Here is a 113,750-nt window from a genome sequence, read left to right on the forward strand (position 1 = left end):
TGCGGTCGGGGCCGATGATCTCGCGGGCGATGCGGCAGCGGCGGATGTCGTCCTTGAGGTCGGCGCCGACCTTGAGCTTGACCGCGTCCCAGCCCTGCGCGACGGCCTCCTTGCACAGCCGGGCGAGCTTGGCGTCGTCGTAACCGAGCCAGCCCGCGCTCGTCGTGTACGCGGGGTAGCCGTGCCGGCGCACATACGCCTCCCGCTCGGCGCGGCCCGGCACCCGGGACTCGAGCATGTCGAGCGCGGCCTGCGGAGTCAGCGCGTCCTTGAGGTAGCGCCAGTCCACCAGGTCCACCAGCTGCTGCGGCGAGAAGTCGGAGAGCAGCTTCCATACCGGCTTGCCGGCCTGCTTGGCGGCCAGATCCCAGGCGGCGTTGACGACGGCGGCCGTGCCGAGATGGATGGCTCCCTTGTCGGGGCCCAGCCAGCGGAGCTGACTGTCACCGAGCAGATGACGGGAGAATCCGCCCAGGTCGCTGACGATTTCGGCGACGGAGAGACCTATGGCCCGCTCGCCGATCGCCCGTGCGGCCTGAACGGCGAGGTCGTTGCCGCGGCCGATGGTGAAGGTGAAGCCGTGCCCCTCGGCCACGTCCGTGAGCTTGTCGCCGCCGACCACGCGCAGCACCACGTACGCGGCCGAGTAGTCCGGCGAGTCGTTCATCGCGTCGGAGCCGTCGAGCTCCTGTGAAGTGGGGAAGCGGACGTCGATCGTTTCGACATCGACGATACGAGCAGTCATCGGCGGTCACTCCTGTGTGTTCCGGCGGATTGATGGCCAAGATGTCAGATGTCTGCTGCGCTCGCCAGATGTTTCGCTTAGATCATCTAGTTAGTTCCCAGGTATTGCCCGTCAGTTGGGCCATCGCTACGGTCCAGTGGTCAGATGTCTACGGCGCCCCCAGGCCAGACATCTGACAGCCAGCCGCAGCCCCTACGCGAGTCAGCGTGGACCGCAGGGAGGTCCGATGAACACGGTGCCCACCGTGGAAAGCGTGCGCCGGAAGGTGTCCCGGCGCTTGCTCCCCCCACTCTTCTTGATGTTCGTACTGAGCTTTCTGGACCGCACGAACGTCGCGCTCGTGAAACCCCACCTCGAGGCGGAGGTGGGGATCGACGCCGCCGCTTACGGTCTCGGTGCCGGCGTCTTCTTCGTCGGCTACGCCGTGCTGGGAGTCCCGTCCAACCTCGCTCTGCACCGGATCGGCGCCCGCCGCTGGCTGGCCGGTCTCATGTTCGTATGGGGCCTGTTGTCCTGCGCGATGGCGCTCGTCAACAGTCCCACCAGCTTCTACGTGCTGCGCTTCCTGCTCGGCGCCGCCGAAGCGGGCTTCTTCCCCGGCGTGATCCTCTACATCACGTACTGGTTCCCGGCCGGGGACCGCGGAAAGGCGACCGGGATGTTCCAGTCCGCCGTCGCCATTTCCAGCATCATCGGCAATCCCCTCGGCGGCTATCTCATCGGGCTCCACGGGCTGGCCGGGCTCGACGGCTGGAAGTGGATGTTCCTCCTGGAGGGAGCGCCCACCGTCCTGCTGGCACTCGCCGTCCCCTGGCTCCTCACCGACCGCCCCGAGCAGGCGAGTTGGCTCACGAGCGAGGAGAGGGTCCTCCTCGCCGACCGCATCGCCGCGGACCGCCCGGACCCGAGCATGCGCTCACCACAGCGCGCCCGCGCCATCATCAGCGACAGCCGGGTGCTCCGCCTGATGTTCGTCTACTTCGCGATCCAGATCAGCGTGTACGGAGTCACCTTCTGGCTGCCCGCGCTGGTCGGCCGCATCGACGGTCTCGGCGACGTCGGCATCGGCTTCGTCTCCGCGCTGCCCTGGGTGTTCGCCCTGCTCGGCGTGGTGACCCTGCCCTGGTACTCGGACCGCACCGGCGACCGGCGCGGACCCCTGCTGCTCGCCCTCGTCCTGACCGTCGCCGGACTGCTCGGCGGCGTAATCCTGCCTCCGGTGCCCGCGGTCGCCGCCCTGTGTGTCGCCGCCTTCGGTTTCCTGGGCGCGCAGCCGGTGTTCTGGACGGTGCCGCCGACGATCCTCGCCGGCATCCAGATCGCCGGCACCATCCCGCTGATATCCGGCTTCGGAAACCTCGGCGGCTTCGTCGGCCCGTATGTGATGGGAGCCGTCGAGTCGGGTACCGGCTCGGGAGCCGGCGGCCTCTATGTAGTCGCGGCGATCGCCGCCGCCGGGGCCGCCCTGGTCACCGGCTTCCACTGGGTAGGTCACAAGACCCGAACTCCCCTAGAGAGGAACGAAGATGACGCGCATCGTGCGCTTCGCTGACGACACCGGGACCGTGCACACCGGAGTCAGCGACGAGACCGGAACCATCCGCGCCTTCGAAGGCGCACCGCGCATCGCCGACCTGCTGCGACTGCCGGCAGCGGAACTGCGCACGCTGGTGGAGGCCACCGCAGCCTCCACCCGGCCCGGCCTCCCGGTACGCGACGTGCTGCTGCTCCCGCCGCTCGACGGCCTGATGGAACTGTGGGCCGCCGGTGTCACGTACGAGCGCTCCCGGGACGCCCGGGTCGCGGAGAGCACCGAGCAGTCGGTGTACGAGCGGATCTACGACGCCGAACGCCCGGAGCTGTTCTTCAAGTCCCAGCCCTGGCGCGTGGTGACCGACGACGAGCCGATCGCCGTGCGGGACGACTCGGACCTCGACGTCCCCGAGCCCGAGCTCGGCCTCGTGCTCAACCGGCACGGAGAGACGGTCGGTTACGTGATCGTCGACGACGTCAGCTCCCGCTCGATCGAGGGCGAGAACCCCCTCTACCTGCCGCAGGCCAAGATCTACGCAGGAAGCGCTGCGGTGTCCTCAGGCATAGCGCCCTTCTGGGAGATCGAGGACGTGACCGCCCTGAAGATCGCCCTCGTGGTGAGGCGGGAGGGGGCCATCGCCTACGAAGCGACGACCACCACCGCCTCCTTCCACCGCCCGCCGCAAGGGCTCGTGGACCATCTCTGGCACTCCCAGCCGTTCCCCGACGGCGCGGTGCTGTCCACCGGCACGGGCATCGTGCCGGGACTCGACTTCACCGTGCGGGGCGGGGACGTCGTCGAGATCACCATCGACGGTGTCGGGAAGCTCTCGAATCCCGTACTCGGAGATCAGGCAGAGCTGGACTGGTTGGTCGACGCGATCGACCACCCGCTGACGCGGCGCGCGCACCGAACGGGACGAAGTGGGGGACGGTGACCGACGTGGGTGAGGCGGCGGCTTCACGGACTGGCATCAAATGTCGCGCTGTGCAGGGCAGTTGACCCACCCGTGGGGTAGCTGTGGGGAGGGCGGACCGTCCGACGGCCCGCCGGGACATCAACCTGTTCGCCCCACGCGAAGGAGAGGCCATGCTGCTCCCGGTCAATGCCACCCTGGGCATCGTCATGGCGGCATTGCTCGCCGTCGCGACAGGGGGTGCGGCTCTGGCCCGGTTCACCGACGCCCGTGACCGGCGCCGCTACTGGAAGGACATCGTCACGGCCGGGCTGCGCGCCACCGCGCAGCTCGCCGTCGTCTCCCTGGTGGTCGGTGCCGTGATGCACCAAGTGCCGTTGCTGCTCGCGTTCGTGATGGTCATGTTCACCGTTGCCACGTTCACGGCAGGCCGCCGCATCACCCGGAACGGCACCGGATGGTGGTGCGCCGTCCCCATCGCGGCGGGCGTTCTGCCCACGCTGGTGCCTCTGTTGCTGACCGGTCTGCTGCCTCTCAAAGGCATCGCGCTGATACCGGTGGCCGGAATCCTCATCGGCGGCGCGCTCACCGCAACCGTGATCGCCGGCAGACGGGCCCTGGAGGAACTCGAGGCCCGACGGGGCGAGGTCGAGGCGGCTATGGCCCTCGGGTTCCTCGACCGTGACGCACGCCTGGAGATCGCGCGTCCCGCCGCGTCGGACGCTCTCATCCCCGGACTCGACCAGACCCGCACGGTGGGCCTGGTCACCTTGCCCGGCGCCTACGTCGGCATGCTCCTCGGCGGCTCCTCGCCCGTCCAGGCAGGGGCGGTGCAACTCTTCGTCCTCATCGCGTTGATGACTGTGCAGACGGTGGCCGTCGCCGTCACGGTGGAACTGGTCGCACGCGGAGTGCTGCACAGTGGCGAGCGGGTCGGCGGTCGGGCGGAGGATCGTGAGCCGTAGCTGGGCGGTGGTCGGTGACGGGAAGATCAGGCCCCGGCCGCGCTGATGTTCACCATCCAGCCGATGCCGAACTTGTCGGTACACATGCCGAACACGTCGCCCCACATCTGCTTCTCCAGCGGGACCGCCACGTTGCCGCCGGCGGACAGCTTCTCCCAGTAGCCGCGGAGCTCGTCGGCGTCGTCGCCGCTCAGGCTCACGGAGAAGTTGTTGCCCTGCTTGAGCTCCATGCCCGGCGGGTTGTCGGCGCCCATGAGCGTGAAGCCGTTCGGGGCCTCCAGCATGCCGTGCATGACCTTGTCCGCGTACCCCGGGGGCGTCTTGGAGCCGAAGGAGCTGTACGTGTTCACCGACAGATCGCCGCCGAAGACGTTCTTGTAGAACTCCATGGCTTGCTTGGCGTCACCGGCGAAGCTGAGGTACGGGTTGAGTCGAGAGGCCATGAGGATTCCTTTCGTGACGTTTTGTCAGGGGTGCACGCTAGTCGTGTTCCGCTCACTCGGCGGGGATAGGCGCAGACGGATTTCCCGCAGGCGGGCCTTGGCCGCCTGGATTCGTCCGCGGCAGCGGAATGCCCGACACTAGAGTGAAACGGTGACTCTCCCGCAGGAAAACCCGGCGCGCCGGATCAGCGAGGACGACCGCAACACAGCGGTGCGACGCGTGCAGGAGGCGTACGCCGAAGGGCACCTCTCGCATGACGAGATGGACGACCGCCTCCAGCGGGTGCTCACCGCCAAGACGCACGGCGACCTCGAGCCGGCCCTCGCCTCGCTCCCGGAAGAGGATGCCGGCACCACGTCCACGATCGGCGCCCTGGGCGGACGGATCAAGCGGCGCGGCGCATGGCGGGTTCCTCGGGCCCTCAAGGTCGAGTCCGCCTTCGGGAGTGTGCGCCTGGACCTGTCCCGGGCGGTTTTCGAGCACCCGGCGGTCGACATCGAGCTCCAAGTCGGCACCGGCAGGGCCAAGATCACGGTTCCTCGCGACGCCGTCGTCGACGTCGACGGTGTGCACACCGGGTGGAAGGACCTGCGCTACAAGGCTCCGAGGAGCTCCGGCTTGGGCGGGCCGAGGATCCGGATCTCGGGGACCATGGGGTACGGACGGCTGAAGATCCGCCACGCGCGGCGTTGAGAATCGTCCGTCACCAGGGCCGTTCGGCGACCGTCACCAGGACCGTCCGGCGACCGTGGGCTCAGTGATCTCGGCCGCGGACAGCTGACGGTGGTGTCGTGCTCATGCGCCAGCCGTTGCAGCGGGGTCCGATCAGGTCGGCCGGCCAGCCCGCCGTTTCCACAGCCGCCTCGTAGACGGCGTTGCCGAACGCCACGATGGCCTGTTGCGGGTCGGATGTCTCCCTGAGCGTGGCCCACGGCAGCAGGGCCAGACCGACGTCGGGATTCCAGGCCGCGCCGTCGACACCCCAGGAGCGGCCTTCGAGACCGTCCGGCTGAGGCCAGATGTACGCGTACATACCGGCGTTCGGCGACTTGGCGTCCCCGAAGGAGAATCCGACCGACACGTACTCATCGCGTGCGCCGTTCTGCATGAACGCGGGGCGGTCGGTGTCCGGAGTGGTGCGATGCGCCCGGTACCGCGTGGCGGACAGATCGAAACCGCCCCACATCACACCGACCCGGGGGCGATGCCCCTGGAAGGGCGCCTGCCACGTTTCGAGCCCGCCGGCCGCAAGGTTGAAAGCCGTCCACATCAGCCGAGCCGCGTCGCTGTCCCAGGTACGTACGACTTGATCGTCCTCGAACTTTCGCGGGGCACCCGGGATCTCGCAGATCAACGAGGAACGCGGTGGGCGCACACCGAGCTCGTCCGCAGCCTCGCAGAACGTCGCGTAGAAGGCAGCGAGGGATCCGTCGGACACCGGAACGGTCACCGAGCCCCTGTCGGATTCGATGACCACGTCACCGTCGAGCAGCCGGTAGTGCACTTCGAAGGTCGGGCCCTGCCGCCGAAAGGCAGGCGTCCGGAGTCCGCGGGGAGTGACATCGAGAACGATGTTTCCCCAACCGGCCTCGAAGGGCTCGTCCAGGGTGTACTTGCCTCCGACCTGCACCAACCGGTTCATGTAGTCGACCATCGGCGCCAGATCGTCGTAGACCAGCGCCGGCCACGCAGTGCGTCGTTCGCTCATGGAGAGCCTCCCGGCCCGACGACGTCGTGTGACCCGGCCCCCATTTTCGCACGCGGGTCGGAGCGCTGCCTGCTCGGCGGCGAGGGTTGCCCATCCGGCCAATCTGTCCGCAATGGGAACGTCTCCTTCCACAGTCCGGTGCGTCTCGTCGTCCCCCTTCTCACGGTCACCCGCAGGGCCGCGACCAGGGCATGAGGCGAACCCGGCGACTCCGCGATGCCTCACACGCTTCACGCGGAGCGCGGCGTGCGCGCGGAAATGAAGGGTCTGAAAGGGGATATGCGAAACCCTCTTCGGCGAATTGACGGATTGGCCATTGATCACGGCTGGGAAGGTTCACCGCGCCACCGGCACGCGATCTTCACCGGCTGATCCCGGGACCCCGTCGCGTGCCAACCGTCCGCCCTGAGAGGGGGTGCAGTGATGAAGCTTCTCTTCGCTATCCGCAACAAGGCCGCGGCCCGAAAGTCCCTGAAGGCGAACGCCTGGTACCTCTGGTACTGATCCGGCACGCCGTTGCCCGCCCCCGCTGTGCGGTGACAGGGAGCATTGCGCCTGCCGCCACCTGCCGCACAGCGGGGGTCCCGCCCCCCACCTCCACCGGAGAATTCGTGTCGCTCACTTCCGCGCCGCGCCGTACCTTGTTCGCCCCGCGACTGGCAGCCCTCCTCGACGAGCACATGGGCCAGGACGTCTTCCGGCTCGAGAGCGACACCGTCGGAGTGGCCGGCCACGACGTCACCGACCGGATCCTCGCCGCGCGCCGGGCGACGGAGACGGAGCGGCCGACGTTCAAGCCGCTGCACGGCCGCTCGATCTCACGCAGCGAAGCCTCCTCGGTCACTCGGACGGTAGGCAACGACGTCCGCGAGGCGCTGAAGCGGCCCTTGCCACCGGACGTCGACCTGTCGGGTCCCTGGCCTCTCACCGGACACCTCTTCCTGCGGGACCTCATCCTCGGCCAAGACCCCCTCCGCCTGCGGATATTGATGAGCCGTAACCTCGAACTGACACCCAAACTGACCTGGTCCGTGATCGCCGCCGGCGCCGCGCTGCCCGGGTGGCCGCGCCCAGCCGCGCACCTCACCGGTCTTGCGGGGCGCGCGGCCGAGGCGGCCGGCTATCAGGACCGGAGGTACGCGATGGGTGTCTACCGGCGAGCGGCCGCACCGGTGTGTTTCACGGTCTCGACGCTCGTCGCGAATGCGCTGTGGCTCGGCTCTCCCTTCGATGACGGCACGTCGAACCGCAACATCATTCACGAAGCTCTGCGACTGTTGCCGCCCTCGTGGAACATCCTGCGCAACGCCTCCCCGGAGTACCCCGCGATCGACAGCCGGATCCGGGATGACGACGACGTTCTGCTGCTTCCGCTGCTGTCCCACCGCGATCCGGCCTTGTGGGAAGACGCGCATGCGTTCCGGCCTGAGCGCTGGGACGAACTCGACCCTGATGCCGCGCGTGGCTATCTGCCCTTCGGGCATGCTTCCGAGCGCTGCTGGGGACGGCACATGGTGATGCCGCTCGCCGAGCTGCTGCTGGACCGGATCCGCAGCTCGGGGCTCGTGGTTGATCCGGAGCAGCTGACGGGCAGGGTTCCGCTGCTCGGCTTGCTGGGGGTCGAGGAAGTGCGTCTGACGCATGCGTGAACAGCCTGACGAATGGCGGGAGTTGTGATGGAGCGCCCATAGGAACGCGTGCAGCCCGTCGACGTCGTCTCGTACGGTTCGCCGCCTTAGGGGAGGATGGCGTCGATGTATCCGCCGTCCACCCGCAGCGCGCCGCCCGTGGTCGCGGACGCAAGGTCGGAGCTCAGGTACACCACCATGTTGGCGATCTCCTCGGGTTCGATCAGGCGCTGCAACAGCGACTGCGGGCGGTATTCGCGCATGAAGACTCGCTGCGCCTCGTCCCAGGGCAGGTCGCGGTCGACCAGTTGGTACACGAAGTCTTCGACACCGCCCGTGTGAGTAGGGCCGGCGATGACGCAGTTCACGGTGACGCCGGTCCCGGCCGCATGCTTGGCGAAGCCGCGACTGACCGCGAGCAGTGCGGTCTTCGACATGCCGTAATGGATCATCTCGGCGGGGACCACCACCGCGGAGTCGCTCGCGATGTACTGGACGCGCCCGCGGCCGCGTTCGGTCATCCGTGGCAGGTACAGCCGCGTGAGGCGGACGGCGGACAGCACGTTCACGTCGAAGTAGCGGCGCCATTCGTCGTCCGTGACGTCCAAGGGGTTCTTCGCCTCGAAGATGCCGAGATTGTTGATGAGGATGTCCACGTCGGGCAGCGTTTCCCAGGCGCGTTGAGCGCCCTCCTCGGTAGCGACATCGGCGGCGACCGGAACGAAATCGCCGTCCGGTACGCCGACTCCGAGCTGTTCGACGGACGCCTCCACCCTGGCCTGGTCGCGTCCGTTGACTCCGACCCGCGCGCCGGCACGCGCGAGTCCGGCCGCGATCGCGGCTCCGATGCCTTGGGTGGAGCCCGTCACGAGAGCGGTCCGTCCCGAAAGATCCAGGTGCACGTCTTGTCCCCTTGCTGGAATGGGTGGCGATCGGCAGGTCGTCACGGGACTCTTCCCGCTCGTCGACCCCCGGTGATGTCCGGGAATCCCGAATTGGGGCCGAACGGGTCGGGAGCGACAGCGCTGTTACGCGCTTCCGGGTGACGAGACGCTGTGCGGTGCGAGCGGAGTCGGGCCTGAGTCGTGCGGGAGCGCGGCTGAGACGTCAACTTGCTGCCTTCAGTACATAAATGGACATTACATGCGAGAGCAACAGAAATATGTACGACTTGTAACTGCCTTCACGCCTTGCGCACATTCGGGGCGATCTGGCGGCAAATTGTGTGTTCTCGGCCACCGGGCCGGGACCCGCACATAGCAGACCCGCGGCGCACCGCGGCCGGTAGACGGGTCTGCAGTACGAAATGAAGGGGCATTCATGTCCGCTTTCATGTCAGTCACTGCCCGCCGTACGGCTGCCGCCGTGCTTGCGGCCGGCGCTCTCGTCGGTACGTTCGCCGCGTCGGCATCGGCCGACCCCGGCGGCCGCACGCACCGCGACCGCGTGGAGATCACCGGCGCGCAGTACGACTCCCCGGGCTGGGACAACGGCAGTAACCGCTCCCTCAACAAGGAGTGGGTCGATGTCACCAACACGTCCCGCCACACGGTGAACCTCGACGGGTGGACGGTCTCGGCCAGGGACGGCCGCACCTACACCTTCCATCACTACCGCCTGGAGGGCCGCGCAACGGTCCGCGTCCACACCGGTGTCGGGCGCGACAACCACCGTGACGTCTATCAGGACCGCCGTAGGTACGTGTGGGACAACCGCTCCGACACCGTCACCCTGCGCGACGACCGCAACCGGAGGGTAGACGCCCTCTCCTGGGGTGGCGACCGCAACCACCGCGGCGACGGACACGCAAGCGGGCACGGACACGACGGCCGCCGCTGATTTGAACCTGCCCGCGGGACTCCCAGCCCGCGGGTAGCGATGACCCGCCTCAGTAGGGGGCGTTCCGCAGCGCAGTCTGCGGGACGCCCCCTTTTGGCTGCCGCCGACAGCACGGCCACCGTCCCGACGTCACCCGCGCCAGTTGCAGTGGCGTTCCGGTCGGCCGGCGACTCCGTAGCGCAGTGATTCGCCGGCGCAGCCGGTGCCGTGGAAGTAGTCGAGGTAACGGCGGGCACCGACCCGGGAGATGCCGGTCAGGTCGACCGCTCCGGCAAACGTAAGACCCTAGGAGTTGGACCAGTCCCGGGTGGACAGCACCAGCAGGTAGCCGTCCGGATCCCGGATCGTCACGCCCCGTGTGTCCCAGTACGGATTGTGCGCGGGCACCCGCTTGCCGCCGTGCTGTTCGAGCCGTGCCACGAGGGAGTCCGGAACCGGTTCGCCGAGGTAGATGACCAGGAGGTCCTCGGGTGTCGGACGCGGGTCCACGGGTGCGACGGGATCGTGTACGAGCTCCAGGTGCCAGGCCGCATCCGGCCAGCCGGCCATGAGAAGTGAGTGGTCGTCAGGTGAGCCGTCCGACGCATGCCGGTAGAGGACATCGAGGCCGAGTCCCGAGATCCAGAAGAGCTCCGCGGCTCGGAGGTCCCGCGACGGACGGGCGATGCGTACGTGAGCCGTGGCGTTGGCCGGCATCGCGTGACCTCCTGATGGCGTGGGCTTCCTGTCAACTGACAGGTCGCAGGCGGAGCCTAGCGTGCGGACGATCATGCGCCCATCCGGCGCAGGTCTCCCGGCGGAGTGGCCCGGCGTATGACGAGCCGCCTGCCGCCCGCCCCTCCGCCGAGGCGACGTGGTCGTCGATGATCCGGCAGTGCCGCCGCCGGTCGAAGCTGAAGCCGCGGCCTGGGCGGACGATCCGGGCCGGCAGCTCCCGCAGCCTCCCCTCGCCTTGCCGGCGGTCGCGGCGTGGCTGAAGGCCGCCGCGACGAGTTCGTCGGCAGACTTGAAGTGGTGGTCCACAGTCCCGGCACGACGCCGACGGCTTGGGCGACCCAGCATCTCCGCGCGCCGCTCGCCGGCGGGCAAGCGGCGTCGTCCGGTCCGAAGGGTGGGCGTCATGACCAGGGATGCTCTCGACGCCCACCCCAAACAAGTAACTGGTGCACATCCCAATCACGGGATTCCGGAGGTCAGGGTGACGTTGAGGGCAGGGGCCGGCGCCGGAGGCGGCGACCCGGGGGAGCCGGTCTCGGACCGGGTCGGTCACGTGGAGACCCACGGCGTCGACCACGTCCCGGACTCCGAGCGTCACGGTCTACCCCGTTCGCTGTTCCCTGTGTGGGCGGCCGCCAACATGAGCTACCTGTACATCGTTCTGGGCGGCTCGATGGTGCTGCTCGGCCTCGACATCTGGCAGTCCTTCGCGGTGATCGTGGCCGGCAACCTCCTCTGGGCGGGCGTGGGTTACCTCTCGATCAGCGGCCCGAGCTCCGGAACGCCGAGCTGGGTGGTGACGCGGGCGATGTACGGCATTCGCGGCAACCGAGTCCTGAACGTGACGCTCGGGTGGAGTGTCGCGGTCGCCTACGAAGCGATCGGCCTGGCCCTCGGATCCCTCGCCGGGTTCGCACTCGTCGAGCAGTTGGGCATCCATGCGAACACCTCGGTGAAGGTGGCGATCGTGCTGGCCACCGCCGTCGTGACGTTCTCGATCAGCGTGTACGGGCACGCCACCATCATGCGGTGCAGCACCTGGTTCACCTGGGCCCTGACCGCCTGCGTCCTGGTCCTGGGCTACTACGTGCTGCGCCACGCGGACTGGGGCTACCGGACACCGGCCGACACCGCGGTCCACGGCCGCGAGCTGTGGGTGATCGTTGCCTCAGGATTCACGATCATGGTGGGTGGCCCTCTGTCCTGGAGCAGCGGAGCGGACTACTCCCGCTATCTGCCCGCCGACACCTCGCGCAAGGCGGTGTGCTGGTGGACGGCCGTCGGCGGATTCGTGCCCGCCGTCCTGCTGAGCGGGCTAGGGGTCCTGGCCGGCACGGCGGTGAACATGACCGACGCGCAGACCTCGCTGAAGGGGATCCTGCCCGGCTGGTTCTATCCGGTCTTCCTGCTGGTCATCGTGATCGGCTCGATCGCGAACAACGTACTCACCGCGTACAGCGGCGGCCTGGCCCTGCAATCCGGCGGGATCCCCTGGAGCCGGCCGTTCACCGTCATCTTCGATGCCACCATCGCGCTCGGACTCACCTTCTACTCCCTGTTCATCTCCGACTTCCTCAGCACGATGAACAGTGGCCTGGAACTCTCGGTCGCATTCCTCGGCCCGGGGTTCACGATCTACGCCGTGGACATCTTGCTGCGCCGCAACCGCTACGACGGAGTCGCGTTGCAGGACGAGACCCCCAACAGCCGCTTCTGGTACTGGCGCGGTGTGCATCCCGCCGGAGCCGCCGCGGTGGTCATCGGCGTCGGCGCGGCACTGCTGTGCGTCAACACGAGCATCTACACCGGCCCGGTGGCGAGCGCGCTCGGCGGCGCCGACCTGTCCGGAGTCGTCGGGATGTCCCTGGGTGCCCTCGTCTACGCGGGACTCACGCTCCACCGGCGGCGTGCTACGGGCGACCGCACCGTCATCTGAAGAACCGTACGGTTCCCAGCGCGCCCGGTACCTCAGCCCTCTGAATGCCTGGAGCCTTCGGTGGACCGACGAAGCGGGCGCCGATGGAGCAGAAGGGGCCCCTGCCCGGCAGTGATGCCGGGCAGGGGCCCCTCGATGCGCTCTGCGACTTCGGATCTGCGATCGGCGACCTCAGAACGGCGATCTGCCTACGTCAGCCGTCGGACTCCGGCGTCGGGATGCAGGCGCCCGGGACGTCGTTCGGGGCGTAGATCTTGTTCTCGCCCGGGTACGACTTCGACCACTCGTGCGTCTGGTACCACGTGAAGTGGTTCATCTGCGCGGGGTTCGCGAAGTCGGGCTTGGCGTCGCGTCCCGTCAGCCGCTGCTGCGACTTCCAGGCGTGTCGTCTTGCCGGCGCCGTTCGGACCGGCCAGGCCGTGGATCTGCCCCTGCGCCACATCCAGGTCGATGCCGTCGAGCGCGATGACGTCGCCGAAGCACTTGGTGATCCCGCGAGCCCGAATTGCGAGGCGTTCGTCCATGAGTGCCTTCCTTGGAAACCTCCGAGGACCCCAGATACGGCACACAACGCAAGCGGGGACAGCTGCTTGACGTTCAGGGAACGTGCTGGCGGTCGCGCGCGCCCACAGGGAGCACGAGCGGTACCACTCCCTGCTCAAGCTCGAACACGCCGTCAGCCTGCGGAGGGACGCCAACACCCTGAAGGTGCTCGCCGACCGCTGGCTGGAGGCCGGGACCGGCCCCGGCTCGGGCGGAGCCGGACGAGCCGGGCCTTGCGGCGGCCGGCTGCCCGGACCTCAGTGACCGTACGACCGTCGCGACCACCGGCGTCCTGTTCATGGCCGACGGCGTCGAACCGGCCGAACTGGCCGCGATGAAAAGGAGGTTCGAAGAGACCGCCGAGGAGTACGAGCGCTTGTCCGGCTGGCTGGGCGGACACATGGCGGCCGAGTGGAAGCGCCTGGACGCCCTGCTCACGCCTGAGCTCGCCGACGCGGCGCGGGCCCGATACGCCGCACTGGCCCGCACCGCCACGGCCGGCAACGCCTCCGGTGTCGCCTCGCACCTGCTGACCGCAGCGCTCGACGCGATGCGCCATCTGGACCTGACCCCTTCGGGGATCCGTGCCGATCCGGCCGGAGCGGCGGCGCTGCTGCGGACCGCCTCCTGGCTGGTCGACACCGCGGCCGCCACGACGGCCGAGCAGGCCGCCTCGCTCAGCCGCTCCGACCCCGACTGGACCACCTTCATCACAGCCCTCGATGCCGTCGTCGCACCGACCTGACCGCTCGGTGATGGCCACCGGCGCTACCCGGCGCGGGCACACAAGTGCTGACGAGCATGACAAGCTGTCCTTCTCATTGCCCGAACCCAGGAGGTCACCATGGCGGCAGAGTCTGCATCGCAGGAAGGTTCGGAGCCGGCCGAGGCCGAGAAGGAGGGCCTGGCGCCCGACGACGAGGGCCAGTACGACCTGAAGCGCAAGTTCCGCGAGGCGCTGGACCGTAAGCGCGGCATGCAGGCGGACACCGCCGGCGGCGCCGCGAAGACCGGTTCGAAGATCCGCGGTGCGCACGGTCCGGCCTCGAGCCAGAAGTCGTTCCGACGCAAGAGTGGCGGCTGAGCACGGCATCGCTTCTTCGAAGGTGACGCGCCGCATGGCACGCTGAGCCCCTGGGTCTGTGATCGTCTGGGAGGCTGGCCACGTGGCGCAGAATCAGCCGGCGGGGACCATGGGCGACGCGGACGCCCGAGCCGAGGAGAACCGGCTCCGCAAGGACCTCGGTTTCTGGGGCCTGACCGCGATCGGCTTCTCCAACATCCTCGGCTCGGGCTGGTTGTTCGCCGCCCTGTACGCCGCCCAGGCCGCAGGCCCCGCCGCACTGCTGTCCTGGATCGCGGCCGGCGCGCTCTGCGGACTGGTGGCGCTGGTCATGGTCGAACTCGGCGCCACCAGGCCGGAGGGCGGCGGCACGGTCCGGTGGCCGCTGTACGCGAGCGGGCGCCTGGTCGGCACGGTCGTCGGCTGGTCCGTCCTGCTCTCCGTGGGCGGCACCGCCGCCGAGATCAGCGCGATCATGCAGTACGCCGCCCACTACGTGCCAGGACTCTACGAAGGTGGCAGCCTCACCGCGCCGGGCCTGGGCGTCGCCTCCGCGCTCAGCGTGCTGCTCACCGCGCTGAACTGGTTCGCGGTACGGATGTTCGCCCGCCTGAACAACTTCGTGTCGGTGTTCAAGGTCGTCGTCCCCGTGGTCACGATCGTCGCGCTCTTCCTGTCCGGCACCCACTCGGGTCGCCTCACCGACCACGGCGGCTTCGCGCCGTACGGCTACGCCGCCTGCCTGACCGCACTCGCCGGCGGCGGCATCGTGTACTCCGTGAACGGCTTCCAGGCACCCCTGGACTTCTCCGGCGAGGCCCGCAATCCCCGGCGTAACGTCCCCGCGGCGGTGCTCACCGGGATCGGTCTCGCGGTGCTGGTCTACCTCGGGCTCCAACTCGCGTTCCTCTACACGGTGCCCGACTCGCTCCTCGCGCACGGCTGGCAGGGCGTCAACTTCGACTCGCCGTTCGGCCAGCTCGCCCTGGTGCTCAATCTGCACTGGCTGGCCACGCTGCTCTACGCCGACGCCGTGATCTCCCCGGGTGGTTCGGCCTACGTGGGCGTCGCCATCGACGCCCGCCACACGTACGCCCTGGCGAAGAACGGCCTGGTGCCGCGGTTCTTCATGCGTATCGACCCCCGGTCCGGCATCGCGCGCCGCGCACTGGTCCTCAACCTCGTCGTCATCATCGTGTTCATGCTGCCGTTCGGCGGCTGGCAGGACATCGTGAGCGTGATGGGGGACATGTACCTCCTGATCTACGCCGCCTCGGCGGTGGCCGTCGCGTCCTTCCGGGCTCACGACCGGGAGCGCGGGGTGCCTCTCGCGGACGGTCAGGTGCCGGGCGTGCGCTGGATCGCGCCGGTCAGCTTCGCCGTGTCCACGGAGTTCGTCTACTGGTCCGGCTGGGAGCATCTGCGGCTGGCCCTGCCCCTGGTGCTGGCCGGTGTCCCTCTGTACCTGCTGCAACGGCGCCGGACCGCGCGGCGCCTTGTGCGCGAGGAACTGCGTCAAGGGGCCTGGATCGTCTTCCATCTGGCGGCGCTGACCCTGCTGTCATGGCTCGGCACCTTCGGAGGCTCCGGACGTCTGCCGGCCCCGTACGACACCGTCGTGGTGGGCGTCGTATCTTTCGCGGTCTTCGGATGGGCGGTGCGCTCGGGCGCCGCGCACCTGCGCACGGATTCATCGGGGCAGGCGGCGTTCTAGCCTGCCCCGGTCGCCGGTCGCCGGTCGCCGGTCGCCGGTCCCTGGCCCTGGCCCTGGCCCTGGCCCTGGCGCCCAGTGACCGTCCGGTATCAGGAGTCGGCGAGTCGTTCCATGATTTCCGCGGCCTGGGCCAGGATCCGGCGGTCGGCGGGGGCGATGTGCTCCTCGATGGCGGCTTCCAGCCACGCTTCGCGGTCCGCGGGGATGCGTGAGAGGGTCTCGCGCCCCTCGTCCGAGATCGAGATGAGCGTCTTACGTCCGTCCTTGGGGTCCGGCTCACTGGTGATGAACCCTTCCCGGCGCAGGGCGGCGACGGTCTCGGCCATCGACTGGGGTCGGACGTGTTCGGAAGCCGCCAGCGTGCTGACCGTGGTGGGGCCCTGCTCGGCGATGCGGCTGAGCGTGGTCATCTGCGACCACGTCCAGCGCATGTCACTCGGCGCGGACTCGGCGCGCAGGCGCGCCCGGAGCCGAACCATCGCGTACGGAAGCTGGTGTGCCACATCCCGGGAAAGCGGTGCCGTCATGACTGGAAATCCTACCGCGATGGACAGAGATAGCCAGGAAGCCTGTATAGTTAGTCAGGTAACCTGAACAGGCAGCCTGGATAGTTCGGCCGGCCAGGCCTGACCGAGCCTGATTGAGGCCGACGCGGTCAGCCGTCGATGCGCAGGCTGCCCCAGTCCGCGACGCGAAGGAAAGCAACAGTGAGTACACCGATCAGCGAAACGACCCTTGTCCCGCGGAAGACCGCGCTGCTGCTGATGGACCTCCAGCCCGCGGTCCTCAGCCACATCCCCGACCCTGAGCCCTTGATCGAGAAGGCCCAGGAGGCGCTGGCCTGGGCACGCGAGCACGGCGTCCAAGTGGTGTTCGTACGCGTGGGGTTCGCGCCGGAGGACTACGACTCGATCCCGGACCACCACAAGGCGTTCGGGGCCGTGAAGCAGGGCCGGTGTTCGACGAAGCGAATCCGTCCCTGGCGGTCGATCCCGCCCTGGAGGTGCGCGACGGCGACCTCGTCGTCCGTAAGACCCGTTACGGCGCCTTCAGCACCACCGACCTGCATGCCCTCCTCCGCGACCGGTCGATCGACACGCTGGTGATGGGTGGCATCTCGACGTCCGGCGTGGTCCTTTCGTCGGTCCGCGACGCCGCCGACCAGGACTACCGGATCTTCGTGCTCGCCGACGTCACGGACGATCACGACGAGGAGGTCCACCGGGTCCTCATCGAGAAGGTCCTGCCGCGTCAGGCGGACGTGATCACGACGGCCGACCTGAAGGGCCTGTTCCGCGACGCCTGATCGCCCCTCGCACGTCACACACGGCTGGCCCGCGGTCAGCCGTGGACGCGAACGGAGAACCGTGGACGGAGAACCCATGCCATCGCCATCGTCACCAGCAGCCGACCCCGGCGTGCGGGGTGGCCCCGTCCATGCCGACGGGTCCGGCGGGTCCGGCAGGTCCGGGCCCGACCGCAGGCGCGGAGCGTTCACGTGGCGATTCGTCACGCCGCTGTACATGAGCTCGGCGCTCAACCCGATCAACAGTTCGCTGATCGCGACCGGGCTCGTGTCCATCGCCCACGCGATGGGCGTGCCGATCGGGCAGACCGCCGTCCTGGTGTCGGCCCTCTACCTCGCCAGCTCGATCGCTCAGCCCACCGCCGGCAAGCTCGCCGAAGAGCTCGGGCCACGCCGGGTGTTCCTCGTCGGCATCATGCTGGTGCTCGTGGGCGGCGTCGTCGGCGGCATCGGCCAGGACATGACGACGCTGACCGTGGCGCGTGTGCTGATAGGGATAGGCACCTCGGCCGGGTACCCGGCCGCCATGGTGCTCATCCGTCGCCGTGCTGCCTGGGCCGGGATGAGTGAGCCGCCCGGCAACGTACTCGGCGGACTGTCCGTCGCCGGTACGGTCACGGTCGCGATCGGCCCGCCCATAGGTGGACTGCTCATCGCCGTGTTCGGCTGGCGCTCGGCATTCCTGGCCAACCTTCCCGTCACCGTGATCGCACTCCTTGCGACGATGGCGTGGGTGCCCAGGGGTGAGCCGCTCGAACGCCGTCCACTGCGCGAGCTCGCCGGCCGTATCGATGTCACGGGCATCGTGCTGTTCGGCGGGACCATGAGCGCCTTGCTGGTGTTCCTGCTCTCACTGCCCCATGCGCAGTGGACGCCCCTCGCCCTCGCCGTCGTGCTGGGCATCGCACTCGTGTCGTGGGAACTGCGGGCGGGCACGCCGTTCATCGACATGCGGCTGCTCGGGTCGAACCTGGCGCTGACCCGCACCTATCTGCGCGGTGCGCTCACGCTGCTGGCGTTCTACACCGTGCTCTACGGGGTCACCCAGTGGCTGGAGGCGGCCCATGGCCTGTCCAGTCAGGCGGCCGGACTCGTGCTGCTGCCCATGGGTGTCGTCGCCGCGCTCGTGTCGCGGCCGATCTCGGCCCGCAACCTCGTGCGCGGACCGCTGATCGTCGGCGCCGCCAGCCTCGTACTGGCATCGGGCGCCGTCCTGCTGTTCACCTCGGCGACCCCCGTCGTCGTCATCGTCGGCGTCACGCTGCTGTTCGCGATCACGCTCGGCACGACCACCGTGGCCAATCAGACCGCTCTCTACACCCAGGCCCCGGCTGAACAACTCGGCACCGCCGCAGGGCTGTTCAGGACCTTCAGCTACTTCGGCTCCATCGCATCGGCGACCGTCACCGGCATCGTGTTCCGCGACGACGTCACCGACTCCGGGCTGCACGTGGTCGCCGCGATTCTGGCCGGCGTAAGCATCATCGTCCTGGCACTGACCCTGCTCGACCGCACGCTGAAGACCCGCAATCCCTGAATCAACAGGTGAATCGACAGGGAACTCGAACGAGCCTCAGGGGGTGCAGGCCTCGGCGATCGACAGGCTGTTCTCGTAGAGGTGGTGCCGGGTGATCCGGCCGTCCTCGACGGTGAGGTGCAGCGCGAACGGGCCCCCGAAGGACTTTCCCGTCGCGCGTACGGTCCCCGAGAGGTGTCCCATCAGGACGGCTCCGGTGCCGTCCACGAGGAAGGTGTCGACCGAGGCGCGCGCGTCCTCGGGCACGGTGTGCACCATCAACTCCGTGAACTGGGCGGCGCATTCGACCGCGGTGGACCGCGGACGGATCCAGGCGGCGGCGGGGTTCTCGGCGAGCTGCCAGTCGACCTCGTCGGCGAAGAGCGTGACGAGCCGCGCGGTGTCCCCGGCGATCCGCGCGGCAAGGAACTCCTGGACGACGGCCCGGGTGTCCTCGGAGACAGAACGCGCGGTGCTCCCCGAACTCGCGGTCGTGACAGCGGATGTGACAACGGACGTGGCAGACATGACGCGCTCCTTGCGGCTGTGGCCGGATCCCGGCGGGGACTGCCGCCGATGTGCTCGACCCTTCCAGGGGAGCGCGGAGCAGTCGATTACCCCAGGGGTAATGAGCGGCCACCGCGCGCCACCGCACCGGCCCGGACCCATCGGGTGTTGCGTTTGCCCAGTTCAGGCACCGTGGCCGCATCCCGGTGCCCGGAGTAGATTGGTTGATGTCAAGCAACTGACTCCGGTGGGAGTGATGCCCTGTGGCAAGGACCACCGCTGAGTCCGAGTCGGCCGCCGCGAGTCGGGGCCGTTTCCGTGAGCCAGGAGCGCGTTACAAGTGGATCGCGCTCTCCAACACGACACTCGGCGTGCTGATCGCGACGATCAACATGTCGATCATGCTCATCGCGCTGCCGGACATCTTCCGGGGGATCGGTGTCGACCCGCTGCAGCCCGGCAACACGAGCCTGCTGCTGTGGCTGATCATGAGCTACATGGTGGTCACCGCCGTGCTCGTGGTCAGCTTCGGTCGCCTCGGTGACATGTACGGCAGGGTTCGCATGTACAACATGGGGTTCGCGGTGTTCACCGTGTTCTCGGTGCTGCTGTCGGTGACCTGGATGCACGGCACGGCGGGCGCCCTGTGGCTGATCGGCATGCGGGTCCTGCAAGGTGTCGGCGGGGCGATGCTGATGGCGAACTCCAACGCCATCCTCACCGACGCCTTCCCCGCCCGTCAGCGCGGCCTCGCACTGGGACTGAACCAGGTGGCCGGCATCACCGGATCGTTCATCGGCCTGGTCCTCGGCGGCCTGCTCGGCCCGGTCAACTGGCATCTGGTGTTCCTGGTCTCCGTACCGTTCGGCCTGTTCGGCACGGTGTGGGCCTACCTGAAGCTGCACGACACGGGCGTACGGGCGGGGGCCCGGCTGGACTGGTGGGGCAACCTCACCTTCGCCGTGGGCCTGATCGCCGTTCTGGCCGGAATCACCTATGGCATCCAGCCCTACGGCGGCGACATCATGGGCTGGGCCAACCCATGGGTGATCGCCGCGATAGCCGGCGGCATGGCGATGCTGGCCGTCTTCTGCGTGGTGGAGACCAAGGTCCCGGAGCCGATGTTCCACCTCTCGCTGTTCAGGATCCGCGCGTTCACCGCCGGGAACGTGGCCAGCCTGCTGGCGGCGCTCGGACGCGGCGGCCTGATGTTCATCCTGATCATCTGGCTGCAGGGCATCTGGCTGCCCCGTCACGGCTACGGCTTCGAGCAGACCCCGCTGTGGGCCGGCATCTACATGCTCCCGCTGACGGTCGGGTTCCTGGTCGCGGGGCCCTTTTCCGGCTGGGCATCGGACCGGTTCGGTGCCCGGGCCTTCGCCACCGGAGGCATGCTGCTGGCCGCCGCCACCTTCCTGGCCCTCCAGGCGCTGCCGGTCGACTTCGCCTACCCGACGTTCGCCCTTGTCCTGCTGCTGAACGGGCTCGGTATGGGCCTGTTCGCGGCACCCAACCGGGCGGCCATCATGAACAGCCTGCCGCCCGACCAGCGTGGGGTGGGCGCCGGGATCAGCACCACGTTCCAGAACTCGGCCACGGTGCTCTCCATCGGCATCTTCTTCTCCCTGATGATCGCGGGTCTGTCCAGCGCGCTGCCCGCCGCCCTCACACACGGCCTGACCGCCCAGGGGGTACCCGCCGCCGACGCGGCCAAGGTCGCCGCACTCCCGCCGGTCGGCGTGCTGTTCGCCTCGCTCCTCGGCTACAACCCGGTCCAGACCCTGCTCGGCCCTCACGTACTCGCGCAACTGCCCCCGGGCCACGCCCACTACCTCACCGGGCGCGGCTTCTTCCCGGAGCTGATCTCCCAGCCGTTCGCCGACGGCCTGTCCGTGGCCTTCGACTTCGCCATCGCCGCATGCGTGGTCGCCGCCGTCGCTTCTCTGCTGCGCGGCGGCCGATACATCCACGACGACCGGTTGCTGCCCCAGCCCGCTGCCCCGCTTCTGGCGCCGGCCCCACGCGCACCTGCACCTGCACCCGCACCTGCACCGACGCCCCCACCCCCGGCAGCCCCGCCGGTACCCCGATCCGAGGGGCCGTGATGACCTCACCCTTCGGCCCCGCGCAGGCGGCGGAGACCGCCGAACGGCTCCGTGCCGCGATCCAGCAGCTCCTCCCCGAACTGCGCGCCCAAAGTACGCGGAGCCAGCTCACACCCAGCCGGCTGGCCGCACTCGCGGCGCTCTCCGCACACGGGCCCCTGCGCATCAGCGACCTCGCCACGCGCATGGGCATCGCCCTGTCCACCATCTCCCGCATGACGGACCTGCTCGACGGCTTCGGATGGATCGAACGCAAGGCGGACCCGAAGGACCAGAGGGCCACCCTGATCGCCCTCAACGAGACAGGCCAGGCGCTCCTCGACACCACGCGCCGTCAGGCATCTGCACGCCTCGCCGAGCGGATCGACCAGCTCACCCCTGAGCAGCAGCAGTCCCTGTACGAGGCCCTGCCGGCGCTGGAAGCCCTCTCCGTGCCCGCCGTGCAGCACTTCGAGCGCCTCGGCCAAGCGCCCAGGACCAGCAGTAGGTAGCCCAGGACCAGCAGAAGGTAGGCAGGCGGACCCGTCAGCGGCGGCCCGGCTGAGGATCTGGCGTGCGCTGGATGGCGATGATGGCGGCGTCGTCGGAGAGGTGCCCCTGGCAGTGGGCGAGGAGGTCCTGGCGGATGTGATCCAGGAGTGCTTTGGGACTGGTGCTCGTGGTCCATTGCGCGACCCGCTGCGCCAACGGGTAGAAGGCCCCGCTTCCATCGCGGGCTTCGGTGACCCCGTCGGTATACAGCAGGAGGGTGTCACCGGTGTCGAAGGCGAATTCGTCGACGGGATACTGCGCGGCCGGCAGTCCGGCGACGCCGAGGGGCGGGGCCGGGTGGGTGCTGGTGAGGGTGCGGACGTGGTCCCGGCGCAGTAGTAGGGGCGGTGGATGTCCGCAGCAGGTCATGCGGGTCATGTGCCCTTGACTGGGGATTTCCAACAGAAGGGCGGTGATGAAGTGCTCGCCGATCTCGTCCTCCACATCGACGAAATCGATGAGGTAGTGGGACACGCTCCGGTCCAGGGCGACGGCGAGGTCGGGCAGCGTGGCGTGCTGGTCGGCGACCACACGGAACGCACCGAGCAGCAGCGCCGACTCGCCGACGGCGGACAGGCCGTGTCCCCGGACGTCGCCGATGATCATGCGTACGCCGTCGTCGGTGCGTGTTGCCGTATAGAGATCGCCGCCGATCTCAGCCTCGTCCTCCGCAGCCAGGTACAGCGAGGCGATCCGCAAGGGGCCGATGTGGTGGGGGAGTGGCCGCAGCAGGGCTTTCTGCGCGGCCTCGGCCACGGACCGGACCTTGGCGAGTTCCTGTCTGCGGTGCTCGCGCACGCGGCAGAAGAACACGATCAGCGCGGAGAGTACGGCGAGGGAGAAGACCTGCACCATCACATTGCGCGTATTGAGGACGCCGAAATGGACGCCGATGAACACCTGGGCCGCGATCGCCAGGGCCCCGATGAATGCCGTCAGGCGCGGCCCGGCGAAGGAGGCTGTGAAGGCGGGCGCCACGACCAGCAGGGGCCCCAGATGCACGTCGGCCGGCACCAGGATGTCGATGACCGTGATCACGACGATGAGCGCGATCGGAATTGCCAGCAGTGCGTGACTTGGCTGCCACAGACCTCCCAAGCGCCGCCGTAGACCCACCCATCCACTGTGCACCCTCGGAGGGTGCCGTGACGTTGAGATGGCCCTCACCTGTGGTGATTGCGCAGGGTGACGCCTTCCGGTGGCAGGGGCCCGACACTGCGACACTGTCCGCGTCGAGCGGTCTCGCCGGTCCTCGCCGTAGAGTCCGGGGCATGGCCCGCAACATCGCCGTCGTCCAGGCCGCAGCGAAGGGCACGGCCGCCGGGGCTCCGGGCCCGGTCCGTCCTGGAGCGGCTTCGTGAGCGTCTCGATCGTGCTGTTCACCTCCGACCTCCGCGTGCACGACCATCCGCCGCTGCGGGCTGCGCTCCGCGCGTCGAGTGAGGTGGTGCCGCTGTTCGTACGGGACTCGGGGATCGCGTCCGCCGGGTATGCGGCGCCCAATCGGGAAGCGTTCCTCGCGGACTGCCTGGGCGATCTCGACACGGCCTTGCGCGCGTGCGGCGGGCGCCTCGTGGTGCGGTCGGGGGACGTCGCCGGTGCCGTGGCCGGGGTCGCGGCTGAGACCGGGGCGGACGCGGTGCACATGGCGGGTGGCGTCAGCGCGTACGCACAGCGGCGCGAGGAGCGCCTGCGGAACGTCCTGGAGTCGCAGGGGCGGAGGCTGATCGTTCACGACACGGTGGTGACCGCGGTGGCACCGGGCGCCGTCACTCCGGCGTCGTCGGACCACTTCGCCGTGTTCACGCCCTACTTCCGGCACTGGTCGGAGCAGCGCCTGCGCGATGTCCTCGCGGCACCGCGCGCGATCCGCGTTCCGGACCGAGTGGCCTCGGAGGGGACGCCGTCACGCGCGCGGGTCCGCGGGACCTCGCCGGGCCTCGCGGCGGGCGGGGAGACAGCGGGCCGCAAACAGCTGACCGCGTGGCTGCGGCGCGGTGTCAGAGGCTACGAGGGCGGGCACGACGACCTGCCGGGCGACGCGACATCACGCCTGTCGCCCCACCTGCACTTCGGCACGCTTTCCGCCGTCGAGCTCGTCCATCGGGCGCGCGGAGCAGGTGGTCCGGGCGCCGACGCGTACGTCCGCCAGCTCGCCTGGCGCGACTTCCACCACCAGGTCCTCGCCGCACGCCCGGCCGCCGCGGCGCACGACTACCGCACACGCCACGACCACTGGCGCTCCGAGCGGGCTGCCGCCCAGGACATCGCCGCATGGCGTGAGGGGCGTACGGGCTATCCGGTGATCGACGCGGCTATGCGGCAGCTGCGTCACGAGGGCTGGATGCACAACCGCGGCCGCCTCCTGACAGCGAGCTTCCTCACCAAGACTCTGTACGTCGACTGGCGGGTCGGCGCCCGGTACTTCCTGGACCTCTTGGTGGACGGCGACATCGCGAACAACCAGCTCAACTGGCAGTGGATGGCGGGGACGGGCACGGACTCGCGCCCGAACCGGGTCCTCAACCCCGTGACGCAGGCGAAGCGTTACGACCCGGACGGCGTGTACGTGCGCCGCTGGGTGCCGGAACTCGCGGGTCTCGCCGGGCCCGCCGTGCACGAACCGTGGAAGCTGCGCGGACCCGATCGCGCGAAGTACGCGTACCCCGACCCGATCGTCGAACTCGCCGAAGGACTTGAGCGATTCAAGCGGGCGCGAGGGCGGGACTGAGCCTGTTCGCCGCGCGGCCCGGGGGTCACGATCCACTCCTCCTGCTCTGCACTCGTGTACTCCTCCCCGTTCGTTGTAAACGGATAGATCTATCCGTTTACTGCTATGGTGGCGTCCGTCGGTGTCCGTCGGCGTCGTTCACGGCGGACAAGGTGAGAGGGGTGCCGATGGCGCGCAGAGTGTGGCTTCCGCTGGGGGCGGCCGTCCTGGTGGTGAACGCGGTGCAGTGGGTGGCCGTCGAAGCGATCACGGCGGCGGCCTGGACCGATCCGGCCTACAGCTATGCGACGAACTACATCAGCGACCTGGGTGTGCCTGACTGCGGTACGCGGTTCCAGGGGCGCGACATCTGCTCTCCGGCGCATGCCTTGATGAACGCGTCCTTCATGGTTCAGGGGATTCTGTTCGCGACGGGCGTCGTACTGCTGGCCCGTCTCGTCAAGGGGCGCGCCCGGCGTGTCATCACCGCCCTCGCGCTCGCCCATGGCGTGGCGTTCGTGCTGGTGGGGCTCTTCCACGGTTCCGGGGACAGCCCGAACCTCAGCCTGGCCATCCACGGCGGGGCGGCGGCGATCGGCATCCTGTGCGCGAACACGGTGGCCATCATGGCGGGGTCGCTGCCGAGCCTCGGGCTGCCGCCTGCGTACCGCATCTTCAGCGTCGCGGTCGGTGTCCTCGGCCTGCTGAGCGAGGTGTTGGTGGGTGTGTCCGTGAGTACGGCAGGGGTGTTCGAGCGCGGGGGCGTCTACTCGTGGCTGTTGTGGGGCGCCGTCACGGGCGTCCTGGTCCTGGTCGAGCGCCGGCGCAGCCCCGCGATGGTGGAGAATGTCGCGGTATGACCCGGGAAACGCAACGCCCGCTGCGCGCGGACGCGGAACGAAACCGTCGGCTGATCATGCAGACGGCCGACCGCATGTTCGCGCAGCGCGGGTCTGCCGTCACCCTCAATGAGATCGCGCGCGAGGCGGGCATCGGAGTCGGCACGGTGTACCGGCGCTTCCCGGACCTCCAGGCGCTGATCGACGCCCTGTTCACGGAGCGCTTCACCACGTTTCTGGAACTCGCGACAGCGGCCGAGCAGCAATCGGACGCGGGGCAGGCGCTGCGCCACTACCTGCTCGAGGCGGCCCGATGGCGAGCCCAGGACCGGGCACTCGAGGTCGTTCTCGCGGGCGCGAGCATCGACACGAAGCCGATCGCCGAGATGCGCGACGACCTTGGCCACCATGTCGACGGCCTGGTGGAACGGGCGGTTGCCGCGGGTGCCGTCCGCGAGGACTTCGCGAGCGCCGACGTCTACGCCTTCCTGTACATGATCGGCGCTGTCGCCGACCGCACCTACGATGTCGCCCCCGACGCCTGGCGCCGGTACGCGGAGGTCGTGCTCCTGGGCTTCGGCCTGGCGCGCGCCCCGGCCGTCCACACCACGGCGATGACCGACGGCCAGATTCGCCGGACATGGCCCAGTCCGCCCAAACAGTAACTGGGCGGGGCCAGTTGAGTGTTGTGTGGTCGATGATCGTGATGACGGAGCCGGTTCTTGATCCTTGATCCTGCCGAAAGGTGAACTCCCATGCGTGCACTGCTCGTTGACCGAACCCGTCCAACGGGATTACGTCTCGGCGAGGCGCCCGATCCCGAACCGGCACCGCACCAGGCTCTGATTCGCGTGACGGCGACCTCCCTCAACTACGGAGAAGTGCGGTTCAGCCTGGAAGAAGCACCCGACGGAGCCGTCCTGGGCTGGGACGCGGCCGGCGTCGTGGAGCAACCCGCCGCCGACGGGTCCGGCCCCGCAGCCGGCACAGCCGTCGTCACGTTCGGCATCGACGGTGCGTGGGCCGAACTCCGAGCCGTCGACACCGACTGGATCGGCACCGCCCCGGCCGGGGCCGATCCGGGGGCGGTCAGCACGGTGCCCGTCGCCGGCGCCAGCGCCTTGCGCGCTCTGCACCGCGCGGGCCCGATCCTGGGCAGGCGCGTCCTGGTCACCGGCGCCACGGGCGGCACCGGCCGGTATGCCGTGCGGCTCGCCCGCCTCGGTGGAGCGCACGTCATCGCGTCCACCGGAGACCCGGACCTGCATGGCGACAGCCTGCGGGCAAGCGGGGCGCACGAGGTGGTGTCCGGGCCACTCGAGGCCAAGCAGCCGGCGGATGGTGTCGTGGACATGGTCGGAGGGCGGCAGCTCGTCGACGCCTACAGCATGCTCAGCCAGGGAGGCACTCTCGTCGCGGTCGGGCACGCCGCCCACCAGGACGAGGTGTTCCCCTTGGGCGCCTTCTTCGGCGACCAGGGTCGGCACGACCGCTCGATCGTCGCCTTCTCCCTGCCCGCCTGCACCGGCCTCGCGCCCGACCTGACCTGGCTCGCCCACCGCGTCGCCGCCGGCGAACTCGACCCGCAGATCTCATGGCGCGGCAACTGGGACCGGGCCGCCGACGCCATCGACGCCCTTCTCCATCGCCGACTTCACGGCAAGGCGGTCCTCGACATCACCTGAAACGGGATCGGATACGCATTCCTACGGTTCGTCGAGCCCCATGCCGGTGCTTGATGCCTGTGCCGGTTTCTTGAACATGTGGACATCCTCAGCGCCACCTGGGATTCCCAGGGTCCGGCCGGTCTCGACATATCCGTGACGCTGGTAGAACTCCGGGGCCTGAAAGGTGAAGGACGATACACAGGCGCGGTCACAGCCTCGCAGGCGCGCCTCCGCCTCCGCAGCCAGGAGGATCTTTGATCCCCACCCTTCCTTACGGCGCTGCTCGCGGATCCAGAGCATCTCGATGCCGAGCAACCCACCCCACGTCCAACCGGAAAGGCGCCTCCGACCAGCTCGCCGGAGTCATGGCGCGGAGTGTGACACACGCGCCGCTGCCCCGAGGCCGGGGGCCTGGGGGGGCAGGCTGGTCACGCACGGGGCGATGAGTTCTCGCCGGTCCGGGAGTCCACCTGGGTGCAGGTACACCCTCCTACGGAAGGCGCGATCATGAGCAAGAGCAAGCTGATCGTCACCGCGTTCATCACCATGGACGGCGTCATGCAGGCTCCGGGCGGCCCGGGCGAGGACGTCGACGCCGGATTCGAGCACGGCGGCTGGCAAGTCCCTTACGTCGACGAGGACTTCAGGGTCCTTATGACGGAGGTCTTCGAGCAGACCGCCGACCACCTCCTCCTCGGCCGGCACACGTACGACATCTTCGCCGCCCACTGGCCCCGCGTGACCGATGAGAACGACCCGATCGCAGTGAAGCTGAACACGATGCCCAAGTACGTCGCCTCACGCACCCTGGACAGCCTGGAGTGGAACAACTCCCATCTCCTCAAGGGCGAGGCCGCCGAGTCCGTCGCACAGCTCAAGGACCAGCTCGAAGGCGCGATCATGACGCAGGGTAGCGGCGACCTCATCCGCACTCTGCAGGAGCACGACCTCGTCGACGAGTACCGGCTGCTCATCAACCCCGTGATCCTCGGAACCGGCAAGCGGCTCTTCGCCGAAGGCGCCGCCCCTGTCGCCTGGACGCTCACCGAATCCGGTGCCACCGGCGCGGGCGTTCAGTATTGCGTCTACGAGCGCGCGGGGAAGCCCGAGTACGGATCCCTTCAGCTGGACGATCAGGAGTGAGGCCCGAGGGGGGCAGGTTTCGCAGATCTTTGACGGCCGGGGTGGAGGGCGGCACGCAGTGCCCGAGGTCGGACGACTCGGTTCGTTGAGGAACGACCGGTTGGGGCGGAGGATGGAAACGGCAGTGGACATCTCGACCTGGGAGCGATGTGGTGACAGGGCGAACCGGGCCGTTCTGGGATGCTGTGGAGGGGCGCGCGCCGCTGCCTCGGGCGGCGGCCACGCTGGGGTTGGAGGTCCTCGACGCGGACGGTGACAACGGCACCGTCGAGCTGGCCTTCACCGCGACCGAGGAATTCACCAACCCGGCGGGGAACGTGCTGGGTGCTTTCCTCGCCGCGATGCTCTACGACACGGTCGGTCCCGCTCTTCTGGCCACGCTCGAGGCGGATCAGTTCCAGTCCACGCTGGAACTCACCACCCGCTTCCTCAGGCCCGTCCGCCCCGGCCGGATCATCGGGAAGGGGCGCGTGGTGCACAGGGCAGGGGACATCGCCTTCCTGGAAGCCACCCTCACCGACTCCGAGGGGGCGACCATCGCCACCGCTGGTGCCACGGCCCGCGTCATCCCCCTCGGCCAGGCGCCGACGTCGGCCTGACCCGTACACGAGCTGTGACGAGACATGAGAGATCAGAAATGAGAGACGAGACCCCGGACCATAGGCCGCGTCCCGTGAACTCGCCACCCATGTCCCGCTGTTGGCCGAGGTCCGGCAGGATGAAACGATCTCTCGCATGGCACTACTGAACGAAGCCCAGACCGTCGAGGAACGCGGCGAAGCTCTCGTCGCCGCCGCGCTCGCGGGTGACGAGGACACCGCCCGCCGCCACACCGACTTCTTTGTACTCGGCCGTCGGGTCGACGAGGGAAATCCCTACTGGGAGCGGGCAGTTGAGGCGGGAGACGCCTTCTCCGCGTACACCCTCGCCCGCTACCGGAAGATCCGCGGTGACCGCAGGGAGGCCGAGCGGCTCTACCGTCTCGCCGCGGACCGGCACTCCGGTTGCGCGTACGGTCTGGCCGTACTGCTCAAGGAGAACGGCGACCCGGAGGCTGCCACGTGGTTCCGGGAAGGCTGGGACATGGGGCGCCTCGACTGCAAGATCGAGCTGGGCAAGCTCATTGCGGCCGAGGGAAAGCCGGACGAGGCAGCCGAGTTCCTGATGAAGGGCGTGGACATCGGGGACATCGCCGTCTTCCGGTGGGTGCAGGACTTCGAGCACATCCGCGAAACCTTCGACCGGGTCGCCGATGCCCTCGAGGCGGCGGAGGACGCCGAGGACGGCGAGGCCGCCGACGAGGCGCTGGAGCCGCTGGAGGACATGGACAGTGACTTCAAGAACTATCCCGGGCTGATCAACGAGGCCGGGAACTACTTCCGCAGGGCCGGATACCTCAGTCCGGTGGCTCTCGTCGAGCACGCGATCCTCCTTGAACGGCACGACGCCGAGGACCGCTGGTCCGAGGTCCGTGACCTCCTCCTGCGCTCGCACGCAGAGGGGTACGACGGCGCGGCCTTCATTCTGGGCCTGTTCAACGAGGAACGCGGCGAACTCGCCGAGGCCGAGCACTGGTATGCCATCGCAGCCGACACCGGGCACCGTGCCGCGCTGGTGAGGCTCTCCGACCTGTTCCGTCGGCAGCGACGGCTCGACGAGGCCGAGGCCCGGCTGAGGGAAGTCGACCCGGACGACGAGGTCGTCCCCGACCGGCTCGCCAAGATCGCCGGGCTCCGTGAGGAGGACGAGGTGCCGCCCGAGCAGGATCTGCGGCGGCTGCCGGAGCTGCTCGAGCGGGCCGAGGCGGGGGATCCCCAGGCTTCGTACGCGTACGGGAAGATGCTCTACGAGTGGGGCGGGGCGGCGGCGCGCTGGATGCTTCCCTGGCACGAACCCGCGGCGCTGGCGGGCGACATGGCGGCTGCGGCCGATCTCAGGTGGCTGTACGGCGACCTGGGTGACTCCGTGCGGCGCGACCACTGGAAGCGGATCGCCGCGGAGGCCGGGGACCACGACGCCTGCGGTGCCATGGCCTGGCTCTCCGACTACCACAGGGACTACCAGGAGGCCGAGCGGTGGTACGTCCGCGCGGCAGCCGACAACAGTGCACTGAACGCGATGCTGGCGGGCAAGGCCATCGCCCAGCGCGGCGGGTACGAGGAAGCCGAGCCGTACCTGCGCAAGGCCTGGGAAGAGGGCCGGGACGAGTCGTTCGGCACCGAGACGGCGGGCTACTACGGTCTCGTCCTGAACCGGACGGGACGCCATGCGGAGGCCGTGGAGCTGCTGCGGCCGGCCGCCGAGCGCTGGCGCGAGGACGTCAGGTCCCGCTATGACGCGGATGATCTGGATGTGCTTGCCCGGATGCTGGACCCGCAGGACGAACTGGAGGCCGCCGAACAGGCACTGGCGGCGGGCTGAGCGGGCGCGGAGCCGGATCCCCATCGGGCGGTTGCACACCGCCGGCCGGTGGGGCATCCCGGTTCCCAGCCCCCGACTCCTACTGTTTCCCCGCCTCCAGCAGCCGCCCGACTGCCTGTTCCAGTGTGGCGATCCGGTCGGCAAGGCCTGCCGCCTTGAGGTCGCCCGCAGACTCCTTGGTGCGCAACAGGAGTTCCACCTGGGCGAGTTGACGTTCGACGTCGGCCAGTCGGTGCTGTTCCTCGGCGGGCTTCGTGGGCGCGTCGACCGAAAGGAGGCGCGTCAATTGATCGGCCTGATCGGCGAGTTGGCGGTTCTTGCGATGCAACTCCAGGAAGACGCTGACCTTGGTCCGCAACAGCCAGGGGTCGAACGGTTTGATCAGGAAGTCGGCCGCGCCGACCGTGTATCCGCGGTACGCGTAGTTCGGGTCGACCGCCGCCCCAGTCAGCAGGATGATCGGGATGTCCTTGGTCTGGTCGAGGCCCTTGATGTTGGCGGCGGTCTCGAAGCCGTTCATGCCCGGCATCAGTACGTCGATGAGCGCGACGGCGAACTCCTGCCGCAGCATCGCCTTGAGCGCCGCCTCGCCCGAGTGCGCGCGAACCACTCGGGCCAGCGAGCCGAGGACGGCCTCGAGGGCGACGAGGTTCTCCTCCATGTCGTCGACGATGAGGATGCTGGAGGCGTCCGCCCCTGCCGCTCCCTGCGACGCTGTCACGGCGTCCGCCCGGTGACGTCACCGGACGTGTCCGGAGGCGGTTCCAAGGGGGTGTGCGGGTCGAGCAGCCGGCAGATCACCGTCAGCAGCCGGTCGACGTCCACCGGCTTGGGGATGTAGTCGTTCGCACCGCTCTCGATCGCCTTTTCGCGGTCGCCGGGCATGGCCTTGGCGGTGAGCGCGATGACCGGCAGGTTCGCGAAGCGAGGTGTGCGCCGCATCGCTGCGATCATCTCGTAACCATCCATTTCGGGCATCATGATGTCCATCAGGACCAGGGACACATCGGGTGTCCGGTCGAGGACTTCGAGGCCCTCGCGGCCGTTCTCGGCGTACTTGACGGTGATTCCGACGCGGCCCAGCACATGGGTCAGTGCGAACACGTTCCGGATGTCGTCGTCGACGATCAGGATGCGGCGGTTGGCGAGCACCCCGGCGGCGCCGGTCAGCCACTCCTTGAGCCGGGTCGTCTCCGGCCAACTGGCGTGTTCGTCCACGATGTCGGCGTCGGCGAGGTCGGCGAGGTCGGGGAGATCGTCGGCGGGACGGGTTCCCGTGCGGGGCACGGACACCGCGTCGGTGAACACGTCGACCTCAGTGGGGGGTTGTGCGCGGGCCGTGGGCCGGCGGGCCGGTGAGTCCGGTCCGGTGATGGCCTGCACTTCGCCGGCCGTGGGGAGCGGTTCCACCGCGGGGGAGGTGTAGATCGTAGGGACGTAGAGGGTGAAGGTGGAGCCGACGTTCGGCTCGCTCTCGGCCGTGATCCTGCCGCCGAGCAGGGCCGCCATGTCCCGGCTGATGGAGAGGCCGAGACCGGTGCCGCCGTACTTTCGGTTGGTGGCGCCGTCGGACTGCTGGAACGCCTCGAAGATCCCGTTGAGCATCTCCGGCTGGATGCCGATTCCGGTGTCCTTGACGGAGAGGGCGATGACCTCGTCCGCGTCGTGCAGCGTCTCCTCCTCGAAGTCCGCGGGCGTCGCGCGCTCGACGAGCAGTTCCACCCCGCCGGACGAGGTGAACTTCACCGCGTTCGACAGGAGGTTGCGCAGGATCTGCTGGAGGCGCTGTTCGTCGGAGAAGAGTTCGCGGGGCACGTTCTCGCCGACCTTGATGTCGAACGCCAGGCCCCGGTCCCCGGAGAGCGGCTGGAACGTCGCCCGTACGTAGTCGAGCAGTTTGTTCAGCGGCAGCGTCTTGGGGTGCACATCCATGCGGCCCGCTTCGATCTTCGACAGGTCGAGGATGTCGTTGATCAGTTGCAGCAGGTCGGAGCCCGCCTGGTGGATGGTGACGGCGAACTCCACCTCCTCGGGGGCGAGCCGCCCGGAGGGATTGTCGGCGAGGAGACGGGACAGCACGAGGAGCGAGTTGAGGGGCGTGCGCAGCTCGTGCGACATGTTCGCCAGGAACTCGGACTTGTACTGGGACGACGTGGCAAGGAGGGCCGCCTTCTCCTCCAGCTTGGCGTTGGTGATCTGCAACTCGTCGGAGCGCTGGCGCAGTTCGACGGTGAGGCGCTGCGACTCCGACAGGAGCGACTCGGTACGGGAGTTGGCGATGATGGTGTTGATGGAGACACCGATGGTGTTGACGAACTGGTCGACGAAGGCGAGGTGCACCTCGCTGAAGCGGCTGAACGAGGCGAGTTCGATGACGCCGAGCACCCGGTCCTCGAAGAGGATCGGCAGGATGACGACGCTGGCCGGAGGCGCGGCGCCGAGGCCGGAGCTGATGGTGATGTAGTCGGTGGGGACCGCGTCGACGAGGATCCGCCGCTTCTCCGCGGCGGCCTGGGTGATGAGGCCCCAGCCGGGCGCGCCGAGGCTGAGCCGGGGGCGCGGCCTGCGGCCTTCTTCCTGGCCGGTTCCGTAACCGGCCAGTAGTTCGAGGTCCTCGCCCGGTTCCGCACCCGCCTCGGCCAGGAAGAACGCACCGTACTGGGCGTTCACCAGAGGGGTCAGCTCGCGCAGGATCAGGTCGGCGACCTCGACCAGGTCGCGGTGGCCCTGCATGAGTCCGGCGATACGGGCCAGGTTGGACTCCAGCCAGTCCTTGGCGCGGGTCGTCTCACGGAGGTTCGCCACCATGAGGTTGATGTTGTCCTTCAGGGTGGCGACCTCACCCTGGGCTTCCACCGAGATGGAGCCGGACATGTCGCCCTGTGTGACGGCGCTGGCGACCTCGGCGATCGCGCGCACCTGGGTGGTCAGGTTCAGGGCCAGCTCGTTGACGCTGGTGGTCAGTCGCTTCCACGTCCCGTAGACGCCCTCCACGCGGGCCTGGCCGCCCAGCTGCCCCTCGGAGCCCACCTCGCGGGCCACGCGCGTGACCTCGGAGGCGAACGCGGAGAGTGTGTCGACCATCGTGTTGATCGTGGTCTTGAGCTCCAGGATCTCGCCGCGTGCGTCGACGTCGATCTTCTTGGACAGGTCACCGCGCGCGACGGCGGTGGCGACCTGGGCGATGTTGCGGACCTGGGAGGTGAGGTTGTCGGCCATGAAGTTCACGTTGTCCGTGAGGTTCTCCCAGACCCCGGACGCGCCATGGACCTGGGCTCGGCCACCGAGCCGCCCTTCGGTGCCGACCTCGCGGGCCACACGGGTCACCTCGTCCGCGAACGCCCTCAGCTGCTGGACCATCGTGTTGACGGTGTCCTTCAGCTCCAGGATCTCGCCGCGTGCGTCGACGTCGATCTTCTTCGACAGGTCTCCGTTGGCGACGGCGGTGGTGACCTGGGCGATGTTGCGGACCTGGGAGGTCAGGTTGAGCGCCATGAAGTTCACGTTGTCGGTGAGGTCTTTCCACACCCCGGATGCGCCCCTGACCTGGGCCTGACCGCCCAGGTTGCCCTCGGTGCCGACCTCGCGGGCCACACGCGTGACTTCGTCCGCGAAGGCGGACAGCTGGTCCACCATCGTGTTGATCGTCGACTTCAGCTCAAGGATCTCTCCCTTGGCCTCCACGGTGATCGTCTTCCCGAGGTCACCCTCGGCGACGGCGGTGGCGACCTGGGCGATGTTGCGGACCTGGGAGGTCAGGTTGTCGGCCATGAAGTTGACGCTCTCCGTCAGGTCCTTCCAGACCCCGGACACACCCCTGACCTGGGCGCGGCCGCCGAGCTGGCCCTCGGTGCCGACCTCGCGGGCGACCCTGGTGACCTCGTCGGCGAAGGCGGAGAGCTGGTCGACCATCGTGTTGATCGTCGACTTCAGCTGAAGGATCTCACCGCGCGCGTCCACGGTGATCTTCTGGCTCAGGTCTCCGTTGGCGACGGCGGTGGTGACCTGGGCGATGTTGCGGACCTGGGAGGTCAGGTTCGACGCCATGAAGTTCACGTTGTCGGTGAGGTCCTTCCAGACCCCCGATGCGCCCCTGACCTGGGCGCGGCCGCCGAGCTGGCCCTCGGTGCCGACCTCGCGGGCGACCCTGGTGACCTCGTCGGCGAAGGCCCGCAGCTGGTCCACCATCGTGTTGACGGTGAGCTTCAGCTCCAGCAGCTCGCCGGTGGCCTCGACGGTCACCTGCTGCGTCAGGTCTCCGCGTGCCACGGCTGTTGTCACCACCGCGATGTCCCGCACCTGTGCCGTCAGGCGCGACGCCATCGTGTTGACCGCCTCGGTCACGTGGAGCCAGTCGCCGGACAGGCCCTGTGCCTTCGCACGGCCGCCCAGCCGCCCCTCGGTGCCGACCTCGCGGGCGACCCGGGTCACTTCTCCGGTGAACAGCGAGAGCTGGTCCACCATGCGGTTCACGCCGATGCCCAGACGTCGCAGGTCGCCGCGGAGCTGGCGGCTTCCGTCGTGCAGATCGACGTGCTGCGTCAGATCGCCGTCCGCGACGGCGTCGAGCACCCGCGTGGCCTTGGCGACGGGCCCCACCAGCGCTTCGATCGCCGTGTTGGCGGCCTCGACGTTCGTCGTCCAGGTGCCCGAGCCCGGACTCGCCGAGATGCGCTCGTCCAGCCGGCCCCGCCGGATGATCTCGTGCCGGACGCGCCGGAGCTCCGTGGCGAGATGGCCGTTCCGCGCGATGATCTGGTTGAGGACCGCGCCCATCTCGGCGACCACGGGGTCCAGCGGGCCGGCATCTTCCCGCGAACCTTCCGCACGCTCCGTGAATTCTCCGTCGCGCAGCGCCTTCATCGCGGCGAGAAGCGGGCGGAGCTCACTCGTGCGGACCCATTGTCCGGAGTCCGTCGTGGCCGCCTGGGCCGCGTCGGGCCGAGTCGTGTCCATGGTCATGAACCACCCTCCGCCCGGAGTTCGTCGCGCACACCAGCGGCGTATTTGTGCATGTTTGTCATATTATAAGGGGCGCGAAAATACTTCTCCCAGGCGCTGTTGGCGCACCCCAGGGGGCGTCGTGATCCCGTTGCCCGCACACTCGGCTGAATTCGTGTGCAGCAAGGAGTTGCCGGCGAACCAGCTCGCGTCCGCACAGGCGCGGAGATTCCTGCGTGAGGTCCTCACAGGCAGGATGCCGACCACCGGCACGCCTCCTGGCCAGGACGCGACTCCCGCTCCCGGGAGCGTCCCCCAGGGGCTCGTCGACAACGCGATCCTGCTGGTCAGCGAGCTGGTCACCAATGCCGTCGTGTACGCCGGCACCGACATCGACGTGGTCTGCCGCCTGGAGCGGGACCCGGACACCGGCGTGGCCGTCGTCGTGGAGGTCGTGGACCGCCACCCCTCCAGAGGCGTACGTGCCGCGGCGGACGCCCGGCACGGCGAGCCCGGCTACGGCCTCCAGCTGGTGAGCGCGATCTCCCAGGCCTGGGGGGTGACCTACCGCCGGTCGGAGAAGCGGGTGTGGTTCCGGCTGGAGTCCTCGTCGGCGGAGCCGGGATCCGCGGCGACCGACGCCACCTCGGCCCGTACCGGCGAGAGCGGTGGACCCGAGGCCGGGCCGGCCGAAACCGGTGGCGCGAGGCCGCCGGACCACCTGGCGCTCAGCCATGGGTACGCAGCCGAATGGGTCGACCGCAGCGGCCCGTCGTTCCTCGCCGAGACCAGCGAGCTTCTCGCCGGGCAGCTGGACCAGGGCATGGTCGCCGCACTGGCGGCCCAGCTGCTCGTACCCCGGCTCGCGGACTGGTGCGGCATCTGGCTGAAATCCCAGGGGAGGGGTCTGAAGCTGTCCCGGGTCTGGCACGTCGACGAGCGGCGCATCGTGCCGCTGCGCGAGGAGCTGGAGCGGATCGCGCCGTCCGCCGGAATCCGGGCCGGCGGTACGCCCTGGCCCTGGCCGGAGAGCGCCGGGTCCGACCGTGCGGGCGGGTCGGCGTTCGCCTTCCCGCTCACCGTCCGTGACATGGACGTGGGGGTGCTGCTGCTCGGCCGGACCGGCCAGCTGCAGATGACCGACGCAGTGGTGCGCATGGTGGACGACGTCGCCCGCCGCGTCGCGCAGGCCGTGTACACCGCACGCCAGTACACACGGCAGACAACTATCAGCGTCGCCCTCCAGCGCAGACAGCTGCCGACGACCCTGGCCAGCATCGCGGGAATCGACACCGCGATCGTCTACGAGCCGCACGGCGAGGGCCAGACCGTCGGCGGCGACTTCTACGACATCTTCCCGAAGGGCGAGGGCCGCTGGTGCTTCCTGCTCGGGGACGTGCAGGGCAAGGACCCCGAGGCGATGTCCGTCACCGGCCTCGCCCGGCACCTGGTGCGGCTCCTGGCGCGCGAAGGCCACGGCGTCGAATCGGTGCTCGACCGGCTGAACATCGCCATGGCGGAGGAGAGCGCCGAGGCCCTCACGGCCGACGGCGAGCAGGCCGCCACGCGCTTCCTGAGCCTGTTGTACGGGGAGCTGGCCGTCGACCCCGTCCTGGCAGGAGCCCGCTGCCGGGTCGCCAGCGCCGGCCACCCCCCGCCCCTCCACATGTTCGCCGACGGCAGAGTGGAACCGGCCTGCGAACCCCGGATGCTGCTCGGCATCGACGAGGGCGCCGAATTCCGTGCCAGCTCCTTCTATCTCGCGCCCGGTGAGACGCTGCTGTGCGTGACCGACGGCGTCACCGAACGACGCCGCGGCAACTGGCAGTTGGACGACGAGGACGGTCTCGCGGATGTCCTGCGCCAGGGCATGGGCCTCGGCGCGAAGGCCCTCGCGGAGCATGTGCGCCGAGCGGCACACGACTTCGGGACGGGCCCCGTCGAGGACGACCTGTCGGTGCTGGTGCTCCAGGCGCCCGCGGTCGACGCGCACATGCGCCGCGCCCCGGAGCCACCCCCTCGCGCCTGACGTCGGGGTTCAGGCCGTCCGCCGCGGTCCGTGAAGTCGGGGGTTCCCCTTCCATCGGCGGGTGCAGGGACCATACTGGTCAGGCCCCCAGTCACCCACAGAACGAATCCATGGCCAAGAACAGCAGCTCCTCGACCACCGCCCCCGACACCGCGTGGCTGGGGCGCGGGCGCCATCTCGGGCCCGAGCCCGAGCAGGACGTCCGGCGCAACCTGATCGCCCTCAAGGCGGCCGGGGTACTCGACGACTTCCTGGACCTCGACCCCGTCGAGGCGGCCCGCTCCACCGTCCTGCACCCGCGGGACGGGTCCGCCGACCCCGGCCCCTCGGCCCGCCGCCTCTTCGAGGCCCGCTGGCGCGTCGCCGACGACGTCACGGTGCGCGCACAGCTGACGACGTACGACCCCGAGGTCCGCCGCAAGGAAGGCGAGGGCGTCATCTGGGTCCTCGCCGCCGAGGCGGAGCGCGCGTGGGACGCGCACTGGCCCTCGCCCGCCACCATGTTCTGGCCCGACAGCGACCGGGTCGACTGGGACCACGACACGGTGCGCGGCGTGCGCCTGAGGGCGACGAACTACCTGCCCAAGGACGACGACGAGCTGCGCCACCGGCTCCGGGACTGCACCCGCGACAGCTGGTTCATCCATGTCGTGGTGCACGAGGCGATGACGCCGGACGCGATGGGGCAGAAGCCCGTCTCGGCGTTCCTGCCGCCGAGCCTGAGGCACCGGGTGATCGAGCACCGGGGCACCCCGGCCCAGGCCCAGATCGCCGATGTCGCGATGAAGCGGGAGCTGAGCGTGCGGATGCCGCGCGGCGGCGCGGTGGTCCTGCCGACAGTGCCGCCCGTACCGGATTACGCAGCGGACCGTTTCACGGTGCGCAGTGTCTTCCTGGACGGCTCGGAGCCGACCGAACTCCTCGACAAGATCAAGGAGTTCGCCGCGCTGCCCCGTCCGCTGCCGGTCGACGCCGAGCGGGCCCTGACGCGCCTGCGCCAGGGCTGGCACCTGCTCACCCCGGACGAGGAGCTGGTCCACGCGCAGGGCATGGTCGCCCGGTACGCCGAGGCGCTGGAGGCCATGACGAAGTCCTGTGACCTGTACCGAGAGGCGGCCGAAGCGGCGCAGGCCGCCCTGGCGGAAGCGACCGGCGGAGCCGGCGTGCCCCGGCCGGCCGACCCGGGGTCGGTCAAACCGGACGGCTCACCGCTGACCGCCTTCACGAAGGCGTTCGGCCGCTTCCGGGGGCCGAACAAGTAGGGGGGCGGCGGAGCCCTCCCTGGGGCTCGGGTGCGGCGGCGACCTTCGGGTACGACAACGTGTTCGGGTACGGCAGGCCCGTGGTCCGGCCAGTTGGCTGACCACGTGGGCTTGAAGATGCCGGTCGCCGTCGCCGATGCGATCTTGCTGAGGGACGACCGATGACTTCCGGCCGCCCGGGGAGTCTGTACTCCCAGACAGGCACGAGATCCGTCCGGAGGCACCATGTCCACCACCAAGAACGCCCTGCCGCCCATCGTCGACGCGGCCACCTGGCAGAAGGAGCTGGCGGCGCTGCGCGTCCGCGAGAAGGCCGCCACCCGGGAGCTCGACGCGATCGCCGCCCAGCGCCGCCGGCTGCCGATGGTCGAGATGCCCGACTACGTACTGGAGGGCGAGGATGGTCCGGTCCGCCTCGCCGAGATCTTCGGCGACCACCCGCAGCTGATCGTCTACAACCACATGTGGTTCGAGGACGAGGAGTGGCAGTGCAGTGGCTGCACCGGCTTCACGACGCAGTTCACCCGGCTCCTGGGCGTGGAGAAGTTCGACGCCCGGTTCGTGATCGTCACCCAGGGGCCGATCGAGGAGGCGCTCGCGTACAAGCGCAAGGTCGGGAACGAGATGACGTGGTACTCGACGGCGAACAGCTCGTTCGGCGGCGACGTCGGCGCCGCGTCGAACACCGGATTCGCGGTCAACGTGTTCCTGCGCGACGGCGACAAGGTGTACCGGACCTGGCACACGGACGGACGCGGCACCGAGCAGTTGAGCCATCTGTTCGGCCTGGTCGACCTGCTGCCGTACGGCCGGCAGGAGGTGTGGCAGGACTCGCCGGAGGGCTGGCCGCAGCAGCCGACGTACAGCCGGTGGGCACAGTCGGAGGAGATCGCGGCGGCATACGGCGAGAACAGCTGAACCCACCGTCCAGTGAGGTTCGTTCCGCGCACGGTCAGCCGATGCCCGATGCCCGATGCCCGATGCCCGATGCCCGATGCCCGATGCCGACGACCTCGACCGATACCGCCAACGACGTGGGGCCGGGTGTGCAGCGGCCTTTGCACCTGGGATAACGTCCTCTCACTCCGGACCAGTGAGAGGACAGTTGTGCAGGTTCAGGTACGCGGGCGGCGGAGTGCCGGCTGGTGGGTCACGTTCGGGGTCATCGGGTTCGGGACGCTGTTCTTCGTCATCGGTGCGATCGTGGCGGGGGCGTCGATCTCGTTCGTGACGGACGCGGAGAGTGCCGAAGGAACCGTGGTGTCGCTGGAGTGGCGGGACGATCACGTCAGTTCATCCAGCAAGTCACGGCAGAGCAGCGGGCCCATGGCTTACCCGGTGGTCGAGTTCACGCCGGCGGGCGGCACACCGACAACGTTCCAGAGCTCAGCGGGTTCCAACCCGCCGTCGTACGACACGGGCGAGCGGGTTGATGTCCTGTACCGCGCCGATGACCCGGGGGACGCGAAGATCGACGGGTTTGTCTCGCTGTGGCTCATTCCGCTGGTCTTCTGTGGGGTCGGGCTGCTGATCGCGGGCATCGGGACGGGAGTTGCGATCGCGACACGGCGGCGCGCCCGCGCCGCGCGGAGCGGATCCCGAACCGTGGTCCCTGCGGTCGGCTGACCACCCGGTGCGGTCGTCGGTGCGCACCCTACGATGAGGCGGTCGTACTGGCGCCGCGTCGTAGGGTGAGGTCATGGGCAAGAACGATAAGGCCTCCGGTCCGTCGATGGACAGCGAACTCACCGCCCAGACACTCGAACGAGCCGCACGCGAACTGCTCGAACGTGACGGTGTCCTCGGAGGGTTGAACCTCCGGGAGGTGGCCGATCGCGCCGGAGTCAACCGTGGGTTGGTGTACCACTACTTCGGCTCCCGCCGGGACCTGTTGCGCTCGGCGCTGCGGCGCAACGTCAGGGAGCGCATCGTCGCCCTCCGCATCCAGGACGGTCCCATGCCCTTCGCCGGCCGTGTCCGGCACGTGCTGAAGGGCAGCATCCGATACGCCTCGGCGTTGCGGCTCGCGATGCTCCTGCTCCTCGACGGTGACACGCAGTTGAGGCTGATGCCCGACCTGGAACGCACCCAGGGACTGCTGCGGCGCGATCGCGAAGAGGGGCTGATCGACGACGACGTCGACCTGATCGCCCTGCACGCCACCCTTCAGTCCCTCACGGTCGGCTACGTCCTGACCCGGTCGCGCCTGGCCAAGGAGTTCGGCGTGGGGGTCCGGGAGCTCGACGACCGGGTCGTCGCACTTGCCGAACGGCTCAGCGGCGGTGTGGACGGTCCTTCGGTGAACTCCGCCAAGGACTGATCCACCGACCTCGCGGCGCAGGTACGCGCAGGTCAATGCCATAATTCCCGTCCCCTGCAAGCCTGTCGGAGTTTAGCGTTTCGCTAAAGAGGTGCTGTGCCGACCGTTGACGGAACGCTAAAGGGGCGGTTTCATCGGTGGCGCCGGACATACCACGCGGTATGCGCGGATCCCCCGAGTGGCCAGGAGGCGAGTGACGATGACGGCACCGCAGTTGGTCGGAAGATCTGAAGTGCGTGACACAGGACCGCCCGCATCGCGGAGCATGCGCGGCTGGGCGGTCACCGCGATGCTGGTCGCCCTGATGGTGATCAATTTCGCGGACAAGGCGGTGCTCGGACTGGCCGCGACTCCGATCAGGGAGGAGTTCGGTCTCACCGCGGGCGAGTACGGCGCGATCGCCAGCGCCTTCTACCTGCTGTTCAGCCTTGCGGCCGTGGTCGTCGGCTTCGTCTCCAACCGGGTCGGTGCGACGTGGATTCTGGCGGCGCTCGCGGTGGTGTGGTCGCTGACCGCGCTGCCGGTACTGCTGGCTGCCAGCGTTCCCGCGCTCTACCTCAGCCGCATCGGACTGGGCGCGGCGGAGGGGCCGACCGCGCCGATGGCGGTGCACGCGGTGCACAAGTGGTTTCCGGAGCGCTCCCGGTCGGTTCCGACAGCGCTGATCAATATGGGCGGAGCGCTCGGTCTGGCGATCGCGGCCCCGACGCTGGTGTACTTCATCAGCAACCACGGCTGGCGCTCGGCGTTCGCCGTCCTGGCGGTGGCAGGGCTCGTATGGGTCGCCGTGTGGGCGTTCGTCGGCCGCGAGGGCCCGCTGGACACGTACGACGCGGGGCTGCGCGGCACCGCCGGCGCGGACGCACGCGACGAGCCGCACGTCTCCTACCGTCGGCTCTTCCTCAACGGCACCTGGCTCGGGACGCTGACCGCCGGGATCGGCGCCTACTGGGCCCTGACCCTGTCCGTGGCCTGGCTGCCGACCTACCTGGAGACCTCTCTCGGATACACCGCGGCGCAGGCCGGCAGGCTTGTGGTCGTCCCGAACATCGTCGGCGCGGCCGTGATACTGACCGTCCCCTGGATCACGGGCCGTTGGATGCGCCGCGGAGCGACCGGGCGCGTCGCCCGTGGCGTCACGGGCGGGCTGCTGGTGACTGCCGCCGGTGTGTGCATACTCGCCCTGCCCTTCGCGGGAGGAGGGCTCGCCCTGCTTCTGATGACCCTCTCCTTCGGGCTGCCCAGTGCGGTGTTTCCACTGAACTACCTCGTCGGGGCGCAGGTCACCCCCGTCCGACGCCGAGGCTCGGTACTGGCCACGAGCACCGCCCTGGTCACCCTCACGGGCGTCGTCGCCCCGGCCGTCACCGGCCGGATCATCGATGCCGCCCCGTCGGCGGCTTCCGGCTTCGAGGTCGCCTTCACGGTGTCCGCCGCTCTGATGATCGTCGGCGGGCTCACCGGCGTCCTCACCGTCAACCCGGAACGCGAGGCCCGCCGCTTCGGGCTGACCAGCTGAATTCGCAGGCGAATCGAAGGAGCTACTTGATGTCCGACCCGCTCGACGCACTCTTCTTCCCCAGCAGAATCGGTGTGATCGGCTTGTCCAAGCGCCCCGGCACCTGGGGCCGCCGCCTCGTCGAAGTGCTGCAGGCCGGCGGCTACGAGGGCGAGATCTACGCCGTCGAGCCGCGGGAGCCCGATCCGGAACTGCCCACCATCGGCGACCTGGCGGGCGAGGGGCACCTGCTGGACCTGCTCGTCGTCGCCGTACCCGCCGATTCCGCCGTGAGCGTGGTGGAACGGGCGAGGCGCGGCGGTGTGAGGGCGGTGGTCCTGTTCACCGCCGGTTTCGCCGAGACAGGGGACCAAGGGCGCGAACTACAGGAGCAACTGCGCACCGCGGCAGGGGACATGCCGCTGCTCGGGCCGAACTGCCTCGGCGTGGTCAGCAAGCCCGTGGCGGCCGACGTGACCCCGAGCGCGTACGTGGAACGCCCTGCCCCGCCGCCCGGACCGCTCGCCATCGTCACGCAGAGCGGCGCGATGGGCTTCGTGCTGGCAGCCCTCCTCAACCAGCGTGGCGCCGCGTTCTCCTACTACGCGAGTGTCGGCAACGAGGCCTGCCTGAGGCTCACCGACATCGGCGCCTACCTCCTGGAGCGGCCCGACGTGCGGGTGCTCGGCCTGTACGTCGAGCAGGTGCGGGACCCCGCCGCACTGGCCGGGCTCGGCCGGCGCGCGGCCGAACTCGGCAAGCGCGTCGTCGTCCTGAAATCCGGCGTCAGTAAAGCCGGCGGCCGCGCCACGCTCTCGCACACCGCGGCCGTCGCGGGCGACCCGCTGCACTTCAGGGCGCTGTGCCGGGACTCCGGGATCGTCATGGCCGAGGACGACGAGACGTTCGCCGACCTGATGACCACGATGCAGCGCCCCGTCGCGCTGCCCCCGCGGCCCCGGTTCGCGGTGCTGTCCATGTCGGGCGGCGCCGGGGCGGTGATCGCCGACCGGCTGACCGCACTGGGCGCCGAGGTGCCCCAGCTGGGGCCGTACACGCGGGCCGCCGTGGAGGCACTCGACCTGTCGGGGATCGCCGCGAGCGACAATCCGATCGACCTGGGCGGGCAGTTCTACCGGAACACGGAGTCGTTCGGGCAACTCCTCGATCGTCTCGACGAGGATCCCGTCCTCGACGGCATCATCTGCTACTTCACCTTCGGCGATCAGTTCCCGGAGGTCTACCGTCAACTCGCAGTGAAGGTAGCCGACTTGGAGACGCCGGCCTGGCTGGTCTGGGCGTGTCCCCCGGACGGTGCGCCGTCCGGCACGCCGTCCGGCGTGGTCCACGCAAGCATCGCGGGCCTGATGCGAGCGCTCCCCGCAGTCATGCGGGTGCCCGCACCGGATCCCGTCGACGAGGGCGCCGCGACGGCCGCGAAGGCGGCTGCGGCCCGTGTGGTCTCCCAACTGCCGTGCCGGCCAGGCGTGGTGACCGAAGTCCTCGCGAGCAGGCTTCTCGCGGAGCTGGGCGTGCCGTACGTGGAGACGGCCGACCTGGAGACGGCCGCAGTCGCGCATCCCCGGCCGTGCGAGGGTCGGCCTTACGTCGTCAAGATCGACTCCCCGGACGCCCCGCACCGAGCCCAGCTGGGTCTCGTACGCCTCGAAGTCCCGGGGGAGGACCTGACCGAGGTGGCGGCCGAACTGCTCAAGCGGGCCGCCGAACTGGGTTTGCGCGACGCGCAGACAGTGGTGCAACCCCAGCTCGCGCACCGCGGGGAACTCGCGGTGGGGGTCGTCCGCGATCCGCAGTACGGGCCGGCCGTCGTCGTCGGGCCCGGCGGCGATCGCGCGGAGGACGCGGGCGCGGCGAGGCACGTCATCCGGATTCCCGCGCGGCCGGGCGCCGTGCAACAGGTGGCCGCGATGCTGGCCGCGGAGTACCCCGGTCTCGAACCCGCCGCAATGTGTGAGGTGTTGTCGCTGGTGTGCGAGTTCATCGCCCAGGCGCCCACTGTGGCCGAACTCGACATCAACCCGCTCCTCATCGGCCTGGATGGATCCCCGGTCGCCGTCGACTCGCTCCTCGTGCTGGCCACCGAACGTCCGGCAGACCCCGCGTGACTCTTTCGAGGCACAGCGCAGAAGTTCCGTAACGCCGCGACCAGAAGGGGAAGAGACCATGAGCGCAACCACGACCCGGAAGGCGAACATGCCGAGTGACACGGCCACATTCGCCGAGCGGGCGACCGACACCTTCACGATTGCGGTCGAGGCATTCGTGTGGGGCTATCCGCTCGTCCTGATGGAGCGCACCAAGAAGCTCTTCACTCAGCAGGGCAGCCGCCTCGGCTCACCCGTCAACCAGTTCCGCCACCGGGCCAAACTGGCGACCCCGCGTGAGCGCGAAATCGTCAAGCCCAACAATGACACCCTCTACTCCACGGCTTGGCTGGACCTGTCGCGGGGGCCGGTGATCCTGGAGGTGCCCGAGGTCGACGGACGCTATTACAGCTTTCAGTTCCTGGACGCGTACACCAACACCTGGGCGTATGTGGGCAGTCGTACCACGGGCACGGCGGCCGGCCGCCATCTCGTCGTCGGGCCGCACTGGAGCGGGAAGAGTTCCGACCATCCAGGCGTACCCGTCCTGACGGCCCCGACCGACAGCGTCTGGCTGCTCGGCCGCACGATCGTCGACGGGGAGCACGATCTCAAGGCCGCGTCGGACGTGATGGCGCGCTACCGGCTGACCCCGGCCGTCGAGAGCGACCGGGCCGAGTATTGGTCGACGGGGCCCGTGGCCTCGCCCCACGACATCGGTGCCTCGGGCATCGCGTTCTTCGACGAGCTGGGCGCCGCACTCGAACTCAATCCGGCCCCCGCTTCGGAGAAGGGTCTCCTGGAGAGGTTCGCCTCGATCGGGATCGGCCCCGAGTGCCGCCCCGCCGGGAATTCCACCGGCGTGACCAGGCTCGCTTTCGAACAGGCCGTCCAGTTCGGCGACCGCCTCCTGGGCTGCCGGGAGTCGACGGGAGGCAAGAAGAACGCGGACAAGGCGACGGGCTGGTCCTACGACCTCGACATCGGTACCTATGGTCAGAACTACCTCCTCCGCGCAATCATCGCCCGCCACGGCCTCGGCGCGCTCACGGCGGAAGAAGCCGTCTATGCCAGCACCCGCCTGGACGCGGACGGAATCCGGCTCAGCGGAGACCACGCCTACCGGCTCCACTTCGATGCCGACCGGCTTCCGCCGGTGGATGCCTTCTGGTCGCTCACGGTCTACGACGAGGAGAACTTCCTCGTCGCGAACGTCATCGACAGGTACGCGATCGGGGACAGGACGCCCGGTCTCACGTACGCAAGCGACGGGTCGCTCGACCTTCTCGTCCAGCACACGGAACCCGCTGACGGCCCCTCGAACTGGCTGCCCGCGCCGGCTGGGAAGTTCGAGCTCACGCTCCGCTTCTACGAGCCGCGTCAGGAGATGTTGGAGGGCACATACGCCCTGCCGCCCATCGAGCGGCACTGATCTCGATGCGTGAATTCCCCTTCCAGGCCGCACACTTGAGGAGCTTCGTTCATGCTGACCACGAATGCCGAGACCAACCCCCTGCTGGGGCAGCGGGAGGTGCAGACCGTCGCACCAGGGGTGTTCACCATCGGTCTGCAGGGCAACAGCCTGGCCGTGGAGACCGGGCAGGGTCTGCTGGTCGTCGACGCCGGTCCCGCCCCGCAGCTCGTCCGCCCCGCACTGGACCGGCTGCGCAAGCACACCGACGAGCCGGTCCGGTGGATCGTCTACAGCCACGGACACCTGGGCTACAACTACGGGGTGCCCGGCTTCCTGGAGGCCGCCGAGGAGCGCGGCGAGGCCCGCCCCACGGTGATCGCCCACGAGAACGTCGTGCGCCGATACCGCCGATACCTGGAGACCGCGGGCCTGCAGAACCACCTGAACGCACGCCAGTTCCGCAGGCCCGTCGAGGACTTCCCGACCGCGCCCCCGCTGACCTTCCCCGACCAGACCTACACCGAGTCGCTCACCCTGGGCGGCACGGGCCGCACGGTCAGGCTCCTGTGGTCACCGTCGGAGACGGACGACGTCACCGCGGTGTGGCTGCCGGGGGAGCGGATCCTGTACGCGAGCGCGGCCGTGATCAACGGCATCCCCAACATCGGGACCCCGATGCGCACCCTGCGCGACACCGTGCGCTGGGCGGACACGCTCGACAGGCTCGCCGCGCTCGACCCGGCCATCGTCATCCCCGAGTTCGGCCCGGCCATCCGCGAAGGCGCCGTCGAGCAACTGACCGCCACCGCAGCCGCGTTGCGCTGGCTGCGTGGCGCGGTCGTCGAGCGGCTCAACCAAGGCATGGCCGTCGACGAGGTGGTGCACGACATTGACTACCCGACGGAACTGTTCGACGTGCCCTGGATGGCGGAGAACTACGGCCATCGTGACTTCGTCGTGCGCGACATCGCACGGTCGGAATCCGGCTGGTGGGACGGCAACCCCACCCACCTGCACCCCAGCCGGCCCACGGTGGCAGCAGGCGTGCGCGCCGACGCCATCACCGACAAGCAGGCGGTCCTGGACCAGGCGGGCCGCCTCCGTGACGAGGGCCGGGTGCAGGAGGCACTCCACGTCATCGATCTGCTGGCGATGGCTCCCGGAGACGACGCTCACGTCGCGCTGGCCCGCAAGCTCAAGTCCGACCTGTGCGCGCTGCGCAAGGAGCAGGCCACCAGCTACGTTTCGCGCAGCTGTTACGGGTCTGCGGACTGAGCGGCGCGGAATCCGAGCCGCTCCCGGACGGCGTCCCCCGCAGCGCAGGGGGTCGCTGCGGGCCGCCTCGGGCACGTCGGCCGCAGACAGTTTGGCGCATCGGAAGGACTGAGCACCCGGCCTCGGGTTCCGCCAGGCACTCATGCTGCGGCGTCAGCCGGTGAAGGCCTCGATGAGCATCCAGACGGCGAGTCCGGCCATGCACGCGGCACCGATGCGCTGGACCGTCTTGAGGGGGACGCGCTGGGCGATGAACCGGCCGACCAGCAGCGCGAGGGCGGAGACCGACATCAGCGCCAGGGCCGAGCCGATGGCGGTGGGCAGCCAGCCGTTGGTGGCCGCCAGGTTGGCGGTGGTGATCTGGGTCAGGTCGCCCCATTCGCTGATGAAGACGGCCATGAAAGCGGTGGTGTAGACGGGCCAGAAACCGGTGACGGTCTTGCCCGCGCCTTCTTCGTCGTCATCGTCTCCGCCACGCAGCAGGACGAAGGCGCCGAAGGCGAACAGGGCGGCGGAGACCAGCTTGACGGCCATGTCCGGGAGGAGGCTGAGGAGGCTGCCCGCGCCCACGGCGATCGCGACGTGCACGATGAAGGCGGTTGAGGTGCCGAACCACACGTACAGCGGTCGCATCCGGGTACCCATGGCCAGCGAGGCGAACATGGTCTTGTCGGGGAGTTCTGCGAGGAAGATCAGCCCGAAGGCGGTGAGGAACGCCATGGGGTCGAAGGTCATTGTCTTGCTCTCTGCCGGGGCTGGACCGTCAGCTCGTCGGCACCCCATGGGCGACGGGAGAACCACTCGGCCCGGCACGATGGAACGGCCCACACGCCAGTGGGGTCGGATCATGCCTTGGCCGAAGGTCTCGTCCGCCCCCGCACAGTGTGCGGGAGCCCGGTGGCCGGGGTGCCCTGGAACACCCAGTGTGTCGACCAGTGGTTCTCGGGACTACTCCCCTTCGCTGCCGTCCAGGCTGACGCAGTTGGGGGTCGTGGTCGTCGGCACTCCTGTGGGGAGCGCGGACTGTTGTCGATCTCAGCGCACGGAGAGCCGTGTGATCCGAGCGTCGGCGGGCAGTCGTCCGTCGACCTGCACGGCGACGTACCGCGCCGACGTGTCGAGGGTGAGCTTCCGGTTGTGGCCGCGCCCGTCGACCCGGCCCGCACTGCGGTAATCGACACCGTCGTCGCTGACCTCCGCTCCGAGAGCGGGCGCACCGTTGACGGTCCAGGCCACCTCGACCGAGCGCACCGGCAGCCGCGCGCCCAGATCGACGACCACGCGCCCGTCGGGGCCGGGCCGCCACGCCGTCGCCGGATCGCCGTCCACCGCGGCTGCCGGGTCCGACATGCCCGCGGGCAGCGGACTGCTGGGGAACACGGTGCGGCCGAGCGCGAGGTCGTCGAGGGGGAAGGCGGTCGCGCCATGCAGACGGACGGTCGTCTCACGGCCATGCGACACGGCGGCGACCTCGCTGCGATGCTGTCCCTCCACCCGGACGCGGCAGGTGGCGCCGGACAGCCGCACGGTGGCACCGTCCATGACCCGCGCGCGCAGTCCAGTGGGCAGTCGGCCGGCGCCCGCCGGGGGCGACAGCGTGAACCGCGGTGCGAGCAACAGGGCGTCGGCCGCCCTGAGTTCGACCTGATGAGCGGTTCCGTCGTCGGTCAGGGTCTGCTCTCCCTGGAACACCACACGGCGGGCACTGGACTGCGGCACGTCCACCGTCGTGGTGACCGTGTCACCCGACAGGTTGAACACGCTCAGATGCTCGTCCGTGAACGCCACCTGGATCGCCTCGTTCCCCGCCGTGGGCGAGGCCTTCCGCGCGAGCGCGCGCAGCGTGTTGGCCGACGCGCCTGGATACCCCTCGACCACGACGGGCGCCGCGGGGCCGTCGGCCGCCAGGACCGTGTCCCCGTACACCGCGACCGGGTGGTCCGAACCGCGCACGACAAGCCCGGCCCGCCCGTCGATGTCGAGCCAACCGCCCCGACTGCTCACCTCGGGAACCGGCCAGACCGCCAGGTCCTCCCAGTGCTCGCCATCGGGCGAGCCCTGGATGCGGTAGGCACGCCCGGCCGCCGCCTCCCAGCGCAGCGTGACGCGGTCGACTTCGTGCGCGGCACCCAGGTCCAGCGCCAACCAGCTGTCGGTGCGCGGGCGTTCGGCCTTCGCGACCGCCCACCGCGTCGCCGGGTCGCCGTCGAAGGCCAGCTCCGGACCCTTGCCGGGATCGTACGAGGACGCGGTGGCCGCCCCGCCGCGCGCGAGGTCGGAGCCGTCCGTCCCGTCGCGCACCTCGAACGCGTAAAGCGAGTACCCGTACGTCGGGTCGGGACGCACCCCGAGCATCCGAATGTGCCGTGCGGTCGTGCGGGAGAAGCCCACTTCGTCGACGCGCGCCGCTGCCGTGGTCGACGTACCGGCGTCCTGCGCGCGAACGGAGACCTCACCCTCCTCGAAGCGGTAGGAGCGCGTGCCGTCGAGGCCGGCCATCCCCGGCATGGTGAGGTTGTGCACCTCAAGGTGCCCTTCCCCGGCGGCTGTTCCGGACGTCGCGTAGGCGACGGCACCCGTCGGCAGTGTCGTGAAGCCCGCGTAGCCGGTGTCCAGACGCAGCACGGTGGCGCTGCCGTCGAAGCCGTCGCGCAGGGACGTGTACAGCCGGACCGTGCGCTGCTCGACCTTGCCCGTCGTCGCAGGCAGGAACATCGGCGTACCGCCGCTGAGCTTGAACAGCCAGTCGTCGTGGCCCGGTTGCCAGGCGAACTTCACAAATCCGGCCTTGCTGACGGCTCCCGCCCACGCGGTCCGCGTCTGGTGCGAGACCAGCCCCGGTGCCGTGCCGAAGTCCGTGACTCCCGACGCCTGGGTGAAGAGTTCGTCCTCGGACAGCGGACGGACCCGCTGGCCGTTCGCAGCCGCCCACACATGCAGCAGATAGCTGATGGCCACCTCGGCCCGTGCCTCCGGCTCGTATTTCGGCTCACCGGAGAACTTCGCCAGGCGGTACTCAGGCGGGTACTTCTGGTACGCCTCCAGCCGCTCGGCCAGTGCCTGTTCGGCCCGCGCCGCCGCCCGGTCTCCCGCCACCTGCGCCAGGAACGCGAGCGGGATCACGTCCCTCCCGTACAGATGCTCGCGGTCGTTCACCATCGGCATCAGTGGCTCACCGGCGTCACTCATCACCCCCAGCAACGTGCGCCACAGCGGCTGTGCGTTGGGCTGCGCGGTCAGGACCTGCGGCAACGGCTGCCCGGCGGCCAGGAAGTGCGCCGCGTTGCGGCCCGAGGTGCGCCACAGCTCCTCCTGGTAGTGCGGGCCGAAGGAGCCATGGTTCTCGACGATGAACGTGTCGTACAGGTTCCGGGCGGTGCTGCGCGAGACGGCGACGCCGTCGACGAGTGCCGGATTGGCCAGGTCGGCCGGGGGAAGCCCCGCCTCGTTGCGCGACCAGGTGCCGTAGGCGGACACCCAGTCGGGGCGGCGCGCATCGTCAGGCGCCCATGCGAGAGCGGGTGCGAGGGTCTGCGCGTACAGGCCCATCTCCTCCAGTTTCGTGTCGCCCACGTAGCCGCCCTGCAGCCCGTTCGGCGTCCAGTCGCCCGAGTCCGGGTCGTCGCCGGTGCCCAACTTCGTTGTGTATGCGGCCTGTTCGCGAATGATGGTGTCGACGTTCGTGCGCGTCGCGCTGTCGAGGTCCTCCCAGAGCAGGCGCGCGGCAAGGATGAAGTACGACTGGAAGGTGGTGTCGAAGAACAGCTTGCGGCCCCACTGGGTCCCGCCCGTGAGCCGGTTCGACGCCGCGAAGTGCCTGATCGTGGCGAGCGTGCGCGCCTTGAGGGTGTCCCGGTCGACACCGGCCGAGTCGCTGTCGTACGTGCCATGCGTGAGCAGCACCGCGTGGCCGAGGACGACGGCGAAACCGAAGTCCTTGTCCGTGTAGTAGCCGCGCGCCTCGTCCCACTGCGTCTCGGACCAGTGGGTGTGCTGGAGCAGAACGCGGTGGTACGTGGCTGCTGTCTCGTCCGGGGAAGAAGCGGAACCGGCGGAACCAGCAGAACCGGCAGAACCTGTGGAACTGCCCAGCGCCTGGGCGGAGTTCGCGCCGACGACGGTGGGCAGTGCGGCCAGGGCGCCCGACACGCCGAGGAGTTGCAGGAATCTCCGGCGGTCGACCTGCAAGGGGTGGTGCGACATGTGCGGGACCTCTTTCACAAGACAACGTTGTCAGGCGTGCGGTGGCGCCCATTCTTCGATTTGTCGGGCGGAGCGTCAAATGGGCGCGAAGCCGCTGGTGATCGAGGGGCCTGTGGTAGCGGCCCGCCGCAGCGGTCCGGAGCGGAGCATCTGGGCACGACGCCGACCGAAGAGATGGAACATTGCCATGCCGAGCTTCGAGATCACACCGATAGGCACAGCCCGCAACAACCGGACGGACATCCAGCACACGGACAACGGGGACGCCGTCCGCAGCACGATCACCGTCGACGAGCGCTTCGGTGAGGCGACGATGTCTCAGAGTGCCGGCGGCCCCGCCTCGATGCGGCGTAGGACCGGGGGCAGGCGATCGAGGTCGGGGCCGGTCTGGATCTGTCGTTCGTCCCACCAGGTGGCGCCGGCGTCGTGCAGGGGGCCGATCACGTCCCTGGCTTTTGTCGCGTCCGGAGATGTGGCTCCGCCGAGCACGAACTCGAACGGGCGCTCGTTCCCGCCCGCACGCTGGTTGCGCACGTAGCCGATCAGTTCCCGTACCTCCGCAGCGTCCGGCACGTGCCCATGCCGGGCCGTCTCGAAGAGCGGCACGGCGCCGTCCCACCGCGCTGCCCGCCGCATGGGTGCGCGGCGTGGCCAGAATCCGCCGATCCACACCGGGGGACCGGGCTGCTGTGCGGTGGCGGGAAGCATGGTCACGTCCCGGACCTCGTAGTGCCGGCCACGGTGGTCCGTCGGCTCGCCGGACCACAAGCGACCCAACAGCTCCAGCCCCTCGTCCAACCGCTCGGCGAGGACGCGCGGCTCGGCAGTGTCGCCGAAACTGCGGTACTCGTCCTCGACCGGACCGCCCAGACCCGCACCGAAGATCACCCTGCCGCCGCTGAGCTGGTCCAAGGTCGCTACCTGGCGGGCGAGTTGCTGCGGGCGATAACGGGGGACCGGCGTCAGCAGGGTGCCCAGTCGGATCCGTGAGGTCGCCAGCGCGGCGGCGGTGAGCAGCATCCAGGGGTCCCCGAAGGGGCGTCCCTGGTGCTGTCGGTGCAGTACGTGATCCCAGACGAAGAGCCCGTCCCAGCCCGCCTGTTCGGCTGTCGCCGCCACGGTCGCGACGTTACGAGGATCGGCGAAGTCGCCGAAATTGGGGATATTGACGGAGAAGCGCATGCCAGCAGGATGCGGCGCAATCGGGTCCGGATCCAGCCGGTTTCACGGCATTCGCCCGTCAGGTGTACGGAAACGCCCCTCCCGAGCGTGGACAGGACCAGGTGAGGGCTGCTGCCGAGGCTGATCCGCCCGGCGAACTGTCCTCAGGCCGTGAGGCCGCCGGGCCGCGGGGTGGTCGGGCGGTGCCGTATGCCGTCAGGACTTTGTGGCGGTGTCCGAGGGTCGTAGGACTCGGGCGAGGAACTCCCGGGTGCGCGGGTGTTCGGGGTTGCCGAGGACGTCGTCGGGGCTTCCTTGTTCGACGATCACGCCATCGTCCATGAAGACGACACGGTCGGCGACTTCGCGGGCGAATGCCATTTCGTGGGTCACGACCATCATCGTCATCCCGTCGTCCGCGAGGCCGCGCATGACGGCGAGGACGTCCCCGACCAGTTCGGGGTCGAGGGCGCTGGTGGGCTCGTCGAACAGCATCAGTTCGGGGCCCATCGACAGGGCGCGCGCGATGGCCACCCGCTGCTGCTGGCCGCCCGACAGTTGCGCGGGGTAGCTGTCCTCCTTGTCCGCGAGTCCGACGCGGGCCAGGTTCTGCCGGGCCACCTGGACCGCTTCGGCCTTGCCTCGGCCCAGCACTCGGCGCTGGGCGATCGTCAGGTTGTCCAGCACGCTCAAGTGCGCGAAGAGGTTGAACTGCTGGAAGACCATGCCGATACGGCGACGCAGCCGGTCGATGTCCACATCGGGGTCGGTGATGTCGGTTCCGGCGATGAGGACGTGCCCCTGGGTGGGCTGTTCGAGGAGGTTGGTGCAGCGCAGCAACGTCGACTTGCCCGACCCGGAAGGGCCGATGACGCACACCACTTCGCCGGTGTCGACAGCGAAGTCGATGCCGCGCAGGACGTGCAGGTCACCGAAGGACTTGTGGAGCGCGCGGATCTCTATCGCCCGCGTGGGTGCGGGCGTGGGCGTGTCCGCGGTGGTGGTGGCGTTCGTCATGCCCGTCCCCTTGTGTTCTCTCATGGTGCCGGAGGGCTCGCTGGCGCTCATCGTTCACCGTGCCTTCGCATGGCCCGCCTCCAGGCGGCGCACCACGTAACCGAGGGGGACGGTGATCAGGAGGTAGCAGAGACCGGCCACGAAGATGGGAGTGGTGTTGGCGGTCTCGCTGGCCAAGTCCCGTCCGAACTTGGTGAGTTCACGGGTCTGCAGGGAGACGCCCAGGAACAGCACCAGTGACGAGTCCTTGAAGAGGAGGACGAGTTCGTTGGTGAGTGGCGGCACGATGATGCGGAAGGCCTGGGGGATGACGATCGACCACATGGCCCTCGCGTGGGACATGCCGAGCGTTCGCGCGGCCTCCATCTGACCGCGGGGCACGGCCTGGATGCCGGCCCTGATGGTCTCCGCCATGTACGCGGCGGCGACTAGGCCCAGAGCCACGGCGACCTGCCCGTACGCGCCGCCGGGGATCGCGAGGCCGGGGAACGCCAGGGGGACGCCGACCCCGATGAAGATGAAGATCAGCAGAGCGGGCAGCCCGCGGAACACCTCGATGTACAGCGAGGCGAGCCACCGGTAGGGGGCCACCGCGGAGAGCCGCATGAGGGCGATGACCAGCCCGAGCACTAGGCCCACGCCGAATCCCGACAGGGTGTACGCCACGGTGTTGGCCAGCGCGACGGTCAGCAGGTCCGGGAACATCCGCTTGGCCACGGACAGTTGGAGGAACTGTTGCTGCAACTGGTGCCAGTCGGCCAGCACCGCGACAGCGATCACCGCGCCGGCCAGGACGACGTACTGCGCACCGCGGAGCATGCTGCGTCGCCGCCGCGGGGAGAGGCGGGTGCGCGCGGCGGCCTGGCCCGCCGGGGCCTTCCCGACAACGGGTGTGGGCGAGGAGGTCACTTGGACGCGGCCTCCGCGGGCATCGGGCCGATCCACTTCTCGTACAGCTTCTTGTACGTGCCGTCCTGCTTGGCCTTCTTGATGGCCTTGTCGATGGCGGCGAGGAGTTTGGGGTTGCCCCCCTTGCGCACGGCGTAGCCGTACTTCTCGCCCGTCTGAACGGTGCCTGTGACGGTGAACTTCGCTGCGTTGGCGGGGTCCTTGAGCCAGGTCTGGGCCACCGGGTAGTCCTGGATGACGACGTCGACCTGGCCGGTGCGCAGTCCGTTCAGCTCGGCGTCCGAGCTCTCGAACGACTTGGAGTCGATGCCCTGTGCGTGCGCCGTGTCCTCACCGGTGGTGGCCGACTGCGATCCCAGCTTGATCTTGCCGCTCTTGATGGCGTCGAGCGACTTCGCCTTGACGCCCTTGCGGGCCAACAGGGCCTGGTTGGCGTCGAAGTAGGGGGTCGAGAAGTCGAGGTGCTGCTTGCGCTCCGGGGTGATCGTCATGCCCGCGGCGGCCAGGTCGCAGACCCCCGCGTTGAGGTCCGCACCCGTCTTGATCGTCTCGAACGACTTGTCCACGATCTGCTGCTTCAGACCGAGGTCGTCGGCGACCAGGTCGATCAGGTCGACGTCGAAGCCGACGATCTTCTTGCCCTTCTCCGACTGGAACGGCGGGTACGGGAGGTGCGTACACGTCGTCAACTGGCCGGATTCCACCAGCTTCACGCCGTCGGCTGTAGTGGTGGCCTGTTCGCTGCTGCAAGCGGTGGCGGACAGGGCGAGCGCGGCGGCGAGTGCGAGCGGGGAAGAACGGCGGACGAGTCTTCCGCTGAGGCTCACTGGACTCCTCTTAGGCATGGGGAACACAACTTCCGTTGGACGGGGAGAAGTTGACCTGGTGTGGGACGGGCACCGAGGGGTGCCCGCGCAGCCGTGACCACGGGCCACGGGGGACAGGCCCGAACGGAGCTCCGACTGCGGTGGGCACACCCTGCATCAGCGCGAACACGAAAGTCCAGGGCTGTCACCAGCCACTCTGGAAGCCTTCACATTTTCGATCTTGGGTGGTGCGGACGGGGTGCGACTTCCTCGCCGACCGGGCACTTACGGGATGACGTGCACATGCCTTGACGGGTGGTCTCGACCACAAGCACCGTTACGGGAGAGCCGTTCTTCGTCCTCGAACCGAATGCCGGTGCGCCTGAGGATCCGGCCGGCGACGGCGGTGACGACGGCCGCCTGCTGAGCGAACCCGTGAGTGCGCGGCACCACCGACAGGAGCCGCCATGACCGCCGCCATTACTTCCGCCACGATCCGCCGCTCCAGATGCCTCCTGCTCATCCTCGCCGTGCTGATACTGCTGACCCTGACACCGGACGCACTGTCCGTGGCCTCCGCTCCCGTCAGGGGAGCCGAGGTCGTCGCGGTCACACAGGTCGCCGACCGCCAGGTGGATCTGTCCGTACGCTCCCCGGCTCTCGGCGGCCGGACCGTCAACGTCCGGCTGCTCACGCCCGACGGCTGGAACCCGGACGACCGCCGTCGGCACTGGCCGACCCTCTGGCTGCTGCACGGATGCTGCGGCGACTACACGTCGTGGACGAGCCAGACAGACGTCGCACGCGTCGACAGCCTTCGCGATGTACTCGTGGTCATGCCGGAGGCCGGCTGGAACGGCTGGTACAGCGACTGGTGGAACGACGGGCGGGGCGGCGATCCCGCCTGGGAGACGTTCCACACCCAGGAGTTGCGCCGGCTCCTCGAACACGACTGGGGAGCGGGGCCGCGTCGCGTGATCGCCGGACTGTCCATGGGAGGGCAGGGCGCGCTGATGTACGCGGCCCGTCACCCGGGCATGTTCATGGCGGCAGCGGCGTACTCCGGATCAGTGCACCCGTTGCTGAACGACGAGTCGGTCGACCGCATCATGGGATTCTTCGCGGGCCAGGGCGGCGACCCGCGCCGGGTCTGGGGCGACCCCGTGGCGCAGCGGGACATCTGGGCGGCCCATGACCCGTACTACCTGGCCAAGCGCCTCAAGCCGGTCCCCGTGTACCTGTCGTGCGGCGACGGCACCGCCGGTCCCCTCGACCCGCCGGGCGTCACGAACGCCCTCGAAGCCGACTTCAACCGGCAGAACCACGCCCTGGCAGGCGCGCTCGAAAAGGCGGGTGCCCGGCACCTGACCACCAACTTCTACGGGCCGGGGACCCACAGCTGGCCGTACTGGGAGCGAGAGCTGCACGCCTCGCTGCCGATGCTGTTGGGGGCGTTGCGGGTCCCGCGCTGAGGTGAGGCGCGGCCGGCCCCTGGACGGGGGCGGCCGCGAGCGGGTCCCGAACCGTGTCATCATTTAATGACATCGCCTGATGACAAGAATGGTGACTCTCTCTTGCAGCCCTCCATACCGGCGTCCGCGCGTACCTCCGTCGCATCGGCACCGACACCGGCACTTCGGCACCCACGGGCCCTCGTGCCCGTCCTCGTCTCGCTCGGGATGCTCGTCGCCGTGGTCAGCAGCCTCGGCGCTCCGCTCATCCCGACGATCGCGGCCGAGGACCACGTGGCCGTCTCCACCGCCCAGTGGGCGCTGACGCTGACGATGCTGGTCGGAGCCATCGCCACACCGGTCATGGGACGCCTCGGCGACGGCCCGCACCGCAAGAACGTGATCCTCACCGGCCTCGCCGTGGTCCTGGTGGGCAGTCTCCTGGCAGCCCTGCCCCTCGGGCTCACCTGCCTCCTCACGGGGCGGGCGCTGCAGGGCGTCGGCATGGGCCTCGTCCCGCTCGCCATCGCCACCGCCCGTGACGCACTCCCTCCGGAGCGGGCACGGTCGGCGGTGGCGACGCTCTCCCTGACCACTGCCGCGGGCATCGGCCTCGGCTATCCGATCACCGGCCTGTTCGCCCAGTACCTCGGCATGTATGCCGGTTTCTGGTTCGCGGTCGCCACGGCCGCCGCCGCGCTCGCCGCCACCGTGATCGTCGTGCCCGCGGCGCCGAACCGCCCCACCATCCCGATGGACTTTCCCGGCGCGCTGCTGCTCGCCGGCGGCATGGCGGCCCTGCTGGTGACGCTGGCCGAGGGGGAGCGCTGGGGCTGGGGATCCGCGCGGCTGCTCGCGCTCGCCGTCGCGGCCGTCGTCCTCCTCGCCGGGTGGGTGCTGCACTCGATGCACTCCACGCATCCCCTGGTGCGCGTACGGCTCATCAAGGACCGTGGCGTCCTTGTCGCGAACCTGACCACGATGGTCGGCGGCGTCGGCACGTACCTGTTGATCGCCCTGGTCACCCGCTACGTCCAGACGCCCGAGTCCGCCGGATACGGCTTCGGCTCGTCCATCGTCGTCACCGGTCTGCTGCTCGTGCCGTTCTCCGCGGCGAGCCTGATCACCGGCCGCCTGGTGCGGATGCTGGGCGCGGCGGCGACGCCCGCCCGCATGCTGCCGCTGGGGTGTCTGCTCTCCCTCGCGGGCCTGGTCTGCTTCCTGCTCGCCCGCTCCAGCCTGTGGGGCATCGGCACGATGATGGCGCTCGCCGGACTCGGCGTGGGGGTCACCTTCGCGGTCACGCCCGGCCTGATCGTCGGCGGCGTGCCCGCACAGGAGACGGGCAGCGCGATGAGTTTCAATCAGGTCATGAAGTACATCGGGTACTCGACCGGCAGCGCGCTGAGCGCGGTCATCCTGCAGGCCGCCACCGACCCCGGCGCCGCACTGCCGACGAACGACGGATACCGCAACGCGGGCCTCGCCGGCTGCGCCGCCTTCGTGATCACCGGCATCCTCGCCGTGGTACTCACCCGGACGGGCACCCGGCTGCGGCCGTCCGTGGTCGCCGCGGGGCACACCGCGCCGGCCGCCACGGCTGACCGGGCGCGCCCCGAGCCGAGCCGCCCGTGAGCGGGGCGACCGCCGGCCCGCGCCGGAACTCCGCCCGCACCCGCGAGGCGCTGCTGCAGGCGGCGACCGAACTCTTCTCCGAGCGCGGCTACGACCGCACCACCATCCGGGAGATCGGCGAGCGGGCGGGGGTCGACCCGGCCCTGATCGCACGCTACTTCGGCAGCAAGCCCCTGCTGTACGTGGAGGTGCTGCGCGCCGAACACGGCGACAGTGCCCCGGACGACCTGCTCACCGAGCCCCGCCTGCGCGAAGTCGCCGAGCGTGCGGAGCGGCGCGGGCCTGTGCCGCTGCTGAGGGTCGCCGTCCAGCCGTTGAGCGACGGGGCCGCCCAGGACGCCACCCGCGCGGCCCTGCGGGCCCGGCTCGTGGATCCGCTGCGCGCACGCTTCGCCCGGGAGGGCCGGGACCGCGCCGGGCTGCGGGCCGATGTCATGGTGGCGGCGGTCGCCGGGGTACTGCTCGCCCGCCATTCCGGGGCGTTCGAGGACCTCGCCGACGCGGAGGTGGACGAGGTCGTCGACGTGCTCCTGGAGACGCTCGGTGGCGAGGCACCCGCCGGCGATCGGTGAACGCCGGCAGGACCGCTGGGTTCACGCGTCCGCGAGCCATTCCAGGGCGGCTACGACGAGTGCTTCCACGCCCGTGCTCAAGGTGGGCTCGACGAGGGGAGCGAAGTGAGGGGAGTGGTTGGCCGGCAGCTCGTCCAGCCGGTCTTCCTTGAGTGCGGTGAGGACGGTTTCGGTGTCCAGGCCGCCCCAGAACCAGAACACGGTCGGCACGTCGAGCACCTCACCGAAGACGCCCACGTCCTCGCTCGCGTTCACCTGCGGCATCGTCATGATCCGCTGCTGCCCGAAGTGCTCCGCGAACGCGGCGACCGTGGCCTGCGTCGCCGCCGGGTCGCTCACCAGCGCCGGTGCGGCGCCGGTCCAGGCGAGTTCCGGCGGCTGCTCCGCGCCGCTCGCCTGCGACTCCGCCGTGACGATGCGCTCGATGGCGCTGCGGACCTTGTCACGGATCGCCGGGGTGAACGTCCGGACGTTCACCCCCAACTCGGCCCGGTCGGGGATGATGTTGTCCTTTGTGCCCGCCTGCAGGCGGCCCACCGTCACCACGGCGGTCTCCGCCGGAGGCACCTCCCGCGCGACGATGCCCTGGAGCCGCGTGACCACGTTCGCCGCCATGAGGACCGGGTCGATCGACGCCTCGGGCCGGGATCCGTGGCCGCCGCGGCCGTGCAGGGTGATGTCGAGGGAGTCCGCGGCGGCCATCACCGGGCCGGTGCCGTAGCCGATGACCCCCGCGGGCAAGGGCCCGACGTGCTGGCCCAGCACGATCTCGGGCTTGGGGAACCGCTCGAACAGTCCGTCGTCGATCATCCCGCGGGCGCCGACCGCGAGTTCCTCGGCCGGCTGGAACACCACGAGCAGTGTGCCGCGCCATCGGTCACGCGACTGCGCGAGCAGCATGGCGGCACCGGTCAGGCAGGCGGCGTGCATGTCGTGACCGCAGGCGTGCATCACCGGCACGTCACGACCATCGTGGTCCACGCCACGCGCCTGACTGGCGTAGGACAGCCCGGTCTTCTCCTCCACCGGCAGCGCGTCGAAGTCCGCGCGGAGCATCACCACCGGCCCGTCACCGTTGCGCAGTACCCCGACCACGCCGGTGACACCGATGCCTTCGGCCACCTCGTCGAAGCCGGCCTCGCGCAAGCGGTTCGCCAGCAGACCGGCGGTGCGCGTCTCCTGGAGCGAAAGCTCCGGATTCCGGTGCAGATCCTTGTAGAAGGCGGCGAGTTCATCGCGGATCTCCGACAGTTGCGCGGTCACCGTCTGCGACATGGCTACCTGACCTTTCCGAGTACCGATGTGCGTACCGTACTTCCGCACGCACAGGCCAGTCGCGTGGGCCCCGGAGGAACGCGTCCGTGCTGTCGGCCTTCCAGTCGCCGATGCGGTCCGGGCGCCAGCCGCGCCGCGGCCTCACCTGGCCCGGGATTCTGGCGCCATGTCAGACAACTTCGAAATATGCACTGAATGCAAGGATTCCACTTGATCGGCAGCGTGCCGTCACACCTTGAGTCCTCCCGGAATGACAGCTAATGAGCCGATTATTACGTTCGTTGCATGTCGGCTGTCCAGCTGGCGTCTCCGAGACAGGGAGGATTGACATGCCCACGCGAATGTTCGCCGTATCCGCCGCCATGGTGAGCGCAGCGGTCCTTGCCACCGCCGGCATCACCTATGCCGCGCAATCCGAATCGACCCAGGCCGCCCCGTCGGCCAAACAAGCCGCTCCGCCGGCCAAACAAGCCGCACCGTCGGCAAAGCGAGCCGCCCCGCCCGTCAAGCAGGCCGCCCCCGCGACGGCTCCCCTCGGTTCCGACAGCACCGACGGCAGCGGGGACGAGGGCCGTGGCCACGAGGACCGTGACCGTGGCTACGGCGGCAAGAAGGAAGGAAGGATCCACTTCAACGAACGGACCTTCTCCGCCCAGATGGAGGGCTGCATCCCCGCTGCCAGCGGGCTGGGCTCAACCAGTTTCAGCATCGACAACGACAGCGACAAGACCGTTGAGGTCTACCGCGGGTTCAACTGCGACAACGGTGCGCCGGTGGCCACGGTCGGCCCCTACGGCGCCACTTATGGTGTCGCACCCCGGACCGGCCAAGGGAGCGGCCAGGGAGGCATCTTCGTCGAGGACGCGGTCGTGGGCAGTTTCCGGGTGATCGGCCACCACGACGAGTGGTGACACCACCATCCCGAGCACGGGGGATCGCCGGCCCGTCGGAATCGGGCCGGCGATGGCGGCCTCGTCCCACTGGAGTCGGCCCGCTGCTACGGACTGACTCCGGACGCGGGGAGCGGAGGTGCTGATCCCCTGGGTGATACACCGGCCGGCGAGATCCGTGCCGCTTGCAGGGCCGGGCGCTGGTCCTGATGGTGCGGCGGAGTATCTCCGAGGGTCAGCTGTCATGGCAGTTCCCCGCCGGCGAGATCGAAGTCGGGGAGACCCCCGAGCAGGCGGCCGTACGCGAGACGCATGAAGAGGTCGGCCTGGCGCGGACCCTAGGTGAGGGCGAGGAGGCTGACGGCGACGGCTGCGGTGCCCAGGCCGACGAGCTGGCCGCGGTAGATGCGTTCGGCGAGCACGCTCCGGGCGAGGAGGACGGTGCCGACCGGGTAGGGGGCCGTGATCACGGCGACCACGGTGAGGTCTCCGCCGCGGACGGCGAGGAGGAACAGCAGGTTCGCCGGTGAGTCCGGCACGCCCGCGGCGGCCGACATGGCGTAGGCGGGCTTCTCGGCACCGAGCCTGCGGGCACTGCCTGACGCCCAGCGGCCTCAAACGGACCGGGTCTCCGGCTTGTGGGAGGGGTACGCGCCACCCGCCACCGGTGGAACGGACCGCTGGGGCAGGCCGGACACCCCGTCGCCGCCGGTCTCTTCGAGCGAGCGGTCGCGGGTTTCCTCGGCCCAGGCGACACAGGCCAGGAATCCGACGAACGTGATCCCCGCCCCGATGTACATCGTCAGGCCCGCCCCGAGCTCGGTGAGCGACACGGGCACGAGGAACGTGCCGACGGCCGCACCGAAACGGGTCAGCGCGACCGCCACGCCGACGGCCGCCGCGCGGATGTGAGTGGGGAACAACTCGTTGGGATAGCTCCACTCGAGGATGCTCGGACCTCCGGAAAGCAGGGCGTAGAGGCAGAAGAAGGCCACGGAGAACGCGGCGGGCGCGTGGGTCCAGGTGCCGAGCGCCATCAGCGGAAGGACCATCAGCGCGAACGACCAGATGATGGTCTTGCGGCGGCCGACGGTCTCAAGGAGACGCATCGCGGGCAGGCATCCGACGGCGAAGACGAGGTTGATGAGCGCGGTGCCGAGGTTGGCGGCGTTGCCGGTGCCGAGCCCGAAGGCCCTCAGCAGCTGCGGACCGAAGGTGAGCAACGCGAAAAGCGGGATGATCGCGCAGCTGAAGAAGACGACGACGAACGCGGTACGACGCAGGTAGACACCGCGGAACAGCTCGGTGATGTTCCCGCGGGCCCGCCCGGCGTCGGGCGCGGCATCCTGCAACTCGGCTGCGGACACCGGAACTTTCAGCGCGTGCTCGATGATCTGGCAGGCCTCCTCGGCCCGGCCGGCACCGACCAGCCAGCGAGGAGACTCGGGCGTGCCGACCCGGAGCAGGAAGATGACCGCCGACAGGATCGCGGAGCTGCCGAGCATCCAGCGCCAGCCGCCGTCGCCCAGGTACGCGGTGATCAGGTATCCGACCAGGTAGGCGAGGGCGGTGCCCACGTACCAGATGACGATGATGGACGTGAACATCTGAGCCCGGCGCTTGCGGGGCAGCCATTCCGTCAGCAGCGCCGTGGCGATGGGATAGTCCGCGGCGATGGCCACACCGATCACGAAGCGCAGCACGATCAATTGCCAGGGTTCGGTGACGAACACCGAGAGCACCGACGCGATGACCAGGGCGAGGATGTCGAGGGTGTACATGGTCTTGCGGCCGACCCGGTCGGTGAGGGGACCGAAGACCAGGCCGCCGAAGAACATGCCGATGAGCGCGGCCACGCCGATGACCGCCTCGGTCGCCGTGCCCAGCGCCATCTGGGCGGTGATGCCGGTCAGCGCGATGCCCACGATGCCCAGGAGGTAGCCGTCAAGGAGTGGGCCACCGCAGCAGGCGGCGGTCAGCTTGCGGTGGAATCCGGTGACGGGTGCGTCATCGATGACGGAAAATCCCACGATGTTTCCTCACGATTCGCTGGGTCGGGGACAAGTGGGTCAAGAAAACCGAGGATGTGCCGCTCCCGCGCCTCTACCGGGTTGCCGGGTCCACCCAGACCGGGGACGACCACGCCATCTCGCCGTCGACCTGGATCGCCCGCAGGTAGTACCACGTGGGAGCCGTGACGGTGTCCGTCCACCGCAGTCGGCGCTCGGCGCCACCGATGCTGGTGAGGCCCCCGACGCCGGGCTGGATCCGGAAGCGGCCCGGGCAGCTCACGGGCATGTCGACCACCTGGCCGACCAGTTCGCCGAGTGGGACGGTGAGATCGCCATGGGCGGTGGTCACGGTGACGCGAGCCTCTGCCGGTCCGACCAGGGTGAGTTCGATTCCGCCGCGCTGGGCTCCGTAAGGCTCTCCGAACGTCCGCGTGCTCGCGCTCCATCCGACGTCCGCGGATGTGGCATGCGTGATCTCCGGGCTCCAGTACGGAGTCTGGACCACCTCGCCGTCCTCGATGTGCAGAGCGCCGTCCCAGGCGACGGTGGCGTGACCGAGGCCCCACTCCAGCCGCAGCGGAACCGTCAGCCATCCCTCGGGCACCTGCTGCTCGGGAACGACGGTGTGTACGGGCTGCCCCTCCTTGAGGATGTCGATGCGGGCGATGTCGGTGTAGCCGCGGACGTACGCCTCTATCTCCACCGGTCCGCTCGCGGTGAGTTCGGATCCCATGAAGGCGTCCCCGATACGGAAGTCGACCACGACGTCCCGGGTCGAAGCGCCGAAGACCCTGCGCTGGTCGAGCGCACCGTAGACGGACGCGCGGTCCAGGTTCTCGGCGTACGCGCCGACGTAACTCGCGCCGTGCCCGTGGTCGGAGGAGGCGATCAGGCCGAACCGGTACCCGCGGTTCAGCCCGTCGGTGACGAAGGTGCCCGGCAGGGTGCCGTCGGAGTACTGGCGGAAGCAGCCGTCGGCCTCGTAGTTGCCACGGCAGGCCTGGAACACCTCGGACAGGCGCAGGTACTTGGGGTCGTAGTAGTCCCAGTCGAACGGCACCATGGCCGACCCGGGATGGTGGGGGATGGTGATCGCGGGGAAGTCGGGGTGCTGGTCCAGCAGCTCCCACAGTTTCGCCGGGGTCGAGGTGGGCTGGGCGTAGGAGGAGTAAATGGGTGCGCCGCGCTCCACGTCGCCGAAGATGACGTTCTGGTGGCCACTCATTCCGGTCCACTCGAAGCCGTACAGCGGGACGAACCGGCCGTCGATGCGGAACAGGTCGGCGAGCTTCTGGATGCTCCACCACTGGTAGTCACTGCTGTTCTCCGAGTGGTCGGTGACCGCCCAGAAGTCGTACTCGCACACGTCCCACGAGTAGCGGTAGAAGTCCTCCAGGGACGGTTCGTCGCCGGAGGTGCAACGGCTGACCAGGGAGTGCCGGTGCAGGTCGCCCCAGTACAGCTGGTACTCACGGTCCCCGACCGTGGTGCGGTACCGGTCGCGTTCGGCGCTCACCCAGGTCCTGGCCTCGTACCGCCGCTCGCTGTGCACCACCTCGTGCGCGGTGCCGGCCGCCGCTGCACCGGCCGCCACCTGGATCTGCGCGTGGCCCACCTTGCCGACGCCGTGCACGCTGTGCCAGATCACCTCGCCCTGGTGCTCCAGCAGGAAGGGGCACTCGCGGCCGCCGAAGCCCTCGGTCCACTCGAGCCCGCGCGCCAGACGGCCGTCGGTCTGCCAGGCGACGGTGACCGTGTCGCCGACCGCGGCCAGCGCAGGCTCCTCGAGCGTGCCGTCGCTTCCGGCGTACGTGGTCGGCGCGGACCACCCCTGCGGGCCGAGGGTCTGGGTGGCGACCTCCCAGTAGTACGTCATCAGGGGGAGTCGCCGGTGGAACCGGTAGGCGACCACGAGCGCCCCGGAGGCCGTCGTCGTGAGGCGCGGCAGCGCGCTCGGTGTGGTGTCCAGGCAGGGGGCCAGCTCGCCGGTGGCCTCCCGGACCGCGTCGTCGTCGACGCGGACGACGCGGAAGGACGCCTCGATGTCGGGCAGCAGCTCCGGTGGCACGTAATCGCCCGGCTCCCGCATCCCCGAGGGGCCGGCGACGCCACCCAGCGTCTCCGTGGCGCGAAGCCTCGTCGGGCCCGAACTCCCGTGCCCGTGCACGGTGATGACGTCGAACGCACACCAGATGCCGCCGTCCCGGGTCACGGCCACGCTCGGGTGCAGCGCGTAGTCGCTCCCGGAGCTGACAGCCCGCAGCGGCGAGAGGGCCCCGTCGGCCGACCTGGTGCGCAGGACCACGCGGTAGGCACCCTGGTGGTACTCGCTCCAGGCATACACCGTGCGCCCGTCGGCGGCAGCCACGGACGGGTCCCACACATTCGCCGCCGACGTGTCGCTCACCAACTGCGTGGGCTGCCAACGCCTTTCCACCCACCGCCGCGTGTAGATGCCGAACCGGCCCTCTTCGCGGCCCTGCCAGCACACCTCCACCGAGCCGTCCGGATGCGCGACGATCTCCTGGTTGAACGACGGATGGCTGGTGGTGCTCACCAACTCGGGTGTGTTCCACGCGCCGTCCTCATAACGGGACGCCCACACACCCACCTTCCCGCCCTCAGCGCGGGCGTAGCACACCCAGGCCCGGTCGGATCCGTCGAACACCGCGGTGGGACGGAAGCAGTCACCCGGGCTGCCGGACAGAGTGACGGACTCGCCCACGTCCTGCCCGGCCGGCTGCAGAGCGGCGACGACACACTCGCCGACGTCCTTGCGCCACTCGATCCAGGTGTGGAGCAGGTCGCCGTCGGCGGAGGCGGCGACCGACGGGCGGGCCGCCGACGTGGAGCCGGGCACCAGGCTGCCCGGCCGGCGCTGGTGCCCGGGCAGCTTCCCCGCGGTCTCCAGTGCCTGGTCCGCGGTGTCGAGGAACTCCCGCAGCCGCCCGCCGCCCTCGTCCACCCACATGTAGCGCAGCGGGTCCGGGTCGAGGAGCTTCTCGACCTCGGTGATGTCCAGACCATCGTCAATTGCCTTGGCGAATCGGCGGTTGAAAGCGAGTACGAGTTCCAGGTCGGCCCGCTGCTGATCGGTGTATTCGCCACTGTGGTGGTCGATTCCGCAGGAAAGAGCGTGACCGTGAGAATGGCTGTTCCCGTGGGAATGGCCGTGCCCGTGCGAATGTCCCATACTTTTCTCCTCGCCAATTGAGCAGGCAATGCGGTGGAGCAATTCAGACGTAGGTGCTGCCGGAATTGGTATGAGCCACCCTCGCAGTCGTCTTCTGACTCGGTCAATCGATTGACCGGAGGCAGCCGAGACGCGTTATGAATGGGGTTGGTAGAAAGTTTTTATCCACTGAGCGGTTTCGATCCCGCCCAGGTGCTGACAGGGCATAGGTTCAGGGGCGCGACTGCTGCCCGACGGCGATGTCGACGAAGGCCTGGGCGGCCGGGGACAGCGGGCCCGACCGCCACACCACGTGACCACGGCGTAGCAACCGCGGCCGGGTGGACAGCATTCGGGCTCCGCGCAGCGCGGCGTCCGAGGCCATCGACGCGGGCAGCAGCGAAGCCCCGACGCCCGCCAGCACCAGCGGCGCGATCATCGCGCGGTGCGCCGTCTCCACCACGATCCGTGGCATGGTGCCGGCGCCCGCGCACACGTCCTCCAGGATGTCGCGGGTGGCGGTGCCGCGGGGCGTGACGACGAGATCCATCCCGGCCAGCTCGCTCAGCGTCACGGTGTCTGTGTCTGTGTCCGTGTCTGTGTCCGTCTGCGGATGCGGGTGGTCAGGGGGCAGGATGACGTACATCTCCTGCTCCGGCAGTTCATGCGAGGACAGGTCCGACAGGGCCACCGCCTCGTCCACCAGCCCCAGTTCGCACTCGCCGCTTTCGACCATGCGCACGACGTCGCGGCTGTGTTCCGGGTCCACCACGTGCACACCCACCTTCGGGTGCGCCCGATGGAAGCGCCCCAGCATGAGGGCCAACGGGTCGACGGCCAGGGTCGTCTGCGAGACGATGTCGAGCCGGCCGCCGCTGAGCCCGAGGACCTCGCGGACCAGCGACCTCGCGGTGGACAGGTCGCGCAGGACCTGGCGCGCGGGACCGACCAGCGCCTCACCGGCCGAGGTGAGGGCGGAACCCTGCGGCAGTCGGTGAAACAGGCTCCCGCCCAGTTCCCGTTCAAGGGCCCGGATTGCGTGGGAGAGCGACGGCTGGGCCACATGCATGGCGCGCGCGGCGGTGGTGAAACCGCCGTGTTCGACCACGGCCATGAAGTATTCCAACTGGCGCCGTTCCATATGTCCCTTGGGTGCCTAGGTCCGGCAGTTGCTGATTGCGCAACTCATTTCGCCTTGCGGGACAAATATGGAATCGCGGAAGGATGACTGTCAAGGTCCGCAGCGGCTGCGGGCCTATGTGCCGGTGCCTGACCGGCCTCGGGTCCGGGTCAGGATGGCCCGCAACTCCGCCTCGGGGAGCTTCAGTTGACGGTCCGCCGTGAGCAGGCCGTTGATCTCCTGCTCGGTGTCGGTGAACTGGGTGAAGCAGAAGCCGGCGAGGCCCGAGTCCACCGCGGCCTCCACCAATCCGGCCAGGCGCTCGACGAAGTCCTCCTTCGTGCTCACGGTGTCGTAGCCGAACCACTCCGCACCCTCGGCCGGTTCGAAGGTGGCCCCGCCGAACTCGCTCAGTACGACGGGCTGCCCCTGGTGGCGTACGCCGTCCAGGACGAGGCGCTTGGCGCCGGGCCACTGCTCGGCGAACTCGCCCTGCCGCACCGAGTGGTGCCCGTACCGTTCCCGCAGCACCTGAGCGTCCTGGGTGTAGTCGTGCACACCCCAGATGTCGGCGGCTGAGATCTCCCAGCCGTCGTTGGAGACGGCCGGGCGTGACGGGTCGAGGGCCTTGGTCAGGTGGTAGAGGCTGTCCATGAAGTGCCGCTGTGCGGGGACGAGCGCCGGGTTCGGCACGGACCAGGACTCGTTGACCGGAACCCACGCGACGATCGACGGGTGGCTGAGGTCGCGCGAGATCGCCTCCGTCCATTCACCGACCACCCGCTCGACGGTCTGCGTGCCGAACGTGTACGCCGACGGCATCTCCTCCCAGAGCATCAGCCCCAGCCGGTCGGCCCAGTAGAGGAAGCGGGGGTCCTCGATCTTCTGGTGGATGCGCAGCCCGTTGAGGCCGATGGACTTGGCCAGTTCGGCGTCGCGGCGCAACGCGTGGGAAGGCGCCGCCAGATGGGATGCGGGCCAGTAGGCCTGCTGGAGCGCGAACCGCAGGAAGTACGGCTTGTGGTTGAGCAGGAAGACGCCGTCGTCCCAGCCGATGTCGCGCAGACCGAGGTAGGACGTGACGCGGTCGACGGAGGTCTCGTCGGCCGCGTCGCTCAGCGTCACGTTCGCATCGACGAGATGCGGCTGCTCGGGGCTCCAGAGCAGGTCGTCCAGGTCCTGAGCGTGTCGAAGGGCCGGCACCGCGACGTCGAACTCCGTCTCCTGGCCGTCGGTCAGCGTGCGCTGATCGGCCAGCACGCGATCGCCCTGTGTGAGGCGGACCGTGACGGTCAGCGGACGTTGCGGCCACCGGTTGAGCCGGAGCCGGCAGCGGACCCGGGCGTGGGCCACGTCGGGGGTCCAGTGCAGGACGGTGATGTGTTCGTTCGGCACGTCCTCCAGCCACACCGGCTGCCAGATCCCCGAGGTGCGGTGGTACCAGATGACGTGAGGATCCCGTCGCCAGTCCTGCTTGCCGCGAGGCTGCATGGTGTCGAGGGGCTGGTCCTCGGCCCGGACGACGACGGTCTGCTCCCCGTCCCGGTGGACTGCGTCGGTGAGGTCGCAGGAGAAGCCTGTGTGGCCGCCTTCGTGACGCCCTACCAGGTGTCCGTTCACCCAGACCTCGGCCCGGTGATCGACCGCGCCGAAATGCAGCAGCAGACGCCGGCCCTCTGCCGGCCGGGTGACCTCGATCGTGCGCCGGTACCAGAGCACCGGGTGGAAGGAGGTGTCGCCGATGCCCGATGCCTCGGACTCGGGTGGGAAGGGCACAGCGATGGTGGCGGCGAAGGGTTCGGTGGTGTCCGGGTCCATCCAGCGGCCGGAGCGGCCGTGGTCCGCGTCGTCGTAGGAAAACTGCCACGGACCGCTCAGGTCCCGCCAGTTGGGGTCGCGGACGAGCTGCGGCCTCGGGTGACCGGCAGCGTCCAGATGGGGGTACGGCATGCAGGAACTCCGGTGGTGTCGTACGGGAGTACAGGGGAGGACAGGTGCTGCCGAGATCAGCTCCGGTCCGAGCCGGACCGGAGCTCCACGACTGTGGCGGCGAACGCCAACGGCCCGGGCAGCAGCGGGGTCAGCAGGGGAATCGACCAGGCGAGGACCACGCTCAGGAGCACGGCGCCGGCGAGCAGGACCGTGGCCCCCAGGGTGAGCAGCGCCAGCGCCGGCGACATGACGGCCGCGCCGGGCAGCGAACTGCGCAGCAGCGCGGCGTCGATCAGGACGACGAGCGCGAGCAGCGGCGGAACGCACCCGGCGGCCAGCACCCGCGCTGTCATGAGTGCCCTCAGGTGGCCGACGTACGTACCGGCCCTGACCTGGACGCCGTGGTCCGCGGTCTGCCGGAGGGCGGCCGACGCAGCGGCGAACGCGGCCGGTGCCGTGACGATCGGAAGACAGGCCGCGGTGGTGAGCAGGCCGACCAGGAGCACGTCGGCGAAGAGGGAGAAGCCCGGCCCGAAGACCTCGCCGGGCTCCCGGTGATCGCGGCTGTCCCGGCGGGACGCGGTGGGCACGTGGGTCATGGCGGCTCAGCCCTTCAGCCCGGAGGTGGCCATGCCCTGCACGAGATAGCGCTGGAAGACGAAGAAGAACAGCACGATCGGCAGGACCGAGATCACCGACATGGCGAACATGGGCCCGTACGCGGAGGTGCTGGACTGGTCGACGAAGCTGCGCAGGGCGAGCGTGATGGTGAACTTCTCCGGCGCGAACAGGTAGATCATCTGCGTGAAGAAGTCGTTCCACGTCCAGATGAACGTGAAGATGGCGGTGGTGATCAGCGCGGGACGGGTCAGTGGGAGAGTGATCGACCAGTACGTGCGGAAGGCGCCGCAGCCGTCGATGCGGGCGGACTCCTCCAACTCACGCGGCAGGCCGCGCATGAACTGGACGATGAGGAAGACGAAGAAGGCCTCGGTGGCGAGGAACTTGGGCAGGATGAGTGGCCAGTAGGTGTCCACCATGCCGAGCCGGTTGAAGATGATGTACTGCGGGATCAGGACGACGTGGTGCGGCAGCATCAGCGTCGCCACCATGAAGGCGAACATCACCTTGCTCATACGAAAGCGCAGCCGGGCGAAGGCGTAGGCGGCCAGCGAGCAGGACAGGACGTTGCCGACGACGGCGCCGACCGCGATCAGCAGGGTGTTGCCGAGCAGTCGTGTGACGGTGATGCCCGAGACGCCGTCCAGCGCGGTCGTGTAGTTCGACCACTCCAGGTGGCTGGGCCACAGGTCGAGCCTGGTCACCACCTCGTCGGCCGGCTTGAGCGACGTGGCGAGAAGCCAGGCCAGCGGATACAGCAGTACGAGCAGGCAGACGGCCGCGGCCGTCTGCGGCAGCCACCGCTTCATGGCGATGTTCATCGTCCCTCCTCGTCCGCGTAGAAGACCCAGGACCGGGACGTCCGGAACAGGATCAGGGTGATCGCGGCGATGGCGAGCAGCAGCATCCAGGCCATCGCCGCCGCGTAGCCCATGTGCGATGCGGTGAAGCCGCGTTCGTACAGATAGAGCGTGTAGAACATGGTGGAGTCGGCGGGGGCGCCCTTGCCGCCGCTGATGACGAAGGCCGGTGTGAAGACCTGGAAGGAGTTGATGATCTCCAGCACCAGGTTGAAGAAGATGACCGGGGACAGCATCGGCACGGTGATGGAGAGGAACTGCCGTCGGCGGCCGGCGCCGTCGAGCGACGCAGCCTCGTAGAGATCGGGCGAGATCTGCTGCAGGCCGGCCAGGAAGATCACCATGGGTGCCCCGAACTGCCACACCGTCAGCAGGACGACCACGTACACCGCGAGGTGGGGATTGCCCACCCAGCCGCCCACATGGATGCCGACCGAGTCGAGAAGTCCGGAGACCGTGCCGCCGTCGTTGAAAAGCGCCTTCCACACCAAGGCGATGGACATGCTCGCCCCGAGCAGGGACGGCGCGTAGAAGGCGGAACGGTAGAAGGCCCGGCCGCGATTGAGGTTCTTCAGCAGCATCGCCACACCGAGGGCGAGGGCCAGTTTCAGCGGGACGGCCACGACGACGTACAGCATCGTGGTGCCGACCGACCGCCAGTAGCGGGGGTCCTCGGTGAGCATCTCGGTGTAGTTGCGCAGGCCCACCCAGTGCGGCGGGTCGAACAGGTTGTAGTCCGTGAAGGACAGGTACAGGGAGACGGCCATCGGCACGAGGGTCAGGACGACCGCGCCGATCATCCATGGGGAGAGGAACACGTAGGCGGGCCACTGCCGTTCACGTACCTGGCGCCGACGCCGGGCCGGCGGCCGACGGTCCGTGTCCGGGGCGGGGCGCGAGGGCGCCCTGGTCGACACAGTGCTCATGACCTCAGCTCCCGGTTGGCCTCGTCGATGAGTTCGCGTGCCGCCTGGCGTGGTGTGGCCAGGCCGTACATCACGCGCTGGTATTCGCGGGTGAACGCGGTCTGGATCGCGACATCGCCCCGTGGCGGGGCGGTCGGTGGGGCGTCCAGGCCGTACTTCTCCATCGTCTGCGCGTACTCGTAGATCTCCCGCTCGGCGCCCTTGAGCGTCTTGGCGACGCGGGCGGCGATCCTGCGGTTGGGCGGAGTGGACCGGGAGAATGCGAGGATGTCGCCGACCCGTTGGTCATTGAGGAGGAAGTCGACCAACTGAGCTGCCTCCTTGGGATGTTCGCTGTCCGCGCTGATGCCGATGAGCATGCTCGGCTTGAAGTACGCGCCCTGGTGGCCGTCGGTCGTGGGGACCGGTGCGAAGTGGACGGAATCGCCGAGCAGGACCGGGTAGCTGGGAAACGGCGCGTCCCAGGTGAAGTCGGCGGCGGCCAGGTGACGGCCCATCGGGCTCGTCTCGGTGCTGTTGGCCTGTGCGGTGTCCCTGGCCTGAGCGATGGTGCCGTCCTTGCGCAGCCGGTCGCAGAACGTCCAGAACGCGGTGAGGTCGTCCTCGGTGAACCCGAGTTCGGTCTGGCTCGCGTAGAGCCTTCCTCCACGGCTGCGCAGCCAGGTCTCGAACACGTCCTCGTTGGTCCCGCCGTCGTTGGCGCCCGCGAAGGGACGGCCGTCGGGCGACTTCAGTCCCAGGGCGGCGATCTTCTTGTTGGCCCTTTCCCAGTCCTGCCAGGTCCAACTGGGCTTTGGGGTAGGGATGTTGGCCTTCCGGTAGACGGCGGAGTCATAGGCGTAGCCGGTGATGCCGCGGCCCATGGGAAGGGCGTACTGCCCGCCCTTGTACGTGCCGGTGCGCAGGAAGTCCTTGCTCATCTCGGACGTGCGGATCGTGCCGTCCTTGACCACGTCGTCCAGTGACATCAGCGCGTCCCCGCCCGCGTACTGGGTCACCTGCCGGTAGTCGAGCTGGACCACGTCGGGCATGCCACCGCCGGCGGCCTGCGTGGCCAGCTTCTGCAGGTACGCGCCGAAGTCCCCGTTCGATGTGCGGACGGTGACGCCGGGGTGTTCCTTCTCGAAGAGCCGCACCGCCTGTTCGGTGCGCGCGGCACGATCGTCGTTGCCCCACCAGGAGAACATGAGGGTGACGCCGCCGGATGTACTGCCACTCGCGGTGGAGCAGGCGGAGAGCGTGGAGGCCAGCGCAGTACTGAGGCCGGCGGCGGCCGCGGCCAGGACGGCCCGGCGGGGGAGTGGGCGCCGGCCGCTTCGGGGGTCGGGCATGGGGGCCTTCCAGGGAAAGGTACGAGGGTTGAGGGGCAGGGGGCCCGGGTGGGTGAGCGGTCCCGCGGGCCGATGGTCAGATGCCGGGGTAGACGTCCAGGCGGCCGCACATGCCGAAGCGTCCCCGGGCGGTGGGCCCGGTCGCTGTCACCCTGGCCCGGTCCAGGTGTGCGGCGTCCTCCGCGCGCAGCGAGGCGAGTTGGGATCCGGTCGCCGCCGCGGCGGCGTGGGCGCCCTCGTGCCAGCGCTGCTCCCAGGCGTCGAGGCGCGGGCGGACCAACTCGGCGGCGGCCCGCTGGAACGCCTTCAGCGGTTCCGGATCGCCGCCCTCGGTGGCTTCGCGCAGTTCCAGGAACCGGCGGGTCGCCAGATCGCGGCGGGCGCGGGCGACCTCCACCTGCTCGGCCTCGGGGACGTCGGTGGGGATCCGGATCGCGGTCGCGTACGTCTCGGCGTCGCTGAGGAGGTCCTGGGGGAGGGTGAGCACCGCGTCGCCCGCCTCGGGCAGGCCGCTGTTCTGCATCACGACGGTGATCTGCAGGCCGCCGTCATTGGTGAGGCGATGGATCGTGCCGGGCGTGAACCAGGCCACGGTGCCTGGCTCCAGGGGCGTCTCCTGGTAGCCGGACGTGGTCAGGGTCTGCACCGTGCCCCGGCCGGCCGTCACCACGTATCCCTCGCTGCATGTGAGGTGCAGATGTGGGGTGCCGCCGCCGGGCCGGCCGTCGACGGTGGGCCAGTCGTAGACGGTCAGCCGGGAGACTCCAACGGCCGCGGGGAAGCCGTCGTACGTGGCGCTCACCACGCGTGTCCCCGCAGGTGTGCGGCGACCTGCTCGCGGTCCCAGGCGCCGTCGGCGATCGTCACGCGGTAGCTCCGGGTGAGTGTGTCGCCGGGGGCGAGGACGAGTTCCTCGTGGAAGGCCCAGGACGGCGCGACCGCGGCGAACGGGTCGCTGCGTACGAACCAGTGAGCGGGGTGCGTTCCCTTGTCGCCCGCGTGGTCGTTGGCGGCGGCGTGCTCGAAGACGAGTGTGGCGTGACCGTCGCGGCCGTCGTGCTCACCGACGTATGCCAGCCAGGATGCTTGACTGCCCATCAGGTCGCCGCCGTCCGCCTCGGCGGTGAAGACCCGTCCGTCGCGGAAAGCCCGGGGTCCGCGCCAGAACAGTCCGGTGTACCCGGCCGCGGGTCGGCCGTGGGTGGTGGGACTGCCGAAGCGCAGTGGCTCGTCGCGGCGGTTCGTGACGGCCGAGGTCCACGTCAGTGACCAGCTGCCGGTGTCCGCGTCCACGTCGCGTACCTCGATGCGGCGTTCCTCGTCGGCCCACAGCTCCTTGTCGTGCGGGTGCCAGGTCAGGCGCTCGGCGATCACCGCGCGGCCGTCCGCGGCGGAGACCTCCTCGAAGTCGACGTGCGCCATCGAGCCGACCTTCTCCGGCAGGGCGAGGTATCCGTCGCCGTGCACGTAGGTGTTGCCACCCCACAGGTTCTGGCCCGACAGGTGCGAGGCCGTCAGCTGGAGTCCCTTGTGCCACCGGTGGTCGTTGGGGCGGTAGTCGGTGACGACCGCGCCGGACAGGGTGCGAATGGGGTGCAGGTACGGCTTGGGGGCCTCCCACGCGGCTTCGGGCCGGTAGACGTAGGCGAACAGCTCGGTGCCGGTGGCCGCGTGGGCGACGGTGATGCGGTCTCCGTGGGCGTGGGTCAGCGCGAGTGTCATGCGGGGTCCTCTTCCTGGTGGGGGTCGGCAGGTGCCCAGCCTGGGGCGTCGCCGTGCAGGGCGGTGTAGTACGGGTCGCCGGGGCCGATGTCGCCGGCGCGGACGGGCGCCTCGGTGAACGCGGACTTGTACAGAGCGGTGATGAACTCCAGCGTCCGTCGGCCGCCGGCGCCGCTCGTGGAGTGGCGTCGACCTGCCTTGATGTCGGCGACGAGCGAGCGCAGTTGGGCGAGGTGCGAACTGGGCTCGTCCGCGCCGAAGTCGTGCCAGGCGGCCACGGTCTCCTCGGGGACACCAGGAGCCGGTGTGACGCGCCAGTCGGCATTGCGGTAGCCGTACAGGTGCGTCAGCTCGATCGTCGCGAGCTCGCAGTCGATGCGTATGCGACTGACCTCGTCGGGGCTGAGCACGCTGTTGACGACCGTGCCGACGGCGCCGTCGGCGAACCGGATCTGGGCGGTGGACACGTCCTCGGTCTCCACGTCGTGCACGAGGCGGGCCGCCATGCCGCGCACCTCCGCCCACGGACCCATCAGATCCAGCAGCAGGTCCGTCTGATGGATGCCGTGCCCCATGGCCGGGCCGCCGCCCTCGGTCGCCCAACGGCCTCGCCACGGCACGGCGTAGTAGGCGGTGTCCCGGTACCAGGTGGTCTGGCAGTGCGCCACCAGCGGCCGGCCGAACGCGCCCTCGCGCAGCAGGCGGCGCACGTGCCGGGCGCCGGAACCGAAGCGGTGCTGGAAGACGATCGACGCGTACGGGTCCCCGTCACCCCCCTTCTCCGCCGCCTCGACGGCGTCGTAGTCGGCCAGCGAGGGGCACGGCGGCTTTTCGCACCAGACCCAGGCACCGGCTCGCAGGGCCGCGACGGACTGTTCGCGGTGCACGGCCGGCGGGGTGCACAACACCACGAGATCCGGGCGCACTTCGGCGAGCATCGCGTCGAGATCCGTGGACGCATACGGGATCCGGAACGCGTCGGCGAACGCGCGCACCGCGGTGTCGTCCACGTCGACCACGGCCACGACCTCCGTCTCCCCTTCCGCGGCCAGCGTCCGCAAGGCCGGCAGATGGCTGGACCGCGCGATACCACCGGCTCCGACGACGGCCGCGCGCAGCGGATGGTGGGGACGTTCTGGAGACATGGGGAACCTCTCGAAAGACGGACGGCAAGCGCTTGCTGTGAGGTAGTTCCAACGTTGTAACCGTCGTGCGTCCGCAGGGTCAACCCCCTCGTCGGAAAGAGTTGCAGGCGGCCGAAACGCCGGTGATCCGTGCTCACAGGTGCATAATCTGGGGGAACTTCGAGTACGGGGGGCTGATCAATGGCAGCAGTGACACTCAAAGACGTGGCGGAGCGCGCCGGGGTGTCGATCAAGACCGTGTCCAACGTTGTACGAGGTGCCCCCAAGGTGTCCGAGGCCACCAGGACGCGGGTGATGGGCGCCGTGGCGGAACTCGGCTACCGGCCCAATCCGTCGGCGCGAAGACTCAGAACCGGGCGCAGCGGTCTGATCGCGCTGGCCGTCCCGGACCTCGCGACGCCCTACTTCGCGGAGCTCGCACACCATGTGAGAACAGAGGCCGCCGCGCTGGGCTTCACCGTCCTGATCGAGGAGACGCTGGGGGACGCCAGAGAGGAGCTGCGCCTGGCGACCGGGGTCGGCGCGTCGCTGTTGGACGGCGTGATCCTGTCTCCACTGCACGTCTCGCCCGGCGAACTCGCGCCTGTGGCCGACGAGTTCCCTCTCGTGCTGCTCGGCGAGCGCAGCTACGCGACTGATCGTGTCGTCGCCGACCACGTCCTGGTGGACAACGTCGCCGCGGCTCGCGAGGCCACCGCGCACCTGGCCGGTCTCGGACGCACCCGGATCGCCGCCATCGGTGTCGACCGACCGGCGTCCGCGACCAGCCGTCAGCGTCTCGAAGGGTTCCAACTGGCCCTGCACGAAACCGGGTTGACGTACGACCCGAGGCTTTCGCCGCAGGTGACGGAGTTCGACCGTCGCAACGGGCTGACGGCGATGCGCACCCTGATCGCCCTGCCGACGGATGTGCGCCCCGACGCGGTCTTCTGCTTCAGTGACCTGCTGGCCGTCGGAGCCCAACGGGCCGTGTTCGAAGCCGGCCTGCACGTCCCCGGGGACATCGCCATCGCGAGCATCGACGGTTCCGAGGAAGCGCTGTACAGCACGCCCTCCCTCACCTCGGTGATTCCCGACAAGGCCGCGATCGCCACCCTGGCAGTGAAGTGTCTGGCCACCCGCATCCGCGCGGACGAGGCCCCACCGTTCGAGGTCCACATGGCCCCGTACTGGCTGGAGGTGCGGGAGTCCACCAGCGGTGAGCGGCAGCAGCTGCCCACCGCCTGAAGGCGTCCTCGCCTGCGGCCCGCACGAGCGGACCGCAGGGGAGGACGTGGCGCCCCCGAACAGAGCCGGGCTTCAGGAACAGCCGTGAGCATCACCCATGGCTGACGCGCAACGGCTCGAAGGCCACGACGGTCTGCAGCTCGTCGTCGGCCCATCGCACGCGCAACTCCCCGTCGATGAACGCCACTTCGGACACGGCCTCGACGAGCGGCGTGCTCGACCGGTCGGCGCTCAACGACGCCAGTGCCACGAACACCGCCGTTCCCTCGGCCTCGCCCGAGAGCCGCGGCACCTGCACCCACGGCTCGTACGCCGTCCCCTGCGGCGCCCGCACCTCGTCCCGTTCACCCCATCCGTGCAGGCCGTGCAGCTCGGACCTCAACGCGTCCGAGGCCCATCCGGTGAGCGTGACCCCCGCCCCCCGCGGCGCCCCCACGACCCGGTGGACCCGCAGCTCGTACCGGCCCCGGGCCACGGTCACGCTCTCCACGCGCAGCCCCGGCACCGTCGGCGGGCCCGAAGCGAACACCGGCAGGTGCCAGGACGCGGCCCAACCCCACCCGTCGCCCTGCCCCGCACCCAGCGGACGGATCCTGCGCCGCCCGCTCGCGACACCGTTGACCACAACGGACAGATGGTTGTCCGCGACGTTCGACCGGGACGTCGGCCCGGTGTGCGTCGAGTAGGCCTGGCGGCCGTAGAGCGGGTCCTCCTGAGCGGCCGACTCCCCTTCATGCGGGCGGACATGGTCGCTGCCGTGATTGTGGAGCCGTACGATCCCGTCGGCCTGCGTCGACTGGACGAGCAGTCCCGGTGCGGGCAGCGCGAGCACCCGGTCCGCGCCCTCGCTCGGCGCGGGCTCCTCGGTCGTCGTCCACAGCGGGTCGTCCTCCGGCGCGAGCAGCGCCACGAACCCCTTCGACGCCCAGTACGGGGACGCCGGCCCCGAATAGGTCTGCAGCGTCGCCTCGTGGGGGCCGTGCCAGCCCAGGCTCAGCAGCCCGTCGTCCGTCACCCCGCCCCGGTCGAGGAAGTGGCGCAGGTTCCCGCTGATGAGACGGCGCGAGGTGCCCGGCGTCAGTGGGGTGTGGCCGGTGACGGCGCCGATGCCGACGGCCGCCGACGCCGCGAACCGGTAGGTCAGCGAACGCCCGAAGTGGATCGGCGCCCCGTCGGCGCCGAAGAGCAGCGAGAACCCTTCCAGATGCTCGCGCAGCCGCGGCCCGAACCGGGCAGCCAGCGCGGTGTCGCCGGACCGGTGCGCATGCAGCATCGGGTACAGGTGCAGCGCCCACCCGTTGTAGTGATCGAAGGCCTGCCCGTCGCCGTCTGCGTACCAGCCGTCGCCCCGGTACCACGTCTCCATGAGCTCAAGTGCCCGCTCCATAGCGCGCGTCGTGGCCTCGTCGCCACGGCCGACCGACTCCAGGAACGACGCCACCGTGAACGGGAACAGGTACCAGTTGTTGGGTGCGGGCGTGTGATCGATCGCGCCGCGCAGCCACTTCTCCGCCCGGTCCTGCGCGTCGCCGTCGAGGTGGTCCCACAGCCATGGCCGGGTCAGGGAGAGGCCGAGCGCCACGGACGCGGACTCGACCATCGGCTGGCCCTGCACATGGTGGTCGAGGATCAGCGGCCACGACTCGGCGTCGTCCCGGCCTGGCGTCCGCGTGCCCGCCGTCAGGCCCTGCGCGTATCGGTCCAGCCAGCCGTGCGGGTCCTTTCCGCCGGCTCCCGCGACCCGGAAACCGGCCGCCAGGAATGTACGGGCGAAGCCTTCGAGGCCGTCCGAGCGGACCCCGGACGCGGAGGGGCGGCCCGGCAGGTCGAGCAGGGCGCCCTCGGGCGTCGCCCAACGCCACGCGGCGCCGAGCAGCCCGTCGGCGACGGCCTCCCAGTGCCCTCGCGCGTAGCCGGTGAACGGGCTCAACTCACGGTCTTCTTCGGGCATTTCGAACGGGATGGTCATGCGAGGAACGCCAGCCTTTCGCGTCGTACCGGATGGGCGAAACTGTCGCCCGCGGCCCACCGGGCCACCTCGCCGACGGCCGTGTCGGCGAGGCGTTCCCACTCGTTGCCCTGGGAACCCGCGAGGTGGGGGGTGATCAGCACGTTCGGGCACTCCCACAACGGGTGGGCGGCGGGCAGGACTTCCGGGTCCGTGACATCGAGCACCGCCCGGATGCGGCCTGCGCGCACCACGTCGGTGAGCGCGTCCTGGTCGACGACGGCGCCGCGCGAGGTGTTGACGAGGGTGGCCCCCGGCCGCATCGAAGCGAGAAGCTCCCGGCTGACGAGCCCGCGCGTGGCCGGCAGCAGAGGCGTATGCACGCTCAACAGGTCGCTGCATGCGAAGAGTTCGGACAGTTCCACCCACTCCACGCCCAGTTCGGCCGCCTCCGCCTCGGTGACATACGGGTCGTGCAGCAGCACCTCGAAGTCGAAGGGCCGCAGCAGCTCGATCACCCGGCGGCCGATCAGAGATGCGGACAGCAGGCCCACCGTACGGCGGTAGTTGCCCACCTCGTCCGTGGTCAGCAGCCAGTTGCCGCGCTCACGGGTCCGCCGGAATGCGCGGGCCCGTTCCAGGACGTTCTTTCCGTGCAGCAGGATCATCGCGAGGGTGTACTCCGCGACCGGCAGCGCGTTGGCCGCGGCCGCCGAGGACACCTCGACGCCCCGTTCCCAACAGGCGTCGGTGACGTGCCCGCGCACCGAACCGGCCGCGTGTACGACGGCCTTGAGGTGCGGCGCCGCCGCGAGGACGTCCGCGTCGAGCGCCGGACAACCCCAGCCGGTGACGAGCACATCGACGCCGGCGAGGACCTCCTTGGCCCGTCCGGCCGTCAGGTCGTCCAGGACGGGCAGCGGCGCCAGGTCGCACACCTGCGCGAGCGCGGCCACGGACCGCGGCGTGAAGACGGCTGCCGCGGCCTGGGGGGACATGGCCAACGCCACGCGGGGCTTGGTCACTTGACCGCCCCAGCCGTCAGGCCGGACCGCCAGAACCGCTGGAGGAGGATGAACGCGAGGACGAGAGGGAGCACCGCGAGGAGCGAACCCATGATCACCACCGGGTAGTACTCGGGAGAGACGGTTGCCTGGCTGTTCCACTGGAACAGGCCCAGGCTTACGGGATACAGATTCTGGTTCGACAGCATCACCATCGGTAGGAAGAAGTTGTTCCAGATCGCCGTCAGCTGGAAGAGGAAGACGGTGATCAGGCCGGGGCCGAGCATCCGCAGCGAGACCCGGACGTACGTCGTGAGCTCACCGGCGCCGTCGACGCGCGCCGCCTCCAGGACCTCGTTGGGCACATAGCCCTGGGCGAAGATGCGGCCCAGGTACACGCCGAACGGGTTGAACAGGACCGGGATGAACACCGACCAGAAGGTGTTCACGACGCCGGTCGCGGACGCGATCAGGTACAGCGGCAGCGCGAGCACCGTCTGCGGCACCATGACCGCCGCCAGGACCAGGCCGAACAGCTTCTCCTTGTGCTGGAAGTGGTACTTGTCGAAGGCGTAGCCACAGGCGACGCTGATCATCGAGCCGAGCGCCGCGCCGAGGACCGCGTACAGCAGACTGTTGCCGTACCAGCGGCTGTAGAGGCCGCCGTCCATCGCGAACAGGTCCTTGATGTTCTGGACGAGCGAGAAGTCGCTGAAGGACAGGATGCTGCTGCTGAACAGGGCGTCGCGGGACTTCGACGAGGCGAGCACCAGCCACAGCGCCGGCAGCATCGTGTAGAGGACGGAGATCGCGACGACGACGTTGACGGTCGCGCGGCCCAGCAGACGGGGGCGCAACAGGGTGGACCTGCTCAACTCGGCAGTGGTCATCAGGCGTTCTCCTCGGCCGAGTTGACGCGGTTGGTCCAGCGGGTGACGCCGTAGGAGACGGCGATCGTGATGATCAGGAGAATCACCGACGCGGCCGCCGCTAGCGAGTAGTTGTTACGGCTGAAGGCCGCGTCGTAGATGTACATGCTCGGGGAGAACCGGGCGTCGACGACCTGCGAGCCCGCGCGCAGCAGCATGGGTTCGGTGAACAGCTGCAGTGCCCAGATCAGCGTGAACATCGCGACCATGACGATCGAGGAGCGCACCAGCGGTGCCTTCACCTGGAGCGCGGTACGCACCGGACCTGCCCCGTCGACCACCGACGCTTCCAGGACCTCCCGGGGGACCGCCTGGAGGGCCGCGTAGAAGACGACCATGTTGTAGCCGAGGTTGCTCCACACCGCGATGTTCACGATCGACGGAATCGCGGTGTGCAGGCCGAGGAAGTTGACGGTGATGTCGGCCTTGCCGAGCACCTCGATGACCGGGCTGATGCCGGGGGTGTAGAGGTACAGCCAGATCAGCGCGGCGATGATGCCGGGCACCGCGTGCGGCAGGAACAGGCCCAACTGGGCCCAGGAGCGCAGCCGTACGACACCCGAGTCGAGCAGGAGCGCCAGCGCCAGCGAGCCGATGGTCATCACCGGGATGTAGATCACGCAGTACAGCGCGACCGTGCCGAGGCCGGACAGGAACGACGGGTCCGTGAGCACGGCGGCGTACGAGCGCAGTCCGACGAAGACCGTGCGCTCCGGGCCGAACCCGAGGCCCGGCTGGTCGTCGCTGAAGAAGCTCAGCCATACCGCCGTCCCGACCGGGATCAGGAAGACGAGGGTGAGCAGGAGGAAGAACGGGGCCATCAGGACGCCCGCGGCGCCGCCCCGGCGTCGCTTGGCCGCCCGCTGCGCCTTGCGCCGGGAGACGTCCGCCTCCCGCGGGGGTGCGGACGCCGTCGCGGGGGCATGGGTTGTCGCGGTCATGGGACTCACCTGCCTTTCGGGGTGCGGGCGTTCACGTGGTGTGCTGGGTGGTCTTGAGGCCGAGCGCCTTGAGGTCGGGCATCGTGCCGTTCTGCGCGGCGCGCATGGAGGACTCGATCGTTCCGGATCCTGCCGCCGCCCGAGCGAAGGCGTCCGTCATGACCTGTCCGGTGGCGGTCATCCGCGGGCCCCAGACCCAGCCGTCGCTGATCTTCCGGGCCTCCTTCTCGAACAGCGTGTAGATGTCCTGTCCGCCGTAGTACGACCGGTCGAAGGCGGCACGGCCTTCCTTGATCAACTCGGTCACGGCCGGGTACTGGCTGCTCGCGCCGCTGGACAGGCGGGCCCTGATCGCCTCGGGGCTGGAGACCTGCCACTCGATGAACTCCATGGCGGCCTCGGGGTGCTTGCTGTCCTTCGTGATCGCGAACGTCGAGCCGCCCTGGGTGCCGAGCGCGGGCTTCGCCGGGTCCCACTGGGGCTGCGGAGCGATCCGCCACAGCCCCTTCTGCTGGGGGCGCGCGTTCATCTGGGCACCCGCGTCCCAGGCACCGCTGTGCCGGGTCAGGACGAGGCCGTTGCCGACCTGGGCGTCGGCCTCGCGGCTGTTGGGCGGGTTGACGTAGACGAGGTCCTCGTCGATGAGCCGCTGCCAGTACTTGGCCACGCGGCGCGTGGGGGCGTCGGCGAGCGACACGTTCCAGGCGCCCTTGGAGGTGTCGAACCAGTGCGCGCCGGCCCCCCAGCACCAGGCCGAGAACTGGCCCATGTCCGTGGAGAAGAAGGTCGCCCTGCGCTTGCCGCCGGTGCGGCGCACGGCGCGGGCCAGCTCGGTGTACTCGTCCCAGGTGGTGGGGACGTCGAAGCCGTACTTGTCGAAGAGGTCCTTGCGGTAGTGCAGCACCATCGGCTCGACGTCCAGGGGCACGCTGTACGTGCGCCCCTGGAACGTCGTCAGGCCGAGTGCCTGCGGCAGCAGCTTGGCCTTGAGCTTGTCGCTGATCACGTCGGTGATGTCACGGGCGACACCGTCGATCGCGTAGCCCGGGACCTGCGGGTACTCGATGGTGGCGACGTCGGGCGCGTTGCCCGCGCGGGCCGCGTTGCTGAGCTTGAGATATCCGCCGGAGGTGCCGGACGGTATCTGCTCGAAGGCGACCTGGATGTGGTCGTGCGTCTTGTTGAACTCGTCCACCACCTCCTGGCTGCCGCGCAGTGCGGACCAGAACGTGATGGTGGTCGTGCCTTTGGTGCTCTTGGTACCGGACGTGCTGTTGCTCCCGGATGACGCGCTGACGTTCCCGCTGCAGGCGCTCAGGGCGCCCGTCAGGGGCAGCGCGGTGATCGCGGCGAGCACCGATCGACGGCTCTGTCGACCAGGCATGGGCGCCTCCCGCGGTTCCTGCGTGTTCGAGTCACGGGAATCCTGATCGGCTGACCGGACCTGGTCAATAGACCGATCAGAAGAAAATGAAACGGTCAAACGCTCACTGCGGAACGGTGGTTGTCCCCGAGGTTCCTGTGGTGCCGGATGCCTGCGATTCCGCGGCGTGCGGGGCCTGTGTCGAACCCCGGACCTGCAACGTGGGCAACAGCTCCAGGCGCCGCGCCGGTCCCGCCCCGGAAGCCGGTGACTGCCCACCGAGCCGGCGCAGCAACAACTCCGCCGCCGCCCGGCCCACCTCGGCCTTCGGCGGCGAGACGGCCGAGAGCGGGGTGCTGCCGAGCCCCGCGACCACGTCGTCGTACGCGATCACGGAACAGTCCTGTGGGACCCGCACCCCGACGTCGCGCAGCGACTGCACCAACATGAGGGCATCGACGTCACCGTGCGCCACGGCCGCCGTCGCCCCCAACTCGGCCAGCAGAGAGGGAAGGTCGACGGGCTTCGCCGTCGCCTCCGCCGCCGGGTCGGGAGCCGCCCCGGGCGAGCTGAGCACCACCGCCCACTTGTCGACGTCCGGATGGTCCGCGGCGATCTCGGCGAACGCCGCACGCAGGGCGCGGGCGGTAGGGCTGTCGTCCCGCGCGGCGAGCACGATGCGCCGGTGGCCGAGGCCGGTGAGGTGTTCGACGGCGAGATGGATGCCGTACCAGTGATCGGTACAGACCGTGTCCACGGCGTGCAGCGCGCTGCCGCGCCGAGGCCTGCGCTCCATCACGACCGTCGGCACCGGCAGGCGCGCGAGCCAGGCGTAGTCGGCCTCCTCCGTGGCCCTGCTGCGCCAGCGCGGGGCGATCAAAAGGCCGCGTGCACCTGCCGCCAACGCCTGTTCCACGATGGGCTGTTCGGCCCCCGCGACGGCCGGTGCGATGTGCAGCGCGATGCGGATGCCCGCCTCCTCGAAGGCGGTCCGCGCGCCGTGCAGTGCCTCGTACAGGTACGAGTGACGCTCGGGGACGACCACCGCGACAGGACCGCCGTCGGCCGTCGGTTCGGCGGGAGCGGCGGCCCGTTCCGTCTCTGGCAGCACCGGGCGTGCGACGCCGTGACCACGGCGCAGTTTGCCCTCCCTCGCGAGTTCCTCGACATCGCGGCGCAGCGTCACCACCGACACGGCGAGTTCCGCGGCGAGATCGCTCACCCGCGTCGCTCCGCGCGACTGCACCACGGCGAGAATCCGCTGCCGCCTGAGATCGACCGGCTCACGCATGTTGATGGCCCCCTCGACACCCGCTGTTCGTTTGAGCGCTTCTGTGAACGCTTCGGCGGCAGCATAACCAGCGGGTGACGCGAAAGGTCAGCCCTTTGACGGCACAAGGGTCATAGCACGTGGATCAGTCGAGGAGTCCCAGCTGTCCGGCGGCCCGGATCGCGAGCCACACCTCGGCGAAGGACGCCGTGGCGGACAGATCGCGGCCGGTCAGTTCGCTGAAGCGGCGCAGGCGGTACGAGAGGGTGTTGGGGTGGATGTGGAGCGCGGTCGCCGCCTCGTCGGTGCGCCGGTCGCGTTCCATCCACGTACGCACCGACGGGAGCAGCCGGGAGCCGTGGCCGGCGTCGTAGCGCAGCGCGTCGCCCAGCACATGGTCGACGAGCGCGGTCAGCGCGGCGGGGTCGTCGGGCAGCCAGCGGCCGGTGGCGTCGTCGGCGTAGCGGACGAGGGGGCGGCCGGATGCCGCCGCGTGGGAGGCGGCCCACAGGGCTTCGCGCTGGGCGACCCGCAGCGAAGCGCCGGGCCGCACGGGGCGGCTCATGCCGGCCGTCACCCCCGGAAGGGCCGCGATCGTGTCGCCGAGGCGGGGCGAGCCGAAGAGGTAGCGGTCGTCGCCCCGGTTGAGGAGCAGGCACGGCTCATCGTGGAGGGCTTCCAGTACGGCCTGCTGCGTCACGCTTCTGACCACCGCCAGCGAGGCCTCGCCCTTGATGGAGTGGCGCAGTAGATGGCGCTTCGCGACCGCCGGATCGAGCGCGTCCTGCAGCAGCTCCGCGAGGATCTCGGTGCCTTCGCGGCGCAGCGTCTCGCGTTCGGTGCGGACCATGGCGAGTTGGAGCGCGGCCACGGTGGCGATGTGCTGCACGACGGCGAGGCCTGCGGGGCGTGCACCGTCCCGGGCGATGGCGATGAGGAAGCCCGCGGGTCCGCCGGGCGAGGGTACGGGGAGCGCGAATCCGCCGGGGATCGTCGGCGGGGCGTCCGCCGAGCGGGGCAGGAGGGCCGGGTCCGGCGCGGGCACGCCGGGCAGCAGGGGCCGGCCCTGGCGGGTGCACAGGTAGATGACGTATCCGGAGAGGTTCTCCAGGCGGCTGAAGAGTTCGGCCGTGTCCAGGTTCTCCGAGGTGAGCCAGCGCAGCGCGCCGAAGACCTGGAGCTGGGCGCCGAGCCGGTGGCGGGCATCGTCCTGGACGGCGGCCGCGACTTCCTGCGCGACCGCGATGAAGGGAACGGCGAGCGGTACTTCCAGGACCGGCATGCCGCGTTCCTCGGCCGCGGCGTGGAACGCCTGGCGCAGCGGAGGCATGTGCAGCTGGGCGGAGACGGCCAGGGCGGCCACCCCGGCGTCGTCGAGCCGTTCCACGTAGGCCCGCTGTCCGGCGGCGGAGCGGGGCACCGCGAGACCCGTCGTCATGATGATCTCGGCGCCCAGGAGCCAGGGCGTGGGGTCGTCCAGCTCGCTGACATGGGCCCACGACACCGGGCGGTTCAGGCCCGTCGCGCCTGCGACCAGGCGCAACTGCAGCGCGGGGTAGGACAGCAGGTCTGCGACGGTCACCCGCTGCCGGTCCATCCGTTCGGTGCCGTGTTCTTTGTGCTCAGCCACAAAGTGAGGCTATCTCTTCGTTCCTGCACCGATTGCCGTGGCAATCCCTCGCCGTGCACACTCGCCCGACCACCTGCCCATGTCCCGCTGTCGCGCGAGGGAACCCCCGCCCGCGCCGCCCACGACCTGATCAGCCCGCCCGCTCTCAAGGAGGACGTATGAGTGATTCCCCGGCTCTGACCGAGGTGGAGCAGTACGGCGTCGAACGCATCCCTGACTCGGACCGTTCCGCCAAGCCCCTGGACCTGTTCCGGGTCGCGTTCGGTGGTGCCAACACCTTTGCCACCTGCGTGCTGGGCGCCTTCCCCATCCTGTTCGGCCTCTCGTTCTGGCAGGGCCTCGCGGCGACCGCCCTCGGCCTCGTGGCCGGTGCGCTGATCCTGGCGCCGCTTGCGGTGTTCGGCCCGCGCAACGGCACCAACAACGCCGTGTCGTCCTCGGCCCACCTGGGTGTGCACGGCCGGATCGTCGGCTCCTTCCTCTCGCTGCTCACCGCCGTCGCGTTCTTCTCGATCTCCGTGTGGTCCTCCGGCGACGCCCTGGTCGGCGGCGCGCACCGGCTGATGGGCGTGCCGCAGAACGACGGTGTGTTCGCGCTGGCGTACGGAGTGTTCGCGCTGCTGGTGCTGACGGTGTGCGTGTACGGCTTCCGGTTCATGCTGTTCGTGAACAAGATCGCGGTGGTGGCGGCGTCGACGCTGTTCGTCCTCGGCTTCTTCGCCTTCGCCGGGGACTTCGACCCGGGCTACCAGGGGTCGTTCTCGTCGGCTTCGTCGGCCGGGTTCTGGCCCGCCTTCATCGGCTCCGCCCTGATCGTGCTGTCCAACCCGGTGTCGTTCGGCGCCTTCCTCGGCGACTGGGCCCGCTACATCCCGGCACAGGCCTCGAACCGCCGGGTCGTCACAGCCGCGTTCGCCTCGCAGATCGCCACGATCCTGCCCTTCTTCTTCGGCCTCGCCACCGCCTCGATCATCGCGGAGAAGGCAGCCACGTACATGGACCCGAGCGCGTCGAACTACGTCGGAGGGCTCCTCGCGATCGCCCCCGGCTGGTACTTCCTGCCCGTGTGTCTGCTCGCGCTGATCGGCGGCATGTCCACCGGCACCACCTCGCTCTACGGCACGGGCTTGGACTTCTCCAGTGTGTTCACCCGGTTCAGCCGTGTGCAGGCGACGCTGTTCGTCGGTGTGCTGTCGATCGGGTTCATCTTCGTCGGGCGCTTCGCGGCCAACCTCTCGCAGTCCATCTCGACGTTCGCGACGCTGATCATCACGTGCACCGCCCCCTGGATGGTGATCATGATGCTCGGCTGGTGGACCCGCCGCGGCTGGTACGACCCCGACTCGCTCCAGGTGTTCAACCGGCGCCAGAAGGGCGGCCGTTACTGGTTCACCCACGGCTGGAACTGGCGCGGCATGGGCGCATGGATGACCTCGGCGGTCCTCGCCCTGACGTTCGTGAACCTGCCCGGTCAGTTCGTCGGCCCGCTCGGTGACCTGGCCGGCGGTGTGGACCTCTCGCTCCTGGTGGGCCTCGGCGTCGCAGCGCTCCTCTACCTGGCCCTGCTGTCGCTCTTTCCCGAACCGCGTGATGTCTACGGGCCCCAGGGACCGCGCCTGGTCCGCGCCTCGAACACACCGTGCCCGCCCATCACGGACGACGTCGCCGTGCCCGTCGCCGCCGCCCCGGAAAGGGTGTGACGGCCGTGCGCCTCGTGGACCTCTCCGTCGAGCTCGCGACCGGCATGCCGGTCTACCCCGGCGACCCGCGCGTCACCCTCACCCCGGCCCTGAACGTCGCGGCGGACGGCGTGAACGTCCTGCACCTGGACATGGGGTCCCAGTCCGGCACGCATGTCGACGCGCCGTTCCACATCGACGACTCGTTGCCCACCCTCGATCAGCTCCCGCTGGACCGTTTCGTGGGAGAGGCCGTCGTCGTCGACGCCCGCGGCGCGCAGCCGCGTTCACGGCTCGGGCCGGACCTCTTCGAGGGCCGCATCTGGGCCGGGGCGATCGTCCTCGTGTGCACCGGCTGGTCGGCGCACTGGGGCACCGACGACTACCTCACCCATCCGTACCTGACCCGGGAAGCGGCGGAACTCCTGGTCGACTCGGGAGTGCGTACCGTCGGCATCGACGCGCTGAGCGTGGATCCCACCCCGGCCGACGGCTTCCCCGCCCACCAGGTCCTGTGCGGGGCACACGCCGTCATCGCCGAGAACCTGACCGGACTCGGCCCCCTGCTCGACGCGCAGACGGCGGGCGAGCCCATCGAGGTCTCGCTGCTGCCGCTGAAACTGCCCGCCGCCGACGGCGCACCCGTACGGGCGGTCGCCCGCATCGGCTGAACCGCTTGCCTCTGTACGACGTTTCCCGGAACGCGTCGAGCGCCCCGGGCCGCGTCGCCGTCGTTCGGGCACGCGGCCGACCGGTCACCGCCGGACCGGTCCGCTCGTCGAGTCCCTGGCCCGGAGGGACGTCGATGGCCGCCTACGCGCTCGCCCGGCTCACGTTTCCAGGCCGGGACGGTATCTTCGTGGCCATCTTCTCGACACTGCTGATCACCGCACCCGTCATCCTGATGCCTGCCTCTTCCTCGTCTTCCAGCGCCAGCCGGTCGTGTCCATCAGGACCTCCGGCCTGAAATGTCCCGACCAGCGCAACGATCCGGAACGACCCGAGAAAAGCGGTGCTCGCATGCCTCAGCCAGCAGTCATCGGTGTGGACATCGGAACGTCCAGCAGCAAGGGCGTCCTCGTCGGCCTCGACGGCACCGTGCTGCATTCGGCCGTCCGTGAACACGCCGTCGACCGCCCGGCGCCCGGACACGTCGAGATGCGCGCAGACATCTGGTGGGACGAATTCGTCTCCCTCACCCGCGAGTTGACCTCCGCGCACGACACGGAGGTCACCGCGGTCGGCGTCAGCGGCATGGGCCCCTGCGTCCTGCTCACCGACGAGAACGACACACCGGTGCGCCCCGCGATCCTGTACGGCGTGGACACCCGCTCCGTCCCCCAGATCGAGCGGCTCGAAAGTGAGCTCGGCGCGGACGAGATCGCCCACCGCTGCGGCTCCCGGCTGACGACCCAGGCGGCGGGCGCCAAGGTGGCATGGATCGCCGAACAGGAACAGGAGCTCTTCCGTCGCGCCCGCAGGCTCTACATGGCCAGCTCCTGGCTCGTACGCAAACTGACCGGCGCCTACGTCCTCGACCACCACTCGGCCAGCCAGAGCACCCCGCTCTACGACACCCTGGCCCGCGACTGGTACACCCCGTGGACCGACCGGATCGCCCCCGGCATCGAACTTCCCGAGCTGCGCTGGTCCGGCGAGGCGGCGGGCACGGTGACCGCCGAGGCCGCCCGCCTCACCGGCCTGCCGACAGGCATCCCGGTCACCGCGGGGACCATCGACGCCTGGGCCGAGGCGCTGAGCGTCGGCGCGCACGGGATCGGCGACCTCATGCTCATGTACGGCACGACGATGTTCCTCGTCCACACCGTGCCGGGACTGCTGCGCGACCCCTCGCTGTGGAGCACCGTCGGCGCCCTCCCCGACACCCGCAACCTCGCCGGCGGAATGGCGACGTCGGGCGCCGTCACCAGCTGGCTGCGCGACCTGTTCGGCAGCGGCGACTACCAGCAACTGCTGCGTCTGGCCGAGGAGTCGGGCCCGGGGGCGGGCGGCCTGCTGATGCTTCCGTACTTCGCAGGGGAACGCACCCCCATCGCCGACCCGCGGGCGCGCGGCGTCCTCGCGGGCCTCACGCTCTCCCACACACGCGGAGACCTGTACCGGGCAGCCCTCGAAGGCACGGCGTACGGAGTGCGGCACAACATCGAGGCCATCGAGGCGGCCGGCGGTGACATCCGCCGCGTCGTCGCCGTGGGCGGCGGCACGCAGGGACACCTCTGGACCCAGATCGTCTCCGACGTCACCGGCCGCGCCCAAGAGGTACGCACGACCTCCATCGGCGCCTCGTACGGAGGGGCACTCCTCGCCGCCCAACTCGTGACCGACGCCCGCATCGACACATGGAACCCGGTCCGGGAAGTCGTCAACCCCCGCCCGGAGATGACGTCCCGCTACGACGAGCTGTACGCCCTGTACCGCGAGCTCTACCCGGCGTCGTCCCACGTCGTCCACGCACTGGCCGACTTCCAGTCCCGCTGAGCAACTGTGCGGTGACGTACGCCTCTGACCGGGTACGGTCCTGCCTGATCGCCGTCGATGTGGGCGCTCGACCGAAGACCGGATCGGGAAGTGAGAGAGTCCTGACATGCGTACCACGGGATACACAGCGGCAGAATACGGCGACGTCAGCGTGCTCGTGGGTGCCCAACGCGGTGCCTACCCGTATGGCAACACGCTGCTTGTGCGTGGGGCGGCCGAATCGCTGGTCGTCGACCCGTCGTTGTCGCTCGTCGAGGGTGCGCCACCCGCGGACCTGGTCCTCGTGAGCCATGCGCACGAGGACCACATCGCCGGGCTCGGAAGCTACGAGGTGCCGGTCCGCACCCACGAAGGTGACCTCGACGCGCTGCGGTCCCGTGAAGCCCTGGTGGCCGGGATCGGCCTGCCGGCCGAAGACGTCGGCGTCGTCGACAAGATGATGCGGGACGAGTTCCACGTGCAGGGGCGACCGGACGCCGAGGGGTTCGAGGACGGCGCCGTGTTCGACCTCGGCGGGCGCACCGTGACCGTCGTTCACCTGCCCGGCCACACCGCGGGCCACAGCGGTTTCCTGATCGAGCCGGACGGCTTCCTGTTCGTGGGGGACATCGACCTGACGTCGTTCGGCCCGTACTACGGGGACATCGGCAGCAGTCTCGTGGACTTCGAGGCGTCGATGCGCCGGTGCCGGGACATCGACGCGCGTTGGTACGGCACGTCCCACCAGAAAGGCGTGATCGAGGGCGCCGAGGAATTCCGGCGCCGGCTCGATGACTTCGCCGGCGTGGTGGCCAAGCGGGAGGCGGCGCTGCTCGCGTTCCTCGGCGAGCCACGGTCCGTCGAGGAGATCGTCGAGCACGGGCTCGTCTACCGACCCCACGTCGAAGGGCCGCATGTCAGGCCGGTGGAGAGGAGGACGGCGGTGCAGCATCTGGACGTGCTGATGAGCGGAGGGCTGGTCGCCGAGGTGGAACAGGGACGGTTCCGCGCGATGTAGGCCCGGGACGGCCCGGCCTCAACCGAGCCGAGAGTGCGGGGACTTGGCACAGGGACCGGCCAACGGAGGGTGCAGCGCTCCCCGTTGGCCGGTCGGTGCTCAGTCGGTCAGCTGTGCGTCGTGAGCGGATCAGCGGGTCGTGGTGACCCGGTGCTCCCTGAGCGCGGCACAGTTGGACCCGGTCACCTGGACGTACACGTTGTTGATGTTGCCGCCCCAGTCCACGCAGTGGGCCTTGCCGTAGACGTAGGTCGGCCCGGCGTACGACGTGTACTGCCCGTAGTCCTGGTCACCCTGGTCGGTGTCGGAGACGTAGATCCAGGCGGACATGTCGAGCCGGGTGCCGGGGTTGTTGCGGATGGTCGCGACGCAGTTCTTGCCGTTCGAGGCGTTGTACGTGAGGTAGACCGTGCCCAGTGAGCCGACCGGCGCCGAGTTGACGGTCTTGTAGCTGCTTCCGCAGACCTTCTGCGGGGTGGTGTTGGGCGCGGCGGAGGCGGGTCCCGCCAGCGCGGTCGTGCCCCCGATCGCCAAGGCTGCCAGGGCGGCACCAGTCAGGACAGTTCGACTGAATCGCATATTTCCCCCTTGTGATCTTTGTGAGCTTATTGCTCTTACATCATGTGACTCGCGACACATCCGGATGGTTGTGCCTCTCTGCAAGAGAAGTCGGATCCGGATGGCCGCGTCTGATGCGAGCTGCCCGATGACCTTGCGCGGACGACCTCGTGCCGTCGCCGCGGCCCCTGGAAGGGGGCCGCGGCGACGGCACGAGAGGGGTGCGTCTACCGGGGGAGGAGTGACGCTGTCCGTGCGCCGCGTTCAGTGCGTTGTCGCCAGGACCCTGCAGTGCGTCCAGTGCGCGAGCGTGAGCTGCCGTGTCCGGGCCGGGCGGCGCCGGTCGAGCACGCGGCGGCGCGGCTCGTCGGCCAGCGCCTTCCGCAGAGGAATCAGGTGAGCCGCCACCGCCGCCAGGCAGTAGTGCTCGTCCCGGCAGGCGGTGCAGGTCGCCAGGTGGGCGGTGACGGCACGGGCCTCTTCCTCGGTGAGCGCGTCGAGTGTGTAGTCGGCCAGCCGTTCACGGATGGTGTGGCATTCCTGCAGGGTGCTGAACATGTCGTGTCCTCTCCTGGCCGTCCGTTATGAGCGCAGAATCGCGCAGCTACGGCACCATGAGGCGGGCAGGCGTCGAGGGCCGGTCGTGCCGCCGGGCACTGGGGCTCAAGAACCTGCTGCCGTTCATGCATCCAATGTGGCGGACGCGGGGGTGTTCGCGCGTCGTCCCCCTGGAGCGAATCGCGCCTACTGCATCCGTGGTATCCGATGCCCCGCCCTACGTCCGACGGTGTCCGGCCTGCTCCGAGGGGGGCCCTCAGGCCTGTGGGCCGGCTGGTTCCACCGCTGGGCTGACCAGGCCGCACTGGTAGGCCATGACCACGAGCTGGGCCCGGTCGCGCGCCGCCAGTTTGGTCATGGCCCGGTTGACGTGCGTCTTGGCGGTCAGCGGGCTTACGAACAAACGTTCGGCAATCTCTTCGTTCGAGAGGCCCAGTGCCACCAGGCACATCACATCGCGCTCCCGCGGCGTCAGGTACTGCAGGCGATCCTGCACGACGGCCGGGTACAGCTCGGGCTGCGCCAGGAAACGGGAGATCAGCGCGCGGGTCGCCACGGGGGAGAGCAGCGCCTCACCGGCGGCCACCGTGCGGACGGCCTCGAGCAGGACGTCCGGCCGTACGCCCTTGCCGAGGAAGCCGCTCGCCCCCGCGCGCAGCGCCTCGGCCACGTGCTCGTCGTCCTCGAAGGTGGTGAGGATCAGGACTTTCACCCCGGCGAGGTCCTCGGACTCACTGATCAGGCGCGTGGCGTCGAGGCCGTCCATCTCGGGCATCCGGATGTCCATCAGGACAACGTCCGGATGCAGCGACTCGGCGAGGTCCAAGGCCTCCTTGCCGTTGGCGGCCTCACCCACGGTTTCCATGTCGTCCGCCGAATCGAAAAGCATCTTGAAGGTGCCCCGCAGCAGGGCCTGGTCATCGGCGAGAAGGACCCGGATCGTCACGCGCTTCCCTCCTCGTCGGCGCCCTTCGCAGCAGACACATCGGTATCCGTCGAAGCCGAGTCGCCTTCGGCCGTTCCGGACAGCAGCGGCAGCTCGGCGAGCACGGTGAAACCGCCTTCCGCGCGCGGTCCCGCTTGCACCCTGCCTCCGACGGTGCCGGCCCGTTCGCGCATCCCGATCAGTCCGTGTCCGTTTCCCGGATCGGAGCGGGTGAGCTGCGACGGGCCGTCGTCCTCCACGGTGATCGTCAGCAGGTTCGGGAGGTAGGACAGGTCCAGCCGTGCCTGGTCCACGCCCGAGTGCTTGCGCACGTTCGTCAGGGCTTCCTGGATGATGCGGAACGCCGCCAGGTCGGCCGCCGGCGCCAGCGGCTTGGGATCGCCGCTCAGCGTTCGTTTGACGGCAAGCCCGGCACGTTCGAAGGACGCCAGAAGATCAGGTACCTGACCCATGCCCGGCGTCGGATCGCGCGGCGCCGCTGTCTCGTCCGGCTGCCGCAGCAGGCTCACGGTCACCCGTAGCTCGTCGAGCGCGGACTGACTCACGTCGCGGATGCCCTCCAGCGCGGTGAGCACGTGTTCGGGCCGCTGCTCCACAAGATGGACGGCGACGCCCGCCTGGGCATTGATCAGGGCGATGTGGTGGGCCACGACGTCGTGCAACTCACGTGCGATCCGCATCCGTTCGGCCGCCACCCGCTGACGGGCCTCCTGCTCGCGGGTGCGTTCCGCGTGCTCCGCCCGTTCTTCCACGGCCGCCACATAGGCTCTGCGGGATCGCACCCCGTCCCCGACCGCCGCCGGCAGAGCCGTCCATGCCAGCATCGCCGCGTTGTCCGGCGACAGCCACGTCCGTGGGTCGGTCACCATGGCCGCGCCCACGAGCACGGTCGCCGACACGCACGCTGTGGTCCAGGTGGTACGCCGGTCGGTGCACGCCGCGACGGTGTACACGGACAGGATGACCGGGCTGTTCCCCAGCGGGCCCTCCCGGAACCCGAGCCTCTGAAGTACCACTGCGCAGCCGACGGCCACGACGAGTACGCCGAAGGGGTGGCGGCGCCGCCACACCAGCGCGACACAGCTGGCGCCGACCAGCACCACGGCCTGCCATCGAATGGAGATCCGGTGCTGCTCATGAACGATCGACACCGACACCATCGCCAGCACGAAGACCAAGGCCGCCAGCAAGACGTCCGTGATGCGAGGGCGAGCCTGCCTTGCCGGACGTCTTGCGGTCATCACTGCCATGTCACCAACGTAGGGCTGGTGACCGGACCGGGCACCGCGAGCGCGGGCGTCGTCACCGCGGACACATCCGCAGTCGGATTCGCGGTCGGTACCGCGGACACATCCTCCTCAGTGGTCCTCGACCAGTTGGAAGGCAGGGGCCAGGACCGTCTTCGCGCCGGGGGCGCTCGGGATCCGCATCAGCGCACGGGCCTGCTTGCCGAGGGCGTTCATCTGCTGCTCGGCCCGTCCGAGTTCTTCGGGGTGGCCGTCGAACACGCGGTTGAGCGTCCTGAGCATCTCGGTGTACGCGAGGTCGCACTGTTCGGATGCCTTGCGCGCTGCCGAGCCCTCCGCCAGCTTCTGGGTGTCGGGATTCTCGATCAGGCGGTGCACTCCGTGCGGATCGAACGGGATCCGCGGCCCGTCGAACGACCAGTAGCCGTGCGTCTTGACCAGCCGGCGCCCTTGCACGATCTCCCAGAACCGGTAGTAGTGCGCCAGCTCGTCCGCGCCTCCCTCGGCCTGGCCGGCCGGCGGTGGCTCGGCGGCCGGCGATGGTTCGGCAACGGCCGGAGCAGGGGCCGCCATCCCTGCGCCGGTGGCGAGCACCCCCGACACAGCGGCAGTGGCCGCCAGTTGCAGAGCGGTACGTCGGTCGGGCCCGCCGGTGGCCCCGTCCTGTTCGGTGCTGGTCATGACGCCCTTCCCGGTAGCGGGCCTACGGTCGGGTCCTGGGTGTGGCCCTCGCCCTGTTCGATGATCTCGAGGATGGCCCAGAGCGCTGTCTGCAGATTGGTCACCCGGTACAGCCGTCCGGGAGCGTGCGGCCAGCTGACCTGTCTGCGTGGATCGCCGCTGAACAGATCCTCCTCACGCTCGTCGAGGTCGGTCAGCACCTGCGCGATGCGCTGGTAGAACCCGCCGACGGTGGTGTCGTCGTAGTCGGCCAGGGCGAAGAACTTTCGAGGGGCGTCGAGGGCCTCTTCGGTGAGGTTCTGGATGTTCCCGTGCTCGTCCAGCTGAGGGTCGTAACCAGAGATGGCCTTGAGCGCTCTCTGCCCGGCCGGGGCGAGGGGGGCTTCCGGCAGCTCGATGCCCATGAAGACCTGGCGTACCCGTTCGATCGAGCAGGCGCCGAGCGAGACCTCCAGGTCGGGCATCACCCCGCCGGGCAGCTGGCCGGGGTAGACGGGTACCAGGTCCGGGTCGTCGAACCTGGGGGTGGCACCGACCGCGTTCATGATGTTTCCGACCAGAGCCAGGTGCAGCATCTCCTGCATGACGACGCTGCGGATGATGGCTTCGACCTCTCGGTTCTTTCCGTCCTTGAGGGAGAACATCGCGCAGAGGTAAGGGGGAATGGTGGCGTGTTCGAGGGCGAGAGCTGAACAGAGGAGCCAGTGCAGCTCGGCCCGGTTGTTCACTGTCGTTGTCGCCCGGGCGAAGGCGTGATCCCCGGCTTCGGCCGCTCCGGTGGGAATGGATACCGTCTCGTTCATATGTCCCTTTGATCGCGTCGCGCTGACGCTGCACGATCGCACGGTGTCAACGCGCCGACGGGGAACGGCGAAGCTCAGTACCGCGCCCAGGGGAGCCGAACAGGCAAATGGAGTAACGCGGGAAGCCGGCTCGGGACTCTTGGGTGCGACCGCCCCCGCAGTGGACGCACCCGGCGTGTCCGGGCCCGCCGTTCGCGCCCGAATGGACAGGCGGACCGCGGGATCGCACGGCGTCGCAGTTGCCGTCCGGGGCGCCTGCTACCACCGTGGAAGTGGATTCCTGCTGCGGCAGGCGGAGCGCCCTCGGGCCTTCGGCGAGTCGGACCGAACCGATGCCGCCGGCGGCGTGCCCGCCGACCGGCAGCCACCGGAACCCAAGGCTCGGCCCGGGACGGACCGGCCGCGCAACGTGCGTGGACCTCCGGGAGCCTGGTGCTTCCTGCCGTGTCCTCCCGGCTCCAGCGCAAGGGAGCAGTACATGACCGAAGCCCTTCCCAGAACGGACGAGTACAGCGCCGACGGACCGGAGGGATCCCCCCGCCGGCCGGTGGACGAACGCGGAGGGGCCGTCGCCGACCTGCGGCGCATCGGGATCGCACCGGACTACTGGTACCCCGTGGCCCGGTCGCGGGCTGTGCGCAGGGGACGCACCTTCGCCGCCGTCTTCGCGGGCCGGCGGATCGCCCTCTACCGAGGCCGGAGCGGAAGTGTCTACGCACTGGAGGACCGGTGCGCGCACCGCCAGGTGCCGCTGAGCCTGGGAGTCGTGGAGGGGGACACCCTGCGCTGTTGCTACCACGCCTGGGCCTACCGCGGAAACGGCCGCATCTCGCAGATCCCGTACCTGCCCAAGGGGTGCGAGCGGCCGCCGCGCGGAGTGCGGTCGTATCCGGTCCGCGAGGCGTTCGGCCTGGTGTTCGTCTTCCCCGGCGACCCCGAGAAGGCCGAGTCGGCGCCGTTCCCGGTGCTGCCGGAGTTCGGCGCGGCCACGCACCGCACCATGACCTTCTCCCGCACCGTGCGCTGCCACTACTCGTTCATGCACGAGAACCTGCTCGACATGAACCACCAGTTCCTGCACCGCAGTGTGCTGGGCAGAATCCAGCCCGAGCTGCTGGGGTACGAGACCGGCCCGCAGTTCGTCGAGGCCCGCTACCTCTTCGTCCCCGCCGGGGGCAAGAAGGACCGCGGCGCCGGACTGCTGTCCGCCGAGGGGATCGGGGGACAGCAGACGCCCGACGAGATCACGATCCGCACCCAGTACCCGTACCAGACCCTTCAGGCCGTCCCGGACGGCGCCGAACTCCCGTCGTTCTCCCTCTGGGCGGCCTACGTGCCGCAGGACGCCGAGCAGCGCGTCAACCACGCCTACGGCCTGCTGATGATCGCGAAGCCGCCGGTCCCCGGGGTGCTCCACCTGGCATGGCCGCTCATCCGCCGCTTCACTGAACGGGTGTTCGCCCAGGACCGGATGGCGGTCGAGGCCGAGCAGCGGGCCTGGGACGAACAGGGCGAGGACCGCAACCACGAAGTGTTCCCGCTGATCCTGGACGTGAGACACATGCTCCGGACCAACGGCGTGCCGCTCGACTCCGAGCCCGTCGACGACGGCGTCCAGCAGGGTTCTTCACTGGACGCCGCCGACGACGAGAAGGGCTCTGGGTGACGCCGTGCGGGCCGGTTCACCCGAAGACGCAGCCCGGGCCATGCCCACCCACGTCGACAGCGTGGGTCAGGTCAAACTCCTCAACTGGTGGCCCGACGAGGAGTGACCGCCCTCTGGCCACCCCCTTCAGGCTGCTACGCCTACGCCTGCTCCATGAGAACCGCCGAGACCGCCGTGACGCCGGGCGCGGCCGTGAGGAGTGTGCCGAGGGCGGTCTGCTCGGAGCGCTCGCCGGTGGCTTCGATGCCCACGAGCAGGACCTGCCACGGCGCTCGGTCTCTCTTGCCCTCGCCCACGTTCTCGCACTCGACGGCGATGACGTCGCCATCCCGCCGCGTGCGGAAGGTGGCACCCGCGAAGCCATCGACAGCCGGGATCTGAGTGACCGTCACAGTGCCGTCCGCCGGCGCATGGACGCGCAGCGTCACCCCGTGCCCCCAGTCGTACACGGCGCTGTCGTCGCTCTCCCCGAACGGGATCACCGAGCCGGGGCGGGCCAGCAGCGGCAGGCTGTCGAAGCCGTACCGCTCGCGCCGCCAGCCCGGCCCGTCGACCCGCTCGCCCGACAGCAGATGGGTCCAGGTCCCCTCGGGCACGTAGTAGTCGACGGCTCCGTCGGCCGAGAAGACCGGCGCGACGAGGAGGTCGTCGCCGAGCATGTACTGCCGGTCGAGGGTGTGGCATGCCGGGTCCTGGGGGAACTCGAGCAGCATGGCGCGCATCACCGGCGTGCCCCGCTCCTGCGCCTGCTGGGCCGCCCGGAAGAGGTACGGCATGAGTCGGTGCTTGAGCCGGGTGAAGTCGCGGGTGACCGCCACGGCCTCCTCGTCGAAGTCCCACGGCACGCGGTACGACCTGCTGCCGTGCAGTCTGCTGTGCGAGGACAGCAGGCCGAACTGCACCCACCGCTTGAAGACTTCGGGCGTCGGCGTGCCCTCGAAGCCGCCGATGTCGTGGCTCCAGAAGCCGAAGCCGGACAGGCCGAGCGAGAGGCCGCCGCGCAGCGACTCGGCCATCGCCCCGAAGTGGGACTCGCAGTCGCCGCCCCAGTGCACCGGGAACTGCTGCCCGCCCGCGGTCGCCGACCGCGCGAAGAGCACGGCCTCGCCGGCGCCCCGTGCCTCGCTCAGCACCTCGAAGACGGTTTCGTTGTAGAGCTGGGTGTAGTAGTTGTGCATGCGCTCCGGGTCGGAACCGTCGTGCCACACCACGTCCGTCGGAATGCGTTCGCCGAAGTCGGTCTTGAAGCAGTCCACGCCCTGTGCGACAAGCCCGCGCAACTTGCCCGCGTACCACTCCCGCGCCTCAGGGTTGGTGAAGTCGACCAGCGCCATGCCCGCCTGCCACAGGTCCCACTGCCACACATCGCCGTCGGCCCGGCGCACCAGGTAGCCGTGGCGCATGGCCTCCGTGAAGAGCGGGGACTTCTGGCCGATGTACGGGTTGATCCACACCGAGACGCGCAGCCCCTGCTCGTCCTTGAGACGCCGCAGCATGCCCTCCGGGTCCGGGAAGACGTCCGGGTCCCACGTGAAGTCGCACCACTGGTACTCGCGCATCCAGAAGCAGTCGAAGTGGAAGACGCCGAGCGGGATGCCGCGCTCCGACATGCCGCGGACGAACCGGTTGACCGTCTCCTCGTCGTAGGAGGTGGTGAAGGAGGTGGACAGCCACAGCCCGAACGACCAGGCGGGTGGCAGTGCCGGGCGTCCGGTCAGGGCGGTGTAGCGGTCCAGGATGTCCTTGGGCGTCGGGCCGTGGATGACGTAGTACTCCAGCGCCTGGTCCTCGACGCTGAACTGCACCTGCCCCACTGCCTCGGAGCCGATCTCGTACGAGACGTGGCCGGGGTGGTTGACGAAGACGCCGTAGCCCCGGTTGGTGAGGTGGAAGGGGATGTTCTTGTACGCCTGCTCGCTGGCGGTGCCGCCGTCGGCCTGCCAGATGTCCACGGTCTGGCCGTTCCTGGTGAACGGGGTGAAGCGCTCGCCGAGCCCGTAGACCAATTCGCCGACACCCAGCGACAGCTGGGCCAGCGAGTGGTGGTGGCCGTCGCCCGTGAGGGCGAAGCCGGTGCCGCGGGACCCGGCGGAGGTGAGGACGCGGCCCTCGGAGGTGAAGTCCAGGCACCAGGGTGCGGCGGTGTCCACCCTCAGTGACAGCTCTCCGCTGGTCAGCTCCAGCAGGGACCCGTCGCGGGTGATCTTCGTGGTGTGGTCGGGGTCGGTGCGCAGGGCGAAGTCGGGGCCGTGTGCGGCGGCGCCAGCGTGGTGGGTGGAGCGGATGCCGATCACGCCCTCGGCGGGCGACCAGCATTCGACGGTCAGGAGCGGGCTGTTGAGGGTGTGGCCCCGTTCCTCCACCCGCCGGACCGGGGCGTACAGGGTGAGCCTGCCGTCGTCGACGCGCGCCTCTGCGATCTCGGAGGCGTACGACGCCTGGATGCCCTCGCGCATCAGCCAGTAGCCGTCGGTGAACTTCATCGGTGGTCCTTGTCAGCGGTGGTGGCACGGGCGCGGTGGGTGGCGATCAGGTCCCGGAACCAGCGGTAGCTGTCCTTGGGGATGCGCTCCTGGGTGTCGTAGTCGACCCGGACGATGCCGAACCGCTGGCCGTAGCCGCGGGCCCATTCGAAGTTGTCGAGCAGCGACCACACGTAGTAGCCGCGTACGTCGACGCCCGCGCGGATGGCGGCGGAGAGGGCTTCCAGGTGGGTGCGGAGGTAGTCGATCCGGTCGGTGTCGTGGACCCGGCCGTCGTCCGTGACGGTGTCGGCCTCGGCCGAGCCGTTCTCGGTGATGACCAGCGGGGGCAGCTCGGGGTAGCGCTTGGTCAGGTCGACCAGCAGGTCCGTGAAGGTGTGCGGGACGACGGGCCAGCCCATGGTGGTGTGTCGCACGTCGTCGCGCCAGGTCTCGGTGGCCCGGATGTCGACCGCCGTACGGGTCGTTGGTTCGGGGTCGCGGTGCGGTGCGTCGGCGATGGTGATCGGCCGGTAGTAGTTGATGCCGACGAAGTCCAGTGGGGCGGCGATGAGTTCGAGGTCGGCGTCGAGACGGTACGAAGTGTCGAGACGGTACGAGCCGTCGGCCGGCTCGCCCCACGTCTCGGCCTCGTGCTGCGGGTAGCGCCCGGCGAACAGCGGGTCCAGCCACACCTCGTTGTGCAGGGTCTCGGCCCGGCGCACGGCGGCGAGGTCGGCGGGCGAGCCGGGGGTGGCGGGGAGCAGCCGGTCCGGGTTGAGCGTGATCCCGACCTCCCGGGCGCCGGCTTCGCGCAGGGCGCGGACGGCGAGGCCGTGGCCGACGAGGAGGTGGTGGGCGGCGGCCAGCGCGCCGCGGCCTTCCCGTGCGCCGGGGGCGTGGGCGCCCGCCGCGTAGCCGACGAAGGCGCTGCAGAACGGTTCGTTGAGGGTGATCCAGCGGTCCACCCGGTCACCGAGCCGTTCCACGACAAGGCCGGCGTAGTCCGCGAAGCGCTCGGCCGTTTCCCGTACCCGCCAGCCGCCCCGGTCTTCCAGGGCCTGGGGGAGGTCCCAGTGGTAGAGGGTGGTGGCGGGGGAGATCCCGGACGCCAGCAGCTCGTCGACCAGCCGGTCGTAGAAGTCCAGACCGGCAGCGTTGGCCGGTCCTGTGCCGTCGGGCTGGATCCGCGGCCAGGCGACGGAGAAGCGGTAGCTGTCCACGCCGAGGCCGTGCAGCAGGGCCACGTCCTCGCGGTAGCGGTGGTAGTGGTCGCAGGCGACGTCTCCGGTGGCGCCGCCGGCCACGCGTCCGGGCTCGCGGCAGTAGGTGTCCCAGATGGACGGCCCTCTGCCGCCCTCCTCGTACGCCCCTTCGATCTGGTAGCTCGCGGTGGCGGCGCCGAAGAAGAAGCCGTCGGGGAATTCCGGGAATTCGGGGGTGCTCATGCGGCTGAAGCCCTTATCGCTACGCGGTGCCATTACTTGATGGACCCGCCGGTGATCCCGGCGGAGATGTACTTCTGGGCGACGACCAGCAGGATCGCGGCGGGTACCGCGGACAGCACCGCGGTGGCCATGACCGCGCCCCAGTCGCTGACATGCGCGCCGACGAACTGGTAGATGCCCAGCGTGATCGGCTTGACGTCGTCGGTGGTGTTGAGGGTCAGCGCGAACATGAAGTCCGACCAGGCGAACAGGAAGGTGAAGAGCCCGGCAGTGATGAGGGCGTTGCGGCTCATCGGCAGCACGATGCGGACGAACGCGGTGAAGCGGTTGGCGCCGTCGACCATAGCCGCCTCGACGACCTCATTCGGTATGGACACCATGAAGGCCCGCAGCAGCACGATCGCGAACGGCAGGCCGAGCGAGGCGTCCGCGAGGATCAGCCCCAGGTAGGAGTTGACCAGGCCCAGCTCCGCGTACGCGCTGTAGAGGGCGTTGGCGATGACGATGCCCGGCACCATCTGCGTGATCAGTGTGGTGAACACGATGCCCTGGCCGCCGCGCAGCCCGAACTGGGCGAGCCCGTATGCGGCGGGCGCGGCCAGCGCGAGGCACACGGCGACGGCGCCGAGGGCGACGACGAAACTGGTCAGCAGCGAGCCGCCTTGGCTGGAGAACGCCGTGCCGAAGTTCTCCAGACCGGGCGAGGCCGGGAACCACTGGGTCGCGGCCACGCTCGAATCGGGCTGGAGCGCGGTGTTGAGCATCCAGTAGACCGGGAAGAGCAGGACGGCGAGGATCAGCAGCGCGGCGGTCGTGTTCCAGGCGGCCCGCAGGCGAGGACGGTTCGAGGTCGGGTTCACGGTCGGTCACTTCCCCTTGCCGAAGTCGGCGCGGTTGGCCCGCAGGTACAGCACGGCGAAGACCGCGCTGATGAGGATGAGGACGTTGCCCACGACGGCGCCCTGGCCGAAGTCGAGCTGGAGGAACGACAGTTGGTACGTGACGGTGCCCAGGGTCTGCGTGGAGTCCGCGGGCCCGCCCGAGGTCAGTGCCAGGATCAGGTCGAGGATCTTCACCGTGGACATGAAGCCCAGGACGAGGACGACGGTGACCACCGGGCGCAGCATCGGCAGGGTGATGCTGCGGAAGGTCCGCCACGGGCTCGCCCCGTCGAGCGACGCCGCCTCGTACAGCTCGCGCGGAATCTCCTGGAGGCCGCCGTAGAGGATCACCATGTTGAACGGGATGCCGATCCAGATGTTGACCAGGATCGCCGACAGCAGTGCCACGCCCGGGCTGCTCAGCCACGGCACACCGCCCTCGGCCAGGCCGACGGCGTGCAGGGCGCTGTTGAGCATCCCGTGGTCCTGGTCGAGGATGCGCCGCCATACGACGGCGGACACGACCATGGGCACCAGCCAGGGCAGCAGCAGGATCGCGCGGACGAAGCCGGCGAGCCGGAAGCGGCGGGAGAAGAAGACGGCGAGGGCCAGTCCGATGGTGAACTGGCCGAGCAGGGAGCCGGCCGTGAAGAGCGCCGTGTGCCACAGGGAGCCGGCGAACAGTTCGTCGGCGAAGACGGCCCGCCAGTTGTCGAGGCCGTTGAACGGTGCCTCGCCGGTGAAGTACGTCTTGGGCGTGTAGTGCTGGAAGCTCATCAGGATGTTGCGGATGAGCGGGTAGCCGAAGAAGAGGGCCATGTAGGCGAGCGCGGGGGCGACGAAGAGCCACCGGAGCAGACCGCGGCGGCGGGTGCCGGAGCCGGCTTTCGCGGGGGCGGCCGAGGAGCCGGAGGCTTTGGCGGTCGGGGCGGTGGAGGCAAAGGTGCTCATGTCCGGTTCCTCACTTCCCCGTGGAGGCCTGTTGCTGGGCGCGGTGCAGGGCTTGTTCGGGACTGGTCCTGCCGGTCAGCACCGACTGGAAGGCGCCCGCGAGCGCGTCCCCGACCACCGGCCAGCGGGTGCCGACCTCGGCGGTCCGGGAGCGGGCGGTGGTGACCAGGTCGGCGAAGGCGGCGAGCTTGGGGTTCTGCTCGGCGTAGGCCCGCGCGGCGGCGGCCCGGGTGGGTACGTTGTTGACCGACTCGCCCCACTGGAGCTGATTTTTCTGGGAGTTGAGGCAGTTGAGGATCTTCCCCGCGTTCTTCTCGCGGGAACGGTCCTCGTTCTTCGGCACCGCCATCACGGTGCCGCCGATCGGTGGGATCGCGTCCTGTCCCGCCTCGGGAACCGGGATGCGGGCGACCGCCCAGTCCACCTTCTTCTGGGCGTCCAGCACCGGCACCTGCCACGGCCCGTTGATCATCATGGCGGCGCGGCCGGCCACGAACTGGTCGTTGACGTCCTGCTGGTTCCAGTTGACGACGGACTTCGAGGCGGACCCGTCCGAGACCAGGTCCTTCCACAGCTGGAGTGCGGCCTCGCCCTTGCCGTTGTCGAGCTTCGCCTCGTCACCGCCGCCGGACCAGAAGAACGGCAGGAACTGGTACACCCCGTCGGCGTTGGGGCTCGCGCTGAACGCCATCCCGTAGGTGCTGCCGTGGGTGAGCTTTTTCGCGGCGGTCTTCAGCTCGTCCCAGGTGGTGGGCGGTTCGACCCCGGCCTCCTTGAGGAGCTCGGTGTTGTAGATCAGGGCCAGGGAGTTGACGGAGCGCGCGATGCCGTACTGGGTGCCGTCGTATGAGCCGAGGGAGGTGGCGCTGCCGGAGAACCCTGAGGTGTCGACGCCGACTTCCTTCAGCGGGCGCAGGCCCTCGGTCCCGGCGAACTGCGGCAGCTCGGACCCGTCGAGCTCCAGGATGTCGGTGAGCGACTTGGACGAGGCCATCCGGAGCGCTTTGGAGGCGACCTGGTCCGCGGGCACGCTGATCTGCTCGACCTTCAGCCCGAGGGGTCCCGCGCAGCGGTCGAAGAACTTCTGGTTGGCGGTGTGCTCGGCGGTGTCCGTCGCCGAGTTGAGCACGGTGACGGTGTCGGGGGCCGGAGTGGCGGCGCACCCGGTGAGACCCAGCGCCGCGGTCACGGCTACCGCCAGACTTGCGGCTATGGCGGGTGGCAGTCTGCGCTCTGCGCGGGAGTGCACGAGCGGTTCTCCAATCGGGGCTACGGCTCGGGGAGTTGAAGGTCCGGACGTGTGGCTCGGGGGGTTCCGCAGTGGTGCTCGGCGGTGCGGCTGTGGGGCGTTGCGCGCGAATGGCGCCTTGGGTGCGCGGTCCAGGGGCCGCGCGCAGAGGCGACGTTCAGAGATGCGATTTCGGCGGCGCGATGGTGGGCCCGGTCGCCATCTGGGGCGCGATCAGGCGGTGAGGGGGGAGGCCGGGGCCCGGATGGTTCTGGCTCCTATGGCCGGGGGGTGCGCCGGCCATCGCCTTGACCGCGAGTTCGACGACTGCCAAAGACATCTCCGCGACGGGCAGTTCGATACGCGGCAGGAGCCGTCCGCCCAGGTCGTCGGGGAGGGTGCCGACCGGCACGACGGCCAGGTCCTCGGGGACCCGTAGCCCGGCAGTGGCCACCTCGGCAAGCAGGTGGGGGAGGCGGTGCAGGTGCTGGACGACCAGCGCGGTCGGAGCGGGCCGCGCGCCCAGCACCTCGCGCACCCGGCGCCGCAGCACGTCGGGGTCGCCGCTGGAGTGGTGAACGCGGATGTCCGCGCCCGACTCCTTCGCCGCATGCCGGGCACCGTCGAGGCCGTGCACGGCGTAGCCGCGGCGGGCCGCGATCTCGTGGTCGGCCGAGGCGAGGAAGGCGATGTGCCGGTGGCCGGCCGCAGCGGTCTCGCGCAACGCGAGGGCGACGGCGGCCTCCCAGTCGAGGTCGACCCAGGGGAGCGCCGAGTCGTCGTCGCCGCGGCCGAGCAGCGCGGTGGGGAAGCCCAGTTCGCGCATGGCACCGATGCGGGGGTCCTGCTCCTCCACCGCCATGAGGACGGCCGCGTCCGCCAGTCCGCTGCCGGCCACCCGGCGCAGCCCGCCGACCCCGTCCAGGTCGGTCATCAGCAGCAGGTCGTATCCGTGACTGCGGGCGGCATCGCTGACGTCGATGGCGAATCGGCCGTCCACTGCACGGTATTCGCCGGGCACACGGGGGACAGCCATGGCCAGAACGTCGCTACGGGCGCTGCGCAGCGTGCGGGCGCTGGCCCGCGGGTGGTAGCCGAGTTCGGCGATGGCGGCCTGCACCGCGCGCCGGGTGTCCTCGGAGATCTTGCGGGAGCCGCTGAGGACGTAGCTGACGGTGCTGGGCGCGACACCCGCCCGTTCGGCGACGTCTTTGATCGTGGCCATTCCCGCTCCTTTGCGGTCCGGTCCTGGGTCGTTCTGGTTCTGGCCCCTCTGATCGTCGAATCGATTCGACGGACGACGTGCGTGACTGTAGGAGGGTCTGAGCTGGGAGGGCAATACCCCTGCGGCAGATCGTTTTAGTTTGTATATGTGAATCCAGGTGGGGCTTTGGGGTGTCAAGCGAGTCAATTGCCCGCTTTGATCGGCTGAACGATCGAGTACATGAACAACTTTCACTGGTACGAACTCTTGAGGGTCCCGAACGACGGGTGATAGGCCTGTGCCCCGACGACATTTCCCTTCCCTGACACCCGAGTTGTGGGTCGCCGCCGTGCCTACCGGCGCACCCCGCGACGTGCATCCGTCATGCCTGGAGGCGACACCGTTGAGAACTCCCATGTCCAGACGAACCTTCGCCCGACTCGCCGCAGCGCCCGCCGCTGCAGCGCTGGCCGGACTGCGTCCCGGCATCGCGTCGGCTGCGTCCCGGCCCGAAGCTCACCCGGCAGGCTCACGCACCGACAGCGGCCGCACTCACGCCGCGCGAGCCATGCGCCGAGCGGCGGCCTTCATGGACGAGCACGTGTCCTACCGCGGCGCGTACGTCTGGAGCTATCTCCCCGATCTGTCCACCACCTGGGGGGAGATGGAGGCGAAGCGGACCATGTGCTGGGTCCAGCCGCCCGGCACGCCCAGCGTCGGCCACAGCCTCCTCGACGCGTACCACGCCACCGGTGACGAGACCTTCTACCGCGCCGCCGAACGCACAGGCCTCGCCCTCGTCGAAGCCCAACTCCCCGTCGGAGGGTGGAACTACATCCACGACTTCGCGGGCGAGCGCTCCCTGCGCGACTGGTACGCGACCATCGGTGCGAACGGCTGGCGCCTGGAGGAGTTCCAGCACTACTACGGCAACGCCACCTTCGACGACGCCGGCACGTCCACTGCCGCGCAACTGATCCTGCGCCTCTACGCGGAGCGCAGACACCCGAAGTTCAAGGCGTCCCTGAACCGCGTCATCGACTTCATGCTCAAGGCACAGCTGCGCGGAGGCCCGGCCGACGGCGGCTGGCCTCAGCGGTTCCCCGCGTTCTCCGGCGCCGTGAGCGAGATGCCCTGGCCCGAAGAGCGGCCCTCCTGGCTGCCGTCGGACGTCCAGCACGGCATGCAGGACGGCGACTACACCGGCCACGTCACCTTCAATGACGACGTCCTCGGCGAGAACATCAAGTTCCTCCTCATGTGCATATCGGCGCTCGGACGGCGTGACCTGACCCGGCCCGTGCTGCGCGCCATGGCCTGCCTGCACCGGCTGCAGCAGCCCGGACCCCAGGCGGGCTGGGGCCTGCAGCACCTTTCGCACACGGTGGGCGGCCGGCCCGCCGGCGCGCCCGCAAGCGCCCGCTCGTACGAGCCGCGGTCCCTGACCACACACACCACGCAGACCAACATCCGGCAGCTGTTCCACTACTTCAGACTCACCGGCGACCACGACTACCTGCGCCGCGTGCCCGACGCCATCGCCTGGCTGGAGTCCTGCCCGCTCACCGGCGAGCAGAAGGAGGAGAACCCGCTCCTGAAGAACTCCACACACCCGACCTTCGTGGAGCTGGACACCAACCGGCCCCGCTTCGTGCACCGCTTCGGCTCCAACATCCGCAACGGCGCCTACTACTACGACCACGACCACCGCAACACACTCAGCCACTACTCCGGTGGCCGCTCCGTCGACCTCACCGGCCTCAAGTCCACGTACGACGAGCTGATGGCGCTGAGCCGCTCCGAAGTCGCCGATCTGCGCGACCGGTCCCCGCTCACCCCCGGCGGACTGCAGGAGCTTCCGCGCTACTTCAGCGTGCGCGATCTCGACCTCACCGACCTGTTCCGAGGCGCCGACCCGGCCCTGCCCGAGGTGACCGAGGACCAGGCAGGTGCCCTCGTGGACGACCTCGGCGCCAAGGACCACTGGATCACCCCCATCGGCACCACCACCAACCCGTACCTCGGCCCGGCGCCGGCCACGCCGTACGAGGGCACGGCCTACATGAGCAAGCACGTGGGCGACTTGTACGACACCTCGCCGTACGACCCCGCGGCCGCGCCCGCGGAGCCGCCGTACCAGCCGCACGACAGTGCCGAGGGCATCACGACGTCCGCCTACACCGGCAACATGGCCAAGCTCATCGCCTACGTCGCCGACTGAGGCACCCACCCCTCGACGTCCCGCCCGTGGGTCCGCGCCGTCCTCAGAGCGGGACCAGGATCGGTCTCCGGCTCCAGCGAAAGACATGGACCAGGCGCGGATCCACGATCCCGGCGGTCGGGATCTCGCCGTCGAACCACCGGTCCACGCAGGTCCAGTGGTAGGGGTGGCCGAGATACTCGCCGGTCAACCCCTGGACGTCCGCGTACTCCTGCTCCCAGACGTGGGTCCACCGGGACGTGGTGAGTGTCTGGTCCACCCTGCTGAGGGACCAGGCGCGGATGGTGGAGATGTGGTCGGGCATCGCGATGAGATCCGCTTCCAGTCGCCCGACGAGAGCGGTGGGTGTGCCGGGGCGCACCGCGAGGAGCAGTGTCCGCTTCACGCGCGGGCCGAGCAGCGGAACGCACCGCCCACGCACCGGCGCGAGAGCGACCGTGTCGTGTGGCTCCGGCAGCCCGGCCTCCGCAGCGATGGCGGCGGGGGGCCGTTCCGCCGCCACGTCCCAAGTGGCGCCGGTGCCACCGAAACTGCCCGGCAGGTCGGCCGCCGCGGAGCCGCTCACGACGTCGGGTCCGGTGCCCGCCTTGTTGTACGCCTCGATGTTGTCGACCGGCAGCAGAGCCACCCAGCGGGTCATGACGCCACCTCCTGGTGCACGCCGACGGCCGGCTCCAGCACGTGACGATCGCGGTCGAGCGCGATCTCGTCCGTGTACGCCCAGAACGCCGCGACCCGAGGATCGGCGCCGGCCGCGGCTCGCGCAGCGAAGAACGCGCCACTGTCCGGCAGCGACCACAGAATCCGGACCGCCACGGTGTCCGGGCCGGTCCAGGCGCGCCAGACACGTTCCTCGGCCATGCCCCGGCCGAGGGCACCCGGCAGATACTCGGCGCGCCAGCGTCGCAGCCACTCCTCGGCGTCATCACCCGCGAGCACGACGACGTCCAGCACCTGCACCCCGCTCACGACAGCTTCTCCCACACCTCGGCCCGGTACCGATCGATCTGTTCACGCACTGCGTCCAGGCCTCGTGGGCCCGAAAGGCCGTCCGCGCCGCGGATGCGCGGTGCGATGACAAGGCGCGTCGCGCCCGCGTCGACGAAGCCCCGTACCCATGAGGGATCCCCTGCGCGCTCACGGTCGCAGGAACCCGGCCACACCGTGATCTCCACGGCGTCCTCCGCCCTGCCCGCCCCACGCGCGGCTTCGCGCAGCAGGTCGGCCTGGCGGGTGAAGTCCTCCGGAGTGATCGTGTAGGGGAACCAGCCGTCGCCGATCCGGCCCGCGCGGCGGACCGCGGGATCGCTGTTCCCGCCCAGAACGACCGGCACGGCCCCGCCGCCAGGCCGCGGCAGCGAGTGCAGGCCCTCGAAGGAGACGTGCCGCCCCTGGTACGAGGCGGGGCCGTTGCCCCACAGCGCGCGCATCGCGCCTACACACTCCTCGAGCCGTCGCCCGCGATCCTGGTAGGGCACGCCGACAGCGGCGTACTCCTCCTTCTGCCAGCCGATTCCGAGGCCCAGCATCAGCCGCCCGTCGGAGTGCCGGTCGATCGTCGCGGCGCGCTTGGCCAGGACCACAGGGCTGTGCAGAGGGGCGACGATCATCGCCGTGCCGAACCGCAGGGAACGCGAATCCCCGGCCAGGAAGGCGATGGTCTCCAGCGGGTCGGGCATGGGCACAGCGCCCGAACTGCCGGGTATCCGGCCGTCGTCGGAGTACGGATAGAGCGGTTCGTACCGCTCGGCGACGGCCACGTGCTCGACCGTCCACAGTGACTCGACGCCGCACTCTTCGAGCGTGCCCGCGAGGTCGCGGAGGAAGCCGCCCGAGGTGATGAGGCCGTCGGTGAACGGCGCCATCATTCCGAGTCGGAGCATGCCGGGGTCCCCTCACTTCGACACCATCACCACTATGCCTGTTAGAAGTGTTCCTATCAGGAATAGGGAGAGTGGGGAAGGGAGCTGACGGCGCTAGGACTGACGGCAGACCGGTGCGGCCCGCTGGTCAACTGTCCTTGCGGGCCCCGCTGGCCTTGATCCATGCGTGGGGGGCGTAGGCCACCTCAACCCTCGTCGTGGCACGGGGATCTGCCTTCCATACGAGCAGCGCACCGGCGTCGATCGAGTACGAGAACTGGCCATCCTTGCCGTCGACGAAGTGCAGCACCTCGCCTTGGTTCTCCGAGGTCTGACCCTCTTTGCCAAGCACTACGAGATTCACGGACATGGTTCGACGTTACGGCGGGAGCACCGATTTCGCCCGCCGGCTGCAGGCCACGGACCCACTGAGCCCTACGGCGTGACCCCTACCCTCTCCGCCGGCCGACCGCAGTCTCAGCCGCGCTCGCGGAGGTACGCCTCCAGCTCGGCGGCGCCGGTCAGCATCGCCCGCCCGCGCGCGGACAACCGGCCGCGCCAGTCGCACAGTGCGGCCTCCAGCGGCTCGAGCCCGCCGGCCGCCCGCACCTGGGCGATCAGCGGGGCGATCTGCTCCAGCAGGTAGCCGCCCCGCCTGAGTTGATGGGCCAGCCGCGCGTCCCGCACGTCGGCCTCGTCGTAGACGCGGTACCCGGTCAGCGGGTCACGGCGCGGGGTCACCAACCCGGCGTGCTCCCATTTGCGCAGCGTCGCGGGCCGGATTCCGAGCTTGTCCGCCAGCGGCCCGATGAACGTGCCGCCGGACCCGGTCGTCGCGGCCGGATCGGACCCCGCACGGGGCTCCGGCGCCGTGGAGGGCTCCAGATCACCAAGGGCGTTCTCCACGGCCTGGAGGGTCCGGCGGTCGTCGAGGAGCTGGACGTGGCTCTCGTCGATGAGGCGGAACGCCTCCTCGGCCGCGCCCTCGTTCACCGCCCGCATGATCGATGTCGCCGTCCGGTGGCCGTGACCGGGCAACAGGGCGAGGAAAGCGCGCAAAGCCCCCGCGTGCAGCGAGGTATAGGTGCGGTAGCCGTGGGGTGTCCGACCGGCCGCCGGAAGGATGCCGGCCTCCTCGTAGTTCCTGATCGCCTGCGTGGACAGACCGTGCTCGCGTGCCAGATCAACCGGCCTGAGCCGCACACCGCTTTGAAGCTTTGACGCCATGAGCCTGCTGAATCCTGCCGAAATCGCGAAAAACTTTACATCGAAGGTTAAACGATAGCGTTTAAGGCATGGCTACTGACATCAAGGACACTGTCCAGGCCGTCGAGGCGGCTGCCGTCGTGAGGCTGCTTCCGGGACGGCCGCGGCTGCTCGCTCTGGGGGAGCCCACCCACGGCGAGGAGACCCTGCTCGAACTGCGCAACGAGCTGTTCCGGCAGCTCGTCGAGCAGGAGGGCTACCGGACGATCGCGATCGAGAGCGACTGTATGAGGGGCCTGGTGGTGGACGACTACGTGACCATGGGCACGGGCACCCTCGACGACGTCATGGAGCGCGGATTCAGCCACCCTGACCTCGGGCTCGGCGCGTCCGCTGCCAATCGTGAACTCGTGTGCTGGATGCGCGCGTTCAACGAAGGCCGGCCCCCGTCCGAGCGGCTGCGCTTCGCCGGTTTCGACGGCCCGTTGGAGATCACCGGCGCCGAGAGCCCCCGGCAGGCCCTCACCGCACTCCACGGATACCTGTCGGCCCAGGTGGACGCGGACCTGCTTCCCTGCACCGCGGAAACGCTCGACAGCCTGCTCGGCGCCGACGACCGGTGGACCGATTCCGCCGCGATGATGGACCCGTCCCAGTCTGTCGGGCAGTCGGCCGAGGCCGACCGACTGCGGCTGCTTGCCGACGATCTCGTGGCTCTGCTCGATGCGCAGGCACCGCACCTGCCGGCGACCACCTCGCGGGACGACTGCGACCGGGCACGCCTGTACGGACGCACCGCGACCGGCCTGCTGCGCTACCACCGCTGGATGGCCGACACCTCACCGGCCCGCATGACGTGGCTGTGCGCGCTGCGGGATCTGATGATGGCCCACAACCTCCTCGCCCTCGCCGATCGGGGCCCGACGCTCATCCACGCCCACAACTCCCATCTCCAGCGGGAGAAGAGCACGATGCAGATGTGGCAGGGGCCGGTGCAGTGGTGGAGCGCCGGTGCGCTCGTGAGCGCCCGGCTCGGCGAGGGATACGCCTTCGTGGCCACGGCCCTCGGCACGCTCCGGCATCGGGGAGTGGATACCCCGCCGCCGGACACCGTAGAAGGACTCCTGTGCACACTCCCGGAGGACCGCTGTGTCGTCGACGCCCCCCGCCTGGCCGCCGCCCTAGGCGATACTCAGCCGGCCGCCCGCGTGTCCCCCTACTACGGCTACGCCCCCTTTGACCCGGCCCACCTGACCGCAAGTGACGGGATCGTGTTCGTCAAGGACGTCCCCACCCATGTGTTCCCGGAACTCGGGCATTGAGAGGTCCTGGGGGACACCCGCGCCCGCACGGAGTGCTGCCTACCTCGCCAGTCGGGGCAGCAGCGAGGACGCGGCGATGATGCCGAGGGCGGCGGCCAGCGTAAGTACCGCGTAGTCCAGGGGAAGATGGGCGGGTGTGCCCAGCAACAGGCCACGCAGTGCGTCGACTTGGTAGCTGAGCGGGTTGATACGGCTGATCGCCTGGAGCCAGCCTGGCATGAGCGCGATCGGGTAGAGGGCGTTGGACGCGAAGAAGAGCGGCATGGTGATGGCCTGGCCGATGCCCATCAGGCGGTCGCGGGTGAGGACGATGCCGGCGATGGTCATCGACAGGCAGGCGAAGAACGCCGAGCCGAGCACCACCGCGACGGCCACGCCGAGCAGCCGCAGCGGGTTCCAGGTCAGGGCGACGCCGAGGAGCGCCGCGATGACGATCACGACGACGGCCTGGATCAGTGCTTTGACACCGGCGGCGAAGGCCTTGCCCGTGATGAGCGCCGCGCGTGGGGTGGGGGTGACGAGGAGCTTCGTCAGGATGCCCGCGTCCCGCTCCCAGATGATCATGATGCCGTAGAAGATGGCGATGAACATCGCGGACTGGGCGATGATGCCGGGCGCGAGGTAGTCGATATAGGGGATGCCGTGGGTCGGGATCGCCTTGATCCGGGTGAAGGTTTCTCCGAACACCAGCAGCCACAGAGCCGGTTGGACCGCTCGGGTGTACAGCTCCGAACGGTCGTGCCGGAGCTTTTGGAGTTCGACGGCGCACAGGGCGATCACGCGGGCCGGTGCCACGCGCCATCCGGTACGGGCCGTGGGCGGGGTGAGGAGCAGGTCGAACTCGGCCGGGTCAGCCGAGCCTGGACGCGGTGCGGCGGGTGCTGCGGACATCGCGGAAATCACCACCTTCGCTGTCGA

The 113,750-nt window shown here is 69.6% G+C and carries 100 protein-coding genes and 3 pseudogenes (2 of these 103 running past the window's edge); 45 read left to right on the forward strand and 58 right to left on the reverse strand.

Annotated features, from left to right (window positions below):
* A protein-coding gene (locus AC07EJ_RS03055; RefSeq protein ID WP_389481884.1) for an enolase C-terminal domain-like protein crosses the window boundary here: on the reverse strand, positions 1 to 745 show its 5' portion. It extends 587 nt beyond the left edge of the window; 745 of the gene's 1,332 nt are visible here — the first part of the coding sequence; the start codon lies at positions 743 to 745; its stop codon lies off the left edge, out of view.
* A 298-nt stretch (positions 746 to 1,043) separates the two neighbouring features.
* Here AC07EJ_RS03055 and AC07EJ_RS03060 point away from each other — a divergent pair, with 298 nt between their 5' ends.
* From AC07EJ_RS03060 to AC07EJ_RS03070, 3 genes are all read left to right on the forward strand, one after another.
* Positions 1,044 to 2,297 (forward strand): MFS transporter, encoded by a 1,254-nt coding sequence (locus AC07EJ_RS03060; RefSeq protein WP_389481887.1) that lies wholly within the window; start codon positions 1,044 to 1,046, stop codon positions 2,295 to 2,297.
* Positions 2,272 to 3,216 (forward strand): fumarylacetoacetate hydrolase family protein, encoded by a 945-nt coding sequence (locus AC07EJ_RS03065; RefSeq protein WP_478883620.1) that lies wholly within the window; start codon positions 2,272 to 2,274, stop codon positions 3,214 to 3,216. The genes AC07EJ_RS03060 and AC07EJ_RS03065 overlap by 26 nt, the downstream gene beginning before the upstream one ends.
* A 152-nt stretch (positions 3,217 to 3,368) precedes the next feature.
* Positions 3,369 to 4,160, forward strand: coding sequence for an ABC transporter permease (locus AC07EJ_RS03070; protein ID WP_389481892.1), 792 nt, complete (start codon positions 3,369 to 3,371; stop codon positions 4,158 to 4,160).
* A 26-nt stretch (positions 4,161 to 4,186) separates the two neighbouring features.
* Here AC07EJ_RS03070 and AC07EJ_RS03075 read toward each other — a convergent pair whose 3' ends face one another.
* Positions 4,187 to 4,603, reverse strand: a complete 417-nt coding sequence (locus AC07EJ_RS03075; protein ID WP_389481894.1) for a VOC family protein — start codon at positions 4,601 to 4,603, stop codon at positions 4,187 to 4,189.
* A 151-nt stretch (positions 4,604 to 4,754) separates the two neighbouring features.
* Here AC07EJ_RS03075 and AC07EJ_RS03080 point away from each other — a divergent pair, with 151 nt between their 5' ends.
* Positions 4,755 to 5,297, forward strand: coding sequence for a DUF1707 SHOCT-like domain-containing protein (locus AC07EJ_RS03080; RefSeq protein WP_478883621.1), 543 nt, complete (start codon positions 4,755 to 4,757; stop codon positions 5,295 to 5,297).
* 61 nt (positions 5,298 to 5,358) lie between these two features.
* Here AC07EJ_RS03080 and AC07EJ_RS03085 read toward each other — a convergent pair whose 3' ends face one another.
* A complete protein-coding gene (locus AC07EJ_RS03085; protein ID WP_478883622.1) occupies positions 5,359 to 6,312 on the reverse strand; it encodes a DUF5996 family protein in 954 nt (317 codons plus the stop codon).
* A 423-nt stretch (positions 6,313 to 6,735) separates the two neighbouring features.
* On the opposite strand from AC07EJ_RS03085, the gene AC07EJ_RS03090 reads away from it, so the two are divergent.
* Together AC07EJ_RS03090 and AC07EJ_RS03095 are read left to right on the forward strand one after the other, a co-directional pair.
* A complete protein-coding gene (locus AC07EJ_RS03090; RefSeq protein WP_353963518.1) occupies positions 6,736 to 6,816 on the forward strand; it encodes a tryptorubin family RiPP precursor in 81 nt (26 codons plus the stop codon).
* Between the two features lie 176 nt (positions 6,817 to 6,992).
* Positions 6,993 to 7,961 carry a cytochrome P450 gene (locus AC07EJ_RS03095; RefSeq protein WP_478883623.1) on the forward strand — a complete coding sequence of 323 codons (969 nt, stop codon included), beginning with the start codon at positions 6,993 to 6,995 and terminating at the stop codon, positions 7,959 to 7,961.
* A gap of 86 nt (positions 7,962 to 8,047) precedes the next feature.
* Here the strand turns inward: AC07EJ_RS03095 and AC07EJ_RS03100 are convergent, their stop codons facing one another.
* Positions 8,048 to 8,842 carry an SDR family NAD(P)-dependent oxidoreductase gene (locus AC07EJ_RS03100; RefSeq protein ID WP_389481903.1) on the reverse strand — a complete coding sequence of 265 codons (795 nt, stop codon included), beginning with the start codon at positions 8,840 to 8,842 and terminating at the stop codon, positions 8,048 to 8,050.
* Between the two features lie 430 nt (positions 8,843 to 9,272).
* Between AC07EJ_RS03100 and AC07EJ_RS03105 the strand changes: the two genes are divergently transcribed.
* Positions 9,273 to 9,779, forward strand: a complete 507-nt coding sequence (locus tag AC07EJ_RS03105; protein ID WP_389481905.1) for a lamin tail domain-containing protein — start codon at positions 9,273 to 9,275, stop codon at positions 9,777 to 9,779.
* A 129-nt stretch (positions 9,780 to 9,908) separates the two neighbouring features.
* On the opposite strand, the pseudogene AC07EJ_RS03110 reads toward AC07EJ_RS03105, so the two are convergent.
* Both AC07EJ_RS03110 and AC07EJ_RS03115 read right to left on the reverse strand, forming a co-directional pair.
* Positions 9,909 to 10,037, reverse strand: a pseudogene (locus tag AC07EJ_RS03110) (two-component system response regulator); the annotation flags it as partial.
* Positions 10,038 to 10,064: 27 nt separating this feature from the next.
* Complete coding sequence (locus tag AC07EJ_RS03115) at positions 10,065 to 10,475, reverse strand: VOC family protein (protein ID WP_389481907.1); 411 nt, start codon at positions 10,473 to 10,475, stop codon at positions 10,065 to 10,067.
* Positions 10,476 to 10,899: 424 nt separating this feature from the next.
* Between AC07EJ_RS03115 and AC07EJ_RS03120 the strand changes: the two genes are divergently transcribed.
* On the forward strand, positions 10,900 to 12,432 hold the full coding sequence (locus AC07EJ_RS03120) for a purine-cytosine permease family protein (protein ID WP_478883624.1): 1,533 nt from the start codon (positions 10,900 to 10,902) through the stop codon (positions 12,430 to 12,432).
* Positions 12,433 to 12,625: 193 nt separating this feature from the next.
* Here AC07EJ_RS03120 and AC07EJ_RS03125 read toward each other — a convergent pair.
* Both AC07EJ_RS03125 and AC07EJ_RS03130 read right to left on the reverse strand, forming a co-directional pair.
* A pseudogene (locus AC07EJ_RS03125) lies at positions 12,626 to 12,814 on the reverse strand (hypothetical protein); the annotation flags it as partial.
* Positions 12,810 to 12,956 (reverse strand): annotated as a pseudogene (locus AC07EJ_RS03130) (ATP-binding cassette domain-containing protein); the annotation flags it as partial. The pseudogenes AC07EJ_RS03130 and AC07EJ_RS03125, both read right to left, overlap by 5 nt.
* Before the next feature lie 82 nt (positions 12,957 to 13,038).
* On the opposite strand from AC07EJ_RS03130, the gene AC07EJ_RS03135 reads away from it, so the two are divergent.
* The 4 genes from AC07EJ_RS03135 to AC07EJ_RS03150 all read left to right on the forward strand — a co-directional run bounded on the left by AC07EJ_RS03135 (position 13,039) and on the right by AC07EJ_RS03150 (position 15,752).
* Entirely contained in the window at positions 13,039 to 13,239 is a 201-nt protein-coding gene (locus tag AC07EJ_RS03135) for a hypothetical protein (protein ID WP_389487754.1), read from the forward strand.
* Between the two features lie 34 nt (positions 13,240 to 13,273).
* Entirely contained in the window at positions 13,274 to 13,720 is a 447-nt protein-coding gene (locus AC07EJ_RS03140; protein ID WP_389487752.1) for a hypothetical protein, read from the forward strand.
* 99 nt (positions 13,721 to 13,819) lie between these two features.
* Positions 13,820 to 14,059, forward strand: a complete 240-nt coding sequence (locus tag AC07EJ_RS03145) for a DUF5302 domain-containing protein (RefSeq protein ID WP_389487750.1) — start codon at positions 13,820 to 13,822, stop codon at positions 14,057 to 14,059.
* Between the two features lie 109 nt (positions 14,060 to 14,168).
* Positions 14,169 to 15,752 (forward strand): APC family permease, encoded by a 1,584-nt coding sequence (locus AC07EJ_RS03150; protein WP_478883666.1) that lies wholly within the window; start codon positions 14,169 to 14,171, stop codon positions 15,750 to 15,752.
* Positions 15,753 to 15,841: 89 nt separating this feature from the next.
* Here the strand turns inward: AC07EJ_RS03150 and AC07EJ_RS03155 are convergent, their stop codons facing one another.
* Positions 15,842 to 16,279, reverse strand: coding sequence for a MarR family winged helix-turn-helix transcriptional regulator (locus AC07EJ_RS03155; protein WP_389487748.1), 438 nt, complete (start codon positions 16,277 to 16,279; stop codon positions 15,842 to 15,844).
* 314 nt (positions 16,280 to 16,593) lie between these two features.
* Here AC07EJ_RS03155 and AC07EJ_RS03160 point away from each other — a divergent pair, with 314 nt between their 5' ends.
* Complete coding sequence (locus tag AC07EJ_RS03160; RefSeq protein ID WP_478883667.1) at positions 16,594 to 17,058, forward strand: cysteine hydrolase family protein; 465 nt, start codon at positions 16,594 to 16,596, stop codon at positions 17,056 to 17,058.
* Positions 17,059 to 17,275: 217 nt separating this feature from the next.
* Positions 17,276 to 18,595 carry an MFS transporter gene (locus AC07EJ_RS03165; protein ID WP_478883625.1) on the forward strand — a complete coding sequence of 440 codons (1,320 nt, stop codon included), beginning with the start codon at positions 17,276 to 17,278 and terminating at the stop codon, positions 18,593 to 18,595.
* Between the two features lie 36 nt (positions 18,596 to 18,631).
* Here the strand turns inward: AC07EJ_RS03165 and AC07EJ_RS03170 are convergent, their stop codons facing one another.
* Positions 18,632 to 19,102, reverse strand: coding sequence for a nuclear transport factor 2 family protein (locus AC07EJ_RS03170; RefSeq protein WP_389487742.1), 471 nt, complete (start codon positions 19,100 to 19,102; stop codon positions 18,632 to 18,634).
* Between the two features lie 371 nt (positions 19,103 to 19,473).
* On the opposite strand from AC07EJ_RS03170, the gene AC07EJ_RS03175 reads away from it, so the two are divergent.
* On the forward strand, positions 19,474 to 21,186 hold the full coding sequence (locus tag AC07EJ_RS03175; RefSeq protein WP_389487760.1) for an MFS transporter: 1,713 nt from the start codon (positions 19,474 to 19,476) through the stop codon (positions 21,184 to 21,186).
* Positions 21,186 to 21,677, forward strand: a complete 492-nt coding sequence (locus tag AC07EJ_RS03180) for a MarR family winged helix-turn-helix transcriptional regulator (RefSeq protein ID WP_389487740.1) — start codon at positions 21,186 to 21,188, stop codon at positions 21,675 to 21,677. Before AC07EJ_RS03175 ends, AC07EJ_RS03180 begins: the two co-directional genes overlap by 1 nt.
* 34 nt (positions 21,678 to 21,711) lie before the next feature.
* Here AC07EJ_RS03180 and AC07EJ_RS03185 read toward each other — a convergent pair whose 3' ends face one another.
* Positions 21,712 to 22,755, reverse strand: a complete 1,044-nt coding sequence (locus AC07EJ_RS03185) for a PP2C family protein-serine/threonine phosphatase (RefSeq protein ID WP_393584013.1) — start codon at positions 22,753 to 22,755, stop codon at positions 21,712 to 21,714.
* Between the two features lie 319 nt (positions 22,756 to 23,074).
* Here AC07EJ_RS03185 and AC07EJ_RS03190 point away from each other — a divergent pair, with 319 nt between their 5' ends.
* The 4 genes from AC07EJ_RS03190 to AC07EJ_RS03205 all read left to right on the forward strand — a co-directional run bounded on the left by AC07EJ_RS03190 (position 23,075) and on the right by AC07EJ_RS03205 (position 26,951).
* Positions 23,075 to 24,448 carry a cryptochrome/photolyase family protein gene (locus AC07EJ_RS03190; protein WP_393584011.1) on the forward strand — a complete coding sequence of 458 codons (1,374 nt, stop codon included), beginning with the start codon at positions 23,075 to 23,077 and terminating at the stop codon, positions 24,446 to 24,448.
* Between the two features lie 167 nt (positions 24,449 to 24,615).
* On the forward strand, positions 24,616 to 25,287 hold the full coding sequence (locus AC07EJ_RS03195; protein ID WP_389487734.1) for a DUF998 domain-containing protein: 672 nt from the start codon (positions 24,616 to 24,618) through the stop codon (positions 25,285 to 25,287).
* A complete protein-coding gene (locus AC07EJ_RS03200; protein WP_478883626.1) occupies positions 25,284 to 25,931 on the forward strand; it encodes a TetR/AcrR family transcriptional regulator in 648 nt (215 codons plus the stop codon). Before AC07EJ_RS03195 ends, AC07EJ_RS03200 begins: the two co-directional genes overlap by 4 nt.
* Before the next feature lie 90 nt (positions 25,932 to 26,021).
* Positions 26,022 to 26,951 (forward strand): zinc-binding dehydrogenase, encoded by a 930-nt coding sequence (locus AC07EJ_RS03205; RefSeq protein ID WP_389487730.1) that lies wholly within the window; start codon positions 26,022 to 26,024, stop codon positions 26,949 to 26,951.
* Positions 26,952 to 26,972: 21 nt separating this feature from the next.
* Here AC07EJ_RS03205 and AC07EJ_RS03210 read toward each other — a convergent pair whose 3' ends face one another.
* On the reverse strand, positions 26,973 to 27,248 hold the full coding sequence (locus AC07EJ_RS03210) for a GNAT family N-acetyltransferase (RefSeq protein WP_389487728.1): 276 nt from the start codon (positions 27,246 to 27,248) through the stop codon (positions 26,973 to 26,975).
* 192 nt (positions 27,249 to 27,440) lie between these two features.
* On the opposite strand from AC07EJ_RS03210, the gene AC07EJ_RS03215 reads away from it, so the two are divergent.
* From AC07EJ_RS03215 to AC07EJ_RS03225, 3 genes are all read left to right on the forward strand, one after another.
* Complete coding sequence (locus AC07EJ_RS03215; RefSeq protein WP_389487726.1) at positions 27,441 to 28,076, forward strand: dihydrofolate reductase family protein; 636 nt, start codon at positions 27,441 to 27,443, stop codon at positions 28,074 to 28,076.
* Between the two features lie 152 nt (positions 28,077 to 28,228).
* Positions 28,229 to 28,675 carry a PaaI family thioesterase gene (locus AC07EJ_RS03220; RefSeq protein WP_389487724.1) on the forward strand — a complete coding sequence of 149 codons (447 nt, stop codon included), beginning with the start codon at positions 28,229 to 28,231 and terminating at the stop codon, positions 28,673 to 28,675.
* 136 nt (positions 28,676 to 28,811) lie between these two features.
* Positions 28,812 to 30,497, forward strand: coding sequence for a tetratricopeptide repeat protein (locus AC07EJ_RS03225; protein WP_478883627.1), 1,686 nt, complete (start codon positions 28,812 to 28,814; stop codon positions 30,495 to 30,497).
* A gap of 79 nt (positions 30,498 to 30,576) precedes the next feature.
* Here AC07EJ_RS03225 and AC07EJ_RS03230 read toward each other — a convergent pair whose 3' ends face one another.
* Together AC07EJ_RS03230 and AC07EJ_RS03235 are read right to left on the reverse strand one after the other, a co-directional pair.
* Complete coding sequence (locus tag AC07EJ_RS03230; RefSeq protein ID WP_389487720.1) at positions 30,577 to 31,218, reverse strand: response regulator; 642 nt, start codon at positions 31,216 to 31,218, stop codon at positions 30,577 to 30,579.
* A complete protein-coding gene (locus AC07EJ_RS03235; RefSeq protein ID WP_478883628.1) occupies positions 31,215 to 35,459 on the reverse strand; it encodes a HAMP domain-containing protein in 4,245 nt (1,414 codons plus the stop codon). The genes AC07EJ_RS03230 and AC07EJ_RS03235 overlap by 4 nt, the downstream gene beginning before the upstream one ends.
* Before the next feature lie 154 nt (positions 35,460 to 35,613).
* Between AC07EJ_RS03235 and AC07EJ_RS03240 the strand changes: the two genes are divergently transcribed.
* The 9 genes from AC07EJ_RS03240 to AC07EJ_RS03280 all read left to right on the forward strand — a co-directional run bounded on the left by AC07EJ_RS03240 (position 35,614) and on the right by AC07EJ_RS03280 (position 47,341).
* Complete coding sequence (locus AC07EJ_RS03240; protein WP_478883629.1) at positions 35,614 to 37,467, forward strand: SpoIIE family protein phosphatase; 1,854 nt, start codon at positions 35,614 to 35,616, stop codon at positions 37,465 to 37,467.
* Between the two features lie 110 nt (positions 37,468 to 37,577).
* Positions 37,578 to 38,729, forward strand: coding sequence for a hypothetical protein (locus AC07EJ_RS03245; protein WP_393584002.1), 1,152 nt, complete (start codon positions 37,578 to 37,580; stop codon positions 38,727 to 38,729).
* 225 nt (positions 38,730 to 38,954) lie between these two features.
* Positions 38,955 to 39,647: a DUF899 family protein gene (locus AC07EJ_RS03250; protein ID WP_389487712.1), complete on the forward strand. Its 693-nt coding sequence runs from the start codon at positions 38,955 to 38,957 to the stop codon at positions 39,645 to 39,647.
* Between the two features lie 189 nt (positions 39,648 to 39,836).
* The gene (locus tag AC07EJ_RS03255) at positions 39,837 to 40,355 is read left to right on the forward strand and encodes a DUF3592 domain-containing protein (protein ID WP_478883630.1); all 519 of its coding nucleotides are present in this window, start codon (positions 39,837 to 39,839) and stop codon (positions 40,353 to 40,355) included.
* Positions 40,356 to 40,428: 73 nt separating this feature from the next.
* Positions 40,429 to 41,049, forward strand: a complete 621-nt coding sequence (locus AC07EJ_RS03260; RefSeq protein ID WP_478883631.1) for a TetR/AcrR family transcriptional regulator — start codon at positions 40,429 to 40,431, stop codon at positions 41,047 to 41,049.
* A gap of 232 nt (positions 41,050 to 41,281) precedes the next feature.
* Complete coding sequence (locus tag AC07EJ_RS03265) at positions 41,282 to 42,568, forward strand: MFS transporter (RefSeq protein WP_389487706.1); 1,287 nt, start codon at positions 41,282 to 41,284, stop codon at positions 42,566 to 42,568.
* Positions 42,569 to 42,597: 29 nt separating this feature from the next.
* A complete protein-coding gene (locus AC07EJ_RS03270) occupies positions 42,598 to 44,673 on the forward strand; it encodes an acetate--CoA ligase family protein (protein WP_478883632.1) in 2,076 nt (691 codons plus the stop codon).
* 58 nt (positions 44,674 to 44,731) lie between these two features.
* Entirely contained in the window at positions 44,732 to 46,084 is a 1,353-nt protein-coding gene (locus AC07EJ_RS03275; RefSeq protein ID WP_478883633.1) for a DUF1254 domain-containing protein, read from the forward strand.
* A gap of 51 nt (positions 46,085 to 46,135) precedes the next feature.
* Positions 46,136 to 47,341, forward strand: coding sequence for an alkyl sulfatase dimerization domain-containing protein (locus tag AC07EJ_RS03280; RefSeq protein ID WP_389487700.1), 1,206 nt, complete (start codon positions 46,136 to 46,138; stop codon positions 47,339 to 47,341).
* Between the two features lie 153 nt (positions 47,342 to 47,494).
* Here AC07EJ_RS03280 and AC07EJ_RS03285 read toward each other — a convergent pair whose 3' ends face one another.
* The 6 genes from AC07EJ_RS03285 to AC07EJ_RS03310 all read right to left on the reverse strand — a co-directional run bounded on the left by AC07EJ_RS03285 (position 47,495) and on the right by AC07EJ_RS03310 (position 55,476).
* Complete coding sequence (locus AC07EJ_RS03285; RefSeq protein ID WP_389487698.1) at positions 47,495 to 48,076, reverse strand: TMEM165/GDT1 family protein; 582 nt, start codon at positions 48,074 to 48,076, stop codon at positions 47,495 to 47,497.
* Positions 48,077 to 48,376: 300 nt separating this feature from the next.
* The gene (locus AC07EJ_RS03290) at positions 48,377 to 51,544 is read right to left on the reverse strand and encodes a discoidin domain-containing protein (RefSeq protein WP_478883634.1); all 3,168 of its coding nucleotides are present in this window, start codon (positions 51,542 to 51,544) and stop codon (positions 48,377 to 48,379) included.
* A 318-nt stretch (positions 51,545 to 51,862) separates the two neighbouring features.
* Positions 51,863 to 52,726 carry an LLM class flavin-dependent oxidoreductase gene (locus tag AC07EJ_RS03295; RefSeq protein WP_389487694.1) on the reverse strand — a complete coding sequence of 288 codons (864 nt, stop codon included), beginning with the start codon at positions 52,724 to 52,726 and terminating at the stop codon, positions 51,863 to 51,865.
* Between the two features lie 195 nt (positions 52,727 to 52,921).
* Entirely contained in the window at positions 52,922 to 53,722 is an 801-nt protein-coding gene (locus AC07EJ_RS03300) for an amino acid ABC transporter ATP-binding protein (RefSeq protein ID WP_389487692.1), read from the reverse strand.
* A 54-nt stretch (positions 53,723 to 53,776) separates the two neighbouring features.
* On the reverse strand, positions 53,777 to 54,541 hold the full coding sequence (locus AC07EJ_RS03305) for an amino acid ABC transporter permease (protein WP_389487758.1): 765 nt from the start codon (positions 54,539 to 54,541) through the stop codon (positions 53,777 to 53,779).
* 86 nt (positions 54,542 to 54,627) lie between these two features.
* The gene (locus tag AC07EJ_RS03310; RefSeq protein WP_389487690.1) at positions 54,628 to 55,476 is read right to left on the reverse strand and encodes an ABC transporter substrate-binding protein; all 849 of its coding nucleotides are present in this window, start codon (positions 55,474 to 55,476) and stop codon (positions 54,628 to 54,630) included.
* A gap of 428 nt (positions 55,477 to 55,904) precedes the next feature.
* Here AC07EJ_RS03310 and AC07EJ_RS03315 point away from each other — a divergent pair, with 428 nt between their 5' ends.
* From AC07EJ_RS03315 to AC07EJ_RS03325, 3 genes are all read left to right on the forward strand, one after another.
* Complete coding sequence (locus AC07EJ_RS03315; RefSeq protein WP_389487688.1) at positions 55,905 to 56,909, forward strand: alpha/beta hydrolase; 1,005 nt, start codon at positions 55,905 to 55,907, stop codon at positions 56,907 to 56,909.
* A gap of 183 nt (positions 56,910 to 57,092) precedes the next feature.
* The gene (locus AC07EJ_RS03320) at positions 57,093 to 58,523 is read left to right on the forward strand and encodes an MFS transporter (RefSeq protein ID WP_478883635.1); all 1,431 of its coding nucleotides are present in this window, start codon (positions 57,093 to 57,095) and stop codon (positions 58,521 to 58,523) included.
* Positions 58,520 to 59,095: a TetR/AcrR family transcriptional regulator gene (locus AC07EJ_RS03325; protein ID WP_478883636.1), complete on the forward strand. Its 576-nt coding sequence runs from the start codon at positions 58,520 to 58,522 to the stop codon at positions 59,093 to 59,095. The genes AC07EJ_RS03320 and AC07EJ_RS03325 overlap by 4 nt, the downstream gene beginning before the upstream one ends.
* A gap of 21 nt (positions 59,096 to 59,116) precedes the next feature.
* On the opposite strand, the gene AC07EJ_RS03330 is transcribed toward AC07EJ_RS03325, so the two are convergent.
* Complete coding sequence (locus tag AC07EJ_RS03330) at positions 59,117 to 60,370, reverse strand: amidohydrolase (RefSeq protein ID WP_478883637.1); 1,254 nt, start codon at positions 60,368 to 60,370, stop codon at positions 59,117 to 59,119.
* Between the two features lie 341 nt (positions 60,371 to 60,711).
* Here AC07EJ_RS03330 and AC07EJ_RS03335 point away from each other — a divergent pair, with 341 nt between their 5' ends.
* A complete protein-coding gene (locus tag AC07EJ_RS03335) occupies positions 60,712 to 61,281 on the forward strand; it encodes a hypothetical protein (protein ID WP_389487680.1) in 570 nt (189 codons plus the stop codon).
* A 164-nt stretch (positions 61,282 to 61,445) separates the two neighbouring features.
* A complete protein-coding gene (locus AC07EJ_RS03340; RefSeq protein ID WP_478883638.1) occupies positions 61,446 to 61,790 on the forward strand; it encodes an NUDIX hydrolase in 345 nt (114 codons plus the stop codon).
* Positions 61,791 to 61,874: 84 nt separating this feature from the next.
* On the opposite strand, the gene AC07EJ_RS03345 is transcribed toward AC07EJ_RS03340, so the two are convergent.
* The 11 genes from AC07EJ_RS03345 to AC07EJ_RS03395 all read right to left on the reverse strand — a co-directional run bounded on the left by AC07EJ_RS03345 (position 61,875) and on the right by AC07EJ_RS03395 (position 76,101).
* Positions 61,875 to 63,290 carry an MFS transporter gene (locus AC07EJ_RS03345; RefSeq protein WP_478883639.1) on the reverse strand — a complete coding sequence of 472 codons (1,416 nt, stop codon included), beginning with the start codon at positions 63,288 to 63,290 and terminating at the stop codon, positions 61,875 to 61,877.
* Between the two features lie 73 nt (positions 63,291 to 63,363).
* The gene (locus AC07EJ_RS03350; RefSeq protein ID WP_478883640.1) at positions 63,364 to 66,465 is read right to left on the reverse strand and encodes a DUF3604 domain-containing protein; all 3,102 of its coding nucleotides are present in this window, start codon (positions 66,463 to 66,465) and stop codon (positions 63,364 to 63,366) included.
* 211 nt (positions 66,466 to 66,676) lie between these two features.
* Positions 66,677 to 67,585, reverse strand: coding sequence for a LysR family transcriptional regulator (locus AC07EJ_RS03355; protein ID WP_389487674.1), 909 nt, complete (start codon positions 67,583 to 67,585; stop codon positions 66,677 to 66,679).
* A 114-nt stretch (positions 67,586 to 67,699) separates the two neighbouring features.
* Complete coding sequence (locus AC07EJ_RS03360; protein WP_478883641.1) at positions 67,700 to 69,514, reverse strand: glycoside hydrolase family 2 protein; 1,815 nt, start codon at positions 69,512 to 69,514, stop codon at positions 67,700 to 67,702.
* 56 nt (positions 69,515 to 69,570) lie between these two features.
* Positions 69,571 to 70,095, reverse strand: a complete 525-nt coding sequence (locus AC07EJ_RS03365; protein WP_478883642.1) for a hypothetical protein — start codon at positions 70,093 to 70,095, stop codon at positions 69,571 to 69,573.
* A gap of 6 nt (positions 70,096 to 70,101) precedes the next feature.
* The gene (locus AC07EJ_RS03370; protein WP_389487669.1) at positions 70,102 to 70,938 is read right to left on the reverse strand and encodes a carbohydrate ABC transporter permease; all 837 of its coding nucleotides are present in this window, start codon (positions 70,936 to 70,938) and stop codon (positions 70,102 to 70,104) included.
* The gene (locus AC07EJ_RS03375) at positions 70,935 to 71,903 is read right to left on the reverse strand and encodes a carbohydrate ABC transporter permease (protein ID WP_389487667.1); all 969 of its coding nucleotides are present in this window, start codon (positions 71,901 to 71,903) and stop codon (positions 70,935 to 70,937) included. The genes AC07EJ_RS03370 and AC07EJ_RS03375 overlap by 4 nt, the downstream gene beginning before the upstream one ends.
* A complete protein-coding gene (locus tag AC07EJ_RS03380; RefSeq protein ID WP_478883643.1) occupies positions 71,900 to 73,234 on the reverse strand; it encodes an ABC transporter substrate-binding protein in 1,335 nt (444 codons plus the stop codon). Before AC07EJ_RS03380 ends, AC07EJ_RS03375 begins: the two co-directional genes overlap by 4 nt.
* A gap of 76 nt (positions 73,235 to 73,310) precedes the next feature.
* Entirely contained in the window at positions 73,311 to 74,036 is a 726-nt protein-coding gene (locus AC07EJ_RS03385) for a cupin domain-containing protein (protein ID WP_389487663.1), read from the reverse strand.
* A complete protein-coding gene (locus AC07EJ_RS03390) occupies positions 74,033 to 74,956 on the reverse strand; it encodes a DUF6807 domain-containing protein (RefSeq protein WP_478883644.1) in 924 nt (307 codons plus the stop codon). Before AC07EJ_RS03390 ends, AC07EJ_RS03385 begins: the two co-directional genes overlap by 4 nt.
* The gene (locus AC07EJ_RS03395; RefSeq protein ID WP_389487659.1) at positions 74,953 to 76,101 is read right to left on the reverse strand and encodes a Gfo/Idh/MocA family protein; all 1,149 of its coding nucleotides are present in this window, start codon (positions 76,099 to 76,101) and stop codon (positions 74,953 to 74,955) included. Before AC07EJ_RS03395 ends, AC07EJ_RS03390 begins: the two co-directional genes overlap by 4 nt.
* Before the next feature lie 180 nt (positions 76,102 to 76,281).
* On the opposite strand from AC07EJ_RS03395, the gene AC07EJ_RS03400 reads away from it, so the two are divergent.
* Positions 76,282 to 77,328, forward strand: a complete 1,047-nt coding sequence (locus AC07EJ_RS03400; protein WP_389487657.1) for a LacI family DNA-binding transcriptional regulator — start codon at positions 76,282 to 76,284, stop codon at positions 77,326 to 77,328.
* A gap of 91 nt (positions 77,329 to 77,419) precedes the next feature.
* Here the strand turns inward: AC07EJ_RS03400 and AC07EJ_RS03405 are convergent, their stop codons facing one another.
* The 7 genes from AC07EJ_RS03405 to AC07EJ_RS03435 all read right to left on the reverse strand — a co-directional run bounded on the left by AC07EJ_RS03405 (position 77,420) and on the right by AC07EJ_RS03435 (position 86,413).
* Positions 77,420 to 79,297, reverse strand: a complete 1,878-nt coding sequence (locus AC07EJ_RS03405; RefSeq protein ID WP_389487655.1) for a DUF2264 domain-containing protein — start codon at positions 79,295 to 79,297, stop codon at positions 77,420 to 77,422.
* On the reverse strand, positions 79,294 to 80,274 hold the full coding sequence (locus AC07EJ_RS03410; protein ID WP_478883668.1) for a hydroxyacid dehydrogenase: 981 nt from the start codon (positions 80,272 to 80,274) through the stop codon (positions 79,294 to 79,296). The genes AC07EJ_RS03405 and AC07EJ_RS03410 overlap by 4 nt, the downstream gene beginning before the upstream one ends.
* Before the next feature lie 23 nt (positions 80,275 to 80,297).
* Entirely contained in the window at positions 80,298 to 81,170 is an 873-nt protein-coding gene (locus tag AC07EJ_RS03415) for a carbohydrate ABC transporter permease (protein WP_389487654.1), read from the reverse strand.
* Entirely contained in the window at positions 81,170 to 82,150 is a 981-nt protein-coding gene (locus AC07EJ_RS03420; RefSeq protein ID WP_389487652.1) for a carbohydrate ABC transporter permease, read from the reverse strand. The genes AC07EJ_RS03415 and AC07EJ_RS03420 overlap by 1 nt, the downstream gene beginning before the upstream one ends.
* A gap of 31 nt (positions 82,151 to 82,181) precedes the next feature.
* Positions 82,182 to 83,534 carry an ABC transporter substrate-binding protein gene (locus AC07EJ_RS03425; RefSeq protein WP_389487650.1) on the reverse strand — a complete coding sequence of 451 codons (1,353 nt, stop codon included), beginning with the start codon at positions 83,532 to 83,534 and terminating at the stop codon, positions 82,182 to 82,184.
* 103 nt (positions 83,535 to 83,637) lie between these two features.
* A complete protein-coding gene (locus AC07EJ_RS03430) occupies positions 83,638 to 84,804 on the reverse strand; it encodes a substrate-binding domain-containing protein (protein WP_389487648.1) in 1,167 nt (388 codons plus the stop codon).
* Positions 84,805 to 84,928: 124 nt separating this feature from the next.
* Positions 84,929 to 86,413 (reverse strand): PucR family transcriptional regulator, encoded by a 1,485-nt coding sequence (locus tag AC07EJ_RS03435; RefSeq protein WP_389487646.1) that lies wholly within the window; start codon positions 86,411 to 86,413, stop codon positions 84,929 to 84,931.
* A 158-nt stretch (positions 86,414 to 86,571) separates the two neighbouring features.
* On the opposite strand from AC07EJ_RS03435, the gene AC07EJ_RS03440 reads away from it, so the two are divergent.
* The 4 genes from AC07EJ_RS03440 (at position 86,572) to AC07EJ_RS03455 (ending at position 91,588) form a co-directional block, all read left to right on the forward strand.
* A complete protein-coding gene (locus AC07EJ_RS03440) occupies positions 86,572 to 88,113 on the forward strand; it encodes a purine-cytosine permease family protein (RefSeq protein WP_389487644.1) in 1,542 nt (513 codons plus the stop codon).
* Positions 88,114 to 88,118: 5 nt separating this feature from the next.
* Positions 88,119 to 88,763, forward strand: a complete 645-nt coding sequence (locus AC07EJ_RS03445) for a cyclase family protein (protein ID WP_389487643.1) — start codon at positions 88,119 to 88,121, stop codon at positions 88,761 to 88,763.
* A gap of 349 nt (positions 88,764 to 89,112) precedes the next feature.
* Positions 89,113 to 90,591 (forward strand): FGGY-family carbohydrate kinase, encoded by a 1,479-nt coding sequence (locus tag AC07EJ_RS03450; RefSeq protein WP_389487641.1) that lies wholly within the window; start codon positions 89,113 to 89,115, stop codon positions 90,589 to 90,591.
* A 106-nt stretch (positions 90,592 to 90,697) separates the two neighbouring features.
* Positions 90,698 to 91,588 carry an MBL fold metallo-hydrolase gene (locus AC07EJ_RS03455; protein WP_478883645.1) on the forward strand — a complete coding sequence of 297 codons (891 nt, stop codon included), beginning with the start codon at positions 90,698 to 90,700 and terminating at the stop codon, positions 91,586 to 91,588.
* 129 nt (positions 91,589 to 91,717) lie between these two features.
* Here the strand turns inward: AC07EJ_RS03455 and AC07EJ_RS03460 are convergent, their stop codons facing one another.
* The 6 genes from AC07EJ_RS03460 to AC07EJ_RS03485 form a co-directional block, all read right to left on the reverse strand.
* Complete coding sequence (locus AC07EJ_RS03460) at positions 91,718 to 92,167, reverse strand: spore-associated protein (RefSeq protein WP_389487637.1); 450 nt, start codon at positions 92,165 to 92,167, stop codon at positions 91,718 to 91,720.
* Between the two features lie 243 nt (positions 92,168 to 92,410).
* Positions 92,411 to 92,704, reverse strand: a complete 294-nt coding sequence (locus AC07EJ_RS03465; protein ID WP_389479276.1) for a zf-HC2 domain-containing protein — start codon at positions 92,702 to 92,704, stop codon at positions 92,411 to 92,413.
* A 256-nt stretch (positions 92,705 to 92,960) separates the two neighbouring features.
* Positions 92,961 to 93,650, reverse strand: coding sequence for a response regulator (locus tag AC07EJ_RS03470; RefSeq protein ID WP_389479277.1), 690 nt, complete (start codon positions 93,648 to 93,650; stop codon positions 92,961 to 92,963).
* Positions 93,647 to 94,900, reverse strand: coding sequence for a sensor histidine kinase (locus tag AC07EJ_RS03475; RefSeq protein ID WP_389479279.1), 1,254 nt, complete (start codon positions 94,898 to 94,900; stop codon positions 93,647 to 93,649). Before AC07EJ_RS03475 ends, AC07EJ_RS03470 begins: the two co-directional genes overlap by 4 nt.
* 108 nt (positions 94,901 to 95,008) lie before the next feature.
* Entirely contained in the window at positions 95,009 to 95,578 is a 570-nt protein-coding gene (locus tag AC07EJ_RS03480) for a hypothetical protein (protein WP_389479281.1), read from the reverse strand.
* The gene (locus tag AC07EJ_RS03485; RefSeq protein ID WP_389479283.1) at positions 95,575 to 96,381 is read right to left on the reverse strand and encodes a ferritin-like domain-containing protein; all 807 of its coding nucleotides are present in this window, start codon (positions 96,379 to 96,381) and stop codon (positions 95,575 to 95,577) included. Before AC07EJ_RS03485 ends, AC07EJ_RS03480 begins: the two co-directional genes overlap by 4 nt.
* 478 nt (positions 96,382 to 96,859) lie before the next feature.
* Here AC07EJ_RS03485 and AC07EJ_RS03490 point away from each other — a divergent pair, with 478 nt between their 5' ends.
* Complete coding sequence (locus AC07EJ_RS03490; RefSeq protein WP_478883646.1) at positions 96,860 to 98,047, forward strand: Rieske 2Fe-2S domain-containing protein; 1,188 nt, start codon at positions 96,860 to 96,862, stop codon at positions 98,045 to 98,047.
* Between the two features lie 140 nt (positions 98,048 to 98,187).
* Here AC07EJ_RS03490 and yicI read toward each other — a convergent pair whose 3' ends face one another.
* The 6 genes from yicI to AC07EJ_RS03520 all read right to left on the reverse strand — a co-directional run bounded on the left by yicI (position 98,188) and on the right by AC07EJ_RS03520 (position 106,242).
* A complete protein-coding gene (yicI, locus tag AC07EJ_RS03495; protein WP_478883647.1) occupies positions 98,188 to 100,530 on the reverse strand; it encodes an alpha-xylosidase in 2,343 nt (780 codons plus the stop codon).
* On the reverse strand, positions 100,527 to 101,957 hold the full coding sequence (locus AC07EJ_RS03500) for a GH1 family beta-glucosidase (protein WP_478883648.1): 1,431 nt from the start codon (positions 101,955 to 101,957) through the stop codon (positions 100,527 to 100,529). The genes yicI and AC07EJ_RS03500 overlap by 4 nt, the downstream gene beginning before the upstream one ends.
* Positions 101,958 to 101,989: 32 nt before the next feature.
* A complete protein-coding gene (locus AC07EJ_RS03505; protein WP_389479291.1) occupies positions 101,990 to 102,817 on the reverse strand; it encodes a carbohydrate ABC transporter permease in 828 nt (275 codons plus the stop codon).
* A gap of 6 nt (positions 102,818 to 102,823) precedes the next feature.
* The gene (locus AC07EJ_RS03510) at positions 102,824 to 103,789 is read right to left on the reverse strand and encodes a carbohydrate ABC transporter permease (RefSeq protein WP_389479293.1); all 966 of its coding nucleotides are present in this window, start codon (positions 103,787 to 103,789) and stop codon (positions 102,824 to 102,826) included.
* Positions 103,790 to 103,799: 10 nt separating this feature from the next.
* Complete coding sequence (locus AC07EJ_RS03515) at positions 103,800 to 105,038, reverse strand: sugar ABC transporter substrate-binding protein (protein ID WP_389479296.1); 1,239 nt, start codon at positions 105,036 to 105,038, stop codon at positions 103,800 to 103,802.
* A 157-nt stretch (positions 105,039 to 105,195) separates the two neighbouring features.
* The gene (locus tag AC07EJ_RS03520; protein WP_478883649.1) at positions 105,196 to 106,242 is read right to left on the reverse strand and encodes a LacI family DNA-binding transcriptional regulator; all 1,047 of its coding nucleotides are present in this window, start codon (positions 106,240 to 106,242) and stop codon (positions 105,196 to 105,198) included.
* A 394-nt stretch (positions 106,243 to 106,636) separates the two neighbouring features.
* On the opposite strand from AC07EJ_RS03520, the gene AC07EJ_RS03525 reads away from it, so the two are divergent.
* Positions 106,637 to 108,442: a pectate lyase gene (locus AC07EJ_RS03525; protein ID WP_389479299.1), complete on the forward strand. Its 1,806-nt coding sequence runs from the start codon at positions 106,637 to 106,639 to the stop codon at positions 108,440 to 108,442.
* A gap of 43 nt (positions 108,443 to 108,485) precedes the next feature.
* On the opposite strand, the gene AC07EJ_RS03530 is transcribed toward AC07EJ_RS03525, so the two are convergent.
* From AC07EJ_RS03530 to AC07EJ_RS03550, 5 genes are all read right to left on the reverse strand, one after another.
* Positions 108,486 to 109,082 carry a Dabb family protein gene (locus AC07EJ_RS03530; protein WP_389479301.1) on the reverse strand — a complete coding sequence of 199 codons (597 nt, stop codon included), beginning with the start codon at positions 109,080 to 109,082 and terminating at the stop codon, positions 108,486 to 108,488.
* Entirely contained in the window at positions 109,079 to 109,411 is a 333-nt protein-coding gene (locus AC07EJ_RS03535; RefSeq protein WP_389479303.1) for a hypothetical protein, read from the reverse strand. The genes AC07EJ_RS03530 and AC07EJ_RS03535 overlap by 4 nt, the downstream gene beginning before the upstream one ends.
* On the reverse strand, positions 109,408 to 110,325 hold the full coding sequence (locus AC07EJ_RS03540; RefSeq protein WP_389479305.1) for an LLM class F420-dependent oxidoreductase: 918 nt from the start codon (positions 110,323 to 110,325) through the stop codon (positions 109,408 to 109,410). The genes AC07EJ_RS03535 and AC07EJ_RS03540 overlap by 4 nt, the downstream gene beginning before the upstream one ends.
* A gap of 127 nt (positions 110,326 to 110,452) precedes the next feature.
* The gene (locus AC07EJ_RS03545; RefSeq protein ID WP_389479307.1) at positions 110,453 to 110,674 is read right to left on the reverse strand and encodes a hypothetical protein; all 222 of its coding nucleotides are present in this window, start codon (positions 110,672 to 110,674) and stop codon (positions 110,453 to 110,455) included.
* Between the two features lie 107 nt (positions 110,675 to 110,781).
* Positions 110,782 to 111,531, reverse strand: coding sequence for a TioE family transcriptional regulator (locus tag AC07EJ_RS03550; protein ID WP_389479309.1), 750 nt, complete (start codon positions 111,529 to 111,531; stop codon positions 110,782 to 110,784).
* Between the two features lie 68 nt (positions 111,532 to 111,599).
* Between AC07EJ_RS03550 and AC07EJ_RS03555 the strand changes: the two genes are divergently transcribed.
* On the forward strand, positions 111,600 to 112,832 hold the full coding sequence (locus AC07EJ_RS03555) for an erythromycin esterase family protein (protein WP_478883650.1): 1,233 nt from the start codon (positions 111,600 to 111,602) through the stop codon (positions 112,830 to 112,832).
* Between the two features lie 39 nt (positions 112,833 to 112,871).
* Here the strand turns inward: AC07EJ_RS03555 and AC07EJ_RS03560 are convergent, their stop codons facing one another.
* Positions 112,872 to 113,723 carry an ABC transporter permease gene (locus AC07EJ_RS03560; protein WP_389479313.1) on the reverse strand — a complete coding sequence of 284 codons (852 nt, stop codon included), beginning with the start codon at positions 113,721 to 113,723 and terminating at the stop codon, positions 112,872 to 112,874.
* A protein-coding gene (locus tag AC07EJ_RS03565; protein WP_389479316.1) for an ABC transporter ATP-binding protein crosses the window boundary here: on the reverse strand, positions 113,683 to 113,750 show its 3' end. The gene runs 769 nt beyond the window's last position; 68 of the gene's 837 nt are visible here — the last part of the coding sequence; its start codon lies off the right edge, out of view; the stop codon is at positions 113,683 to 113,685. The genes AC07EJ_RS03560 and AC07EJ_RS03565 overlap by 41 nt, the downstream gene beginning before the upstream one ends.

It is taken from the genome of Streptomyces sp. NPDC045026 (genome assembly GCF_056432625.1).

Coding starts and splice junctions, on each gene's coding strand:
- AC07EJ_RS03295 (WP_389487694.1), bottom strand. CDS start 52,726: ATGCGCTTCTCCGTCAATATCCCCAATTTCGGCGACTTCGCCGATCCT.
- AC07EJ_RS03460 (WP_389487637.1), bottom strand. CDS start 92,167: ATGCGATTCAGTCGAACTGTCCTGACTGGTGCCGCCCTGGCAGCCTTG.
- AC07EJ_RS03150 (WP_478883666.1), top strand. CDS start 14,169: ATGGGCGACGCGGACGCCCGAGCCGAGGAGAACCGGCTCCGCAAGGAC.
- AC07EJ_RS03275 (WP_478883633.1), top strand. CDS start 44,732: ATGAGCGCAACCACGACCCGGAAGGCGAACATGCCGAGTGACACGGCC.
- AC07EJ_RS03180 (WP_389487740.1), top strand. CDS start 21,186: ATGACCTCACCCTTCGGCCCCGCGCAGGCGGCGGAGACCGCCGAACGG.
- AC07EJ_RS03390 (WP_478883644.1), bottom strand. CDS start 74,956: ATGACACTCGCGCTGACCCACGCCCACGGAGACCGCATCACCGTCGCC.
- AC07EJ_RS03405 (WP_389487655.1), bottom strand. CDS start 79,297: ATGACCATCCCGTTCGAAATGCCCGAAGAAGACCGTGAGTTGAGCCCG.
- AC07EJ_RS03350 (WP_478883640.1), bottom strand. CDS start 66,465: ATGGGACATTCGCACGGGCACGGCCATTCCCACGGGAACAGCCATTCT.
- AC07EJ_RS03285 (WP_389487698.1), bottom strand. CDS start 48,076: ATGACCTTCGACCCCATGGCGTTCCTCACCGCCTTCGGGCTGATCTTC.
- AC07EJ_RS03450 (WP_389487641.1), top strand. CDS start 89,113: ATGCCTCAGCCAGCAGTCATCGGTGTGGACATCGGAACGTCCAGCAGC.
- AC07EJ_RS03370 (WP_389487669.1), bottom strand. CDS start 70,938: ATGAACATCGCCATGAAGCGGTGGCTGCCGCAGACGGCCGCGGCCGTC.
- AC07EJ_RS03360 (WP_478883641.1), bottom strand. CDS start 69,514: ATGCCGTACCCCCATCTGGACGCTGCCGGTCACCCGAGGCCGCAGCTC.
- AC07EJ_RS03065 (WP_478883620.1), top strand. CDS start 2,272: ATGACGCGCATCGTGCGCTTCGCTGACGACACCGGGACCGTGCACACC.
- AC07EJ_RS03500 (WP_478883648.1), bottom strand. CDS start 101,957: ATGAGCACCCCCGAATTCCCGGAATTCCCCGACGGCTTCTTCTTCGGC.
- AC07EJ_RS03310 (WP_389487690.1), bottom strand. CDS start 55,476: ATGCCTAAGAGGAGTCCAGTGAGCCTCAGCGGAAGACTCGTCCGCCGT.
- AC07EJ_RS03085 (WP_478883622.1), bottom strand. CDS start 6,312: ATGAGCGAACGACGCACTGCGTGGCCGGCGCTGGTCTACGACGATCTG.
- AC07EJ_RS03165 (WP_478883625.1), top strand. CDS start 17,276: ATGAGCTCGGCGCTCAACCCGATCAACAGTTCGCTGATCGCGACCGGG.
- AC07EJ_RS03225 (WP_478883627.1), top strand. CDS start 28,812: ATGGCACTACTGAACGAAGCCCAGACCGTCGAGGAACGCGGCGAAGCT.
- AC07EJ_RS03095 (WP_478883623.1), top strand. CDS start 6,993: ATGGGCCAGGACGTCTTCCGGCTCGAGAGCGACACCGTCGGAGTGGCC.
- AC07EJ_RS03540 (WP_389479305.1), bottom strand. CDS start 110,325: ATGCTCCGACTCGGAATGATGGCGCCGTTCACCGACGGCCTCATCACC.
- AC07EJ_RS03410 (WP_478883668.1), bottom strand. CDS start 80,274: ATGTCCCCCCAGGCCGCGGCAGCCGTCTTCACGCCGCGGTCCGTGGCC.
- AC07EJ_RS03485 (WP_389479283.1), bottom strand. CDS start 96,381: ATGAACGAGACGGTATCCATTCCCACCGGAGCGGCCGAAGCCGGGGAT.
- AC07EJ_RS03510 (WP_389479293.1), bottom strand. CDS start 103,789: ATGAGCACCTTTGCCTCCACCGCCCCGACCGCCAAAGCCTCCGGCTCC.
- AC07EJ_RS03215 (WP_389487726.1), top strand. CDS start 27,441: ATGAGCAAGAGCAAGCTGATCGTCACCGCGTTCATCACCATGGACGGC.
- AC07EJ_RS03280 (WP_389487700.1), top strand. CDS start 46,136: ATGCTGACCACGAATGCCGAGACCAACCCCCTGCTGGGGCAGCGGGAG.
- AC07EJ_RS03090 (WP_353963518.1), top strand. CDS start 6,736: ATGAAGCTTCTCTTCGCTATCCGCAACAAGGCCGCGGCCCGAAAGTCC.
- AC07EJ_RS03175 (WP_389487760.1), top strand. CDS start 19,474: ATGTCGATCATGCTCATCGCGCTGCCGGACATCTTCCGGGGGATCGGT.
- AC07EJ_RS03335 (WP_389487680.1), top strand. CDS start 60,712: ATGTTCGCCGTATCCGCCGCCATGGTGAGCGCAGCGGTCCTTGCCACC.
- AC07EJ_RS03525 (WP_389479299.1), top strand. CDS start 106,637: ATGTCCAGACGAACCTTCGCCCGACTCGCCGCAGCGCCCGCCGCTGCA.
- AC07EJ_RS03155 (WP_389487748.1), bottom strand. CDS start 16,279: ATGACGGCACCGCTTTCCCGGGATGTGGCACACCAGCTTCCGTACGCG.
- AC07EJ_RS03365 (WP_478883642.1), bottom strand. CDS start 70,095: ATGACCCACGTGCCCACCGCGTCCCGCCGGGACAGCCGCGATCACCGG.
- AC07EJ_RS03440 (WP_389487644.1), top strand. CDS start 86,572: ATGAGTGATTCCCCGGCTCTGACCGAGGTGGAGCAGTACGGCGTCGAA.
- AC07EJ_RS03555 (WP_478883650.1), top strand. CDS start 111,600: ATGGCTACTGACATCAAGGACACTGTCCAGGCCGTCGAGGCGGCTGCC.
- AC07EJ_RS03415 (WP_389487654.1), bottom strand. CDS start 81,170: ATGACCACTGCCGAGTTGAGCAGGTCCACCCTGTTGCGCCCCCGTCTG.
- AC07EJ_RS03245 (WP_393584002.1), top strand. CDS start 37,578: ATGGCCAAGAACAGCAGCTCCTCGACCACCGCCCCCGACACCGCGTGG.
- AC07EJ_RS03315 (WP_389487688.1), top strand. CDS start 55,905: ATGACCGCCGCCATTACTTCCGCCACGATCCGCCGCTCCAGATGCCTC.
- AC07EJ_RS03530 (WP_389479301.1), bottom strand. CDS start 109,082: ATGACCCGCTGGGTGGCTCTGCTGCCGGTCGACAACATCGAGGCGTAC.
- AC07EJ_RS03260 (WP_478883631.1), top strand. CDS start 40,429: ATGGGCAAGAACGATAAGGCCTCCGGTCCGTCGATGGACAGCGAACTC.
- AC07EJ_RS03480 (WP_389479281.1), bottom strand. CDS start 95,578: ATGACCAGCACCGAACAGGACGGGGCCACCGGCGGGCCCGACCGACGT.
- AC07EJ_RS03395 (WP_389487659.1), bottom strand. CDS start 76,101: ATGTCTCCAGAACGTCCCCACCATCCGCTGCGCGCGGCCGTCGTCGGA.
- AC07EJ_RS03520 (WP_478883649.1), bottom strand. CDS start 106,242: ATGGCCACGATCAAAGACGTCGCCGAACGGGCGGGTGTCGCGCCCAGC.
- AC07EJ_RS03270 (WP_478883632.1), top strand. CDS start 42,598: ATGTCCGACCCGCTCGACGCACTCTTCTTCCCCAGCAGAATCGGTGTG.
- AC07EJ_RS03375 (WP_389487667.1), bottom strand. CDS start 71,903: ATGAGCACTGTGTCGACCAGGGCGCCCTCGCGCCCCGCCCCGGACACG.
- AC07EJ_RS03170 (WP_389487742.1), bottom strand. CDS start 19,102: ATGTCTGCCACGTCCGTTGTCACATCCGCTGTCACGACCGCGAGTTCG.
- AC07EJ_RS03400 (WP_389487657.1), top strand. CDS start 76,282: ATGGCAGCAGTGACACTCAAAGACGTGGCGGAGCGCGCCGGGGTGTCG.
- AC07EJ_RS03115 (WP_389481907.1), bottom strand. CDS start 10,475: ATGCCGGCCAACGCCACGGCTCACGTACGCATCGCCCGTCCGTCGCGG.
- AC07EJ_RS03195 (WP_389487734.1), top strand. CDS start 24,616: ATGGCGCGCAGAGTGTGGCTTCCGCTGGGGGCGGCCGTCCTGGTGGTG.
- AC07EJ_RS03420 (WP_389487652.1), bottom strand. CDS start 82,150: ATGACCGCGACAACCCATGCCCCCGCGACGGCGTCCGCACCCCCGCGG.
- AC07EJ_RS03330 (WP_478883637.1), bottom strand. CDS start 60,370: ATGTCGCAGACGGTGACCGCGCAACTGTCGGAGATCCGCGATGAACTC.
- AC07EJ_RS03250 (WP_389487712.1), top strand. CDS start 38,955: ATGTCCACCACCAAGAACGCCCTGCCGCCCATCGTCGACGCGGCCACC.
- AC07EJ_RS03200 (WP_478883626.1), top strand. CDS start 25,284: ATGACCCGGGAAACGCAACGCCCGCTGCGCGCGGACGCGGAACGAAAC.
- AC07EJ_RS03300 (WP_389487692.1), bottom strand. CDS start 53,722: ATGACGAACGCCACCACCACCGCGGACACGCCCACGCCCGCACCCACG.
- AC07EJ_RS03490 (WP_478883646.1), top strand. CDS start 96,860: ATGACCGAAGCCCTTCCCAGAACGGACGAGTACAGCGCCGACGGACCG.
- yicI (WP_478883647.1), bottom strand. CDS start 100,530: ATGAAGTTCACCGACGGCTACTGGCTGATGCGCGAGGGCATCCAGGCG.
- AC07EJ_RS03560 (WP_389479313.1), bottom strand. CDS start 113,723: ATGTCCGCAGCACCCGCCGCACCGCGTCCAGGCTCGGCTGACCCGGCC.
- AC07EJ_RS03140 (WP_389487752.1), top strand. CDS start 13,274: ATGGCCGACGGCGTCGAACCGGCCGAACTGGCCGCGATGAAAAGGAGG.
- AC07EJ_RS03425 (WP_389487650.1), bottom strand. CDS start 83,534: ATGCCTGGTCGACAGAGCCGTCGATCGGTGCTCGCCGCGATCACCGCG.
- AC07EJ_RS03380 (WP_478883643.1), bottom strand. CDS start 73,234: ATGCCCGACCCCCGAAGCGGCCGGCGCCCACTCCCCCGCCGGGCCGTC.
- AC07EJ_RS03105 (WP_389481905.1), top strand. CDS start 9,273: ATGTCAGTCACTGCCCGCCGTACGGCTGCCGCCGTGCTTGCGGCCGGC.
- AC07EJ_RS03205 (WP_389487730.1), top strand. CDS start 26,022: ATGCGTGCACTGCTCGTTGACCGAACCCGTCCAACGGGATTACGTCTC.
- AC07EJ_RS03305 (WP_389487758.1), bottom strand. CDS start 54,541: ATGCTCCGCGGTGCGCAGTACGTCGTCCTGGCCGGCGCGGTGATCGCT.
- AC07EJ_RS03290 (WP_478883634.1), bottom strand. CDS start 51,544: ATGTCGCACCACCCCTTGCAGGTCGACCGCCGGAGATTCCTGCAACTC.
- AC07EJ_RS03060 (WP_389481887.1), top strand. CDS start 1,044: ATGTTCGTACTGAGCTTTCTGGACCGCACGAACGTCGCGCTCGTGAAA.
- AC07EJ_RS03465 (WP_389479276.1), bottom strand. CDS start 92,704: ATGTTCAGCACCCTGCAGGAATGCCACACCATCCGTGAACGGCTGGCC.
- AC07EJ_RS03455 (WP_478883645.1), top strand. CDS start 90,698: ATGCGTACCACGGGATACACAGCGGCAGAATACGGCGACGTCAGCGTG.
- AC07EJ_RS03475 (WP_389479279.1), bottom strand. CDS start 94,900: ATGGCAGTGATGACCGCAAGACGTCCGGCAAGGCAGGCTCGCCCTCGC.
- AC07EJ_RS03120 (WP_478883624.1), top strand. CDS start 10,900: ATGACCAGGGATGCTCTCGACGCCCACCCCAAACAAGTAACTGGTGCA.
- AC07EJ_RS03545 (WP_389479307.1), bottom strand. CDS start 110,674: ATGTCCGTGAATCTCGTAGTGCTTGGCAAAGAGGGTCAGACCTCGGAG.
- AC07EJ_RS03355 (WP_389487674.1), bottom strand. CDS start 67,585: ATGGAACGGCGCCAGTTGGAATACTTCATGGCCGTGGTCGAACACGGC.
- AC07EJ_RS03145 (WP_389487750.1), top strand. CDS start 13,820: ATGGCGGCAGAGTCTGCATCGCAGGAAGGTTCGGAGCCGGCCGAGGCC.
- AC07EJ_RS03235 (WP_478883628.1), bottom strand. CDS start 35,459: ATGACCATGGACACGACTCGGCCCGACGCGGCCCAGGCGGCCACGACG.
- AC07EJ_RS03070 (WP_389481892.1), top strand. CDS start 3,369: ATGCTGCTCCCGGTCAATGCCACCCTGGGCATCGTCATGGCGGCATTG.
- AC07EJ_RS03075 (WP_389481894.1), bottom strand. CDS start 4,603: ATGGCCTCTCGACTCAACCCGTACCTCAGCTTCGCCGGTGACGCCAAG.
- AC07EJ_RS03430 (WP_389487648.1), bottom strand. CDS start 84,804: ATGCGTGAGCCGGTCGATCTCAGGCGGCAGCGGATTCTCGCCGTGGTG.
- AC07EJ_RS03550 (WP_389479309.1), bottom strand. CDS start 111,531: ATGGCGTCAAAGCTTCAAAGCGGTGTGCGGCTCAGGCCGGTTGATCTG.